The 115,343-nt window shown below is 48.8% G+C and carries 96 protein-coding genes and 2 tRNA genes (2 of these 98 cut by a window edge); 69 read left to right on the top strand and 29 right to left on the bottom strand.

Annotated elements, in window-relative coordinates; translation table 11 throughout:
- The 12 genes from chrA to BSZ32_RS16765 all read left to right on the top strand — a co-directional run.
- Window positions 1–473: the 3' portion of a chromate efflux transporter gene (gene chrA, locus BSZ32_RS16820; RefSeq protein WP_105044489.1), read on the top strand. The gene continues 703 nt to the left of window position 1, outside the view; the window shows 473 of its 1,176 coding nt (coding positions 704–1,176); the start codon falls outside the window, past its left edge; it ends in the stop codon at window positions 471–473.
- 8 nt (window positions 474–481) lie between these two features.
- On the top strand, window positions 482–1,180 hold the full coding sequence (locus BSZ32_RS16815) for an alpha/beta fold hydrolase (RefSeq protein ID WP_105044488.1): 699 nt from the start codon (window positions 482–484) through the stop codon (window positions 1,178–1,180).
- A 296-nt stretch (window positions 1,181–1,476) separates the two neighbouring features.
- Complete coding sequence (gene menA, locus BSZ32_RS16810; RefSeq protein WP_105044487.1) at window positions 1,477–2,358, top strand: 1,4-dihydroxy-2-naphthoate octaprenyltransferase; 882 nt, start codon at window positions 1,477–1,479, stop codon at window positions 2,356–2,358.
- A gap of 12 nt (window positions 2,359–2,370) precedes the next feature.
- On the top strand, window positions 2,371–3,333 hold the full coding sequence (locus BSZ32_RS16805; RefSeq protein WP_105044486.1) for an enolase C-terminal domain-like protein: 963 nt from the start codon (window positions 2,371–2,373) through the stop codon (window positions 3,331–3,333).
- Between the two features lie 56 nt (window positions 3,334–3,389).
- Window positions 3,390–4,418 (top strand): AMP-binding protein, encoded by a 1,029-nt coding sequence (locus tag BSZ32_RS16800; RefSeq protein WP_165788912.1) that lies wholly within the window; start codon window positions 3,390–3,392, stop codon window positions 4,416–4,418.
- A gap of 78 nt (window positions 4,419–4,496) precedes the next feature.
- On the top strand, window positions 4,497–5,609 hold the full coding sequence (gene rsgA / locus BSZ32_RS16795; protein WP_105044484.1) for a ribosome small subunit-dependent GTPase A: 1,113 nt from the start codon (window positions 4,497–4,499) through the stop codon (window positions 5,607–5,609).
- A 136-nt stretch (window positions 5,610–5,745) separates the two neighbouring features.
- Window positions 5,746–6,624: a hypothetical protein gene (locus BSZ32_RS16790; protein WP_105044483.1), complete on the top strand. Its 879-nt coding sequence runs from the start codon at window positions 5,746–5,748 to the stop codon at window positions 6,622–6,624.
- 45 nt (window positions 6,625–6,669) lie between these two features.
- Window positions 6,670–7,272 (top strand): hypothetical protein, encoded by a 603-nt coding sequence (locus BSZ32_RS16785; protein WP_105044482.1) that lies wholly within the window; start codon window positions 6,670–6,672, stop codon window positions 7,270–7,272.
- 145 nt (window positions 7,273–7,417) lie between these two features.
- A complete protein-coding gene (locus BSZ32_RS16780; protein ID WP_105044481.1) occupies window positions 7,418–7,840 on the top strand; it encodes a DUF6941 family protein in 423 nt (140 codons plus the stop codon).
- Between the two features lie 21 nt (window positions 7,841–7,861).
- Window positions 7,862–8,671: an SDR family NAD(P)-dependent oxidoreductase gene (locus BSZ32_RS16775; RefSeq protein WP_240610673.1), complete on the top strand. Its 810-nt coding sequence runs from the start codon at window positions 7,862–7,864 to the stop codon at window positions 8,669–8,671.
- A gap of 135 nt (window positions 8,672–8,806) precedes the next feature.
- On the top strand, window positions 8,807–10,546 hold the full coding sequence (locus tag BSZ32_RS16770; RefSeq protein WP_105044480.1) for a sulfite reductase subunit alpha: 1,740 nt from the start codon (window positions 8,807–8,809) through the stop codon (window positions 10,544–10,546).
- A gap of 100 nt (window positions 10,547–10,646) precedes the next feature.
- Entirely contained in the window at window positions 10,647–11,756 is a 1,110-nt protein-coding gene (locus tag BSZ32_RS16765; RefSeq protein WP_105044479.1) for an LOG family protein, read from the top strand.
- A 22-nt stretch (window positions 11,757–11,778) separates the two neighbouring features.
- Here the strand turns inward: BSZ32_RS16765 and BSZ32_RS16760 are convergent.
- A tRNA-Leu gene (locus tag BSZ32_RS16760) sits at window positions 11,779–11,859 on the bottom strand.
- Window positions 11,860–12,051: 192 nt separating this feature from the next.
- Entirely contained in the window at window positions 12,052–12,612 is a 561-nt protein-coding gene (locus BSZ32_RS16755; RefSeq protein ID WP_105044478.1) for a hypothetical protein, read from the bottom strand.
- Between the two features lie 46 nt (window positions 12,613–12,658).
- Between BSZ32_RS16755 and BSZ32_RS16750 the strand changes: the two genes are divergently transcribed.
- Window positions 12,659–13,921: an MFS transporter gene (locus BSZ32_RS16750; RefSeq protein ID WP_105044477.1), complete on the top strand. Its 1,263-nt coding sequence runs from the start codon at window positions 12,659–12,661 to the stop codon at window positions 13,919–13,921.
- Here the strand turns inward: BSZ32_RS16750 and nadB are convergent.
- Both nadB and panC read right to left on the bottom strand, forming a co-directional pair.
- The gene (nadB, locus tag BSZ32_RS16745; RefSeq protein WP_105044476.1) at window positions 13,918–15,540 is read right to left on the bottom strand and encodes an L-aspartate oxidase; all 1,623 of its coding nucleotides are present in this window, start codon (window positions 15,538–15,540) and stop codon (window positions 13,918–13,920) included. The two genes, BSZ32_RS16750 and nadB, sit on opposite strands and share 4 nt — an antisense overlap.
- A gap of 20 nt (window positions 15,541–15,560) precedes the next feature.
- Window positions 15,561–16,415 carry a pantoate--beta-alanine ligase gene (gene panC, locus BSZ32_RS16740; RefSeq protein ID WP_105044475.1) on the bottom strand — a complete coding sequence of 285 codons (855 nt, stop codon included), beginning with the start codon at window positions 16,413–16,415 and terminating at the stop codon, window positions 15,561–15,563.
- A 136-nt stretch (window positions 16,416–16,551) separates the two neighbouring features.
- Between panC and BSZ32_RS16735 the strand changes: the two genes are divergently transcribed.
- The 5 genes from BSZ32_RS16735 (at window position 16,552) to BSZ32_RS16715 (ending at window position 20,122) form a co-directional block, all read left to right on the top strand.
- Window positions 16,552–17,157, top strand: coding sequence for an OmpH/Skp family outer membrane protein (locus BSZ32_RS16735; RefSeq protein WP_105044474.1), 606 nt, complete (start codon window positions 16,552–16,554; stop codon window positions 17,155–17,157).
- A 159-nt stretch (window positions 17,158–17,316) separates the two neighbouring features.
- Window positions 17,317–18,159: a diadenylate cyclase CdaA gene (gene cdaA / locus BSZ32_RS16730; RefSeq protein ID WP_105044893.1), complete on the top strand. Its 843-nt coding sequence runs from the start codon at window positions 17,317–17,319 to the stop codon at window positions 18,157–18,159.
- Window positions 18,160–18,268: 109 nt separating this feature from the next.
- Window positions 18,269–18,919, top strand: coding sequence for a dethiobiotin synthase (bioD, locus tag BSZ32_RS16725; protein WP_105044473.1), 651 nt, complete (start codon window positions 18,269–18,271; stop codon window positions 18,917–18,919).
- A gap of 30 nt (window positions 18,920–18,949) precedes the next feature.
- The gene (locus BSZ32_RS16720) at window positions 18,950–19,423 is read left to right on the top strand and encodes a GNAT family N-acetyltransferase (RefSeq protein ID WP_105044472.1); all 474 of its coding nucleotides are present in this window, start codon (window positions 18,950–18,952) and stop codon (window positions 19,421–19,423) included.
- 27 nt (window positions 19,424–19,450) lie between these two features.
- Window positions 19,451–20,122, top strand: a complete 672-nt coding sequence (locus BSZ32_RS16715; protein WP_105044471.1) for a ubiquinone/menaquinone biosynthesis methyltransferase — start codon at window positions 19,451–19,453, stop codon at window positions 20,120–20,122.
- Window positions 20,123–20,289: 167 nt separating this feature from the next.
- Here BSZ32_RS16715 and BSZ32_RS16710 read toward each other — a convergent pair whose 3' ends face one another.
- Window positions 20,290–22,788: a DUF7133 domain-containing protein gene (locus BSZ32_RS16710; RefSeq protein WP_105044470.1), complete on the bottom strand. Its 2,499-nt coding sequence runs from the start codon at window positions 22,786–22,788 to the stop codon at window positions 20,290–20,292.
- 186 nt (window positions 22,789–22,974) lie between these two features.
- Between BSZ32_RS16710 and BSZ32_RS16705 the strand changes: the two genes are divergently transcribed.
- The 17 genes from BSZ32_RS16705 to BSZ32_RS16625 all read left to right on the top strand — a co-directional run bounded on the left by BSZ32_RS16705 (window position 22,975) and on the right by BSZ32_RS16625 (window position 37,672).
- A complete protein-coding gene (locus BSZ32_RS16705; RefSeq protein WP_105044469.1) occupies window positions 22,975–23,460 on the top strand; it encodes an Lrp/AsnC family transcriptional regulator in 486 nt (161 codons plus the stop codon).
- Window positions 23,461–23,467: 7 nt separating this feature from the next.
- Entirely contained in the window at window positions 23,468–24,646 is a 1,179-nt protein-coding gene (locus tag BSZ32_RS16700) for an aminotransferase class I/II-fold pyridoxal phosphate-dependent enzyme (RefSeq protein ID WP_105044468.1), read from the top strand.
- Window positions 24,643–24,828, top strand: coding sequence for a hypothetical protein (locus BSZ32_RS16695; protein WP_105044467.1), 186 nt, complete (start codon window positions 24,643–24,645; stop codon window positions 24,826–24,828). Before BSZ32_RS16700 ends, BSZ32_RS16695 begins: the two co-directional genes overlap by 4 nt.
- The gene (locus BSZ32_RS16690; protein WP_165788911.1) at window positions 24,810–25,409 is read left to right on the top strand and encodes a CAAX prenyl protease-related protein; all 600 of its coding nucleotides are present in this window, start codon (window positions 24,810–24,812) and stop codon (window positions 25,407–25,409) included. The genes BSZ32_RS16695 and BSZ32_RS16690 overlap by 19 nt, the downstream gene beginning before the upstream one ends.
- 34 nt (window positions 25,410–25,443) lie before the next feature.
- The gene (gene nadE / locus BSZ32_RS16685) at window positions 25,444–27,084 is read left to right on the top strand and encodes an NAD(+) synthase (RefSeq protein ID WP_105044465.1); all 1,641 of its coding nucleotides are present in this window, start codon (window positions 25,444–25,446) and stop codon (window positions 27,082–27,084) included.
- A gap of 427 nt (window positions 27,085–27,511) precedes the next feature.
- A complete protein-coding gene (locus BSZ32_RS16680) occupies window positions 27,512–28,036 on the top strand; it encodes a hypothetical protein (protein ID WP_105044464.1) in 525 nt (174 codons plus the stop codon).
- Window positions 28,037–28,198: 162 nt separating this feature from the next.
- Window positions 28,199–28,804 (top strand): right-handed parallel beta-helix repeat-containing protein, encoded by a 606-nt coding sequence (locus BSZ32_RS16675; RefSeq protein WP_105044463.1) that lies wholly within the window; start codon window positions 28,199–28,201, stop codon window positions 28,802–28,804.
- Window positions 28,805–28,853: 49 nt separating this feature from the next.
- Window positions 28,854–30,848 (top strand): ATP-dependent helicase, encoded by a 1,995-nt coding sequence (locus BSZ32_RS16670; RefSeq protein ID WP_105044462.1) that lies wholly within the window; start codon window positions 28,854–28,856, stop codon window positions 30,846–30,848.
- A 71-nt stretch (window positions 30,849–30,919) separates the two neighbouring features.
- Complete coding sequence (locus BSZ32_RS16665) at window positions 30,920–31,735, top strand: LpxI family protein (protein WP_105044461.1); 816 nt, start codon at window positions 30,920–30,922, stop codon at window positions 31,733–31,735.
- Window positions 31,736–31,815: 80 nt separating this feature from the next.
- The gene (locus BSZ32_RS16660; RefSeq protein ID WP_105044460.1) at window positions 31,816–32,733 is read left to right on the top strand and encodes a Gfo/Idh/MocA family protein; all 918 of its coding nucleotides are present in this window, start codon (window positions 31,816–31,818) and stop codon (window positions 32,731–32,733) included.
- A 53-nt stretch (window positions 32,734–32,786) separates the two neighbouring features.
- Entirely contained in the window at window positions 32,787–33,410 is a 624-nt protein-coding gene (locus BSZ32_RS16655) for a redox-sensing transcriptional repressor Rex (protein WP_105044459.1), read from the top strand.
- 75 nt (window positions 33,411–33,485) lie between these two features.
- Window positions 33,486–33,884, top strand: coding sequence for a hypothetical protein (locus BSZ32_RS16650; RefSeq protein WP_105044458.1), 399 nt, complete (start codon window positions 33,486–33,488; stop codon window positions 33,882–33,884).
- 69 nt (window positions 33,885–33,953) lie between these two features.
- Window positions 33,954–34,274 carry a bactofilin family protein gene (locus BSZ32_RS16645; protein WP_105044457.1) on the top strand — a complete coding sequence of 107 codons (321 nt, stop codon included), beginning with the start codon at window positions 33,954–33,956 and terminating at the stop codon, window positions 34,272–34,274.
- A gap of 106 nt (window positions 34,275–34,380) precedes the next feature.
- Window positions 34,381–34,857, top strand: coding sequence for a GtrA family protein (locus tag BSZ32_RS16640; RefSeq protein WP_165788909.1), 477 nt, complete (start codon window positions 34,381–34,383; stop codon window positions 34,855–34,857).
- A 50-nt stretch (window positions 34,858–34,907) separates the two neighbouring features.
- A complete protein-coding gene (locus BSZ32_RS16635; protein WP_105044455.1) occupies window positions 34,908–35,663 on the top strand; it encodes a glycosyltransferase family 2 protein in 756 nt (251 codons plus the stop codon).
- A gap of 27 nt (window positions 35,664–35,690) precedes the next feature.
- Window positions 35,691–37,280 (top strand): hypothetical protein, encoded by a 1,590-nt coding sequence (locus BSZ32_RS16630; protein WP_129589809.1) that lies wholly within the window; start codon window positions 35,691–35,693, stop codon window positions 37,278–37,280.
- Window positions 37,281–37,360: 80 nt separating this feature from the next.
- On the top strand, window positions 37,361–37,672 hold the full coding sequence (locus tag BSZ32_RS16625; protein ID WP_105044453.1) for a hypothetical protein: 312 nt from the start codon (window positions 37,361–37,363) through the stop codon (window positions 37,670–37,672).
- On the opposite strand, the gene dnaB is transcribed toward BSZ32_RS16625, so the two are convergent.
- The gene (dnaB, locus tag BSZ32_RS16620) at window positions 37,669–39,111 is read right to left on the bottom strand and encodes a replicative DNA helicase (RefSeq protein WP_105044452.1); all 1,443 of its coding nucleotides are present in this window, start codon (window positions 39,109–39,111) and stop codon (window positions 37,669–37,671) included. The genes BSZ32_RS16625 and dnaB overlap by 4 nt on opposite strands.
- Before the next feature lie 144 nt (window positions 39,112–39,255).
- Here dnaB and BSZ32_RS16615 point away from each other — a divergent pair, with 144 nt between their 5' ends.
- Window positions 39,256–40,314: a permease gene (locus BSZ32_RS16615; protein ID WP_105044451.1), complete on the top strand. Its 1,059-nt coding sequence runs from the start codon at window positions 39,256–39,258 to the stop codon at window positions 40,312–40,314.
- A gap of 3 nt (window positions 40,315–40,317) precedes the next feature.
- Window positions 40,318–41,118 carry a TIGR03943 family putative permease subunit gene (locus BSZ32_RS16610; RefSeq protein WP_105044450.1) on the top strand — a complete coding sequence of 267 codons (801 nt, stop codon included), beginning with the start codon at window positions 40,318–40,320 and terminating at the stop codon, window positions 41,116–41,118.
- Between the two features lie 54 nt (window positions 41,119–41,172).
- Here BSZ32_RS16610 and BSZ32_RS16605 read toward each other — a convergent pair whose 3' ends face one another.
- A complete protein-coding gene (locus tag BSZ32_RS16605; protein ID WP_129589808.1) occupies window positions 41,173–41,478 on the bottom strand; it encodes a hypothetical protein in 306 nt (101 codons plus the stop codon).
- A 53-nt stretch (window positions 41,479–41,531) separates the two neighbouring features.
- A complete protein-coding gene (locus BSZ32_RS16600) occupies window positions 41,532–41,891 on the bottom strand; it encodes a HesB/IscA family protein (RefSeq protein WP_105044448.1) in 360 nt (119 codons plus the stop codon).
- Between the two features lie 167 nt (window positions 41,892–42,058).
- On the opposite strand from BSZ32_RS16600, the gene lpxD reads away from it, so the two are divergent.
- On the top strand, window positions 42,059–43,105 hold the full coding sequence (gene lpxD, locus BSZ32_RS16595) for a UDP-3-O-(3-hydroxymyristoyl)glucosamine N-acyltransferase (protein WP_105044447.1): 1,047 nt from the start codon (window positions 42,059–42,061) through the stop codon (window positions 43,103–43,105).
- 16 nt (window positions 43,106–43,121) lie between these two features.
- Here lpxD and BSZ32_RS16590 read toward each other — a convergent pair whose 3' ends face one another.
- Entirely contained in the window at window positions 43,122–44,054 is a 933-nt protein-coding gene (locus BSZ32_RS16590) for an ABC transporter ATP-binding protein (RefSeq protein WP_105044446.1), read from the bottom strand.
- A 168-nt stretch (window positions 44,055–44,222) separates the two neighbouring features.
- On the opposite strand from BSZ32_RS16590, the gene BSZ32_RS16585 reads away from it, so the two are divergent.
- The 3 genes from BSZ32_RS16585 to BSZ32_RS16575 all read left to right on the top strand — a co-directional run bounded on the left by BSZ32_RS16585 (window position 44,223) and on the right by BSZ32_RS16575 (window position 49,463).
- Window positions 44,223–47,012 (top strand): 2-oxoglutarate dehydrogenase E1 component, encoded by a 2,790-nt coding sequence (locus BSZ32_RS16585; RefSeq protein ID WP_105044892.1) that lies wholly within the window; start codon window positions 44,223–44,225, stop codon window positions 47,010–47,012.
- A gap of 29 nt (window positions 47,013–47,041) precedes the next feature.
- Entirely contained in the window at window positions 47,042–48,466 is a 1,425-nt protein-coding gene (gene sucB, locus BSZ32_RS16580; RefSeq protein ID WP_105044445.1) for a dihydrolipoyllysine-residue succinyltransferase, read from the top strand.
- A gap of 76 nt (window positions 48,467–48,542) precedes the next feature.
- Window positions 48,543–49,463, top strand: coding sequence for a DUF368 domain-containing protein (locus BSZ32_RS16575; RefSeq protein ID WP_240610672.1), 921 nt, complete (start codon window positions 48,543–48,545; stop codon window positions 49,461–49,463).
- Window positions 49,464–49,714: 251 nt separating this feature from the next.
- Here the strand turns inward: BSZ32_RS16575 and BSZ32_RS16570 are convergent, their stop codons facing one another.
- From BSZ32_RS16570 to BSZ32_RS16545, 6 genes are all read right to left on the bottom strand, one after another.
- Window positions 49,715–50,134: a UPF0158 family protein gene (locus BSZ32_RS16570; protein WP_105044444.1), complete on the bottom strand. Its 420-nt coding sequence runs from the start codon at window positions 50,132–50,134 to the stop codon at window positions 49,715–49,717.
- A 280-nt stretch (window positions 50,135–50,414) separates the two neighbouring features.
- Window positions 50,415–52,718: a penicillin-binding protein 1C gene (pbpC, locus tag BSZ32_RS16565; RefSeq protein WP_165788908.1), complete on the bottom strand. Its 2,304-nt coding sequence runs from the start codon at window positions 52,716–52,718 to the stop codon at window positions 50,415–50,417.
- 13 nt (window positions 52,719–52,731) lie between these two features.
- Entirely contained in the window at window positions 52,732–58,434 is a 5,703-nt protein-coding gene (locus tag BSZ32_RS16560) for an alpha-2-macroglobulin family protein (protein WP_105044443.1), read from the bottom strand.
- Window positions 58,435–58,534: 100 nt separating this feature from the next.
- Window positions 58,535–60,199: a hypothetical protein gene (locus BSZ32_RS16555; protein ID WP_105044442.1), complete on the bottom strand. Its 1,665-nt coding sequence runs from the start codon at window positions 60,197–60,199 to the stop codon at window positions 58,535–58,537.
- Window positions 60,200–60,219: 20 nt separating this feature from the next.
- Complete coding sequence (locus BSZ32_RS16550; protein ID WP_105044441.1) at window positions 60,220–61,212, bottom strand: ABC transporter ATP-binding protein; 993 nt, start codon at window positions 61,210–61,212, stop codon at window positions 60,220–60,222.
- Window positions 61,213–61,273: 61 nt separating this feature from the next.
- Complete coding sequence (locus BSZ32_RS16545) at window positions 61,274–68,194, bottom strand: hypothetical protein (protein ID WP_105044440.1); 6,921 nt, start codon at window positions 68,192–68,194, stop codon at window positions 61,274–61,276.
- 451 nt (window positions 68,195–68,645) lie between these two features.
- Here BSZ32_RS16545 and pheA point away from each other — a divergent pair, with 451 nt between their 5' ends.
- Together pheA and lysA are read left to right on the top strand one after the other, a co-directional pair.
- A complete protein-coding gene (pheA, locus tag BSZ32_RS16540; RefSeq protein WP_105044439.1) occupies window positions 68,646–69,716 on the top strand; it encodes a prephenate dehydratase in 1,071 nt (356 codons plus the stop codon).
- 18 nt (window positions 69,717–69,734) lie between these two features.
- Window positions 69,735–71,033 (top strand): diaminopimelate decarboxylase, encoded by a 1,299-nt coding sequence (gene lysA, locus BSZ32_RS16535; RefSeq protein WP_105044438.1) that lies wholly within the window; start codon window positions 69,735–69,737, stop codon window positions 71,031–71,033.
- Here the strand turns inward: lysA and BSZ32_RS16530 are convergent.
- The 3 genes from BSZ32_RS16530 to BSZ32_RS16520 form a co-directional block, all read right to left on the bottom strand.
- The gene (locus BSZ32_RS16530; protein ID WP_105044437.1) at window positions 71,023–71,667 is read right to left on the bottom strand and encodes a hypothetical protein; all 645 of its coding nucleotides are present in this window, start codon (window positions 71,665–71,667) and stop codon (window positions 71,023–71,025) included. The two genes, lysA and BSZ32_RS16530, sit on opposite strands and share 11 nt — an antisense overlap.
- Window positions 71,668–71,691: 24 nt before the next feature.
- Complete coding sequence (locus BSZ32_RS16525; RefSeq protein WP_105044436.1) at window positions 71,692–74,388, bottom strand: tetratricopeptide repeat protein; 2,697 nt, start codon at window positions 74,386–74,388, stop codon at window positions 71,692–71,694.
- A gap of 122 nt (window positions 74,389–74,510) precedes the next feature.
- The gene (locus BSZ32_RS16520; protein ID WP_206018890.1) at window positions 74,511–74,765 is read right to left on the bottom strand and encodes a hypothetical protein; all 255 of its coding nucleotides are present in this window, start codon (window positions 74,763–74,765) and stop codon (window positions 74,511–74,513) included.
- A 181-nt stretch (window positions 74,766–74,946) separates the two neighbouring features.
- On the opposite strand from BSZ32_RS16520, the gene BSZ32_RS16515 reads away from it, so the two are divergent.
- The 9 genes from BSZ32_RS16515 (at window position 74,947) to BSZ32_RS16480 (ending at window position 84,752) form a co-directional block, all read left to right on the top strand.
- Window positions 74,947–76,110 carry a class I SAM-dependent rRNA methyltransferase gene (locus BSZ32_RS16515; protein WP_105044435.1) on the top strand — a complete coding sequence of 388 codons (1,164 nt, stop codon included), beginning with the start codon at window positions 74,947–74,949 and terminating at the stop codon, window positions 76,108–76,110.
- Between the two features lie 47 nt (window positions 76,111–76,157).
- On the top strand, window positions 76,158–76,964 hold the full coding sequence (locus BSZ32_RS16510) for a histidinol-phosphatase (protein ID WP_105044434.1): 807 nt from the start codon (window positions 76,158–76,160) through the stop codon (window positions 76,962–76,964).
- 437 nt (window positions 76,965–77,401) lie between these two features.
- Window positions 77,402–78,397, top strand: coding sequence for an NAD-dependent epimerase/dehydratase family protein (locus BSZ32_RS16505; protein ID WP_105044433.1), 996 nt, complete (start codon window positions 77,402–77,404; stop codon window positions 78,395–78,397).
- Window positions 78,398–78,408: 11 nt separating this feature from the next.
- Window positions 78,409–79,347, top strand: coding sequence for a YaiO family outer membrane beta-barrel protein (locus BSZ32_RS16500; protein WP_165788907.1), 939 nt, complete (start codon window positions 78,409–78,411; stop codon window positions 79,345–79,347).
- A 50-nt stretch (window positions 79,348–79,397) separates the two neighbouring features.
- Window positions 79,398–80,420, top strand: a complete 1,023-nt coding sequence (locus BSZ32_RS16495; protein WP_206018889.1) for a HEAT repeat domain-containing protein — start codon at window positions 79,398–79,400, stop codon at window positions 80,418–80,420.
- A 2-nt stretch (window positions 80,421–80,422) separates the two neighbouring features.
- Entirely contained in the window at window positions 80,423–81,838 is a 1,416-nt protein-coding gene (locus BSZ32_RS16490; RefSeq protein WP_105044430.1) for a glycosyltransferase family 2 protein, read from the top strand.
- Window positions 81,835–82,998: a nucleotide sugar dehydrogenase gene (locus BSZ32_RS16485; RefSeq protein WP_240610671.1), complete on the top strand. Its 1,164-nt coding sequence runs from the start codon at window positions 81,835–81,837 to the stop codon at window positions 82,996–82,998. The genes BSZ32_RS16490 and BSZ32_RS16485 overlap by 4 nt, the downstream gene beginning before the upstream one ends.
- Window positions 82,881–83,135 carry a UDP-glucose/GDP-mannose dehydrogenase family protein gene (locus tag BSZ32_RS19900; protein ID WP_240610731.1) on the top strand — a complete coding sequence of 85 codons (255 nt, stop codon included), beginning with the start codon at window positions 82,881–82,883 and terminating at the stop codon, window positions 83,133–83,135. Before BSZ32_RS16485 ends, BSZ32_RS19900 begins: the two co-directional genes overlap by 118 nt.
- 690 nt (window positions 83,136–83,825) lie before the next feature.
- Window positions 83,826–84,752 (top strand): helix-turn-helix domain-containing protein, encoded by a 927-nt coding sequence (locus BSZ32_RS16480; RefSeq protein WP_105044429.1) that lies wholly within the window; start codon window positions 83,826–83,828, stop codon window positions 84,750–84,752.
- A gap of 226 nt (window positions 84,753–84,978) precedes the next feature.
- On the opposite strand, the gene BSZ32_RS16475 is transcribed toward BSZ32_RS16480, so the two are convergent.
- The 5 genes from BSZ32_RS16475 to BSZ32_RS16455 form a co-directional block, all read right to left on the bottom strand.
- Window positions 84,979–87,003 carry an ATP-dependent helicase gene (locus BSZ32_RS16475; RefSeq protein WP_105044428.1) on the bottom strand — a complete coding sequence of 675 codons (2,025 nt, stop codon included), beginning with the start codon at window positions 87,001–87,003 and terminating at the stop codon, window positions 84,979–84,981.
- 7 nt (window positions 87,004–87,010) lie between these two features.
- Window positions 87,011–87,430, bottom strand: coding sequence for a hypothetical protein (locus BSZ32_RS16470; protein WP_105044427.1), 420 nt, complete (start codon window positions 87,428–87,430; stop codon window positions 87,011–87,013).
- Window positions 87,431–87,466: 36 nt separating this feature from the next.
- Complete coding sequence (gene fmt / locus BSZ32_RS16465; protein ID WP_105044426.1) at window positions 87,467–88,423, bottom strand: methionyl-tRNA formyltransferase; 957 nt, start codon at window positions 88,421–88,423, stop codon at window positions 87,467–87,469.
- A gap of 75 nt (window positions 88,424–88,498) precedes the next feature.
- Window positions 88,499–89,131 carry an adenylate kinase family protein gene (locus BSZ32_RS16460; RefSeq protein WP_105044889.1) on the bottom strand — a complete coding sequence of 211 codons (633 nt, stop codon included), beginning with the start codon at window positions 89,129–89,131 and terminating at the stop codon, window positions 88,499–88,501.
- Window positions 89,132–89,192: 61 nt separating this feature from the next.
- Window positions 89,193–90,086 (bottom strand): LysR family transcriptional regulator, encoded by an 894-nt coding sequence (locus tag BSZ32_RS16455; RefSeq protein ID WP_105044425.1) that lies wholly within the window; start codon window positions 90,084–90,086, stop codon window positions 89,193–89,195.
- 298 nt (window positions 90,087–90,384) lie between these two features.
- On the opposite strand from BSZ32_RS16455, the gene BSZ32_RS18505 reads away from it, so the two are divergent.
- The 5 genes from BSZ32_RS18505 (at window position 90,385) to BSZ32_RS16430 (ending at window position 94,062) form a co-directional block, all read left to right on the top strand.
- Window positions 90,385–90,795, top strand: coding sequence for a hypothetical protein (locus BSZ32_RS18505; RefSeq protein ID WP_129589806.1), 411 nt, complete (start codon window positions 90,385–90,387; stop codon window positions 90,793–90,795).
- Window positions 90,796–90,805: 10 nt separating this feature from the next.
- Window positions 90,806–91,216, top strand: coding sequence for a phnA protein (locus BSZ32_RS16445; RefSeq protein WP_105044423.1), 411 nt, complete (start codon window positions 90,806–90,808; stop codon window positions 91,214–91,216).
- A gap of 76 nt (window positions 91,217–91,292) precedes the next feature.
- Entirely contained in the window at window positions 91,293–93,074 is a 1,782-nt protein-coding gene (locus BSZ32_RS16440; protein WP_105044422.1) for an arylsulfatase, read from the top strand.
- 95 nt (window positions 93,075–93,169) lie between these two features.
- A tRNA-Leu gene (locus BSZ32_RS16435) sits at window positions 93,170–93,254 on the top strand.
- 547 nt (window positions 93,255–93,801) lie between these two features.
- Window positions 93,802–94,062: a hypothetical protein gene (locus tag BSZ32_RS16430; RefSeq protein ID WP_129589805.1), complete on the top strand. Its 261-nt coding sequence runs from the start codon at window positions 93,802–93,804 to the stop codon at window positions 94,060–94,062.
- A gap of 300 nt (window positions 94,063–94,362) precedes the next feature.
- On the opposite strand, the gene BSZ32_RS16425 is transcribed toward BSZ32_RS16430, so the two are convergent.
- Entirely contained in the window at window positions 94,363–94,836 is a 474-nt protein-coding gene (locus tag BSZ32_RS16425) for a YqjF family protein (RefSeq protein WP_105044420.1), read from the bottom strand.
- A complete protein-coding gene (locus tag BSZ32_RS16420; RefSeq protein WP_105044419.1) occupies window positions 94,836–95,807 on the bottom strand; it encodes a calcium/sodium antiporter in 972 nt (323 codons plus the stop codon). Before BSZ32_RS16420 ends, BSZ32_RS16425 begins: the two co-directional genes overlap by 1 nt.
- Window positions 95,808–95,912: 105 nt before the next feature.
- On the opposite strand from BSZ32_RS16420, the gene leuB reads away from it, so the two are divergent.
- A complete protein-coding gene (gene leuB, locus BSZ32_RS16415) occupies window positions 95,913–97,022 on the top strand; it encodes a 3-isopropylmalate dehydrogenase (protein WP_105044418.1) in 1,110 nt (369 codons plus the stop codon).
- A gap of 173 nt (window positions 97,023–97,195) precedes the next feature.
- Here leuB and nadE (BSZ32_RS16410) read toward each other — a convergent pair whose 3' ends face one another.
- Complete coding sequence (gene nadE, locus BSZ32_RS16410) at window positions 97,196–99,157, bottom strand: NAD(+) synthase (RefSeq protein WP_105044417.1); 1,962 nt, start codon at window positions 99,155–99,157, stop codon at window positions 97,196–97,198.
- A 108-nt stretch (window positions 99,158–99,265) separates the two neighbouring features.
- Here nadE (BSZ32_RS16410) and BSZ32_RS16405 point away from each other — a divergent pair, with 108 nt between their 5' ends.
- Window positions 99,266–99,775 carry a phage regulatory CII family protein gene (locus BSZ32_RS16405; protein ID WP_206018888.1) on the top strand — a complete coding sequence of 170 codons (510 nt, stop codon included), beginning with the start codon at window positions 99,266–99,268 and terminating at the stop codon, window positions 99,773–99,775.
- Window positions 99,776–99,784: 9 nt separating this feature from the next.
- Here the strand turns inward: BSZ32_RS16405 and cutA are convergent, their stop codons facing one another.
- Window positions 99,785–100,108, bottom strand: a complete 324-nt coding sequence (cutA, locus tag BSZ32_RS16400; RefSeq protein ID WP_105044416.1) for a divalent-cation tolerance protein CutA — start codon at window positions 100,106–100,108, stop codon at window positions 99,785–99,787.
- Window positions 100,109–100,121: 13 nt separating this feature from the next.
- Between cutA and BSZ32_RS16395 the strand changes: the two genes are divergently transcribed.
- The 7 genes from BSZ32_RS16395 to BSZ32_RS16365 all read left to right on the top strand — a co-directional run bounded on the left by BSZ32_RS16395 (window position 100,122) and on the right by BSZ32_RS16365 (window position 108,865).
- Window positions 100,122–101,306, top strand: coding sequence for a two-component system sensor histidine kinase NtrB (locus tag BSZ32_RS16395; RefSeq protein WP_105044415.1), 1,185 nt, complete (start codon window positions 100,122–100,124; stop codon window positions 101,304–101,306).
- An 11-nt stretch (window positions 101,307–101,317) separates the two neighbouring features.
- Window positions 101,318–102,736, top strand: coding sequence for a sigma-54-dependent transcriptional regulator (locus BSZ32_RS16390; protein ID WP_105044414.1), 1,419 nt, complete (start codon window positions 101,318–101,320; stop codon window positions 102,734–102,736).
- A 9-nt stretch (window positions 102,737–102,745) separates the two neighbouring features.
- On the top strand, window positions 102,746–104,515 hold the full coding sequence (locus BSZ32_RS16385; RefSeq protein WP_105044413.1) for an ArnT family glycosyltransferase: 1,770 nt from the start codon (window positions 102,746–102,748) through the stop codon (window positions 104,513–104,515).
- 22 nt (window positions 104,516–104,537) lie between these two features.
- Window positions 104,538–104,816 carry an exodeoxyribonuclease VII small subunit gene (gene xseB / locus BSZ32_RS16380; RefSeq protein ID WP_105044412.1) on the top strand — a complete coding sequence of 93 codons (279 nt, stop codon included), beginning with the start codon at window positions 104,538–104,540 and terminating at the stop codon, window positions 104,814–104,816.
- A complete protein-coding gene (gene dxs / locus BSZ32_RS16375) occupies window positions 104,791–106,692 on the top strand; it encodes a 1-deoxy-D-xylulose-5-phosphate synthase (RefSeq protein WP_105044411.1) in 1,902 nt (633 codons plus the stop codon). Before xseB ends, dxs begins: the two co-directional genes overlap by 26 nt.
- Before the next feature lie 134 nt (window positions 106,693–106,826).
- Complete coding sequence (gene dnaX, locus BSZ32_RS16370; protein WP_105044410.1) at window positions 106,827–108,470, top strand: DNA polymerase III subunit gamma/tau; 1,644 nt, start codon at window positions 106,827–106,829, stop codon at window positions 108,468–108,470.
- An 86-nt stretch (window positions 108,471–108,556) separates the two neighbouring features.
- A complete protein-coding gene (locus BSZ32_RS16365) occupies window positions 108,557–108,865 on the top strand; it encodes a YbaB/EbfC family nucleoid-associated protein (protein WP_105044409.1) in 309 nt (102 codons plus the stop codon).
- 200 nt (window positions 108,866–109,065) lie between these two features.
- On the opposite strand, the gene recN is transcribed toward BSZ32_RS16365, so the two are convergent.
- Window positions 109,066–110,718 (bottom strand): DNA repair protein RecN, encoded by a 1,653-nt coding sequence (recN, locus tag BSZ32_RS16360; protein ID WP_105044408.1) that lies wholly within the window; start codon window positions 110,716–110,718, stop codon window positions 109,066–109,068.
- Window positions 110,719–110,832: 114 nt separating this feature from the next.
- Here recN and BSZ32_RS16355 point away from each other — a divergent pair, with 114 nt between their 5' ends.
- The 3 genes from BSZ32_RS16355 to BSZ32_RS16345 are packed head-to-tail and all read left to right on the top strand — an operon-like array spanning window position 110,833 to window position 114,575.
- A complete protein-coding gene (locus tag BSZ32_RS16355; RefSeq protein ID WP_240610669.1) occupies window positions 110,833–111,609 on the top strand; it encodes an MBL fold metallo-hydrolase in 777 nt (258 codons plus the stop codon).
- 15 nt (window positions 111,610–111,624) lie between these two features.
- Entirely contained in the window at window positions 111,625–113,202 is a 1,578-nt protein-coding gene (locus BSZ32_RS16350; protein ID WP_105044407.1) for a TIGR03790 family protein, read from the top strand.
- Window positions 113,203–113,210: 8 nt separating this feature from the next.
- Window positions 113,211–114,575 carry a DUF2851 family protein gene (locus BSZ32_RS16345; protein WP_105044406.1) on the top strand — a complete coding sequence of 455 codons (1,365 nt, stop codon included), beginning with the start codon at window positions 113,211–113,213 and terminating at the stop codon, window positions 114,573–114,575.
- Window positions 114,576–114,617: 42 nt separating this feature from the next.
- Here BSZ32_RS16345 and BSZ32_RS16340 read toward each other — a convergent pair whose 3' ends face one another.
- Window positions 114,618–115,343 carry the 3' end of a cytochrome c biogenesis protein gene (locus BSZ32_RS16340; protein WP_105044405.1) on the bottom strand. The gene runs 1,281 nt beyond the window's last position, so only the last 726 of its 2,007 coding nucleotides appear in the window; its start codon lies beyond the right edge, outside the window; the stop codon is at window positions 114,618–114,620.

Raw genomic sequence — 115,343 nt, 5'->3', positions numbered from 1 at the left:
GCGGCCATGTTGTGTTGCCGTTGTTGGAGACGAGCTTTGTGGGAGGTGGAATGATGGAGCAGGACTCGTTCCTCGCTGGTTACGGTGCAGCTCAGGCAGTGCCTGGCCCGATGTTTACTCTGGCTTCTTACATTGGTTCCTCAGTGGGGATTGGCGGCAACCCTTGGTTGGGAGGAGTCATAGGTATTGTCGCAATATTCGCGCCGGGAATGCTTCTCTTGGTCGTTGGTGTTCCATTATGGAATTGGTTGAAAGCCATGCCACGGGCGAAAGGAGCTGTGATCGGGGCGAATGCCGCCGTAGTCGGTCTTTTGGCCGCTGCGCTAGTCCACATGTTTAAGGCTAAAATAGTTAGTGAACCTCTTGATTTGTTGATTGTGATCCCCATATTCTTAGCTCTCGGGACGCGCAAGATTCCGGCATGGCTTGCGGTGTTGATTTCGGGTGTGGCTGGTGGACTAATTTGGCAATAAAAGAATAGATGATATATGCATTACATGGCGCGGTTGGAATGGCTGCGGATTGGAAAGATTTAGCTGTAACATTGAAGCAAAACAATGTGCCGCTGGCGCGTGTTGATTTGTGGCAATTTTTGGCCTGTTGCCCTATGCCGATTAGTGAGTTCGGCGCGGCATTCAATAAAGAAGTGCACGCTAAGAATCCTGTGTTGTTAGGTTATTCAATGGGGGGGAGGCTAGCTCTCCATGCGTTGATTGAGAATCCATCCAAGTGGAGCAAAGCGGTGATAGTCTCGGCTCATACTGGCATTGCAGAGGAGGGAAAAATACCACGGCAGGCGCTGGATGCAGCATGGGCAGCTAAGGCGCTGAAAGGCGAATGGAGCGCATTTCTCAACGAATGGAATGCCCAGGGAGTTTTGGATGGAGCCACCATGCCCGACCGCCGGTCTCTCCAACCCAGACGAGAGGCGGTAGCTCGTTCCTTTATGGATTGGACTGTCGGAGTGCAGGAGGATCTATTGCAGCAGTTAGAAAAAGTAACTTGCCCGGTGCTCTGGATTGTAGGCGAACGCGACACGAAGTTTTTGAAGGTGGCCAAAGCAGCAGTAGAGGCGATCCCCAATGCAAAACTCGTCGTTGTGCCTGATTGTGGACATCGTGTCCCGTGGGAGAAACCAGAGGAGTTTGCCTTGGCTGTCCAGGAGTTTCTTAATGCTTAGGTTGATCTAGCTCTTTGACCGCGAAATTGGCGAAATGTTGCGGGAATTGTTTACTGCCAAGCCGGCGGTGGCGCACCTAGGAAATCATTTTTTGATTTGTTACACAGGCAAAAATTCGTGCCGTTAGTGTGGATTAGTGGTAGAGATGTTCCATTGTGCGGGCTCTCAAAGCTTTCGTGTTTTTAGCGTATTTCGCGGTTATATCGCTTCATCGCACCATCTGTCTCGAAGAATAGATAGATTGTCCACGAAAAAGAATCTGTATAATCTGCGTAATCTATGGTTAGACAACTGCAATGAACAGCACGCTCAAATCCTGCATTCTAGCGGCACGGCCAAAGACATTGCCTGCGGCGATTGTTCCCGTGTGGTTAGGTTGTATGCTGGCTTGGAAGCTCGAGGGGGAGTTTGATGGGTGGCTGGCGCTTTGTACTTTAATGGGAGCGGTGTGGATCCAGATAGGGACAAACTTTTTTAACGATGCTATCGACAACGACAAGGGCGCCGACACTGAGCGCAGGCTCGGCCCAGTGCGCGCTACGGCATCAGGCCTACTCAGCCGGGGCCAGGTGTATGGGGCCGCTCTGGGGTGCTTGTTAGTAGCTGCTGTTTTTGGATGGTTCTTATTTCAGGCACGTGGCTGGTCGATGGTGGCAATCGGCTTGCCCTCGCTCTACCTTTGTTATGGCTACACTGGTGGGCCAGTACCGCTGGCCTACCGTGGTTTAGGTGAAATCTTTGTGATCCTGTTTTTTGGTGTAATCGCTGTGATGGGCACTATTTTTGTTCAGTTAGGGAGGTGGCCAATAGAGGGATTACTTTTAGGTATTCAGCTTGGATTGCTCAGTGCTGTGCTGATTTCCATCAACAACCTGCGCGACCGTGAAGAGGACGCTGGAAATTCTAAGAACACGCTTGCTGTAAAGCTTGGTGAATGTTGGGGTAAGCGGGTGGTCGCGATCGAGATTTTCGGGGCGTTTTTTCTCTCGCTAGCTTGGCTCTGTATGAGCCAAATGAGCCTTTGGCTCGGGAGTTCTATGTTTATCATTCTCGGGGTGAGGATATGGGGGAATGTCCGCGAGGAACCACCGAGTGCGAAGTACAATAAATTTTTAGCTCTAGGTGGTATCCAGTTGATCCTTTTTGCTATCCTCTTCACCCTTGCCTGTGTTATCTAACGGATAACGATCATGAGCGAGCCCATCTACATTCATCGGTACACACTGCACAGCAGACGAGGCCTAAATAGCCGATCCGACAGGACTGCGCACGAGGGTCTTCTGATCCTTATCAATGGAGGAGTGGGCTGTATCCATCCATGGGAGGTTCTTGGAGATCCATCGCTGGATGAGGTGCTCGATGACTTAAAGAATCGGCGTCTTTTTAGGCCGCTGGTGCGAGCTGCTGTAAAATGTGCGATGGTCGATGGTGCTGCGCGGCGTGCTGGTGTTAGCCTGTTCGATGGTGTGAGGGTTCCTAGAAGCCACGCTACTATCGTGGGGGGCAGGGATAAGATCGATGAGGCTCTGACCGCTGGCTTTGATGTGGTGAAAATGAAGGCTGGCCGCGATGCGCCGGCTGAGTTGCAGTTGATGCATGAGGTCCACGCTGACCATCCAGAACTCCGCTGGAGACTTGATTTTAACAATGTTTTAGGTGGCGGGGAGTTGCGCGAATTTGTGAAGTCCATGGGGGAATCGCTCCGCTCTAAGATCGACTTTTTAGAAGACCCTTGTCGCACTGATGATCCAGCTTGGCAGGGGATTCGTGAGGTCTATGGCGTGCCGTTAGCGATCGACCGCGATGTACCAATAGCAGGCAATCAGTTTCGCTACGCCGTGATCAAACCTGCACTAGATGATGTGACTGCCGTCTGTGCCAAGGCTATGTTAGAAGGTTGGCGTCTGGTTCTCACGAGCTACATGGATCACCCGATTGGCCAATGTTATGCGGCATGGTGTGCAGGTAAGGTAGAAAAACGATTCTATGGGCTACTCGATCCCGTTGCTGGGCTGATGACTCATGGCCTATTTGAGCCAAATGCTTTCATCGACCGCATGGGACCAGTTCAGCCTGAATGGCGTTCGCCAGTTGGAACTGGTTTGGGGTTTGATGATCTGATTGATGAGCTTAACTGGGAAATGCTGAGATGATTTGCCATTGTCAGTTTCTAGAGCCCGCATTCTGGCATGATGAGTCATGTTTTGTAATGCACAATACTCAATTGGCTGACGCGAATTTTTTATCCCTTGAGCAGTGGGTGAGAGCGCAGAGTGTTTTAAAGAATCATGTGCTCTTTCAGTCGAGTGGCTCAAGCTGCGCGGCTAAATGGGTCGCGCTATCAAAGTCTGCACTGTTAGCCTCTGCTAGGGTAGTAAATCAGACATTAGGCATTGAGACTGGTGCTCGATGGGGATTAGCCTTACCTATCCACCATGTGGGTGGTTTTGGGGTTTTAGTACGTTCGTTCCTCAGTGGTGGTCACTGCCAGGTATTTCATCAGAAGTGGGCTCCAGTGGCGTTTACTCGCTTTGTGTATGAGAATAGCTGTGAGTGTATTTCATTAGTACCAACTCAGGTGGTTGACCTCATAGAGTCACGCTGTGTGGCACCTTGCTGTGTGAAGCATGTTGTTGTTGGTGGCGGGAGCTTGAGCGATGCACACTACGCAAAAGCGAAAGCTTTGGGTTGGCCAGTGCTGCGCAGCTACGGCATGACTGAGGCAGCATCGCAGGTTGCAACTGGTGATACAGGTGATGGCTTTTTAAGCATCCTTGATGGCTGGGAGACCCGAGTTCATACTAGTGGAGTGCTAGAGTGGCGAGGCGAGGCTGGTTTCAGTGGGTATGTGATTGAGGAAGAAGGAGAGTTTTCCTTCGTGGACCCAAAAGTGGATGGCTGGTTCACCACCCAAGATTTAGTCGAACTCGAGGGTGATGGAATCCGGGTTCTCGGGAGAGCTGATTCGTTGGTCAAAGTGCTCGGAGAGTTGGTGGATATCACTTCCATAGAGCAACGGATTGAGCAGCAAACGTTGTGTAGTGCTATTGTTCTGACAGTTGCTGATGAACGTAGAGGAGTACTTCTCATTCCTGTGATTGAGTCCGCTAAGCCCATTGATTTAAGTGGCTTTCGTGGAGTTGAGACACTACAGACAATACATTTACAGCCTAAGTTCCCACGCTCATCACTAGGGAAAATCCAGAGAGCATCGATACGTGCTCAATTGGAACTCTAGTGAGACCACTAAATGGCGCTGAAAAAGAACACGAAAAAGCTGTAGAATTCCGCCAAAGGCTGACTAAACTCAACGCACATGGAACTAGAGGACATCGGGTGGAACGAAGAATTTGCTGCAGAGTTTAAGCCTTTTGCTAAAAAGGGGTGGGTTCCAGCACGTTTGGTGCGTGATAATAAGATCGCGTATGGAGCGCTGCTCGCTGGCCCGAAAGAGCTAGAGGTTGTCATGAGTGGTAAGGTGTATCACGATGCTACGAGCGACGCTGAATTACCAGCAGTGGGGGACTGGGTCGCTCTAGAAGTCGGTGTGGGTGGCGATGATAATGACAATATGATCCGCGCGCGTCTTTCGCGTCAGACGTGTTTCTCCCGCAAACTTCCAGGCAAGAGCAGTGAGGAACAGGTGATGGCGGCAAACGTGAACGTTGTCGTGGTGATGACGGATGCTGGATCTGACTACAACCCTCGCCGCATGGAGCGCTACTTCATGTTGATCGAACGCAGTCGCGCGAAAGCCGTGGTGCTAGTAAACAAGAGTGACCTTTTCCCAGATGATCTCAACACCTCAGCTAAAGAAGAGATCGAAGAACTTAATGCTGAAGCTGATGTTTATATCACCAGCGCCGCGAAAAATGAGGGCTTGGGAGTCCTCAAGCAATATTTAAAAAAGGGCGTGAGCATCACCATCGTGGGCTCAAGTGGCGTTGGTAAATCCACACTTGTGAACCAGCTTCTCGGCGACGAGTGGCAGTGGGTCAGCGATGTCAATGAACTCACCGGGAAAGGCCGCCACACCACCACTGCTCGCGAGTTGCTAGTGCTGGATGAAGGTGGAATTCTAATCGATAACCCAGGGATTCGTGAGGTCCAGATGTGGACCGATGAGAACACCCTGCGAGAAAGCTTTCTAGATATCGATGCGATTGCGTCACGTTGTAAGTTTCACGACTGCAAGCACGCCTCCGACAAGGGCTGCGCCATTAATGCCGCTGTGGAGTCTGGAGAATTGTCGATCGAGCGCTACGAAAGCTACCTCAAGCTAGAAGATGAAATCGAAGAGCTCAACAAGCGCCGAAAAAAGCGCCAAATGATCACCGAGCGCCGAGCCAAGCGTGATAATAGAATCAAGGCGAGAAACCTAGCGGATCGTATCGACTACGATAACAATCAGAAGCCTGAAAATTACTAGGCTCGTGGGAGCTCACTGTTTCACGTGTTAGGTTGTTATGCTTTAGGGCTATAGGGTCTTGAGTAGTCGGATGCTAGATGATCTCCGCGTTGATTTATAATAGTCAAAATCGGTGATTTAACCTAACAAGTGACTGATGCGTATTATTTTGTTTTTCAAGAGGGGGCTGAAATGGGTTCTCAGATTTGTCTTCAGCAAAAAGTTTATGCTGCGTGCTACTATTCTTCTGGCAGTGCTAGTATCGACTTTTTGTCTTACGCGCTACTTTTACAATAAGTGCGCATGGGATCGCTGGGATGCATTGGAGATGACGGCTACCGAGGTCTATGACTTAGACCGAGAAAATCGTTTTTATGAGGTAGCGTCTGAACTGGATTTCTTTGATGATCCTTTCATCAAGAGTAATCTATTGATGCGGCGGGAGGCTGACGAGGTAGGAATGGATGACGTTAGAACTATTATTGTCAGTAAATATGAGGATTCATTTCCATATGATGAAAAAGACATTCGCATGTGGATTCCGGATGAACAGTTCGAAACTAAAAAGGAAGCAGCTTCATCTTTGTTAGCATTATTGGACCCTTTTGCTGAAGATGCTAGAAAAGTTGCGCAGGTCCTCCAGTCGCGACTAACCACAAGTTCATCTCTTACCCGAGAGTTAACCTTGGAGGGGGTGATCACTCAAGAAGACGGGAGATCACTAATGAATTTACTTGGGTTTATCAAATTCTACAGTTCACGGGCTGAGCTTCATGTTCACATGGGAGATTCCACCGCGGCATTTTCAGACCTTCAACGCTGCATGGAGTTATCGAACGTTGGGAGTCATGGCACCTCACTACTTGCATTCCTCGTGAATACAGCACTTGATGCTGGAGTTATAGACCTTGTGAGCTTTGGTATGAGTCATCATGTTTGGAGTGCGGAGCAACTTGGTGCTATTGAAGAATATTTTGTGCTGAAAAAGACCACAGAGGCATTCAGGGAGTTTCCTTCAGCTGATTTTGTTTATTAGCAAAAAGTAGTAAAACTTTACCGCAAGCATGGCTACACGACTGTTATGGTCAAAATTCAAGGCGCCGTGGAGGGGTTTTTTGATGAAATTTATGAAGCTATAAGTGCAAGCGAAGAGGGGGATCCATGGGTCGATGTTGAAAAGTTGATGATGGTCGCGGCTCTCCATGTTGTACCGGAGGGAGTTATGGTTAATAACATGGCAATTCCTCATAGGCATATGCTGGATGTGTTTGTCTCGGCCATCGAGAACGATGTGAACATCAGAGTTTTGCGTGATCTACGTGAGAATGTTCCTGATCTTTCTTGGCATGAAAGCTCAGGTGAGTCCATGTTGGAAGCCTATGTGAACCAGTACGAGACTTTGCTAAAGGCTATTACTAAACAGCGCATGGCGATTATTGCGTGCCGACTAGAGAAGAGTTATCTCGAGAATGGGAGTTACCCCAAGTCACTTGATTATCTAGAGCTCGAAGTAGCTGTGAATGATCCTTACAGCGATGGATCTCTCATCTACCAAACCCAGGAGGATGGTGCTTATAGTCTTCATTCGATAGGTTTACAGCAAGACGACCTTTCTGAATCGTCTCGTTATAGATACGATCCAGAAAAGGAGAGGCTTAAGTTCTTTAGCGACAATTCGTTGTAGCTTCTTCTCTAGAGACTCACTTCAAAGGTGCTGTAAATGGTCCGAAATTCCTGAAAGTCGGTGCTTTACCTCGCGTATAAATCTGGCATAGGTATTCCGCCTCGTTTTTGGGGCAGATTAACCAATTTTTAAAAGAAAGAATATTATGGATATCCAAATTGCAACACTCTGCGACTTCGCAGCCGACTACAACGGTAAGATGGTGATAAACGGCACCTTCGACACACTCGCAGCTCCACAGATGCCAGTGGTTCACCCACAGTGCTGTCTAGCACTCCGTCTCTGCATCACACCTGAAGACACAGGTCAGCGTAAGTTTAGCGTAAACATCATTGATGCTGACGGCAACTCACTCGACGACAAAATGCCGATCGAAGCAGACATGCCTATCGAGCTTCCAGATTCCGTGCCATTCATGACACGTAACTTGATCCTCAATCTTCAGGGCCTTTCGTTCCCAGAAGATGGCATCTACTCCATCGACATCAGCATCGACGAAGAGTTGATGACACGCATCCCACTTCGCATTGTAGAAGTGGATCAGAATGCTGAGCAGCCAACTGCTTAATCATTTCACCGAAACACGCTAATGACGAGCTCCCTCCACTATCGTTCGGCGATGATCACTGGCGCCTCATCGGGCCTCGGTGAAGAGTTTGCTCGTCAATTAGCGCCATGCTGTGATCAGATGATCCTGATCGCACGCAGAGAAGAACGTTTGCTAGGTTTAGCAAGCGATCTGAAAGAGTTGAATCCTCATTTAGACGTGTTGCACTTTGCTGTTGATTTGATTGACCGTGATGCGCGCGCAAACTTTATCCAACTGATCGAAGACCACGGTGCCAGTCCGGATTTGTTGATTAACAATGCGGGGATGGGGGACTTTGGTGAGTTTTCTAAGGCTGACTGGCCAAAGCTTGAGCAGATGCTAGAACTCAATGTCAATGCTCTGACTCACCTGACGCACGCATTGTTGCCTGCAATGTGTGAGGGCGGCGAGGGCGACATTATCAATGTGAGTTCGTTGGCTAGCATCATACCTATACCCGATTTCGCCGTCTATGCGGCAAGTAAAGCGTATGTGACAAGTTTCTCTGAAGCACTTCGGATGGAACTAAAAGACCACAATATCAATGTCCTAGCTCTTTGCCCGGGGCCCGTGCACACCGAGTTTGGTAAGACGGCGATGCGTGATGAAAGTAAAAATAAGATTCCTGGTAGTGAATTCTTCTACGTACCAAAATCTCAAGTGGTGAGCGAGGCTTTAGCTGGGCTCAGCACGAACAAGGCCCGTGTCTACCCAGGGTGGAAGATTGGTCTCGTAGCATTGGCTCTTTCGGCGATTCCAATCGTCGGTTTACGCATCATTCTGGGCACTCGACCTAGGCGTGAGCGCTAGATTGTGCTATGGTGCATAAAAATCGGGGAAAATAATGCAATACTGCCACCATCAATGCTTGCATGGCGTGGTGGTTTGAAGCAATTTACCCACTCCCGCCACTAGGGGAATTAGTCCCTGGGCGAAAATTTTATTATGTCACAGCAGAATTACATTCCTGATGATGCTCCATTCACTGCCGAACAACGTCAGTGGCTCAATGGCCTCGTGTCAAATTTCATCAACGACCTCACAAGTGGACGAGGCCTAAATGGCCAAGACTCAGCACCTGTGGTTCCAGTTACGATCCTTATTGGCTCGCAGACTGGCAACTCAGAGGCACTAGGAAAGAAGCTATCGAAAGCGATGGCTAAGATGAACTTTAAGCCAGTACTTGTCGATTTAGGATCATACGAGAAAGAGAAACTCCCTACTGAGCAAAATGTTCTCATCATCACCTCTACTTACGGTGATGGCGAGCCACCAGATAATGCAGCTGACTTCCACGAGTGGATCCTTAGCGATGCAGCACCAAGCCTTGAAGGAGTCAATTTTTCAATCCTTTCTCTGGGAGACACAGAGTACCCAGACTTCTGCAAGTGCGGTATCGAATTTGATGAACGCTTCGAGCAACTCGGAGCAACACGGATATTCCCACGTGTTGATTGTGATGTAGAGTTTGATGACGAGTTTGAAGCCTGGAAGAAAGGTGTGCTAGATGCCCTAGGAGCATCAGCTGCGCTGGTTGTTGTGGAAGATGAATCTTCAGAAGATGGTTTCAATAAAAAGAATCCTTTCCCTGCGCCTATCCTCAAGAACGTTAACCTGAACACCAATGGACCGCGCGAGACCCACCACATCGAGTTTTCGCTGGAAGGTTCAGGTCTCAAGTACGAGGTTGGTGATGCTCTCGGAGTCTATCCATGCAACGACGAGGCAATAGTCGATGAAATCCTTGGTAACGTGAATTTCAAGGCCAAGGAGGAAGTTCCTTTGCCTGGTGGCGGTGAATCCACTCTTCGTGATGCTCTGATTCATAGTTACGATATCCGTAACATAAATAAGACATTCATTCAGAAATGGCAAAAACGTAGTGGTTCGCCCTACCTTCGTGCGCTGGTAGAAAGCGACGACAAAGCTGCGTATGACGACTACTGTTATGGCCGCGAAGTGGTTGACTTGATCACTGACCACCCTGCTGATTTTTCAGATGCTGAGGAATTTGTAGGATCACTCAAGAAATTACAGCCGAGACTGTACTCTATCTCATCTAGCCCCAATGCACACCCGAATGAGGTTCACCTTACTGTCGGAATTGTTCGCTATGAAAGCAAGCATCGCAGCCGCGGTGGAGTTTGCTCCACATTCCTTTCAGATCGCGCTAACGAAGCAAACCCTGGTGTGTTCCTTCACTCGAACAATGCATTCCGCCTTCCAACCGATGGTGACACACCTGTGATCATGGTTGGTCCAGGTACTGGAATTGCTCCATTCCGCGCATTCCTTGAAGAGCGTAAGGTGGCTGAAGCTAAAGGTGGCAATTGGCTCTTCTTTGGCAATCCTCACGAAGCGGATGATTTCCTTTATCAGGACGAACTCACGCAGATGCAGTCTGACGGGGTTCTCACAAAGTTGAGCACCGCATTTTCACGCGATCAGAAAGAGAAGATCTACGTTCAGGATCGTATGCTAGAAGCCGGTGCTGAGCTCTGGAAATGGCTCAATGAGGCTAATGCTAGCTTCTACGTTTGTGGTGATGCTTCACGCATGGCCAAGGATGTAGACGCCGCACTTCACGCTATCGCTCAAGAGCACGGAGGTCTCAGTGAAGAGGCGTCGGCGGCCTTCGTTAAGCAGCTCAAGAAAGAAAAGCGCTACTGTCGCGACGTTTACTAACCACTTAGTTCAATCGATTTATAAAAAGGCTCACTCTCCTGATATTGGAGTGTGAGCCTTTTTCTGTAGCGATAATCTATATGCTCGGTTAAATTAGGGTATGAGTAAAAGGAAGCATAGAGATGTACCGCAGGAGAAAGATTTCACTGGGGGGATGATTAATTCAGCGTCGTGCTCTTATGTGGGCACGACTGGAGAGAAGGCATTAGACGAGAAGATCTCAGCCTTGGCGAAGGAGATCGATAATAGCGAGGGTTTCTGCTTGCTTGCCGAGTTGATGACTACGGCCGTGAGGATCTCACGTGGTGCGGTAAGTCAGGGAGATTTTAAAATGATGAATCGAGCACTCAAAGAGATGCGTATTTCGAGTGAAGTTTTCAACCCGTATTCACACATCAAGAAGGTGGGGATTTTTGGTTCAGCTAGAACCAAACCTGAGGAAGTTGAGTACATCACTACAGTGAAGTTTGCTGAGAGAATGCGAGAGGAGGGCTTCATGACCATCACAGGTGCGGGCCCTGGCATCATGGCCGCTGGAAATGAGGGGGCGGGGAGAGAAAATAGTTTCGGCTTAAATATATCACTTCCTTTTGAATCTTCAGCGAATCCATTCATCGCTGGAGATGAGAAGCTTATAGATTATAATTACTTCTTTACTAGGAAGTTGTCTTTCGTGAAGGAGGCCGATGCGGCAGTGGCGATGCCAGGAGGATTCGGCACAATGGATGAGATTTTTGAGGCGATGACTTTGATTCAAACAGGAAAGGCTGTGATCTACCCATTGGTCTTGCTCGATGCGAAGGGGGGGACGTATTGGAAGTTCTGGAATCAGTTTATTGAAGAGCACCTCATGCGACTCAATCTCATTTCAGAGTCAGATTTCGCCTTGTTTAAAGTGACTGATGACATTGAGGAGGCTGTGAGTGAAATTGTAAATTTCTACCGCAACTTCCATTCTTATCGTTTCGTTGGGGATAAGTTAGTGGTTCGTTTGCAGGATGCTATTGATCCAGATGCTTTCGATAATCTAGCGACAGAGTTTGCCGATATAGTAAAGTCGGGAACGATGCAGCAGCGTGGCGCATTGCCGGAGGAGGAAAATGAGGTTGAAATGGCTGAAATGCCGAGGATCGTGCTCAGGCATGGTCGCGGTGATATGGGTCGACTCAGGCAATTCATTGATGCGATAAACGTGGCGACAATCGTTTAGCTGTGCACTGGGGTAGAAAAAATACCGGCGGCCGGAATCGAACCGGCACTCACAAGGAACTCGATTTTGAGTCGAGCGCGTCTACCAATTCCGCCACGCCGGCTACTCCTCAGTGCAGCGCGATAATGATGAATACTTAGGAAATGTCAACTTGGTAGATGGCTTTTTTAGAGGGGTTTTTCTAAGTTGTGACCTATGAGCGATTTGCATCATGAGGAAATAAATTGCATCGAGCTGACCATTACGAACTTTGTGTTAATGAAGGAGTCTTTTTTGCGTTGAGTTTACCGTTTGGTCAGACAGCTAAACTCATGGCTAGCTCGAACCATGTCTTTTCTAATTGATGCGGACTGCGTTCTATCAGCGCAGCCTTTACGGCATATCTATTTGGGATTTCAAGGTTCTCTTTATTCAACTGCCTTTGGTCACGCGGGTAATCCTCGTGACTTAAAACAGATTCTGCGAGGTGAAGGCATGCCCATGCTCGAGCGGTGCGAAGTTCTGGCTGAGGTTGCTTCAAGTTCATCCGGCTCGCTAAATGTTGGAAATGTCTTACTGGATTACCTACGAAGCTGCCAGTCGGAGTGTTTATCATAAACCAAAGCATCGCTCTGTAGGGAATGGGATGCGTGTCTAGCGTTGTCGAGTTAGCGGGGATATTGGCCATCATCGCCTTGTCGAGCTGAAGTATGGCCTGTGCGGGTCTTTTATTTTGCCATAACGATTGGGCGAGCTCGAGGCAGGCGATGTAATAAGCTTCGCGGCATGCTGTGCGGTGCTCACGGGCGTGAGTGATGCGTAGCTGCCGGGTAACTTGTGGTAGATGTGGGCAGGCTGGAATTGTCTGTTGAGGCATAATTGGGCTTGATGAATGAGACGATGAGAGACAGAAGCTTCTTGTCTTGGAGTCTAAGCCCACATCATCATTACGCAACATCTGGATTGGTGTGGTGTTTTTTCTTATTGCAGTGCCTCCAGGGTTATGGTCACCCGCCTTGCCGAACATTCTGGAGACTTACGATGCGTTGTGGGTGATTCCCTATGCTACAGCTGTTGGGCCGATTGTTGCTATTTTCTCCAGCCTCATGTTCACTTCGTTGGCTGATCGGCGGGTGGATGCTCAGAAATTGCTCGGTATACTGACTTTGTCAGGATCGGTTTTCCTGTGGTTGTCGTTCTCGGTGCTTTCGTGGGGGTGGAGTCCTTGGTGGTATGTTTTTATGCAGGGCTGCAATGCTCTTATTTCGGCGCCAATGTGGGCGTTGCTGACGAAGATTGCTTTGGTGAATACGGATGACCCTCAGAAAAACTTCCCTCTCTATAGGATTTGGGGGACGCTGGGTTGGTTATTTGCTGGTGTTTTGGTGAGTTGGCTTGCGCTTGATGAATCGGCACTAGCTGGAAAGTTAGGGGCGGGTGTGCGATTGGGTTTAGGGGGGCTGTGTTTTATGCTGCCTCGCACTCCACCTAAGGGTAATCGAGCTCGCAGCTTAAAGGAGGCTCTAGGTTTGAGTGCGTTCAGTCTTTTTGAAAATCGTTCACTCAGAGTGTATTTCGTAACTTCAATGCTTTTTGCCGCGCCTTTGGCAGCACATTATATGTATGCTCCCATGTTGCTTAAGCAATTGGAGGAACTCGGTCGTCATGAAGGGGTGGTAGCCGGTGTGCTGACATGGTTGCTGCCAGGGCCTACGGCCCAAATGTCTCTTGGCCAGATCACTGAGTTGGTTGCGATGCTCATCATGAGTTGGCTGGGCGCTAGAGCAAGAGTGAAACCGCTCGTTGTGTTGGCTATGGTTTTTGGACTCACTCGCTTCGCCTTGTACGCGGCGGCCGGTCATTATGGGCTGATCACTTTGATGTGGTTGGGGGTGTCCTTGCATGGACCAACCTACACGTTCTTCTCGATCACTGGCCAAATGTTTGTTGACCGTAGAGTTTCAGAGGGGATGCGTGGCCAAGCTCAAGCTTTACTGGGGCTGTTGAGTGGTAGTATTGGCCACACCACCGGAGCACTGAGCTGCGGATTGCTCTTTTCTGCTACTCAAGCAGGGCAAACATGGCTGGGTTGGACGATTTTCTGGTCCATTCTGGCGCTGGTAATTGTCTTCTGTCTCGGGTACTTCGTAGTTGGTTACAATCAGAAGCAGTCTAGCACCGATTAGAATCGTCGCAATTCAGTATCGCGTTGGTATTTTGGATTTTTAGTTGGGTAGTCTAATGTGTAGTGAATCCCTCTAGATTCCTTACGCTGAATGGCGCAATCTACGATGAGAGCCGCGACTGTTACCAGATTGCGCAACTCGAGGATGTCTGAGTTTACTTTAAAGCCCCAATAATACTCACGCACTTCTTTGCGAAGGTTTCTTAGCCGATGAGCGGCACGCTTGAGTCGGTTGTCAGTCCTCACGATAGAGACGTAGTTCCACATCAATCGGCGCAGCTCATCCCAGTTCTGTGAGATGAGGACTTGTTCATCGATCGAGGTCGCATCTCCATCTTCCCATGCTGGAATTGGTGGGGAGCTCGGCGAGACGAGTTGCAGTGGGTAACTCTTGAGCATTGAGTTCAAGGCTCGGCGGGCAACCACATTCCCTTCAAGGAGTGAGTTTGATGCTAAACGGTTCGCTCCATGAAGCCCAGTGCATGCCACTTCACCTACTGCAAAGAGACCTCGAATTGTCGTTTTCCCATTGGCGTCAGTCACAGCTCCGCCGCATTGGTAGTGGGCTGCTGGAACCACTGGGATTGGTTGTTTTTCGCAATCGAGTCCAAATTTCAGCAGTGTGTTATAGATATTAGGGAAGCGCTCGCGCATGAAGCCAACGGGCTTATGGGTAACGTCTAGGTATACGCAACTTGCTCCAGTTTTCTTAATTTCGTGATCAATAGCGCGAGCTACGATGTCGCGGGGAGCGAGCGAGCCTCTGGAGTCGTGCTCTAGAGTGAATTCTTCACCGTCAGCATTCACTAGGCGTCCACCTTCTCCGCGCACAGCTTCCGAGACGAGGAATGAGCGAGCTTTTGCGCCTACTGCTGCCGGGTTGTAAAAACAGGTTGGATGAAACTGTACAAATTCCATATTTGAGATGGTCGCTCCTGCGCGCCAAGCCATCGCCAATCCATCGCCTGTCGAGCTGTCTGGATTAGTGGTGTAAAGGTAGACTTTGCCGCACCCCCCAGTAGCGAGCACGATGCGGTCAGACCTGAAAATGTTAACCTCCCCAGAATCCTCATCTAGCACATAGGCTCCAAGGACACGATCTTCAGTTACGACACCCAGTTTACCGGTGGTGATGAGGTCGATAGCAAAGTGATTTTCAAGAAAGGTGATACTCGGGTGCGCTTTTACCTTCTTTATCAAAGCTGAGACGATGGCGTAACCTGTGGTGTCTTTCGAGTGGAGCACCCGACGTTTAGTGTGGCCGCCTTCATTCCCAAGGGCAAAGAGCTCTGGGTCTTGATTGCTCTTGTCGAAAGTTACACCATATGAAAGCAGCTCATCGATCGTGGCAGTTCCTTCGCTGACTATATCTCTAACGACGGATTCCTTGCAAAGACCGGCGCCAGCGTCCAGAGTGTCGGCAACGTGTTGCTCAAAGGAATCCCCCTCAGATCTTAAGTTGGGATCGAGAACGGCGGAGATGCCTCCTTGGGCCCATGCCGTGTTAGAGTCTAGCGCCTCACCTTTAGTGAGAATTGTAACGGAGCCATGCTCTGCTGCGCGTAATGCAAACGAGAGGCCTGCAATGCCTGAACCGAGGACTAGGAAGTCAGAAACCATATGCGGGGAGTGTGGGTTGCTTAGTTAGCTGGGACAAGCTCGATATTGTCAATAAGTCTGACATCGCCAAAGCAGGCGGCAATTGTTATCAGGGACTTCTGGATGATTCTCACTTGTGGTTGCAAGGAGTTAGCGCAAACACATTCTAAATAGTTGATTTCAGCGAGCGGAGCGTGAGTGCTAAGGTGGCTCTTCATTGCTTCTAGGAGTTTAGCGCTATCATCCACACCTGAAGCGAGAGATTTTTGAGCTAACAGCATCGCTTGGCGTATCGCTGGTGCCTGAGTTCTAGCGTCACTACTTAAGTGAACGTTTCGCGAGGAGAGGGCGAGTCCATCGTTCTCCCTGACAGTGTCGACACCATGAATGATGACTTGAAAATTGAGATCGCGCACCATGCGGTTGATGATGGCCAGTTGTTGGTAATCTTTCTTTCCGAAAACGGCATCGATAGGGGTGAATATATTGAAGAGCTTCGCGACAACTGTGCAAACACCATCAAAGTGTCCGGACCGCGTGGCTCCACACAGTTTCGAGGCTAGGCAGTCCTCAGTGATCACGGTGGAGTGATTTGCTGAGTAGAGGCTTCCAGTATCTGGTGTAAAAAGTAGATCAACCCCGCGCTCCCCACAGATAGCTATATCACGCTGGAGAGTTGATGGGTAATTCTTGAGGTCGTCAGGGTTGTCGAACTGGATTGGATTGACAAAAATGGATACGGCGACGCAACCATTTGGTCCAGCAATAGCTCTAGCTTTCTCTATTAGAGCGAGGTGTCCATCATGAAGCGCCCCCATAGTGGGCACGAGAACCGGCGCGGTGAGGTATTTCTTCTTCGCGAAGAGAAGGTCAGTTACAGTAGTGATAATGTCCATAATGTGTGGGTGGCGGGAAAGTGGCGGCAGAATCGCTAAGAATAAAGCAAAAAGATTAAGGAATCGACGTTGACGTAGTCGTCATCGGCATGCACATTTACTCCGATTTATATTTATCTCAAAGTTTCAAGTATCTATGAAAAACATCCTAAAATCCTTCCTAGTCGTCGCCGCTACCGCTGTGAGTCTCACTTCAGTAAGTGCCGAAGATCTCAAAATTGCTTCAGTAAGCATGGAGAAGCTCTTTAACGAGTTCCACATGACAAAGAAAGTTCAAATTCAAGTGAATGTTGATAAGGAGCGCATCCAGAAGGACAACGCTAGTCGTCTTGAGCACATTCGTGGTCTTCAGTCTGAAATTGAAAAACTCAGTAAACAACGCGGTGATGCAACAATCAGCGATAAGAAGCGTCTCGAAATTGAGCGTCAGATTAAGCTTAAGGTGAGCGAAGGTAATGCTGCGGACAATGAGCGTCGGCAGTGGCTTCAACGTCAAAATAAAGCTCTCGGAGAGCAAACTGGTGAAGAAAAGCGTGTTATCCTTGAGAAGATTCAAGATGAGATTTCCGTCTACGCACGTGAGCACGATTTCGATATGATAGTAGACCAGTCATCACGCAGTGCAACACGCACACCAGTTTTCGCCTTCATGAAGGATAAGTATGACGTTACAGCTATTCTCCTTAAGGATCTCAATAAAGATGCACCTGCTGCCGATAAGCCAGCTTCAACAGATAAGTAATCTTTACTGATTATACTCATATTTTCAAAGCGCCCACCGTCAACTACGGTGGGCGCTTTTTTATGGGATGCGCTCTATGGTTATGTTGATGTGCTAGAGAGTTACATTAAATAAAGATAGTTCTTCACAAGAATGGGGGTCTGGATAATGATGTCTGAGATGCAATTTCTGCAAGATCATTGGCGCGACGGAGTGGAGATACTCATCCTATGGATTGGTGTCTACCAACTGTATCGTGCTTTTAGAGCAACTAGAGGGGCTAATATTCTAGTTGGAATCGTGATGATTCTAGCCATAGCTACCTCACTCGCTTTCATTTTTCAACTTAAAGTAATTGCGTGGATTCTAACTAGAGCAGTTATCTATGGAGCGTTAGCGTTGGTTGTTATTTTTCAGCCTGAGCTGCGAAGTGCCTTAGCAAAGTTGGGGAGTAGTAGGTTTTTCACGTTCTCAAAAACACAGCGTCTCGAGTTTACTTCTATCCTAGCTGACTCAGCTATTCAACTTTCAAAGAAACGTATAGGCGCACTTTATGCGATCGAGAAGGAAATTAGTCTCACTGATCACCAAGAAACAGGAGTCCAACTCGATGCGGAGTTCTCTGCCGAGTTAGCCCAAAGTATTTTTCACACTAAGGCTGCGCTGCACGATGGAGGCATGATTCTCTCACAAGGGCGCGTAGCCTCAGCTGGCTGTGTGTTTCCTGTGAGTCAGAGAGAGTTAGCAGATCGAACGCTAGGCCTACGTCATAGGGCTGCCATTGGTCTAACCGAAGAGACCGACGCGGTAGCTATCGTTGTTAGCGAGGAGACTGGTGCCATCTCAATGGCTATCAATGGTGATTTGAAGCGTAATTTAAGTGAGCTTGAATTTAGAGAAATGCTCGAAGAAATATTTTTACCAGAACAAAAAATTAACGAAGATGATGCTGAAGAAACATTGGATAGCGAAGATAGCAGCCTTGATCCTAGCGATCGTGATATGGTTTCTGATCAGCGGTGAGATGCTTACCTAGGGGCGACCACTCTTATTAATTCAAACTTACGAGCTGGGCTTGCATGTTTCTGCACTTTACTGCAGTAGGGGGAGACTTCAACGTGAGATTGAATCTATGAGTAAGGGACTTTTTATAACTGGCACGGACACCGACTGCGGCAAAACATACGTTACATCTTTGATCATCCGCGCCTTGCGGGCTGAGCGTGTGGATGCTGTGGGTTATAAGCCAATCTGCTGCGGCGATAGAAATGATGCGATTGAGTTAGTCGATGCATCCGACAACATGGTTACCGCAGATCAAGTCAATCCACTCTGGTTGAAGACGCCAGCCGCTCCCCATGTGGCTGCGATGTTTGAAAATGCACCCATCGATTCAAAAGTCCTCCTTCAAGGGCGAGCCGACCTAGGGGTTTCCCATCAGGTTGTCATAACCGAGGGTGTTGGTGGTCTATTAGTTCCGATAGCCGGCAAAGATTTCAGCGTTGCTGAATTAGCAAAAGAGGTTGGAGACCCAGTACTACTTGTAGTCGGCAATAAACTAGGCGCTCTCAACCATACTTTGCTTACTGTTGAAGCTATGCGATCGCGAGGTATTGAACCAGCGGGACTCATCTTTAACAACCTTGTCGAAGAGCTCGATACTGCCACGATAACCAACAAAGGGATTGTCGAAGATATGTGTGGAGTGGAGGTCATCACTGACGTTATCCGCGGGCAAAGTGAGATCGAAGCTTGGCCATTTCTTGAACTTTTAGGTTTGTAAGCGCTCGGACTAACACTAGATTCTAAAATTATGATCGATATGTTAGTGAATCTTTATGAGCTGCCAGACTCTGGCGAACTCTATGAGAGCGTTAAAGATAAGGGCATCACCCTACGCAGAGCCAATGCGTATGAAAGACACATTGTGGCTGGCTGGGTTGGGGAGCACTTTTCGCCAAAGTGGGTAAGTGAAGTGAAGGTGGCTTTTAGTCGTCAGCCTGTCACGTGCTTTATCGCTACGAGAGATAAAGAAATCCTCGGTTTTGCCTGTATCGAAACCACAGCAAAGGGATTCTATGGTCCTACTGGCGTTTCTGAAGAAGCACGTGGAACAGGTATAGGCAAAGCGCTCTTATTTCGTTGTATGGAGGCTCTGAAGGAATCTGGTTATGTCTACGGAGTGATCGGCGGAGTGGGGCCTCGTGAATTCTACGAAAAAGCTATAGGAGCTACGAAAATTCCGAATAGCGACCCTAGTATTTACCGGGATATTCTCCCAGGTTAGAATATTTCACAAAAATTTAAATTACTCATGCAAGATCCAACATTTGTTAAGAATGCCTTCAGTAAGATCGCTGATCGCTATGTTGTCACGAATCACGTCCTCAGCCTAGGGACTGACATCCTTTGGAGGAAAAAAGTGGGGCGCATTGTAAAGTCCTGGAGTCCCAAAGATATTCTAGATGTGGCAACTGGCACTGGAGATCTGGCGCTAGAACTGCAAAGGGTGTGCCCAGAGTCAAGCCTCGTAGCTTCTGATTTTTGCCCAGAAATGTTAGCGCATGCTACCCAGCGTGGAGTTAAGAATACGCAGGTGGTCGACGCTATGGATATGCCATTTGAGGACAACTCGAGTGATGTGCTCACTGTTGCATTCGGCCTCAGAAATATGGCTGACTACCCAGCAGCATTGACTGAGATGCGTAGAGTGATTCGGCCCGGTGGGCATTTATTAGTGTTAGATTTTTCAACTCCAGAAGGGTTCCTCGGTAAGCCCTATGACTTTTATCTCAATAACATCCTCCCGAAAATTGCTGGCTTATTGACCGGTGAAGAGGGCGCTTATAGCTATCTAGCAGGATCTATCGGAGATTTCCCAAGTGGCGGCCCCATGGTTAAATTGATCGAAGCTCAGGGGTATACAGATGTAACATGCATTCCCTTGAGCGGCGGTATCGCCTCAATCTACACCGCTACATCTTAAGCGTAGAAGAGTGCTTCCAGCCTCTTTTTTCTCATCTGCAAAGAAGCAAAAAAGCTCTCACCTAGTAATAGGTGAGAGCTTTTTGGTAGTTATAATTCTAGATTATTACTTCTTTGAAGCGAGGTAGCCAACAATGTCAACGAATTGTTGGATGGTGAGGTTGTCAACTAGTTGAGGGCCCATGAGGTAGATGAGGCTTTTTTGACCGACACCACATCCGAGGCGCTGAGTTTAGTTTCAACTCCTGCAATATTTCTAACGATCACGGAGGTAGTATCTTTTTTGACCAATGTTCCGTTGTGAACAGTGCCATCTTTAGTCGTCGCATCTACCCAGTTGTCAGCGATAGTAGCATCAGGCTTGAGGATGGACTCGGCAATTGCCAGCTTGTTCATAGAAGCTCCAATTTTGTTGAGATCCGGACCTTTCTTTGAGTGTGATTTCTCGATGCTATGGCAGCTGATACAGGCTTGAGTTTTGAGTATCTTCTTACCGTTTGCTCTATTCGGCTTATATTTTTCAAATGCCAGCATAACGTCTTCGATTGAGAGTTCACCCACTTTGGGGATTTTAGGCCCCTTAGCAACGACGGCAATATCATTTAGTTTAGGAATGAAGGCCTTGTTGTTTTTTGCAATCTCCGTGTACAGAGCTTTGTGTTCAGCATCAGATTTTGTCACTTCAGCAATGTAAGCTGCGGCGATCTTCTCAGAAGCCGACCAAGTGATTGGCTTGTAATATGGTCCCTTTGGATCAGGTCTTGTCCCCCACCACCATGACCCGTCATAGGGTGCTTCCTTGCTGTAGAGTCTGGCAAGCGCGTCCATGAGTTTCACCTTCAGTGACTGGTCATCGGTCGAATTCAATTTGGCAATGAGTCCGTCAACCCCCTTGGTGTCATGCATACGACGAAGCGCCCAAATTGCACCGTCTTGTGCAGGGGAGTCTATAGCAGCTAGCGATGCATCGACACCATTCAATGCACGAAGCGTCTGCACTGCTATGTGTGGAACAATGATTTTAGAGTTAGGTGTGGCATGTGGGCCTTTTGTGCTTTTATCCTTTTTAAGAGAATCAATAGAGAAATTGCGAGGCTTCGTGACCGCTAACTTAACGACTTCATTTGCTGCTTCAGCCTTACCTATACGGCCTAGACCGACGAGTGAGGCAACTTGCACACGTTGATTGTCAGACTTCAAACCATTGAGGAAAGGGGCAAGAGGGGATTTCTGAGCTACAGATTTACGGTCAGCGATTGCTCGCAGTGCGAACTCGCCCATAAGTTTATCGTCGCTGAGTTCTATGAGGGCATCCACACCCTTCACACCCGTCATTTGAGTATAGGTGAAGATAGCTGCTACCCGTACCTCCAGGATTGCCTTGCTATCTTTAGCGATAGCTAAAACTTTAGTTGGATCCACTAGAGCACCACGCTTCAAGATTTCTTGTTGTGTCGCTAATCTGGCGGTGGCACTGGCAGACCGGATGCCTTTGACTAAGTTAGTTGGTGTGAGTTTTGAAAGCTCTGGGAATGGCTTATACTTCCAGTCTGCAGGAACCACGCGATCAACGTAACCCTTATTTGGGTTACCTTTGTATCCGGCACCTTGCCAAGCGGCGATGTACATACGCCCTGAGCCGTCGACATCTAGATCAGTTGGCTGAGAAGACTTGATGAAATTCTCAGCTTCCTGAGTGACTGTTGGACCGTCTTTTTCGAGGCGATGAATGTAGATGTGGTTGAGTCCCCAGTCTACCATCATCGGCTGTTTGTTATACTTTGTTGGCCACGAGGGCTCGTCCATGAATAATGCACCGGTGCCTGATCCTTTGCCAAGATCACAAAGCGCTGGGATAGTCTCGTTAGTAAAGTACATGTAGTGACTCGGATAACCGTAATCACCAGTTTGTATATGATCGATAAAACGTATCCACCACCCAACACCATCGTTTGTATTACCACGAGTGTAGATGTTCATGAATGGATCAATAGCAACGTCATAAATGTTTCGAAGTCCGTAGGTGTAGGGTTCCATCTCACCTCCATCAGGGCGGACGCGGAGGATGCCACCGCCTAGCTGAGTTATCTTTGTGCCATCAGTGCCTTCTGCATCGACAAAGCCAAAATCACCAACAGCGATGTAGATCCAGCCATCAATACCCATGCGGATACCATTGGTTGTGTGGTCGGCTCCGCGACTGCGGTTAAATTTGATTGTCGAAACATCTTTGATGAGGTGCTTCGGTGGACCGTCTGCTACTCCGTCACCGTCTTTATCTTCCAGCACGGATAGATACATGCCTTTCATCGGCATTTCGCCACCATAGTCTGCGTGGAGAGCGTAAACCTTGTCACCCATAGCGATAATGCCGCGCGGATGGTCTAGTTTTGCGAAGACTGTATGCTCGTCAGCTTTACCATCGTTGTTGGTATCTCTGAGTTTAACGATACTGCCCTTATCCGGTCCTTTTCCCAGCGACCCGAGGAGGTCGACACCCACAAAGACGTCGCCATTAGCGTGAACGGCTAGGCAAGCAGGTGAGGGGGTGAGGGTGTTGTCGGTGAATCTTGAGAATTCAAGGTCACTTGGATTGGCTTGGAGTAACCCCAAGCTGGCTACGTAGGCGAGGACGCTGGTGAGTTTCTTATGAGACAGTTTATTCATAGGCTTTGGTTGGATGGATGCTGGAAATCTTGAGTTTATTGAGTTTATTGAGGTTCTCAAATGGATGACGTGCTGTACGTTTTCTATAAGATAAACGCCTCATCACAAGCTAACCTTACATTCAGTATGTATTTTTTTCGTTCCATTGTTGGCAAACCGCTCTTGATTCGCTAATTCCTAGTCACCATGCCAGTCGACCCACTACTCCAACTGCTTAGCCAAAAGGCCAGATACTCCCATAAAGAGATCGCAGACATCCTGCAGTTAGACGAAAAGTCAGTATCTGACAAGGTGGCGGATTGGGAGACAGATGGCACGATTTTAGGGTATCACGCTGTGATCAATAGTGAGCACAGCGGCGACACGAGTGTGTCTGCATTTATTGAAGTGAAACTCACTCCCGAGCGCGGTGGTGGATTTGACCGTCTTGCCATGCGCATTGCTAGATTTGAACAGGTCGAGGCATGTTATTTAGCTAGTGGAGGTTACGACCTCATGGTTACTGTCGAGGGACCTAACTTGAGAGAGGTTGCTAGCTTCGTCAGTGAAAAACTCAGCACGATTGATGGAGTTTTATCCACGGCAACACACTTTAGATTGAAAGCATATAAAGTACATGGTTTCCTCTTCGAGCAAGAAGAGCCAGAAGGCCGCCTCGTAGTTTCACCGTAATTTAGAGATGGATTATTCAAGTAAAATTGCGCGTCAAGTAGCTGCCGTTCCTCGATCCGGGATTCGAGATTTCTTCGAGCTTGTGCAGGGGCGAGATGACGTCATCTCACTCGGTGTTGGTGAGCCAGATTTCCAAACTCCATGGAATATTAGGGAAGCAGCTATCTATTCTTTGGAAAAAGGGCACACTAGCTACACCTCAAATCTAGGCTTACTCCAGCTGCGAAAACTTATTTCCGGATATGTGAGTGATTTTTTTGCTGTCGATTACAAAGCCGAGAGTGAAGTGTTAGTGACTGTAGGTGTCAGTGAGGCGATTGATATAGCACTGCGCGCGTTATTGAACCCTGGAGATGAAGTGATCTACCATGAGCCTTGTTATGTTTCCTATTGCCCGAGCATCACGATGGCTTACGGTGAGGCTGTGGCCGTCCCCACTTTCAAAAAAGACGGCTTTTCTCTCAAGGCTGATGCCTTAGAAAAAGTGATTACACCTAAGAGCAGGGTGCTGATGTTGAATTTCCCAACCAATCCAACCGGAGCGACGATCTCAAATGACGACCTAAAAGAGATTGCTGAACTCTGTGTGAAGCACGATCTCATGGTGATCACCGATGAGATTTATAGTGAGTTGCGCTATGATGATCCAGAGCATACCTCTATAGCGAGTCTCCCAGGGATGAAGGAGAGAACTATATTGCTCCATGGGTTTTCAAAGGCGTTTGCGATGACTGGTTTTCGACTGGGGTACGCATGTGCGCCTCAACCGATTATCGAAGCCATGATGAAGATTCATCAATACTCGATGTTGTGCGCACCCATTACCAGCCAAGCTGCAGCTATAGAAGCCTTACAAAACGGCGCGGAGTCGGTGGAGAAAATGAAGGCTAGTTATCACCAGCGCCGTGACTTCATGGTGAAGCGACTCAATGCAATGGGGCTCGATTGTCATAGCCCAGGTGGCGCATTTTATGTTTTCCCAGAAATTAGTAAATTTGGACTCAAGAGCAAGGAATTTGCTATGCGCTTGTTGGAGGCTACAAACGTGGCTGCAGTTCCCGGTGATGCCTTTGGTGCATGCGGTGAGGGGTTCCTACGTTGCTGTTATGCCACTTCCATGGAGGATATTGTGATTGCAATGGATCGCATCGAGCAGTTTGTTAGAATCCTAGAAACTCCAGCATGAATTTAGCTAATATCCGAAATAACAAGAGCTACGCCTATGTGGCTCCGCTAGCAATTTTCATGGTGCTCAATTTGCTGATGCAGATTGCCTGTGAGAGCGGTGTCGAGTGGGCGCACCCTAATGCGCGTGGTGGCGTGAGTGGCCAGAGCAATGGATGTATCCTTTGCAGACACTTATCGTAGGTGCTATTCTTTGTTTTTTCTGGAAAAATTATAGTTTCCGACCTTCAAAAGGGATTTTTCTCGGAGTGATTCTTGGCGTGATCGGGATAGCTCTCTGGATTCTGCCATCTTATTTGTACGATGCTCTTGGTTACACTGAAGAAACGGTTGGGGGGCTGAAATATTTTGGCTTTGCTCCGCGTGATGATGGGTTCGATCCCAGTGTGTTGATCCCGGAGTTCGGGGTTGCTGGTTATTGGGGGGCTACGATCTTTCGTTTTTTACGCGCAGTGGTGGTTGTAGCCTTAGTAGAGGAGCTCTTTTGGCGCGGATTCCTCATGCGCTTCTTGATCAACCCTAACGGAAATTATTGGAAGGTGCCTTTTGGGAAGCCGCGGCTGCTAAGTTACCTTGTGATCACAGCATCATTCGTGCTAATTCATCAACCTGTCGACTACCTAGGGGCACTGTTGTTTGGCTCACTGATGTATTGGCTTGCGTATAGAACTAAAAGCCTTGCTGCATGCGTAGTGATGCATGGAGTGGCGAATTTGCTGATGGGGATTTACGCGCTGCAATTTGGTGAATTCGGGCTTTGGTAAGACCTAATATCGAGTTACTTTCATTCCCTCACACATGAAAATTGGTATAGCACAGATAAATTCTAACATCGGCGACTTCCCCCGAAACGCAAAGCTCATCATGCAAGCCTATAGAGCCTGTGTAGATACAGGGGCTGAAATAGTGGTGACTCCAGAGTTATCTCTAGTGGGCTATCCACCACGAGATTTGGTCACTAAGGATCGCTTTGTCGAAAAGTGTCTACAAGCACTAGACTATCTGGCGGATGAAACCGGTGATATTCCATTGATTGTTGGCTACATTGATTTTCACGATTTTGTTCAGCCCGGCAAGCCACTGCGTAACGCTGCCGCATTCCTTCACCAGGGAAGAATACGTAAAAAGATTTGGAAGACATTATTGCCCTCATACGACATATTCGATGAGCATAAGTATTTCGAGCCCTCATCTGAATGTAAGGCGTTCAACTTCGGTGGGAGGCGCATTGGCCTTACTATTGGTGAGGACATTTGGCTGGAAGACTACATACGCCGACCGATTTACCAAAGAGATCCGATCGCTGAACTGAAAGAAGATGGTGCGGATCTCATCATCAACATTAGTGCGTCACCTTTCTATAAAGGGATACCTAAGCACCGCGCGAGCTTGCTGGAGGTTGTTGCGTGTGGTGCAAATGCTCCATTAGTCTGTTGTAATGCTGTGGGAATGAACGAACAACTTGTTTTTGATGGTAACTCGCTGGTGCTTGATGCTGATGGAAATGAGATTTCTAACCTGCCAGGCTTCACCTCATGCTTTAAGGTTGTCGACATTTCAAAATGCGGCACAGACGCACCCAAAATGCGCTGTATTGATGTGGAGGATGTCCACAAAGGCCTAGTGCTAGGTATTCAGGATTACGCTCGCAAGGCTGGATTCGGAGCTATTGCTATGATTCTCAATGGAAATATCGAATCTTCGCTGGTCGCATGTCTTGCAGTTCGTGCTCTTGGAGCGGATCAGGTCAAGGTTTTGATTATGCCGGACGAGTGCCAATCGATCGAATCCGTTTGTCGAGCTGTAGAATTAGCCGAAAAATTGGGGATTGAGCACAAGAATATCTCTGTCGATGTTGTGAAACAGTCAGCTGATTTAGTCTTAGGTGGAATTTTAACTGATCTTGACCACCCTCTAGTTGATCAGGGCGTTAGCTCTAGGATTAGAGCGATGTTGTTGATGGCATATGCGCGTAGTAATAATTATTTAGTACTCTCCTCAGCAAATAAGTCAGATCTATCGGTTGGCCACCAATTACTGGGTGGTGATAGTTCTCACGGTCTAGCTGTGCTCAGTGATGTGCCTAAAATTATTGTACATAAGCTCGCCCATTTCTCTAACAATGAGAGGGAGCTAATCTCAAAGGCTCTTATTGAACTTGAAGAAGAATCGTCCAAGAAGCCTCATAAATATGGAAATGAAACAGCTCCGCCCTATGTTCTGCTGGATTTGATATTAGAGCTTTACGTGAATTACCAACTCTCATGCGAGGATATCATCAATAGCCATGGCTACGCTGAGAATACTGTGAGATGGGTGCAGCGGAAGGTTGATTTGAATGAATGGAAGCGTCAGCAGGCGCCGCCGGGAATTCGTGTGACTTCGAGGGCATTTGGGATGTGTCGGCGAATGCCAACAGTTCAAGGATTTGTCGACTAGTCGTACTCATTTGTGTTATGAGTTAAAGCTCTATGAAAAAAACTCTTCACGGCAGAACTGGTATAACGTGCAAGGATTCAGCAAGGCGCGTTTACTGCTGGTGTTTTTGCTGGTCATTGTGGCTGGAGTTGGCGTCTTCTTTAAGTTGCGTAGATGCGCATTAGATCGGACGCGTCAGGTGCAGGTAGAACGCGCAGTACAGATTCAGTTGGCTCTTCGCAAGGATGTTCAATTGTGACTTATTCAAGTCCAAACGCACCTAGAGTTAGAGGAGGTCGATGAAGCCACTCGAGAGTTAAGACGCGCTAGTATACTGGATTCTGATAGCGCGTTCTTAACAAAAGTACACGAACTGAAAATCCGTATATTTCAGAACAAACAAGCAATTGCTCATCGGATAGAATTAGAAAAATTAAGGTCATCGATATTGGCACTACTCGAAGTTGAGCAACTAAACGACGCTTCAGAGCTTTTACTGAAATACTCAAAGTTAGCGGAGCAAGATGTCGCGCACCTCGCCCTCAAAGAGAAACATGACACGGCTGTTCAGCGTCGTCAGCAAATAGAAGAGAACTCAGAAGGATTCTCGACGGCAATTACAAGTTGGGCTGAAACGCAGGCCGCTCAACATTTGAGTGCTTTGCGATGGCTCGAAACAAAGCCAGAGGAGTTAGCTGAAATGGCTAGGCAGTTAGATCAACTTCGGAAGGTCGACAGAATCGTGACGTCCGTGGTTCAGGGTATCCAGTTAAAAGATTCGGGTGAATATTCTGCTCATTTATTAGAGGATGTCGAATCTGAGATAAAGCGGCTAGGGGAGCATCCAAAGTTGATTCTAATGCATCAAAAACTCCTTTCTCATCCTCAAGTAGTACGCGTTCCTGCTGGTGTCCCCACATTAGACGAAGCTTACTCACTCCTACAAAAGGGGGGGGACTATTGTGCTCGGTGAGGGTGTGTTTTATGTTGATTTAGAAATTAATAAATCTGTGGTTATCAAGGGGGCTGGAGTGGGTGTCACTATTATAGAGTCTAGAACAGTAAATGGGTCTGGGTTGCATTTTTTTCATCCTAAAAAAACCTCTAAAGTTTCCCATCTCTCCTTGCGTGGTTCATCAGTGACGCTGGGAAATATCCGCTTATTCTACACAGAGGGGGGCGGCTAGATCTTTCGCATGTGGAAATTTCAGGGTCAGCCAACCATGGAATGGCTGTCAGTGGCGGATTGGCTAAGATTGAGCATTGTAGATTCTCTGGCAACCACTGGGATGGTCTTGCAGTCTTCGGCCCCACCAGTAGCGTTCATGTGAATGATTCAATTTTTCAGGGGAATGCCGACCATGGAGTTGACGTTTGGGGGGGAGCGACTGCTCTGCTTGAGTCTTCAGTGATAGAAAGAAACTCTAAATCTGGAGTTGTGGTCTCTGGCATGAAGTCTCTAGTCACCCTAGTGGATGTGCATTCCAGAGCCAATCGTGAGTGCGGTATTTACCTTAGCCTAGGAGCTAGCCTCACGGCTGAGCGAGTCGAGGTAAGCAAGAATCGTTTTTCTGGCCTTATCGCTCAGCGTATTAATCTCTTGAAGTGGAGTAAGAGTGATGCCTCATCAAATGGAGAATTCGGCTACCTTATGGACCGTAACAGCATGCAGGTCTTAGAGGGAGAATTTGTAGGGAAAGAGAATAAACTAGGACTCAGGTCACAAAAGAGACTGAAGTGACTAATAGCTATTTGACACGCTAGCCATTGGGGTCTTCCATCTCGAGCAGATGTCTACAGGTTTCTCTCTTTCCAGTCTCAACGAAGCGCAGCGCGAGGCAGTAAACTCGCTCGATGGGCCAGTACTCATTCTTGCTGGTGCGGGCACAGGGAAAACGCGTACAGTGACTTGCCGTATCGCTAATATGCTACAGCAAGGTGTTCTACCGGAAAATATCCTCGCGGTGACATTCACCAATAAGTCCGCGGTCGAGATGAAGGAGCGAGTTTGCGGGATGGTATCTAAAGCCGCTGGCGAGGTGATTACAGTTTGTACATTCCACTCGCTTTGCGTACGAATCTTGCGTGAGGGCATCGAGAAGCTTGGATACAAAAAGAATTTCACGATCTATTCAGGTCAGGATCAGATCGGAATGATCAAGCAGTTGATTATCCGCAAAGGGGGCAAGGATATCAACCTCGATGCAAACCAGGTGATTAGCCTTATTTCAAATAATAAGAACGCAGGCATTCCCGCTCACGATCAAGCGGATGAACTCGTGGGTGCAATTGCGCTCGCTTATAATAACGAGCTTAGGGCTCAGAATGCAGTCGATTTTGACGACTTGTTGTTATTGGCTGAAAAGCTCCTCCGCGAGCACTCTGACGTCCGTGAGGTGATCCGCAAAAAGTACACTCATGTGACGGTGGATGAATTTCAGGACACCAATGGGCTGCAGGTTAAATTGTTAAAGCAACTCGTTGGAGTTCCCTACAATGTTTGTGTTGTGGGGGATGACGACCAAAGTATCTACGGCTGGCGTGGTGCGGACGTGACGAACATTTTGCAGTTCGAGCGTATCTTCCCAGACCCTAAGGTTATCCTGCTTGAGGTAAACTACCGAAGCTCCGCGGCAGTTCTCAAAACTGCTAACTCACTTATCAAACACAACCTCGGTCGCCGCGAAAAAGAGCTCAAACCATTCAAACCCGGAGGTAAACCTTTGCGTCTCATCACCATGCCAGGCGATGAGGAAGAGGCCGAGTTTATTGCTGAGGAAATGCACGAACGCAATGCTACTCAGAAAACTCCTTGGGAGGATTTTGCTATCCTTTTCCGCACCAATGCTCAGAGCCGAAATCTTGAGGTAGCAATGAGAGACATGAAAATCCCTTACCGAGTGGTTGGTTCTCAGAGTTTCTTTGACCGTAAAGAAGTGCGCGACTGTATCGCGTACCTACAAGTTCTTAATAGTCCGATTTCAGACGTCCCTTTATTACGGATATTGAATGCCCCGCCGAGAGGGATTGGTCAGGCTTCTGCATTGTTGATCACTGAAGCCAGTCGTGAGCGGGAATGCAGCATTTGGGAAGCGATGGGGGTAGAAGAGGTGTTGAGCCAACTCAGCACAAAAGTGCGCAATAGCGTGAATGCTTTTGTTGAACTCATTCTTAAATACCACGAACGCTTTGCCAGTGGAGAGGAATGCATGGGGACTCTGTTCCATGAATTCATCGAAGAGGTAGGCTACGAGGACTGGATGAGGCGCCATTGTAAAACTGAAAATGAAAAGAAGCAGCGAGGAGAAGGACTCAATGACCTGCGCTCGGATCTCGCTCACGCAACTTCAAAGAAACGGACACTTCAGAAGTTTCTCGACCACATGGCGCTTCAATCCGACAAGGATGATGACATTGAGAAGCAAAAAGGAGTCTGCATGATTACCCTCCACGCATCTAAAGGGCTCGAATTCCCTTTAGTCTACCTCGTCGGCTTAGAAAATGGCATTTTACCGCATAAGCGCTCGCTAGAAGAGGGGACAATCGATGAGGAGAGACGGCTACTCTATGTCGGGATTACCCGCGCTCAAGACGAGTTCACTATGACCTATTGTGCTTGGCGCACGAAATATGGAGACCGTACCAGCTGTGAGCCCAGCGTCTTTCTCAAGGAATTATCCTTCGATGATATTATAGAGGAAGATTATGACGACATCATGGGTGCTGAAGCGACCGAAGAGGAAACCGAAAGCTTCTTCGACGGGCTGAAGAGCCTACTCGAATAATCAGCCACCGCATTTTTTCTTTTAAGATCGAGAGTTGAATCTCTGCTGGGAATTGTTTCAATGTCTAGCAGATGCAAACGACAATTGGAATCATAGCAGGAAATGGAATCTATCCAGAAACTTTTATTGCTGCAGCGCGGAAGAAGGTGCCGGGTGTGAAGCTGGTCGTTGCTGGGTTTCACGGTGAAACGAAAGAGGAGGTTGCTGACCTCGTTGAGGCGATGGAGTGGTTTCGTGTGGGGCAACTCGGAGGAGTGATCAAATTTTTTAGTAAACAGGGGGTGAGCCAGGCCATCATGGTTGGTCAGATTGCGCCACGCAATCTCTTCGATCTGCGCCCGGATATGCGTACCCTGATGATGCTAGCAAGGGTGAAGGAGCGGAATGCTGAAACTTTATTTGGCGCTGTCGCCGATGAACTACAAAAAGACGGTATCGAGTTGATGGATGCCACCACCCACCTCAAAGAATTATTACCCAGTGCTGGCCATGTGTGCGGCCCAAAGCTCAAGAAACGCTCGATAGAGGATGCCGAATTCGGCTTCCGCACAGCCAAAGAAACCAGCCGAATGGATATTGGCCAGAGTGTTGTAGTTCGCCACGGCACAGTGCTGGCAGTCGAGGCATTTGAGGGGACCAACGCCTGTATTAAGCGTGGTGGTGAACTGGGAAGAGGGAAAAGTTGCACGCTGGCGAAGGTGTCTAAACCTAGTCAGGATTTCAGATTTGATGTGCCATGTCTCGGCGCTCTTACTATCGATGCTTGTTGCGAAGCGGGGGTGAGCGTCATCGTTTGTGAAGCTCATAAAACTCTCATCCTCGGTCGAGATGAAGTTGAGCGACTCTGTGACGAACATCAAATTACCGTTTATGCTCTCAAGCCATAGAGCAGAGTGCTATCCGTTAATTGTTAGTAATGCCTAGCTAACGGCTTGCCAGATGTGTGTTGATGGCATAAAAGCCACGCATGATAATCAAGGCAGGTGTAGCGGGTACTGGATCAATGGGGCGTAATCACGCCCGTATTTATTCGCTTTTAGAGAATGTGGAGCTAACAGCAATTTACGATCAGGATATTGATCGCGCTAAAGCCGTTGCCGAAGAATTTGGCGGAGTTGCAGTTTCTTCATTAGAAGAGTTAGCAGCACTTACTCAAGCCGTGAGCGTGGCCGTACCTACAGTGGTGCACCGCGAGGTAGGCTGTAAACTCATGGAACTCGGTTGTGACGTCCTCATGGAAAAGCCTATTGCAAACAGCCTTGATGATGCGCGCGCTTTGATTGAGACATCGCACGCAAAGGATAAAATCCTCCAGATTGGACACATTGAGCGCTTCAACCCAGTGATGCGCTCGCTTGAAGAACGCCTCACCGAACCCAAATTCATTGAAGCGCACCGCCTCTCACCATTCCCAAACCGCAGCATGGATATTGGAGTGGTGTTAGATGTGATGATCCACGATCTAGAAATCATCCTCCACCTCGTCAAAAGCCCGATAGCTAGTATTGATGCGGTAGGCGTCAATGTGTTGACTCACCGTGAAGACATCGCAAACGCGCGTATTCGATTTGAAAATGGCTGTGTGGCGAACGTGACGGCTAGCCGGATTTCACCTGAGAAAATGCGTAAGCTTCGGGTTTTCCAGGGCGATTGTTATCTCTCTCTCGACTACCAAGAGCAAAGTGGTGAGATGTATTGGAAAGAGGGTATGGAAATCAAGAAGAGTGATGTGGAAATTGAGAAAGATGAACCACTGAAGCTCGAGCTGGCATCCTTCATTGACTGTGTAGCCAAAGGGGAAACTCCGGCTGTTACTGGCACTCAAGGAGCTGCAGCTCTAGATGTAGCACTAGAGATAACCAATAAAATAGCACAATCGCTCTAGTTCAAACTGTGGATTCTGTTGCCAGCATCCAGAACTACATCTATATTTAATCTGTGGATAAAGTAGAAATACCGCGCAAGGCGATTTATCGTCTCTCGATCTATAGTCGATGCTTGAGACGATTGAGCGAAAAGGGGATTGAGACCGTTAGTTCTTCGGCCTTAGCGTCCGCTGCTGGGGTGAAGCCTGCTCAGCTACGTAAGGATTTAGGCTATTTTGGCCAATTTGGCACACGCGGTCTAGGCTATCCAGTTGAGGTGCTCCTTACAGCCTTTCGTGAAGTGTTAGGCCGTGCCGCCCTACAGCCGGTCATTCTTGTTGGTGCAGGAAACCTAGGACGGGCATTGCTTCGTTACGAAGGGTTTCTGAAGGAGGGGTTTGAGGTGTTAGCTGCCTTCGACAAAAGCCCAGAAAGTATAGATACCACTCGAGTCCCAGTGCCCTTGCATTCAGATGACGAGTTGGCTAATTTCATCAAAAAACACCGTGTACGCATGGCTATCCTATGTGTCCCAGCTGAATTTGGCCAAGAAGTGACTAATACATTGGTGGAGGCCGGTGTGCAGGGTATCCTCAACTTTTCTCCAACGATTCTTCAAACGCCAGATCACGTGGTTGTCACTCGTGTAGATCTTGCGATGGAGTTGGAGAACCTGAGCTTCTTTATAGACCAATAGAGTTTTGTAGGGACGAGCTAATTTTGTAAAATCAGACTTGCAGCTGATTGCCGATGAGGCATGGTCTGATGCCTTATGACAATCATCGAAAAAGCAAGTGAGGAATACACAGTTATTGAAGAGCTCCTCGGCGAACACCCAGATAGTACACAGCTTGAAATCGTGGGAGGAATTGACTGCGATGAGGAGGATATCGATTCGCAGCGCGAAGGTGGTGAGGATGACCCAATGGCTACAATCGAACTGATTGCTCATTGGAATCCTAATACCAAAGAAGGCATTCTTGATTGGTACTTTGCGCGTGAGAGTACCATTGACGAAGAAGAACCAAAGATTGAGCATGGTGGACCATTGCTTGCGTTCCGTTACGCTACCGATGAACCTGATCTAGATTCGCTTCTAGATGACGCTGTTCCAGCCTTAAATGATGCGGTTGAGTGGGCTGAATTTCAGCTCAATGACGAAGAGGAATAACCTAGTCATTTTTTATTTACAAATATTAAATTGCTCTAGTTGGTAATATGTGGTGAATTTATCGAAGTTATGGCAAATGCAACGAATGTTCTCGCGAGTGGGATCGAAATCATAGGTTCGATCAAGTTTTCTAACGATATGATCATCGACGGTAAGATCGACGGTGAAATCACTTCAGATAAAGGTAAAGTCACCATTGGTGAAAACGCAAGAATCAAGGGTGATATCAAAGCTGGTGAGGTAAAACTTTACGGTAAAGTAGAGGGTACTATCACATCCGAGCGTTGTGAGCTCAAGTCCAGTTCTGAACTCAAGGGTGACATCACCACTAAGATGCTTAGCACCGAAGAAGGTGCTGTGCTTTGTGGCCGCACAGCCATAGGTGGTTAATTCCTCCGAATGACAATTTCCAAAAACGTCGCTAACCATTACGCTAGCGGCGTTTTTTATCTAGATGACTACACCAAGGAAATACGCAGCATCGTTCATCGTTCCTGTGTTTGGGGAAATCCCTTTGCATCCTAAAGTTATTTTCGATGAACTTAGGCTCAAGGAAGGGCCGCTTTGGGCTCAGTTTTTTAAATACGGCGTTTGTGGGGTTCTTTCAACTGCAGTCCTAGTGCTCGTGCTGGCAATGTTTCAGTGGTACGCGCCGGAATACATGTCAGACGATTTACCGTTGGATGCACGAAAGAGTCATCTGCGGGTGGCTCTTTTTACAGCCTTTGTTCCAGCAAATCTTTTCGCCTATTTCACCAATCGTTGGTTAGTCTTCACCCCTGGTAAATTTGGGTTTTGGAGTGAATTGGCGGTTTTCACATTCATCTCGATAGTCAGCTTTACAGGAGGCGAGTTAGGTAAAAACTGGATGATTGATCTAGATTACCCCAACTGGATTGCCGCGAGCGCATTTGCTGTCAGTTCGGCCTTAGTGAATTTTGTTGCCAGAAAATTCTTGGTATTTTCACGATAATTTAGTGAAAGAAGGATTCCAACTATCCCGATTTCCAAACCTACACTTTTATGAGTCAATCAGCTACTAATCAACCACTCTCTGTGGTCATTCCAGCCTATAACGAAGCAGCAACTGTAGCTCAGGTTATAGACGCCGTTCTTGCAGTCCCCTTGGTGGGGGAGATTATCGTTGTGGATGACTGCTCCAGCGATCGAACTCCGAATATTGTTCAAGCGATTTCAGACTCAAATGAAAAAGTGCGTTTACTGCGTCACGAAGTAAATCAGGGGAAGGGGGCCGCGCTACGGACTGGATTCCAAGGTGCTACTTTGCCATTTGTGATCGTGCAGGATGCAGATCTGGAGTACGATCCGAACGAATTCCCATTGGTTGTGCAGCCTTTGATTGATAATGACTGCGACGTTTGCTACGGCTCGCGTTACTTGCGCAATAATCCACGACGGGTGCTTAGATTCTGGCATACTATGGGGAATCGCTTCCTAACAACCTTGTCGAATATGGTGACGGACCTCTATGTGACGGATATGGAAACTTGCTACAAAGCATTTCGCCGTGAGGTGATTCAAAATATAACAATCGAAGAAAATCGATTTGGCTTTGAACCGGAAGTGACCGCAAAAATTGCGCGTCGTAAATTACGTGTTATGGAGGTTGCTGTTTCCTACTACCCGCGATCAGTCGTCGAAGGGAAGCATATCGGCTGGAAAGATGGAGTTCGCGCAATCTATTGTATTTACAAGTACGGCCTATTTCGGCGAAATGAAAACCCTATGGTTATCTCCGACGACTCCAGCGACACCTAGGATCATTTACCCATTCCAGATTCAGCCATGAACCCACTCACAAGACAAGAACGTTGGCTCATGTGGTCGAGCATCCTAGTGGGTCTCGCCTGGATACTCTATCGCTTGCTTGCGAGTACTGGCTGGATTCTCGATGACGAAATTAGCCACTACCTCTTTTCAAAGAGCGTGTGGGAGAACTCTGATCAGATTTTCAACCACTGGACGCGACCTGGACGTAATCTACTGCACTGTCTAGCTGCGCCGTTTGGATTCACCGCTACTAGAATATTTACATTGGTTCTCGCCATGTTGTCGGTGTGGGTGACATTCAAAGTGGGTCGCATACTGAAGGTTAATCTGCTGTGGACGGTGCCCTTGATGCTGATATTCCAATCATGGTTCCCTGAGTTGAGCTACCCAGTGCTCACTCAGACACCTTTCATGCTCTTTTGGATACTGGGAGTTTGGTTAGCGCTGACAAAGCGTTGGCATCTTGCGGGGTTTTGCTTTGGTTATTTATCATTGATCCGCCATGAGGGCATCTTGCTTACCGCAGCTTGGGGGATTTGGTTGACCTTTAGCGAGGGGGGATTTGGTCAGCAGTGCATCTTAGTTCTTAGAAGGAAAGTTAAGGCCTTGAGTACGCTACCTAAGCTTGGTTGCGATGCGCTTTATGGGCTCAGCACTGTCTCTGCTATTATATTGTACAATCTAGCAGCATTGTGCTTCAACGGAACTTTCCCATTCTCGGTGTACTTTGAATCGGAGCCGACCACCATGTATGGAAGCGGGACGATCTATCATTACGTCCCTTTGCTGGCTAGCGGTGTTGGCGCTTTTTGTTTCATTCTCTCGATTGGAGGCATGTTTAACATTCGCACTAGACTTGGCGACTGGAGCCTCCTTCTGGCAACTTACCCGCTCTACTTTATCCTCCACTCTCTGATATACTGGCAGGGGGCATTTGCCTCTGGTGGTTACTACCTCTTTCTGATGCCTATGGCACCCTTCATTGCGCTCTTGGCTGCTGAGGGTTTGTCTCTCATTGTGGGGAAGGGCGACGTGCGTTGGCGGAATTGTCTCAGTTTGATCTTACCCGCACTTGTTGTTTTTGAAGGCTTCAACATGACCCATCATCAAGCTCGTCACCAAAACTGGGCTGTCATCTACAACGGGGATGGAAAGCCCGTTTTTGGCATCACAGCAAGACCTATGCGGAAAGGGGAGATGAACAATAAGCTCACTGAGGCTTCACTCTGGGCATCAAACAACTATCCTGAGGGTACGCTCATTCTAGCCAAACACGTGACTCACAATTTCACCCAAGGCACACTCGCCACTAAGCAGCGTGAGAGGATAGAGAACGCGCCGTTGCATACGATGCCAGTCGGCACAGTCTTCCTATGGGATCGGCTCTATTGCGATCACGAAAACCGCCTCAAATATAGCTCTTTCCATGAAAGCCAAGACTGGAAGGAAGTGGAAAGATGGAAGCTCGACTATCCAAAAGAGGGGGGGCAAACGAAAGATCAATTTGCTGTAATTATCTTTGAGAAGGTGAGTCAGATCGATCAATCGGACAAAGAGTACACTGAGTTAGGTGAGTCCGATAAATACAATAATGTCTACGACTAGGTCTAGGTCTAGGTAGATTACTCTCGATTGAGAGCTGGAGGTGTGTTATATTACTTGTTGAACATAAACAACATATACATATGAACACACTTCAGGAAATCAACGATGCGTGGTCGCATGCGGATAGGAATAAGATCGCAGCAATTCTTAGCGTCATCCCAGGCGTTGGCCACCTTTACAAACATCACTATGTGTCCGGCTTGGGAATTCTCATCGGCGGAAACGTGCTGACGCTATTCATCACGGCATGGCTTTCTTTAGCTACCTTTGGTTTGGCTTTGATCGTTCTGCCTGCCATGTACATCGCCGCTGTAGCAGCTAGCGCCTATTACCTAGAGGACTTTCACGGCAAGCATCAAATCCTCCACCCGTGGAGACAGGAGGATCACTAACCTGGCTCCATTTCCTTCGAGCTATTTTCGAAGCGCATGAGTTCCTTAATGAAGGTGAGGGGGATGGAGCCTGTGGGCCCGTTACGATTTTTTGCTAGGTTGAGTTCGGCTTCACCGTCCTTTTCGTCACGCTCTTCTTGGCTGTCCGCATAGTAAGCGGTACGGAAGAGCAGTCCCACCATATCAGCGTCCTGCTCGATAGACCCAGACTCACGAAGGTCAGACATACGTGGGGCTCCGCCGGTACGGCTTTCAGGGCCACGGTTGAGCTGCGCTAGCACGATGACTGGAATACTGAGCTCTTTGGCTAACGCTTTGAGTCCGGATGATATCTCAGCAATTTCACGTTCACGTGAGTTTTGAGCCTGCTTTGAGGTCGATCTCATGAGCTGAAGGTAATCAACAGCGATTATCTGAATGTCTTCTTCCTTTTTCTTGCGCCTAGCTTTGGCTCGCAGTTCGGAAATTGAAATGCCCGCCGTGTCGTCGATGAAGAGCTTTGACTCGGCTATCTCCTGAGCTGCATTCTTGATCTTTACTAATTCGGCTTTAGTGGGGATGAAGCCATTACGCAGGTTGGTGATAGCGTAACGGGCACGCGCAAAGAGAAGACGTTGTACAATTTGCTCAGAGGTCATCTCACAGGAGAAGAACATGGAGGGAAGCTTGGCATCGAGACAGACGTGCTCAAGGATGTTCATCACGAACGACGTCTTACCCATGGAAGGACGGGCTGCGATGACAAACATCTCACCCGCTTTCAAGCCATTACACATTGTGTCGAGTTGCTTGTAGCCGGATTTGAGTCCCATTGGGGCACCACCGCCCGCAAGGAACTTCTCAAAACTCTCGATTACTTTTCGGACGTCTTCTTTGACCGTTGGAGCTTGCTCTATATCAGCACCTTCGCGAATCGAAAAAATCTTTTGTTCCACCTCGTCGAGTAGGCCGGCGACCTCCTCTTGATCCTCGAACGAGCGCGTGATGGCCTCGGTGCAGGATGAAATGATGTTTCGTAGGATGTATTTATCCTTAACTATGGTGAGGTGGTGATCGAAATGTGCCGCAGTTGGGGCGTAAGTGTAAATTTCGGTCAACGCAGAGGGGCCGCCAATACTTTCTAGAACTCCGCGATCCATTAGGAGCTGCGTGAGTGAGACGAGCTCGACTGCAGTGCTGCCTTCGGAAAGGTCTTTGATAACTCGATAGAGTGTCTGGTGTGACGGGTGGTAGAAGTGCTCGGGAGTAAGGCCTAGTTCCTCGGAGCGCATCACATATTCAGATGGGTCCTGAAGCATCGAGGAGAGCAAAGATTTCTCAGGCCCTAGAGCATTGGGGAGCGATCGCTGGGCGAAATCTTCCTCGTCACTTTTCTGTGGTCCTTTCTGCAGTTCAGGGCCATTTTTTGGAGTCCATTTACTAGGTGCTTGCGTCGACATGTGAGCTGCAATGTGGGTTGAATATTTAGCAGAAGCAATCAGTAATTGGCTCTAAAAGTTGGGAGGTGTTAATTTTACTAGGAATTTCCTTTCGGTGAGTTGACGGATGGGGATTATCTCCCTAGTTCTTGTGAGCACTTTTTTATGGAATCCTTTTCTCAAAGCACGTTTGCCTATTTCTTTCTAAGCCTTCTGATCGAAGGTGCACCTTTCATTTTATTGGGGACGATGGTGAGTGGGTTCATCGATATTTACATGCCGTCTGGGGTGTTTGAGCGCTTCTTGCCGAAGCGTAAGGTGCCCGCTGTTTTACTCTGTGGTCTACTCGGCTTGGTGTTGCCCGTGTGTGAATGCGCCGTCGTTCCGGTGATTCGGAGGTTGGTGGCTAAAGGTCTCCCCGTTTCGTGTGCCTTCACCTACATGCTTGCCGCCCCCATCGTGAATCCAATCACAATCTTAAGCACCTGGAGCGCATTCAATGAGCAGCAAGCTCTGTACATCACTTTATCTCGGATCGGGATAGGGTATTTGATCGCAGTTGTTGTTGGTTTCGTGCTGATGCTCGTCCCAGTAGAGAAGGTAATACGTAAGTCTCTGCTAGAAAAAGTGAAAGCCTTGAAGCCTTCAGAAAGCTCCTGCTCACACGCGCACCACGAACACACCTCTGAATGCTGTTCGTCACATCACGGAGAAGAACATTCCCATGTGCACGCGCCGAAGCCTGAAGAATCGTCGCATAGAGTCGTGGCTGCTATGCGCTCTGGGATGAAAGACTTCGTAGATGTCGCGGTGTATTTTACGATTGGAGTTTGCCTGACAGCGATGTTCAATATTCTACAGGTTGATTATCACGATAGCATTTCAGCGTATGCTTCAGATCCCTTTAAGGGAACTGCACTACTGATGGTGTTGGCCTTTGTGTTGAGTGTGTGTAGTACCTCAGACGCCTTCCTGGCTGCATCTCTTGGGTCATTTAACTACGCATCAAAAATGGCATTTATGGTATTCGGCCCAATGCTTGATGTGAAGTTGCTCTTTCTCTATCAGACAGTAATGCGTGGGAAGTTCTTGTTCGTCTTCTGCATCTTCCTTTTTGTGGCAGTTGGAGGGGTCTGTATCGCGTGGGCTGAGTGGGATGCACTATTTTTATGGAGTCAGAGTTTGAGCAATCAACTCTCTGGTAACGGAAAGGGAGGGTTGTAAGTTATGTGGAAATACGTGCAACGCGTGCTATTCTCGTGCTGTATACTCACTTGGGGTGGGGTGATGCTCTACTTCTACCAGAGTGTGCATTTGGATGCTTATCTGGCGCCTAATTTTCAAATCACTGTACTGATTGGCGGGTTGGCTTGCTCGATAGTTGGTCTTTTCAATCTGATCAATTTCAGGGTCCACACCGATTGTCATCACGGCGGTGACTGTGGTCATGATCATGAAGGGTCAGACCTCAATCCTATCGTCGCGCTGACAATTATCTTGTTCCCGCTTATTTTCTCCCTCGTTAAGACTGAGCATAAGTTGGATGATACGCATCTTGCTAAAAAGTCAGCTCAAGATCTAGATCCAGCTTCCATGCGGTTTCTCGCCGACCTCCCACCATTCACTAAGGAGACCTTGGAGGCGACTAGACAGAAGGCTGCGGACGGGTTTTACGAAATGAATTTACTCGAGCTATTCTACTCAGCTGGCGATTCTGAGTTAGAGCGCGTATTTACGGGCTTACAATTTGAGACCGAAGCGATGCTGCGGTCTGAGCCGAATCGAAACCCTAAAGGGAATCGCATGCGGCTTTACCGGATGTTTATCACTTGCTGTGCTGCCGACATGAAGGCTATTCCTATGTCGGTGGAGTTTGAAGGTGACCTTCCAATTTTTGAGCCAAATACTTGGGTTAAAGTAGGCGGTGAGATGCGCTACGAACATATCGGAGGAGTCACATATCCAGTGATGCTTGTGAAGCGTATCGAGCCAATTCCTTCACCGAACGCTGGAAATCTTTACAAATAAAAAGCCACCTGAGTAAGGTGGCTTCAGATAAATTGGTTTTAGCTAGTAGTGCTACTAGCTCTTAAGCTCAGGGATCCGGAAGATCTTTGCTGTTGAGATGATTGGTTTTCCGGCCTTATCTCGCTTAGCTGTCGAAGTGTCTCTGGCGAGGTGTCCAGGTCTCATGCCTTTCACATCAATTACATTGTGTGGCCTGTAGGGGCTAATGACCTGAGTGGTGCTGGTTTTGTACTGATACGCAGCAGGGTAATTTTTATCACCAATCACCGGATTGAGGTTGTTCGCTACTGTGGTGGAACTAGAGCAAGAAGCTAAGGTGAGGAGAGAGATGCTGCTGAGAATGACGTAAATTGGTTTCATGAGATTGATAATGTATTTATAAAATAGAACGAGGCTGTGCGAGTCAAAACTCACTAAGCAGCAAAACTTTCACCACATGAGCAAGTAACTTGTGCGTTGGGATTCGTCACTTTGAATCCACCTTGTTGGAGGTCTTCTGAGTAATCTAGTTCACTACCAGCTACAAAAAGCGCACTTTTGGGGTCAATGACTACATTGACAGAATTACTGGTCACCAGGATGTCGCGATCGCGTGGGCCGTCGACCAAATCCATTTTATATTGTAATCCTGAGCAACCACCACCAACGACAGCAATGCGGAGCGCTCCATCTGATCTTCCCTGTTTTTCAAGGAGTTGGCGTAGGTGGCCGGATGCTCCTTCAAGTATCTTAATGAGCTTTTCGTTACCGACCTTGTAGTTGACTGCGGACATACGAGGAATATGCAGCTACTGGGATATTTTTGAAGCCGAAAAATGCTGAGTGTCAATATATAGCTAGGGAAGCATCGATAATTGAATATACCCTCAGCCTGATTGATGGTGCTTTACACCCTAAATTAGCAAGGGTTGTAAACTGTGGCTGACAATTTTGATAGACCATGCATTCTATTTACGTGCAACTAACATTGGAAGAAATTATTGAACTAACGAGTGGAAAGCTCGTCAGTGAGGGGAGCGCAAGTAGCTTCAACGGTCTCGCATCACTCAAGGAGGCCTGCGCGGCTGACGTGTCATTTCTTGGTAATGAGAAATATTATGCTGATTACTTAGCGACTAATGCTGGAGTGGTTTTAGTCCCCTCAATAGTAGATGAGTTTCCTGGTGGCTCAGTGGCGATTGAGGTTGATAACCCGAGTTTCGCTTTTGGACTCATTGTTAAAAAATTAGCTTCAAAACAAAGGGTGTTTAAGGCTGGAGTGCATCCTGCGGCATGGGTCGCGGATGATGTTGTTTTTAACGCAGATAAAGTTTCGATCAAAGCTGGTGCTGTTGTCGAGAGTGGTTCTCGTATTGGTGATGGAACCGAGATCAACAGCAACGTGTCAATTGGTGAGGGAGTTGTTATCGGAGAGGAATGCGTCCTTCACTCAAATGTTGTCGTCCGTGAGTTTTGTGAGCTAGAGGACCGAGTTATCCTACAGCCTAGTTGCGTGATTGGTTCTGATGGATATGGATACGAGCTTGTTGACGGACGCCACACAAAGGTGGATCAGGTTGGCATTGTTGTGCTTCAAAATGATGTCGAAATCGGCGCTAACACTGCGATTGATCGCGCGCGCTTCGGTAGAACAATTATAGGCGAGGGGACTAAGGTGGATAACCTAGTGCAAGTCGCCCATAATGTTGTTACAGGTAAACATTGCTTGATCGTAGCCCAGACTGGATTAGCTGGAAGTTGTGAGCTAGGAAACTATGTGACCGTCGCCGCTCAGGCGGGTGTCGCGGGCCACATAAAAGTGGGTGATCAAGCGGTTTTATTAGGTCGCACTGGTGCGGCCAAAAATCTTGCAGGTGCCCAGATGTATATGGGAATGCCTGCTCGACCGGTAAAAGAGGAGCAGAAGAAGCTCGCATCCCTTGCTCGACTACCGAAATTGCTTAAAGAATTTAAGGAGCTTAAAAAGAGTCTAAATGACGCAGGCTAATCCCTAATTAGAGGTGTTAGTCTTGTCGTGTGAGCTCCACGAAGACTTCTTCCAATGTGGATTTATGTCGGTGCAATGAGCGCACCGGCCAACCGTATTGGTTGGCGAGTCGTGCCACTTTTTCGCGAGAGTCAGTTCCTGAGTCGCAGAGGATTGTGAAGTTGAGCCAATCGGTAGTTGTCGGGTTTGCTATAACTTTCTTCACGTTGTCGACTCGCTCGATTGCCGCTTGAATAATCGCGGCGTCACCGCGCACCTCAAGTTCGATGTGTCCAGCTGCACGCATATTGCGAATTAAATTCTCAGGTGTGTCAGAAGCCTTGATTTGACCTGAGTCAATAATCACAACGTGATCCGCAACCATTTCCACCTCACTGAGGATGTGAGTGGATATTAAGATCGTATGTTTTTCTCCCAGGCGCTTGATGAGCTTACGAATTGAGCGGATTTGATTGGGGTCAAGGCCGTTGGTTGGCTCATCTAAAATAAGTAAGGGGGGCTGATTTATAAGTGCATCAGCGAGCCCGACGCGTTGGCGATAGCCTTTTGATAGAGTCTTGATCATTCTACGGCGCATGTGCTGCAGGCCGCACATCTCGAGTGCTTCACCTACGTGATTTCGAGCATCACGGCCGCGCAAGCCCTTAAGGTGCGCGCGGAAGCTCAAATATTCTTTAACTCTAACATCGTCATAGAGTGGCACATTCTCAGGCATGTAACCGATTGAGCGCCGTGCTTGAATGGATTCTTTAAAGACATCGAAGCCGTTGATTTTGGCTCTCCCTGAGCTGGGAGGAAGGAAGCCCGTGAGCATTCTTAACGTGGTAGTTTTACCCGCTCCGTTAGGTCCGAGGAATCCGACAACCTGGCCATTCCCCACTTCGAAGCTTAAATTATTAACTGCTGTAAAGCGGCCGTAGCGTTTCGTGAGGTTTTGAACTTCGATCATAATGAGGCGAATTAATATAAATAATGAGTATATAGTCAAATTTGCGACGAAAATATCAGATGCGCGATTGACTCTTGCGTGCTGGACTTCTAAGTAAAGTCATCTTCCGTGATGACCAAGCATTAAATGCTGCGCACGGACAAGTTTACAGCCCACACATCCACCAAAATGAAATCATCTGTCTCTGCTCGACTCAATGCAGACCTACTTGACCAAAAATATGAACAGTGGTGCGACGACCCGCGCACTGTTGAGGAAAACTGGTCCTCATTTTTCGAAGGTTTCGAGCTCGGCTCGGCCCAGGTAAAAGAAAAGGATGGAGTAAGCACCGCTAAGTCCGGTGCTGCATCAGTTCCTGCTGAAAGCCCATTATCCGATGAGCATAACTTAAATTTCCGAGGTAAGTGTGTTAGCTTGGTGTACAACTATCGTACACTTGGTCACACACAGGCTCAAATCAACCCGCTCCATGATAAGGCACCGCATAATCCGCGCCTTGAGTTGAGTCAGTTTGGACTAACTGATGCTGATCTTCAACGTGAAGCATCCACACAGTTTTTCCGTGCAGGCCAGAAGATGAAGCTTGGCGAGATGATTCAGGGACTAGAAGAATGTTATTCTAGTAAGATCGGTTTTGAGTTCATGCACATTCATAATACGGTTGTGCGTAATTGGATTCGCCGAAAAATTGAACATCGTTTTGAAGAGCGTTACGCACAAGATCATTCACATGAAAAAATTCTCGGTTGGATTCTTGAGTCTGAGTTATTCGAGTCATTCATCGGCAAGAAATTCCTCGGTGAGAAGCGCTTCTCACTTGAAGGAGGTGAAGGCCTAATGGTTCTGCTTAATACGATCCTTGAGAAATGCCCGATTAGCTCAGTGAAAGAGATTGAACTTGGTATGGCTCACCGTGGCCGACTCAATGTTCTGCGTAATTTCCTACATAAGTCGCTTACTACTCTTCTTTACGAATTCACTCCAGACTATGTACCCGCGATCGTTGCAGGTGATGGCGATGTTAAGTACCACCTTGGATATGAAAAGGTGCGTCAACTTGATGACGGTGAAGTTCGCCTCAGCCTAGCGGCAAACCCATCCCACCTCGAAGCTGTCAATGCTGTTACTGAAGGTAAGGCTCGTGCTCGCCAACGAATCATCGGTGACGATGGTGTAAAGACTGATCGCAAGCAAGTTCTCCCAATACTCATCCATGGTGATGCAGCCTTTGCTGGACAAGGTTCAGTTGCTGAGGTTCTCAACCTCTCACAGCTTCCAGGTTACCGTACAGGCGGCACTATCCACCTCATCGTGAATAACCAAATTGGTTTCACCACGATGCCGGAAGACGCTCGTTCATCCGCTTACGCGACTGATGTTGCAAAAATGATCGAAGCTCCTATTCTTCACGTCAATGGCGAGGATCCAAAAGAGCTCGTCTGGGCCGCACTATTTGCCCTCGAATTCCGCCAGAAGTTTGGTCGCGACATCGTGCTCGATATGTACTGCTACCGTCGCCAAGGTCACAACGAAACTGACCAAGCCGCATTCACCGCGCCGCACATCTACGGGAAGATAGCCAAGCGCAAAACTCTCGGTCAGTCCTACAAAGCTGAACTCGTTGCGACTGGCGAGCTAACACAAATCCAAGCAGACTCGGTCCAAGACAATATTTGGAATAGACTTGAAGAAGGTTACCAGAAAATGCGCGCTATCGAGAAGGAAGGGGATCGCTCTAAATTCACAGGCTCCACCGCGGAACCTCAAGCGTCCTATTCACATGCACCAGTAAACACGGGTCTCACACTCGACACAATCAAGCACATCGGCAACACGCTTACTAACGTGCCCGCTGAGTTCAATCTTCACCCGACGCTCGCTAAGCGCTTTGTCCCACGCCGTGCAGAAGCGCTTCGAAATGGCGAAGGAATTGACTGGGCATTTGCTGAGTCTCTAGCCTGGGGTGGACTCCTCATGGAAGGGCACCCAGTACGACTCTCTGGTCAGGATTGCCGTCGCGGTACATTTTCTCAGCGTCATGCAGTCTTTTACGATAGCCAGACACGCGATCGCTACTTCCCACTACAAAATCTTTCAAATGATCAGGCGAAGTTCTGTGTCTACAACAGCTTTCTGTCTGAGTTTGCAGTGTTAGGTTTCGATTACGGTTATTCGTTAGGTTGCCCTAACATGCTTACTATGTGGGAAGCTCAGTTCGGTGACTTCTCTAATGGAGCGCAGGTTATTATCGACCAATTCATTGCTTCCGCTGAATCCAAGTGGCAGACACCAAGTTCGCTTGTGATGTTACTTCCACACGGCTATGAAGGAATGGGGCCTGAGCACTCGAGCGCTCGCCTCGAACGATTCCTCCAACTCTGTGCTGACAATAACATGCAGGTTGGCAATTTCACAACGCCAGCACAGTACTTCCACGCGCTTCGCCGTCAGAAAAAGCGCGCATTCCGCAAGCCGCTTATCATCATGACCCCAAAGAGCCTGCTCTCACGTGCAGAAGCTGTTTCAAGCATTGATGACATTACCGATGGTACTTGCTTCCAGGAGATCCTCCCTGACGACAAGGTGTTCACCAATCCTGAGAAGGTAGACCGCATCGTTTTCTGCTCAGGCAAGGTGTACTACGATCTCATTCAGCACCGTAAAGATACTGGTGATGAAACGACTGCGATTCTCCGAGTTGAACAACTTTACCCATACCATGAAGAAATGGTGAAAGCGCTCTCGAGTCAGTTCCCCAACGCCGCTAAGTACGTATGGTGTCAGGAAGAGCCTAAGAACATGGGTGCGTGGAGCTTTATTAGCCCACTCCTCATGGATACCTTTGATGCTCGTATCCGCTACGCAGGGCGCAAGGGCGCTGCTAGCCCCGCTACAGGCTCCAAGGCTGTACACAAACGTGAACAGAAGACTCTCCTTGAGTTGGCGTTCAACATCTAAATCTCACAAATCTTTATCCAACTAGACATATGTCATTCGAAGTAATTATCCCAAATGCAGGTGAGTCAGTCACGTCAGCAAACGTCGCCCAGTGGCACGTTGCCGACGGTGCGAGCGTCTCAAAAGGCGACATTCTCCTGACCATCGAGACCGATAAGGTTTCATCTGAGCTCGAGTCTGAGCAATCCGGTACTATTCAAATTCTCATCCCTGAAGGTGAAGAAGTAGCCATCGGAACAGTGGTAGCTAAGATCGATACCGCTGGCGCATCTACTCCTGCTGCCGCTCCAGTAACACCAGCTCCTGTGGCTGAAGTTGCTGCTCCTGCCGCTGCCGCACCAGTATCCACTGGCGGTGAAGTAGTAGAAGTGCTCGTGCCTGCGGCAGGTGAGTCAGTCACATCCGCGAATGTTGCCAACTGGCAAGTATCCACTGGTGATGTCGTCACTAAAGGTGATGTGCTAGTAACTCTCGAGACTGATAAAGTTTCCACTGAGCTCGAAGCTGAGGTTTCTGGCGCTATCGAAATCATCACCCCAGAAGGTGAAGAAGTCGGTATCGGCACATTGATCGCTAAGATCACAGTTGGAGCCGCAGCACCCGCTGCCGTAGTCGCAACACCTGCACCTGTCGCTAAGGCAGCAGCCCCTGTATCAGTCGCCGCACCAGCTAAAGCAGTCGCAACTCCTGCGATAAAGCCATCACTCTCTGCACCTGCTGGTTCAGGTGAGAAGGCTGGCGCTGCAGTGACAGAAGGTCGCACAACGCGCAAGAAGATGTCCATGTTGCGTCGCAAGATTGCAACACATCTCGTTAACGCTCAGCAAAGTGCTGCTATTCTTACTACTTTCAATGAAGTGGATATGTCTGCCATTATGAAGCTCCGCAAAGAGGTTCAGGAAGACTTCGTCAAGAAGCACGGCTGCAAACTCGGCTTCATGTCCATCTTTGTGAAAGCAGTTTCTCAAGCACTCAAGGATGTGCCTAGCATCAATGGTCGCATCGAAGGCACGGACGTCATCCAGAACAACTTCATCGATATCGGCTGCGCAATTGGAACGGATAAAGGTCTCGTTGTTCCAGTTCTCCGCGATTGCGACAAGAAAGGCTTCGCCACTATTGAGAAGGACATTCTCAATTACGCTACGAAGGCACGTGAAGGGAAAATTGAAATGTCCGACCTTCAGGGTGGCAGCTTCACTATCTCCAATGGCGGCGTCTACGGTTCACTTCTTTCCACACCGATCCTCAACTCACCACAATCTGGCATCCTTGGGATGCACACTATTCAGCAACGCCCAGTTGCTGTGAATGGTCAGGTTGAGATTCGTCCGATGATGTATCTAGCACTCAGCTACGATCACCGCCTTGTAGACGGCAAAGAAGCAGTAACATTCCTCATCCGCATCAAAGAATGCCTTGAGAATCCGACTCGCATGATGCTCGAAATGTAATCCAACATTTTACCTTGAAATTTACCACAGCGCAGACTCGAAATGAGCTGCGCTGTTTTTATGCAATCCCCACGTTATGAACTTATTCGGAGTATTTTTAAAAGGCTTTGCCATGGGCGCAGCCAATGTTGTCCCTGGAGTCTCAGGCGGCACAGTTGCCTTCATCACTGGCATCTACGAGAGACTTATCAACGCATTGAAATCGTTTGATTTTAAAGCGATCAAGTTACTCGGTTCATTCAAAGTTAAGGAATTCATTGCGCACGTGGACTTCTGGTTTCTTGCAGCTCTTGGAGTCGGAGTACTAACCAGTGTGCTCACTTTGGCGAAGGTGTTAGAAGTTGGCTTCGAGAAATACCCGATCTATGTCGCAGCTTTGTTTTTTGGCCTCATCGTAGCATCCATCCCATCCGTAGGAAAAATGGTGAAGAAGTGGTCGCTCTCTCGGTTTGTTGCATTAGCTGCCGGTCTAGCGATAGCGCTCTGCTTGGCATTCACTCCTTCAGCCAGTGAGAACACCAACCTCTTGTATCTCATGCTTTGCGGTGTTGTTGCGATGTGCAGCATGATTATTCCAGGAGTCTCAGGATCCTTTGTTCTTCTTTTGATGGGGAATTACCAACTCATCATGATTGCCTCCGTCAACAAGGTAAGTGAGGGGAATTTAGCAGAATCACTCCCAATATTACTTCCGGTCGGAGTGGGGGCTGTCGTCGGTCTTATAGCACTCTCTCACTTCCTTAGCTGGCTCTTCAAGAGGTTTCACGACATAGCTGTGTCAGTCATCACTGGCTTCGTCGCTGGCTCACTGGTCATCATTTGGCCATGGAAGATCCCTGGAGAAACAATAATCAAAAATAGCGAAGTAAAGATTCTCAGCTACACAAACCATATACCCCAAATCGACGCTCAACTAGCCATCGCTGTCTTAATCATTTTTATAGGGGCCGCAGTCATGTTAGGTGTGGAGAGATTAGGATCAACTAAGACGGAATAAAATCGGGAGATTGGGTTTTTATTACGTATGTTTGCTAAAAACAAAAGCGCACTAACGAACGCTTCTCAGCACTCTTCATTTCGTGATTTGTGAAATTCGAGGTAAAGATGTTTCATTGTCCCAGCCTTTGCTACATTTCGCGGTAGAAATAGCTTCATCCTTTTTGGCATCGACGATGAAGCCCCGCCGCAGTCGTCAAGCCGACCCTACCTCAGATCGGTGTCGATCCACGCGCAGCCCATAGGTGTTTATCAGTCAGCTACTAGCTTGATTCCATTGCTTTCGCACCAAGCTATTAGCGCCGATTTCGTCTGTTCATCTTCAAAGTCGTACCATTTTTGAAGTAAATTATTACGTTCGAGAAAATCCCTAAATCGAGCGTATGCGCCACGCTTACTAAAGTAATTACTCACTTGGCCTTCCTGGTCTGGAGCCACTTTTCTCATAAAGCGAAAGACAAGCGTCTGACCTAGATCGAGATCTCTCTTGCTGGGGATGACGGCATACTCATCATTTTCATCGATGTTTTCAGGAAGTTCTTCTTCATTGTCCCCAAACTCACTGTGCCAGTAGGTCTTTCCTGTTAGCTTGGAGATATAAGCTGTATTCGAGTATTCATCACCGAAATGTACGTACGCGTAGGATTCTTCTATATCACATAATTTTAGCATGATTTTAAATTCTTAGCATACTTGCCAAGGGTGAGTCGAGAGTCTCTTGCAAAAAAATGCTCTCTCCGTCGACTAGCCAAGTCGAAGGCTGAAGCCAAAATAAAGTCAACATCCTCTGACATTTCGCAGAAAATCCAAGCCACTTCATTCGTGCGATTGGTGAAATTCGTGGTAAAGATACTTCATCGTGCTTGGCATGGACGATGAAGCCTCGCCGCGGTCGTCAAGCTGCCCCAGTCTCGGAGCGGTGTCGAGCCACGCGCAGTTCAGAGATCCTTTATTAGAGTTCTCTAACTGAGAATCGGATGGTGCTGGATTTTCCAGTGGCTCGGTGGTGGGCGGTGACTTGGTGGTCTCCTTCGGTGAGGATGAGGGTGGGGGACTTGTGGTGGTCTATGATTTCTAGACTAGTACTGGACCATTCGGTAGATTCCGGGTCGTTAGAAATGAGTGATAGATAGGCACCTCTGTCTGGTAGGTCGGGGTCTAAGAGGTAGGTGGCATCGCGGGCTGGTGAGAGGACTCTTAGTGGTACGTCATGCTGGCGCGTTTGATCTGCAATGAAGGGAGGCTGTGGAGTTTCACTTAACCAATGGGTGAAGCGATCATTGAGGTAGACTTGGCCATTCTGAGAATAGTCTAGGTGGTTTGCCCATTTAGGAATGCGGTCTTTGTTGGTGAAGGTGTGGATGCTTAGAGGGAAGCGTGGATGGGATGGAGCAAGCCGCTTGCCTGTGTGTGGGTCTATTTGGATAGCTAGCACATTGGCGGGTTTCTTCAGCCAATGGGCTGGTCGGTTTTTATGCAGATCCAGCATGACTTGGTGGAAAACTGGGCCAGCTCCAGTGACTCCTGAGGTGCCTTTCATAGGTTGGTTAGATAGATTCCCCACCCAGACGCCAACTGTGAAATCAGTGGTGAATCCGACGCAGAAATTGTCCCGAAAGTCAGATGAAGTACCAGTCTTCACAGCGCAGGGAAAGGGGAGTCTGAGCTGGGAATTATTTCCAAAAGTGGCTGATCGAGCGAGGTTGTCGGTGAGGATGCTGGCTATGAGGTAAGCTGATTCAGCTGAGCAGACGCGTTTGGGCATGGTGGTTTGGTCATCAGGGAAAAGGATGTAGTCGGTGTGGCTTCCTTGGCAGGCTATGCTCGCAAAGCCGTTGGTCACATCGATCAAGGTGACTGGACCGCTGCCGAGTGTCAGTCCGAGCCCGTAGTGGCTAGGTTTTTCTGTGAGGGTGCTGAAGCCTAACTGTTGGAGGAAGCTGTGGAGTGCACGTGGGCCGCCTAGGGCATTTAGAGTTCGCACTGCGGGCACATTGAGTGAGTTTCCAAGTGCTGAATGGAGGCTAACGGGACCACGGTGTTTGCGGTCGTAGTTGACAAAAGCCTCTGGGCCTCGGATTCCAGCATACTGAGTGGGAACATCGGCTAGAATGGTGGCCGGGGAGTAGTGTAGTTTTTCAATTGCTAACAGGTAGGTGAAGGGCTTGAGCACCGATCCCGGAGAACGTGGAGTGAGCGCTGCATTGATCTGGCCACTCTCAGCAGAAAAATCAGCGGTACCGACGAGAGCTGAGACCTGCCGCGTGTGGTTGTCGATGACCACGACCGCGCCATTGTTGACATGCTGGTGATGGAGCTTGGCCACTTCTTCAGCTAGGGTGCGTTCTACAGTGGCTTGAAGCTTGCTGTCGATGCTGGTGCGAATGGTGCGTGAACCCGGTGTGCGGTGGGCGACTGCAAGTTGGGCTAGTTGAGTTTGCAGTTGGTGTGATCTCCTGGGTATGAGTTGGATTGGCTCGTTGATCGCGCGCTGGATTTGGGTGCTCGGGTAGTCGCAAGTGATCTGCATTCGTTCTAACACCCAGTCGCGCCGCTTCTTCGCATTATTCGGATTCCTTCTGGGGTTGTGGCGTGAGGGAGCCTGTGGTAGGCCTGCGAGCAGAGCTGTTTGAGCGAGTGAGAGCTCGCTGAGTTCTTTGCCGAAATAGTGCAGTGATGCCTGTCGTGGCCCTTGAGTGAGATTGCCGTAGTCGAGGTGGTTAAGGTAGCAGGCAAGAATTTCTTGCTTGGTGTAGCTGATTTCTAAATGACGAGCGCTGAGAGCTTCTATGATTTTTGTTTTAAAGGTTCTGGCGGGGGAACCGGTGGTGAGTTTGATGGTTTGCTGGGTCACGGTTGATGCTCCACTTACTAACCTCTCAGCTTCTATTGAGTCTTTTATAGCGCGTAAGTTAGCGAGAATATCCACACCTCCGTGGTCGTGAAAACGTTTATCTTCGGCTGCTAATGTGGCATCTATCAGCGATTGAGGGATGCCATCGAGTGGAGTCGACTCGCTGAGGTAGTAGTCCTTGCGAGCTTGATGGTGGAGCGGGTTCCCTTGGTTATCGAGGATGAGTACTGAGGGTGGAGGGCCTGCGAGAGCATCTTCATTGAGAGGGAACGCTAAAGGAACTAGATACCAAAGCATGAGGCAGAGTGCTGAGAGCACAGCCATGATTCTGATAGAAATTCTCGCCACACGATAACGTGCTAGAGAGTTTCTATCCAAGAATGCTTGGGTAAGGAGAATCATGGATATTAGAGTGCTACTCGCCAGCCATGGCAGCTTTGTTAACCGTTGTGAAGGTGTGGGCTTCGGAGAGTCCATACTGTGATGGATTGTACATCGATTCCGCCTTTGCCGGCGGCGCGTGTACGGTTCCAGCTGCGGTCACTCTTGCGAGGTACTGGATTTCTTGCTTCTTCGTTCCCCATGAACGATTAAGGAAGAATAGACTACGTTCATTTCTAAACTCACTGCGTGAAATCCGGTAGTTGCGTTTGAGCTTTTTGCTGTGGACGCTGGATTGCGAAGCGAAGTCGTCGTTGACCGATTCTAGGATGCTGGGCAATGGGTCATCGATAGATACGTACATGGCATTGGCCGGGATACCTACTGTCAGTGTCACTTGAATTAGATCTCCGACTTGCGGTTGGTCCAGCGGGCTAGCTTCGCCTTTGTCGTTGATCCGCTCGTAGCGACGAGTGATGGTGATGCCATCGTTAGATGTTGGGCCAGATGGAGCGACTTCAGGTTTTGATGCAGCTAAGATGCGGGCGTAGGCTTTGCCTTCACACGACGCGATGAGAGTTTGCGCCTCATCGAGCGGTAAGCGGAGGTGCTGGAGTGGTTTGTCTTTGGTGAGTTTGATGGTTTTTTTGCCGCTGCTGGTCTGCAGGGTAATGTTGCTATCAGGGCGGCCGGACTCGACGAAGCGGGCGTAGGCAGCCATTGAGTGCATCGCCCAACCATTGACCCAAGTGGTGCGCCAGTGGCCCTGAGGGTTTCTCTGGGTGAGTAAGTTTTGCATCATTTTCTCAGTCTGGATATCTCGTGGTGCGATGGTGGACCATGCGAGCAGCTGGACTGGGATATCACTACGGTAGCGCATCCAGTGGCCTTTATCTGGGGAGGTTCCAGCATTGCTGATCAGTTCGTTGGCTAATTTGGCATTGCCGCCACTGTGATGGATGGCTAGTGCGAGGAAGCTGCGGGCTGAGGTGCTGAGGGTGTGGCGCTCGTCGTAGAGCTTATTCTGTGTCGCCTTATCGGCAGCTCCAGCAAGGGCGAGGACATAGAGTGCACGAGCGCGTGTGTCATTTCTCCAAGAACGATAGTTGCCATTCTTGACTGGATTTCTAGCAATAGATTGGAGGTAGCTAGAGAGAGCTTCTATAGAGTCTTCTGGAGCATGGGCTCCTTGCTCTAGAGCTAGGAGTAGGCCCATGCCGCCGTAGACGCTGGCCCAGTCCTCGGAGCGCTCACCGCCTGGCCAGTAGGCGAGGCCGCCATCAGATGTCTGCATGCTTAGGAGCCGATCGACGCCTTTCTGAATGGCCTCAGCCACTTGACCAGCGGACTTCTCAGAGAAGCCTGGAACGATTCCTTTGAGATCACGCACAGCAAACCATGGAATCAGGCTGGAGGTTGTTTGCTCTACGCATCCATAGGGATATTTGAGCAAGTAGTCAGAGGCGCCACCGGCTTCGAGAAGCAGTGAGTTAGAGAACTCTAAATCCATGTGGCCTCGGCCATTCATGATCATAGGAGTCATGTTAGCCACGAGGTTTGTTGGGGTATTGTCCTCGAGTCGGGCAAAGTCCGCCTGGTGGAGCAGTGGCCTTGGGTAGGCTACGTTGAAGGTGTTCTCTATGCCGTCGCTGAGTTGTTTTTTAAGCGCGATGGTGAGTGGCTGGTTTTCTATGGTGCGCGGGCTTGCCGACCATGTCCAAGTCGTTTCACCAGTGTTGATGAAGCTGACGGGGAAACTCAATGTGGCGGAGCTGTTTGGTTTCAGCTGAACTGTTTTTGTTAGTGTGTTGTTTATTCCCTCGGGGATGGAGCAAAGGCTATCAGTCTTGAGTGTGACATCCCACAATCCGGCGTAGTTGCTAGTGTTTTCTATGAGGACTTTGGTTTCTAACGAATCTCCTTCATGGGCAAAGCGTGGTGGCTTTGGTTCTAACATGATGTCCTTGTTGACCATGAACGAGGATTCACTGGAGCCAAATTGGTCCCCAGCGCGGTGGGCGACCGCGATGATGCGGTAGCGTGTGAGTGTGTCGGGGGTTTTAAATGTCGCTGAGAATGCACCTTCAGAGTTGCTGCTCACCGTCGGGAACCAGGCGGCACAGGGATCGAAGTTTGCCCGATTCTTGATGGCATCCATATCCATCATCGCAGCTAGGACCTCTCCGCCGCCGCCAATGGTGAATCCTTTATTTCCCATGTAGCGGTGGTCTGGATTGTCATCGATAATGTAGCCGAGTGATACACCAGTTCTGAGCGAGAGTCGGAGTGGCGAGTGGAAGAACTTGAGTGGGTCAGGAGTGGTAAATCCCATCACGGCGAGGGTTCCTTCATCTTCAGCGAAAAGAACGATTTCGGCATCCTTACAGGGTTTGCCGTTATGGTCTTTGACCATGCCAGTGAGGGTGATTTCCCGACCGGGAAGCACACTGGAGCTCAATTTGTCGATGCTTACTGCGAGCTCTTTGCCGCGGTCTGTGACTTTGATTTCACAGAAGCCTAACTTGAGCGCGGGTTGTTTAAATTTCCGTGGACTAACATCTGAGCCGCGAATGATCAGGACTGAGACGAATGCGTTTGGTGCAAAGTCCTTGCTGATAGGGAACTCTAGCACTGGCTTGTCAGCTTTGAGCTCTCTACGGAAGCTTTCGATGACTCCTTGGCGCTCCACCGTTACCAGTGCCGTGCCCTCGATCGGTGTCATGACTAGGATGCGGGCAGTATCGCCTGGCTTGTAGTTCTTTTGTTCGCTCACGAGTTTGATCCGAAGTCCATCCTCGGTGGCCCATGGGTACTCGCGACTACCGTAGACGTAGTATCTGGACGCGGTGCGGGTAGTATGGCCTTGGCCGTCAGTGCCATTGAGTGTGAAAATGTAGCGGCCCGATTTCTCTGGGCTAAACGCATACGGGCTAGGTTTTCCCGCAATCAACTGAAAGGACTCGGTGCTGATTTTTTCGCTGCGTTTTTCGTTGTGTGTCCGGGTGGTTCCATCCTTAGCTAAAATCTTAACTGATTCGTAGTATTCACGTTCGATTTCTATCTCGATAGTCTGAGTTTCATCGAGGTATTCACCCTTGGTGTTGACTGCGACGATGTTGAGTTTTTTCTGGTTGCCGACGCGAATTAGGGCGTCACTTCTCTGTATGCCGATGAAATAGTCAGAGGGGAAATAGGTGGTGCTGCGGACGCAAGAAAGCGTTTGGTCGCGTGAGTCGGTGACTTCACCAGTGATGCTGATGTGCTGAGGTGCAGGGAATTCGATCTGGGGAATAGCAGCTGTGATCGATGCTGTTCCTTCACTAGTGAGGGTAGTTGTGCCATTGGATTGTTGGGTGTCGCGAAACCTATTTGCGTCACCGTAGCCAAAGTAGTGGCTCCAATAGTAGGGGTCGTAGTCGCGGTGGTCACCAAATTGGAAGTCGCGAAACTTTTCTGGGTAGAACCCTATTTTCGATGAGGACGCATACCAATGGAGTGTGCCCTCGGCCACCGGTGTGCCTTGGTAGTATTTGGCTTCGATATCAAACTGGACATCCTTATCCGCGTTGGCTGGAGCTGGGAGGTTGGGTTTGAGTTCAAAGGCATTGCGGCGGAAATCTTGGACTTGGAATCGATGGCTGAAGGCGTTGTCGCCTTCGATTCCTTCACCGGTGAGTGCGCAGCGCAGAGTGAACTGGCCGACGAGTCCAACGGGCAGAGTGAAGCTATGGTCAAATCCACCAGCTTTGCTGATGCTGAGGTCGGATGTGGCGATCTCTTTGTTCCTGGGATCTCTGATTGAAAGACGCATAGAGGTCTGGCCACTCTTACGGATCGCATTGTCATTGTACTCTCGCACAATTCCTTTGAGCCGCACAGTCGCGCCAGGGCGATAAAGATTTCGGTCGGTGAAGAGCATGACTTTGTGTTGCCAGTCGTCACTAGAGTTCCAGGTGAAATCGACAGGGAACCGCCACATCGATACAGTCGAGAGTGAATTGTCAAATGTCACAGAAAACTGATCATCACTAGTCCGAGCCATGAGATGACGATCACCTTTCGAACAATCAGCGACAGCGAGGCCTTGTGCATCGGTCGTAGCTGAATGGAGCTTGCTGGCGTCTTCTCCATACATGCTGAGTTCAACTCCACTCAATGGTTTTCCAGTTTCTAACGAGTAAGCATAAACCCAGGCTTTCGCGCCATTGAGTTTCCACGCTAGCCCGATGTCGGTGAGTTGAACGAGCGACTGGACACGGCGCTTGAGTGAAGCTTTCCTGTCGAGCCTAGCCTTGGGCTGTCCCGTGACTGAAATGAACAACGTGGCATTACGTAATTTATTAGGAAGAATCTTATTCCACGAGAGGTGGATGTCTCTAGATGTGTCTACCGCGTTATCGAGTGTGATGACTTCGTCGTAGACTGTAGTTCCACTGATGAGTTCGAAGGGCAGCGGAGCAGTATCCTTGATGTCGTTGTAGTTGGGACCATTGCCTGAGTAGTGGCGGTACCCTTGAGTTGCTCGGATGGCTTGCTCGTTGTGAAGTGATTTTATCTGCACCCGCACTTCACGCATGTTGACTGTATTGATTTTGAATGATCTGTCGCCTTTTGCCAGTTGGGCGGAATCGTAACTAGCCATGGCGACTCCAGAGGGGACATAGTGGAATTTTATATCTTTGGTCAGTGGGGTGCCGAGCATCAATCCATTGCGGGCTTCAAATTCTTTGTCGACAGTCACTTTCCAGTCATTTCGCTGCTGGAAATCACCAGTTATTTGGAGGGTGTCATTGTAGCGGCGCTTAAATGATAGGTTCTTTGGAATCGGGTGAACATGCACAACTTCTTTAAGAAGTTCGAGGTCTAACTCTTCAGGCAAGTCGGTACTAAATTCGACATATATCGAGCGCGCTTTATCTGCGATCACAGCTGGAATGATTTTGTCAATATCGAATGGATCAATGTCCCAGATGTGGTAGTTCCCATCAGCTTTTGTTTTGTCTGAGGCTGATGCGTTGGGTGTGTTTTTCTTCATCACCAAGGCCCAATCTTCGCCGATTGAAAGTGGGTATTTTGGAGTGATTATGAGTCCGTTAGAAATGGATTTATTTTTAGCCCACTCAGTAGTGCTTTCAACATCGATGCCGCCACGTTTATTGAGAATATTTTTAAACCTTTGCTGCCAACTAGGTTTTATGTAGTAGGTGCTTTCTAGGTCAGCCCACTCAGCTTGTCTTACTGCAGCAGGTGTCGCTGTGCCTTCTTTGTTGATGTAGTAAAATTTGGTTTGGACCTTGCTTTGCTTGATGTCGTCATTGAAACGCAAATAGCTATAGGGCATCCGGTTGTTCTTCTTACTGTAACGCCTGTGGTAGGTGGTTTTAAAGTCAGGTGAGGAAGTGGTCTTAAGCTTCACCGTAGGAATGGCCTTGCCATTTTCGTAGTTGATTCCACGCGTGGTACTAAAGGTGTAGTTTGTGCCTAATTTTGGAGCCTCGCTGGGGAGAAACTGGGCGATGTTCCGCTGGGTCCAGACGATTTCACCTTTTAGCTGAGGACTTATTTTTAGGTAAGCATTCGCTTGTGGTTGGTTGAGTTGATCCTTACTTACCACCGATTGCTCAAAGATGAGTTCGTAGCGGGTTTCTGGTAGGAGCTCAGTGGAACTGAGATTTAGGATCGGCTGCGCCCAGACGATCGGTGCTGATAACAGGGTGGCTAGGAGGAGGGTTTTCATGGCACTTTGATGGTTTGTTCTAAACTTTAGATACGTGGCTGGAGTTCAAATAAATTACACTAAATGTTAAAAAAGCTGCAATTAGTTTTTTTGGGGTGGGTTAGACACTATCACGAAGTAGCATGTAGTGCTTGTGACGAAGGATGATCCTACTGAGGCAATAGAGGCATATAACCAAGTAGAACAGGATGCCGAGCTTACACCCATAGATGAAGAGGGTGGGGTCTTCGGCGTTATGAACACTCGCCATGATGTAGCCTGGAGAAAAATTCATTGATAAAGGTGAGAAGCCATAAATAAAGCCCGATGCTTTTTCTCCAAAACTCCATGTAGAAAGCAAAAGCGCGACAGCTAAGGGGATGACCCACGTGAAGCAGGCAATCGTGGCGGTGAGTTTTTTGCCGAGATACTCGAGTGAAAACCCGTGAGCGAGCAGAGTCGTGACAGAGACGGCGATGAGCATGTAATCTACAGGTGCCCATGATTCTCCAGCTATGAATTCAGCGACTTCAGGTGACCTCGAAAGGTGCTCGCTGTATACCAGCCAGGCTACCGTGGTAATAACTGTGATGAGTACGCTAGTGGGGATGCCGCTGGCTGAGTCCGATAGGACAGCGTAGGGAGTTCGAGCTTGGTTTTTGCGCTCACGCAGCCCCGCGAGGTAGCGGAATTTATCTGGGGTGTAGATGTATTGAAGTAGTATAGCGAAGGAGAAACCGATCAGCCCGTAGAGCGAGAGAACGGTTGCTGCAATGAGCTCTACATTTTCAGATATCGTTTGTTGGAGGACTGCCATCTCTGGTGTCCTCGCCTGGATTTTTACATCAAGCATGGATCCGTTAGAGGTGTTCGCCCAAACTCCTCCGAGGATGATGACGTGAAGGATGATGACGGTTGCCACACATTGAACCTTACTGAGGAGGTGAGAGCTTTCTAGCCGCCAGCGGCGCAGCATGAGGCTGTAGAATACCCAGCCAATCAGACATTGCAGCACGATACTATAGATGGTGTGAGAGATCTCCCAATTATAGAATAACGCGTATTGGTCATGCTCAAACATCTTTATCTTAGGCAGCATTTTATTAGCAGCTGCGAAAAGTGCGGGGCGAATCGTAAAGTATTCGAAGATGATGAATCCGAAATTTGAGAGCTGGGGGAGAGCGAAATAAAGCAGAGCAACCAAGCCCTGGGAGATAAGCGCGGAAAAGCGTTTTCCCATAATGAATCCCACCGACATGGCTAACAGGTAGAACATAAAGGTAGAGGTGAAGAGCACAGCATAAATGGGAATCCATATCTCGGCTGGGATTTGACCCGTGACTATGATGATGACAGTGACGGGGAGGGTGAGGATGAAGTGATAGAATTGTCTCACCGGAAGCCCAAAGAGGTAACCTATGATTTTGGTGGCGGGACCGAGAGGAGTAAGTCGCTGGTAAGTAAGGACTTCATCTACAGATTCTCTAGCCATGCCTGCTGCGACTTCCCCAGTTCCTACGAAGTTGAGGATGAAGATCTGAAGTAAAACCAAGAATCCGAACGGATAGACAGCAGTTTGCTCAAAGGGTAAGTCCGTCTGAGTGACGGTGAAGCCTAGTGCCATGAGGTAGAATAACAGGGAGGTGCCTCCATAGAGTAAAACTCCCGTGATCAACGAACTAAGACGTAAGCGCGAGCGTCGATAGCGGTGGAAAATAGGATTCCTCCATAGTTCCCAACATTGAGGCAGGGCCTTGAGTCTTTCAGCTTGTACTTTGTCGGACATGATTAGTGGGTCGAAGGTGGTTAGTGACCGTCGTATTCTAAATCGAGGAGGATTTCTTCTAGGCTTCGTTTGCGTTCAGAAACGCGGCAAACGAGGTAGCCGGCTGCCACCATTTTCTGTAGAAGTTCGGCTAGGTCGTCATCTTCACCTTCATAGTGGAAGCTGTATTTTTTGACATCTTGGCCCATGATGTTGGAGACGAAATCTTGCTCAGCGAGCCACTCTTTCCAGTGCATACCTGGCGGGACTGCTAGACGGATTTGAATTTCGGGGAGCAATCCAGTCATTCTGTGAAGCACTCCATGGACGCTGCCAGAGTCGAGTAATTTCCCTCGGTGTAGAATCCCCAGCATGTCACACATTTCAGTGAGTTCGGGCAGAATGTGCGAGCTGATAAGTACGGTGGAGCCTTCTTTACAAAGGTTTCTGAGTATCTGACGCAGACCGACCCTTGATTTGATGTCCATCCCACTCGCTGGTTCATCGAGGATGAGTAGACGTGGACGATGGAGCATGGTCTTGGCTAACACGAGCCTTTGCATCATGCCGCGAGAAAGTGAGTTACACATGGCATGGTACTCTGAGTGGAGGTTTACCATCGCGATGCATTCATCGATTCTCGTCGATTTTTCACTCCCGCTCAGCCCATGTGCGCCAGCAAACATATCGAGGAATTCCCAGACTTTCAGATCGGATGCCACGGGAGCCATGTCAGGCATGTAGCCAATGTTGGACTGCGCGAGTCTCTGATGGGTGACGATGTCGTGGCCATCGATGAATATTTTACCAATCGTGGGCTTGAGAAGGGAGGCGAGAGCTTTGAAGGTGGAGGTCTTTCCCGCACCATTTGGACCGACTAATCCATAGATGATCCCCTTGGGTATATCGAGGTTCATGTTGTCCACCGCGAGGTGTGAACCGTAGTCGATCCTAAGATCCTGTATGGAGATGGCGGGGGGCTCCATCAGCGGGGGCCCCGTTTGCTCCATTGATCTTTCCGATGTGGCAGGCATAGAAAGTAAGTTCTACCATGATTTGATGGGGAGTGTTAGGACAAAATAAGGCAATGGCTCACTAATCTAGAGGAGGATGTAAATTCTCGTTCGGTCTAGCGTCCCCGATGATCTTAGTAATACTGCCGAGCTCTGGGTGGCTGATGAACAGCGCAAAGCTCTGAACGTCTGCTGGTGCGTGGACGTTGTGGCTACGGTAGTCAAACATCCCACGCAGGTCGGTGTGGCCGTCTTTAAAGAAGTTTACAGAACCGTCTTTGGTTAGAGCGTAGACCTTGACGTAGCAGCGCGGCATCGGTTTTCCTTGGGAGAGGGACTGGAGCATCCCGCTGGCACTATTGATCGTGGTGCTCAGCTTAGTGCTCTGCAGTGGGTGGAGCCATTCCTTCTCACCATCATCGATCACTAACAAGCGGTTACCAGATTGGTAGGACTCAGGGAGCTTGAATTCAGTGGTAGATTTTTCTTCATCCAGCTTTACTACAAATTCCTGTAAGGGGCGGAGAGCTTTGTAGCTGGCATCGTTAGAGCCGAGGAAGGGTGCGTTAGAAAAGAGAAATTCGAGGTCGACTGGGTAGATCTGTACCACAACGTCTTCCATTTGTTTATGCTCGATTCTTAGCGTGTTACCTTTACTCAATGAGGCTGACCAGAAGCGATCTGCATGTTGGTTTACCTCATGCGGTTTGAGCAAGGCAGCATTGGAAATCTGGTCCGCCTGCGTCGCAATATCTGAGAAACGCTGGAGCCACGGAGCCTTGGCTGACTTGAGCCAGATTTGTGCGATTTCTTTCGCTTTGGCTGGCTCACCTTTGAGGAAATGGATGTAGCTTGTTAGGTAATCGAACTGCATCTTGGCCCCAGTCTCATCGCGCTTGCAATCCGCTATGAGCGCGATGGCTTCGTCGTTACGATCGTGTAGGAAGAGGTGGTAGGCGAGCGTGAGTTTCTCCTCACTAGCTAGTTCAGTTTTCCATGCCAGTTGGGTGAGTAGCCTGAGGTAGTCACTCCAGACTTTCTCATTGCTGACTCTATTTTCTGTAACCAGTGGGAAACTTCTCTCATTGATCAACGGTCGCCATTCGATGTCTTCGAACTGACGCATGGAGTAGGGAGTGGTGTCTATCGACTCGCTCTTAAAGTAATAGCCAAATTGGTTGGTGCAATGCACCGAGTCGCCGAGGAAATGCGTGAGGGTCGGTATATCTCGGTGCTCGATTGCCTGGGTAGCAAAGACGGAGGTGTCGACCATGCGCTCTTGCAGCGTTTGGATAGCAGGCGTGTAGAAGGCCTTTTCCGCCATGTGCTCGTCGAGCCAATCGATCTCTATCAACTGCAATGGACGTGATTTTAAAGCGTTGAGAATTTCCTCATTGGAACCCTCCACCACCAACTGCGCCCAGCTGTTTGCAAACTCCTCCGGCAAGGTGTCAGCCACCTCCAGTGTTTTATCCTCCATCTGACTCAGTAAAGTAGCACCCTCATGAATCCGTGGAGAATAGTGCTGCCAGCTTCCAGCACTAGGGAAGTAGAACTGGACGACATGCTGCCAACTGCCATGCGGCGCGATAGTGGTGCGTAGGGCGCTGATGGTATCGGATGTGTCTAGGCGGATGGCTCCGGCTGGGATTTGGCGAAGAATATCCACCTCACGCGCCACGCCTGTTGGATTGGTCAGTGTCAGGTGCGCCTCGTAGGGAGTGTGGATTTGGAATTTTCCAGTGATGGCGTTTTCCGAGACTTTGCCGTCGGCGTCCTCTCTGAGAATGTCGCCACTACGGAAATAACGTAGGGAACTAAGCAGCCCTTTGTTCAGATCCACTTTTTTTGTAGATTTGAGATCGCGGTAGTAGAGTAACATCGCCTGCTTTGCCGTGATGCGCATGTTGGATTTATCCAGTGTTATCTCTGGTTTCACCGCCTCAAATGGCAAGTCTAGCAAGGCTAGAGCAATCAAGGATTCATGGGCGTTGTCGCGGCATTCAGCAAAACGGGGTGAAAGAAACTCGGATTTCCCATCCCACTTCGCCACATCCACCCAGAAGGCATTCGGCGCGATAGTTAGTGCTCCGTCGCTCGCTTGGCGTTTGTAGTAATTACTCTCAGCGTAGGCTTTGGTTTCGTGGGGTAGGGCGGACGGGTCGACCAATGCAGCTAGTCCACTATCTCCGCCAGAATCATCAGAGGCAGCTCCGGAAAATGCTAGCGAAGAGTTATCTGAAAAATTTGAAGCTGATGTACGTTTCGCAAGCGCGCTTTCAGGTAATTCAAGGCTCTCGTTAGGCTGTTGAGGAAGTGCCTTTGAGCCAAGAGCGCTGAGTAGTCCGTCATTAGATGAAGCTCCGTCCAAAGATGAAGTGAGTTGCTCCATGATATCCAGGTTATTAGCTGTATTTCTGACTGTTAGTACTCCTGTGCGTCGGTTAAATGAAGCTGTGGAACCCTCAGGGAACACAACACCGGACTCCTCCAGTAAATATTTTACTGGAGGAGTCGCGCGTATTCCAGATGAACCATGATCGTCATCCGCGAATGGATCATCAGAAGCCCCGCCACCACCTCCTCCAGTGCTGATCAAATCCATGAAGTCTGCTGGCACATTGAAGCTTCGAGTGTAGAGTTCTGAGTCATCAAAGTCTGTCGCTGGGAGGAGAATGACGGCGTGTTCCTCTACCTTGTAACGTAGTTGCGTTACATCACAGATCTGTTTGACCACAACTTCGAGTGGCACATTACGCAGCTGCAGTGAACTGATGGTTTTTGAGCCAGGTTGAGCCGCACCACCAAACTCTCCAGCTTCATCATCAATACCGGAGCCCATTACAGTAGGAGTACGGACGACAAAGTTGACTCCTTTTTTCGCAGGGTCGAGCTGTATGGAATCGAGTTCTCTAGTGCGTTGGCGTAGAATGTCTATGGCTTGATCCACTGTGACGTCTTGAAAGTCGATCACAGGAATAATGATGTTCTGTAATTTTCTTCTTATCTTTAAAGCGTTTGAATCGATCGCCACGCTTCGCTTGACCTCATCCAGTTCGCTATCGAATCCTTGTTTTAGCAAGGAGGTGAAGAGCTCGGTCTCCGCCTCTGTGTCGGGACGCACACGAAGGTAGTCGGACTCCAGTTTTTTTGCTATTGGGGCGCTCTTTAGACTCTGGGCTAACAAGGCTTGTTCCATAGTGTTGAGCGTGTGGAATTTGCCAGCAGTGGCGTAGGATGAGAGATCGTGGTCGAGCAGGTAGTGATCGAAGAATTGCTTGCGACGCTTATTCTCTAACATCGGAGCCACGTGCGCCTGGAACCACTCTGGGTCACGGTTCTTGATGAAGAGGTGGAGTTCATGGCTGCCCGCATTTTCTAGCAACTCGAGTCGATCTTCTTGATCTAACTTTGGCCAGTGGAGGATAGGAGCAATAGCGCGTAATGCTTTGGAGTGATGCTCGTCTTTGATGTGGGTGAAGAAATAGCTATAGGCGTCTTCGAGCGTGCTGTAGGCTTTCCAGTCTGCATCCACCACATTTTCAATACTTGCCGAGGCGCCAGCCTTGAGCACGGCATTGGTCTCACCAGCACGGAATTGCTTGGAGCTGTCAAACGATTTAGCCAGGCGGAGATCGATAGTTTTGAGCTCAGTCTCGGGCAGGGCAATACGCATGCTGTCGACATTTCCCCCCTGAGTGACGATGACATCCACTCGCATATGACCAGCCAGTTTGTCGAGATTGAGTTCGTAGTTACCTTCCTTATCAGCAGTGAGGTTCGCTAGCACGATGGCCTGATTCTCAAGAAATTCGATTGGGCTAGAGCCAAATTCCTCGTTCTTCGCAGCTGAGCCTCGCTTGCTAGATTTTTTCTGTGACAAGGATCCAAAGCGACCACGACCACCAGCCCCACCTTCCCCCAACTCTGAAAGGTAGGACTCAGATGCTTCAGTTTTCCACGGTTGTAGATGCCAAGCTGGGCGTTCCAGCATGACTCCTAGTTTGTTTCCCGCGAGTCGACGGCTGAGGATATATTGATGCTCACCAGAGAGCGTGCCACCATTCGAATAAATGCTAGGGATAAACCCGAATCCGAAATGCGCCTGGCCAAGTGTCTTCGGCAGTGCTGGTTGATAGGGATTCGTCGTTTCAGTGAATTGTGAAGCGATAAGGTGGATCCGTGTGTATGGGCCCGAATGGCTGAGTTTTATTTTCAGCTTACCCTCGGAGTGTGTGACCTTACTAATTTGAGCAGCCTTTTTTGGTGGCAGTTCCACTGCTTGACCTTGAAGCGTGAGCCATTGCCCATGTGTGTTAGCGTCTAGAATTTCAAACTGCTGTGCCGGACTATGTGGAGTTTTTAGAATGTATTTTCCCGCAGCAAGCTGCCCGCAACTGAGCTTGTTACCCTTGAGGGAAAGTGCTGAGAAATAATCTTTCTTGTCAGATCCTGCGCCACGGAGGCTGTAATCATACGGATTGAGAGGGGAGACGTGGTTGAGAAAGCACTCGATTTCTTCACCTGCTGGGTAGTAGTCAGCCAATGCTAAATTGTCTTCTTGAACAGTGAGATCCAGCTTTGCTGCTGGAGATTTTATATACGTCAAAACACTGACATGGGTGATGTCTCTCAGTTCGCCCAAGTCGATGACTCCATTATCGTCAGTTTTGAGCTCGTGGCGGATTTCTTGATTGAAATCTAGATGGTTGAACTGCGCGGAGACTGTGAAATTGGGCCACGGTTCACCATTGCGACCAAGGCATTGAATAAACCATTTTTCACCTTCCTGATAAAAGTAAGGGTAGACTAGGGTATTCGCGTCTGGCGCAGGTGTCACCACAAGTTGCTTAGTCGCGCTCACCTTGGGGGTCTCGCGTCCAGCAATCGGCTTGAGCGTGCTGGTGACCTCTATCTTTAGTTGAAAGAGACTCTGCGGAACTGTGAAGCTGAGTGGGAGGAAATCGTTAGAAGATAGTTTGATAGATTTTCTAACCAGCTCAATCTCCTGGCCGTCTCTTAGAGTAGCGCTCAAGATTACCTGACTGCTCTCTATTCTATCGAGCGAGCCCGACTTTCCGTTCACCAGAAAACTCGGCTTGTAGTAGAAGGTCGCTTTTTGGTCTGCCAGCCATTGCTCAGGATGAGAAATGCTAGCGATCTCGAGACTTGTGGCTGCACCTCTTCGGTTGAGCTTGACCACGCGGGTGATGCCATTCTCGCGATCTTCACTGGCAAGGTGCAAGCGCATGTTTGTCCGAGATACGTTAGGGGAGTATGGCATTTGCACCAGTCCATCGTCGTCGCTGACCCATTGCTTTCCTCCCACATAGACCTGCACGCCCTTCAATGGGTGTCCCTCGAAATCGCTCACAAAGACCTCTTGACCGTCACCAGTGTCGCGCACGCAATGGTGGATTTCACCCTTGTGAATCAAGGCCGTGACTCTCTGACCATTGCCATGAAGCTCTACCATCCAACTTCCCACATTACTCAACTCTGGCAGCTCGATGACTTTACGGTGGCGAAGGAAAGGGGATTCCTTTGTCTCTATCGTGCGTGATGTGTTAGGAATCATACTGCTGAGGTCTAACTCATGGCCGATTTCCTTGCCTGTCTCTTTAGTGTATCGAAGGCTATCGAGAGCGTAGATAGACACCGTGAGATTATCCACATTCTTCAGGTCTACATTCAACTTCACCAGCGAGTCATGACTCCACTGACGGCTGGTCGAATCCGCTATACTGAGTTCCTTTAGATCCCTCAAAACTTCATAGTCTGTGGCACTGAGGGGATGATCTAATTTGTCGCTATCCACACCCGCTAAAAGTTGAGACCGCGAGGTTCTTTCCTTGAAGTATTGTGCGTCAAAATACTTTGCTAACAACTCCTGCTGAGCAGCTTCCACGAGATTATTATCTAGGAATTTTTCAATTAATTTTAACTCGTTACCGATGGGAGCGCATTCAGTGTACTTGTAGAACGATTGGTTGAATGAGACACCTGGGTGCTTCGTGTCAACAGCATGCTTACTCCAGATAGGGGTCTTTCGGCGCGGTAGATTGAGGTAGCGGACGAAGGTCTTGCTAGGAAATTGATCCACCTCCGAGGCAATACGTAATCTGTGGTAGAGGACATGCGCCTTGAGCGAATTATGTGATGGAGAAAGAGTGCGGGTAAACCCATCTAGCTTCACCAACCACGCCAGATGTTTTTCGGGGTTACGCTTGAAGATGCTCCTGTCTTCCGGTTGCATGGACTGGATGATTAGCCCGACAAAGGATCGATCATTGAGTAGGTCTGGTTCGATATCGGCTAAGCTCTGGAGTTGTGATCGCGAGAGATTCTTTGCGCAGGAAATCTGAGAGATCGGTAATGGTCGCGACTCTTTGAAGTTGGCAAGTATCAACTTCTCTATGTTAGGTAGTCCAGCGTGGTCTATCCTGCGCAGGAAAATGTCGCGGCTTAGCTTGGGCCGCTTTTTATCCTCGGCAGCGAGGCGTAACAACTGCCGTTTCGATGCTGACTTGATGCGCCTGATCTCCGTGATTAGGCCTAATTCTTTTACGAAGGCATCGTTAGAAATGGCTTCGGCATCCAGAATGCTCGGCAGCTCTTTGCGCTCCGCTAGATCCGTTCTTGCCTTAGGCTGCGACAACCCAAAAACTTTCCTGAGCGCTTCATTAGCACCCGTCACACCAGCTTCATAATCGAGCAATGTCTGGCGATTGAGTAACTGGGCGGCCCTCGGCCCTGGGATAGCGCCACTTTTGTGAAGACCTCGCCAATCCGCCATCGTCTTGCGGAACAATTCCGTCTGCCCTGATTGCTGCTGGTGCAGCGCGTGGTAGAAGAAATGATTATCAGTCCCAGGTGTTAGGGTTTTTAGGAAAATTGCCTTATCTTTAGACAGCACCCATTGCTCATCCAGTGGGCTCTGAAAATCGGCAAGAGCGCTGCTACTCAGTAACGCGGTGAAGGCAGCTAGGACACGTATATTCATGTTAGAAATTCTACGTCTAAGCTATGGCACCCGTCGAGGAAAATGCTCAAGTAACCAACCTATACGACAAATGATTTTAAATAGAATGCGCTCTACCAGCATTCCACCGAAACAAATCCTAGTGATGATGGATTTCATCTCACTGATAATGGTGTGAGTTCAAAACGTAGGCTGGCGGGGGAGTAAAATGAGAGGGTTACTACGAGGTAGCATAATTAGACCATTCAATTCCGCATTACATACATTGTGTAAAGTTATTGAATTGTCCATCTACTAAGGTTGCTGGTTGAATGTAGCAGAAATCCACTAATTGGGCCATTATGTGGTTAAATCTGAATCGTTGTGCCACTGAAGGCTTGATTGGAGTCCGATCCATATCTAATGAGTGTGAGCAAGTCGCATCGCAGCTCGAGTGCTGTTTGCGCGATAAACCACAACGAATTAGATTCCCGTGCCACTCAACGACATTCGAACACGCATTGATGAGATTGATGCTCAACTTCTTCAACTTTTGAACCAGCGCGCTGACTGTGTTCATGTGGTTGGTGAAATTAAGAAAAAAGAAGGTTTGCAGATCTACGCTCCTGAGCGTGAAGAAAGTTTACTCCGCAAACTTTCCGCTATGAGTGATGGCCGCTTGCCTGAGAAATCGATTCGTGCGATCTACCGTGAAATTATGTCGGCTGCACTGGCGCTTGAGGACGATCTAAAAATTGCGTATTTAGGACCTGAAGGCACTTGGACACACCAAGCCGCTATTTCTAAATTCGGCCACAGCGTGGAATATTTATCACAGCCAAACTTTGCTGACGTGTTCGACTGTGTGGCACGTCGCCAAGCGAGCTATGGAGTTGTACCGATCGAGAACTCCACTGAAGGAGCTGTGTCACACACGCTTGATCTTTTTGTTGATTCCCCGCTTAAAATCTGCGCGCAGATTTTGATGCGTATCGAAAATGGCCTGATGGCTGATATACCACGCGAGCAGATCAAGACTCTTTATTCACACCCACAGGTATTTGGTCAATGTCGCGGCTGGATTTTACAGAATTTCCCGCACGCTGATCTCGTTGAGGTTTCTTCAACTACAAAGGCTGCTCGAATAGCAAAGGAAAAAGCCTCTGAAGGTGCTGCCGCTATGGGTGGACCGCTCGCTGCTGAAATGTACGGGCTTACAATGCTCAATCCTTGTATTCAAGATCGCGCTACGAACACCACGCGGTTCCTCGTGATTGGCGAGAAAACCTGCCCAGCGACTGGTAACGACAGGACTTCCCTGCTCTTTTCTATCAAGGATAACCCGGGCTCACTGGTGAAGGCTCTGCAGGCATTTGACGACTGCGCCATCAACATGTCCAAGATTGAGTCCCGCCCATCTAAGCAACAAGATTGGGAGTACTTCTTCTATGTTGATCTCGCTGGACACGTTGAAGATACAGATGTTTCAGCCGCTCTCGATGAACTCAGGAAGCATTGTTCCTTGGTGAAAATCCTCGGCAGCTATCCAGATATCCAAATTTAAACTAACAAAATTACTATTATGCATTCATTTCATTACCTAAATGGTTCGCTTCATTGTGAAGATGTGAACCTTCAGCAGATTGCTGAAGAACACGGCACTCCAAGTTATGTGTACAGCACAGCAACATTGCGCGATAACTACACGCGCCTAGATCAAGCGCTCGAAGGCTTAGATCACGGAGTAGAGTACGCAGTGAAAGCCAACTCTAACTTGTCTGTACTCAAGCTTCTGGCTGAACTCGGTAGCGGCTTTGATATCGTTTCTGGCGGTGAGCTTCAGCGCGTGATCGCAGCTGGTGGCGACCCAGCTAAGTGTACTTTTGCAGGCGTTGGTAAAACTCGTCCTGAGATTGAATACGCAATCCGCCAAGGCATCTATTGCTTCAATGCTGAGAGTGAAGCTGAAGTAACATTCATCGACCAGGTTGCTGGCGATCTTGGGCTCATTGCCCCTGTAGCTCTTCGGGTGAACCCGAATGTTGACGCTAAGACCCACAAGTACATTTCTACTGGTAAGTCTGAGAATAAGTTTGGTGTCGATTTTGAATCCATCGAAGCGGCCTACGAGCGCGCGTCGAAGCTTGAGAATATCACGTTGCGTGGTCTGCAGATGCACATTGGCTCACAGCTTACCGATGTAAAACCATTCATCGAGGCTGCTGAAAAGGTGGCTCCTCTGGCTGCCAAGCTTAAGGAACTCTATGATATCGAATTCTTCTCAGTTGGCGGCGGCGTTGGCATAGTTTACTCCCCTGCTCTGGCCTCGGGCACAGCTGAGTGGTGGGAAAGTCACACCGAGGAAGCCCGTCCGCTTACTCCTGAGAAGTACGCTGCCGGTGTCATTCCATTCCTCAAGGATCTGGGCCTCAAGATTCTTGTTGAGCCTGGTCGTTACATCGCTGGAAATGCTGGCGTTCTTTTGACGGAGTGCCTGTATGAGAAGAAAGGGGCAGCTAAGACATTTAAAATAGTGGATGCTGGGATGAATGATCTGATCCGCCCAGCTCTCTACGAAGGTCACCACGAGATTGTACCGATCAAGGAACCGACGAAGGTGACTGCACACATCCCGATGGATGTGGTGGGACCTATCTGTGAGACTGGAGACTTTTTCTGCCAGAATCGCGATCTTCCTGACTTCGCCGAAGGTGAATACATCGCTCTTCTGAGTGCTGGTGCTTACGGTTTCGTGATGGCTTCTAACTACAATACGCGCGGCCTCCCTGCTGAAATTTTGATCGACGGAGCCAGCTCCAAAGTGATTCGCCCACGTCAGACGGTTGAGGATATCCTCGCAGCTGAAATTGCTAATCTCTAACGATAAGCTTAAGTAACACCCCTGGGATCAATGATACCCAGGGTGCTGCTAGAGTGGATGAGACGAGCGATTCCTCATCGCGTAATCGACGCATCAATCGTAACTTTTCAATGCGGCTCACCATTAGGAGGGCTGCTTCTTTTTCCACCGCTAGGCTAAGCCATAGTAAAATAGAGCTGAGACCTAGAGATCCAGCCAGCGCGGCCACAACAATAAGCGCAGGGAGCTTTGCCACAACGAAAGAGAAGGTTACTATCAGTAGGACGAAGACGGGTAGTATGTAGCCAGTCTTTATCACCTTGAGCCGCCAATCAACAGTGGATGGATGCTTCTCATGGAGTAAATACATACCAATCTGGATCATCGCGCGGGCTGCGTGTGAGGACTTCCTGCTCTCCAAGTAGGATTCAGGAAGTCGAATAGAGCCTTCGCTGTGGATCATCCACGGACTCACCTTGCCATAACTGAGCTTGATGTCACCTCGGTCGAGCCGAGCTAACAGGCGGCTGAGAATGCTACCCACGCTTTCGCTGAGTTCAGGATTAGTTGCCCACACTCTAACACCGAAGAGGTGCGCCAGCGCTCCCCCTGCCAAAAAAGGAACCAGGGTGGAGATAATGAAAAGTCGCCACATAAGAATTACAAGTTGATCACCGATCTAACGACTTGGGAACACTTCATTCTTAAAGCGTGTGTTTTGTTGAGTAAGTTCACTGAACATATTGGCCGAGCTGGCGGCAGTTCTAATATAGGCATACGCCCCTGATTTTATGTATTCTAGAGATTTATTGCTGTGTTTAACGGCGCTGACTCGATCTCGCTTAGCAAAGTAGATCTCAGCCAGAGTGTCCAAGTAAGCTGGTTGCTTGGGTTGAGACCGCAATGCTAACTTCGCGTGTTTAAGGGAATCATCTAACCTCATACCAGTTCTAGCGCCAAGCCATGCTGCTGTATTGCGAGTGTTGTGGTCATTTGGGTAGAGTTCAATCCCCCTTTCTATATGGTTCCAGGACGCTTCGAACCACTTCTCTGCATCTTTTTTAAGCGGGGAGTTCATCAAACTCGGGAAGAAGTTATCGGCTAAGGTTCCGTCTCCCGTGAGAGTGTTGTGTGCGTATTCGAGCATCTCTAAAGCCCCCGCTTTATTCCCCTGCTCAAGTAATCGCATCCCCGCAACATAGTTGGACGTGTAGCCGCTACGGAGGGTGATGTAGTAGCGGCTTAGCCTAAAACTAGGTTGAACAAGAAATATCATCTCAGCGAGGGAGAACGAAGAAGCGAGCTCCCAGTTGCCTTCCTCTATAGCGAAGCCCGATTGGTGGTTGATGAAGTTAAGGGCGTAGTAAAACTCCACGCTACTGACATCTAAACAGGCAATATGCTCAAGCCAGATAGCTTTCGCTTCCTTTCGGGCACCGCATTCATGAAGCACTGTTGCCAACGCATTAAGCTCCTGGGTGCCACCCAAAGTTCGGAGCAGCGCGCGTTTGAGTAACGTATCAGCTAACTCTCCCTCACCTAGCCTACGCTTTGCTATCGCGTAGCGAGCTAACCGTATCGGGTTGTTGATGTAGGTTTCTGGCTTAAGATCGTAGGACGCTACGATTTCTTGCCAATCAAAAATAACTTCCGCAGCACGTTGGTACTTGAGGTAGAATTGGCGTTTATCAGCAAGCTCTCGATCTTTACAAAGCTCTTTATAATGCCGCAGCATCGACTCGAAATCATTACGGCTTTCAGCAACGTATGCTAGAGCTACCAGTAGATCGATTCGCGCGTCCCCCTTTGTTGATTCTAGGAGAGCTTCTATCTGGCTTAGACTTGATTTCCTATTTGATTTGGTGTCGGGGCGTACCCCCATCACCTCTAAAACACTCAGGAAGTGCTCCAGGTCTGCGGCGTTGGCATGCAGTTCCTCGACTTGCTTCCAAATGAAGTCCATCTCTGGCACGTTCCCAAAAATCTCATAGCTGAGACGGTGGTAGGTATTATCTTTGTTGCCTCGATCACTGGCTAGCTGGGCGACAAATTCACCCATCCCATACATTGGTAGCGCCCCTACAATTTCAAACCAACGGTCATCGCCGTCATCTAGCAGAGATTTGAGTAGAGGTTTGAGGATGCTGAGGCTTTGCTCGCGCTCTCCACGATTGAAATAAAAATGAGCCAGTTCCTCGATTTCACTAGATTGCTCAGCGAGAAGTCCAAGATCGATATCTAGTTCGCGTTCAATTTCTTCTTTCATCCAAGCTTCAAATTCTTCGGCTTGCGTGACTGGATTCGGAGTACCCAATAATTCAAATTCTTCTTCTGAATATCCCTGAGCGCTGAAGTAGGCAAGAGCGTGCGCATCATTGTAACGCTTGAGTAATTTTTCGCCCACCGCACGATCTCCCATAAGCAGCGCGACACGGGTGATGTACTCGAGTTTTTCCTTTTCATCAGCCTCGCCGTCTACCTGCTTTGCTAATTCCGTTATCACTTCGTGGATGTCGGTCGGATCGTTCTGCAAGTGGAGACGTTTTAGTAAATTCAGGACAATAGTGTGATTGGTGTTTGAGCTACGGCTTTTGTAGTATTCCAGGAATGGTATTGGATTGCCGTCTAGTACAGCAAATGTCGCAAGGGCCTGTTCGCTCTTAGTTTTTTTTGCCAAGATTTTCGCCTGCTTAAGGTCACCTCTTTTTCTAAGCTGAGTGAGTAGCCATTTTTGAGCATCCTTGGCCGGTAGTCGTTTTTTTGTAGCCTCGATTTCAGCGTCTAATTGATCTGAACACTTGAGCACGTGCGCTAATGCTCGGTAATTAGCTTCATTTTTTGGAGCTATGCGAAGGAGTTGGGTGGCCTCCTCAATATGACCATCAGTGAGAGCTTGTTTGGCTGCGAGTGATGCTACACCATGTATCCCACTGCGTTTACTCAACCACTCACGGGTTTTAGCATCCTCCTCCCTGTGAAGGAGGAATAACACTTGTTTGAAGGCTCTCAGTTTAACTAACCCCTCAAGAGCTCGGAGCTTTTCTGTCGACGACACAGTGGAGCGATAACGATCAATCGCTTCGATCACTTTCTTGTCAGTTGAAGGGAGAACTCCAGCCTCGATATTACGAATCAAGGCTTCAGCTCGGCTCACTTGTTCTGGGTCGTCTGAGTCTACTACCGTTTTAAGCTGGGCTAAGCTATCCTCACCTAGTTGCCATAATTGGTGACTAGCGAGTTCTCGGACCTTGTACGCATCAGACTTGAGCTGAACAATAAGCTCATCGATAGATTTAGGCTTCTCAACAGCAATAATAGCGTCTGCTAGCGTAGAGCACGCGAGACCAAGTGTGATGATAATAGTGAAAAGCTTCATAAAAGGGATACTTTACTATTTAGCGCATGCTGCACGCTGACACAAACTGCAAAGTGAGTTTGGGGGTATAAAAAAAACCACCCTGGTTCACAGGGTGGTTTTTTATCTTATAAAGACTAGTCTTACTCCTCAGTTTTCTTGGCAGCCTTTTTAGCTGCTTTCTTAGCAGGTGCTTTCTTAGCTGGTGCTTTCTTGGCAGCCTTCTTAGCAGGAGCCTTCTTTGCCGCTTTCTTGGCTGGTGCTTTTTTAGCAGCGGGCTTCTCAGCAGTAGCTTTTTTCGCTACAGAAGCTGTAGGAGTGGAGGCTGCTGCTTTTTTACGGCGGAGGTATTCCTTACGACGGCGGCGCTTTAGATTCTTATTACTTTGTTGTCCCATAATATTGTGACGCATAAATAGTTTTATTGATCGACTCTATCAAGCTGAAAATGCACCTAATGTCCTTGCTCGGGTGTTGACCATAGGCTAGCTAGGAATTAGCTCTTGCATCGCTAATCCTTCCATTAGGATTCGAACGCACTCACAAACAGCACTTAACTCACTAAATATTAACAACATCATGGCTGGAATTATTGTAAAACCACGCGCACGCATCTTTCATGGCCACGACTGGGTCTACGCATCTGAAATCCAAAAAACTTTTGGTAATCCTGAGCCCGGCGATGTCATTTCCCTCAAGGATTTCCGCGATAGACCACTCGGAACCGCTATTTACAACCCGGATTCACAGATTGTTGCCCGCCGCATTTCCCGCCGTAAGCAAAAGCTTGAGATCGAATTCTTCGAACGCCGCATTCAGCAAGCCATTGATGTGCGTGAGCGCGCTGAAAGCGTCGACATCAACCTCTGCCGCATGGTTTGGAGCGAGTCCGACGCCCTCCCCGGTGTAATACTGGACCGATACGGTGACCACTTTGTGCTGCAGACGCTGACATTGGCTATGCACCAGCGCAAAGACATCATCATCGAAGCTATCATTAAATTGCTAGAGCCGAAGACCATCATCCTCCGCAACGACTCGCCAATGCTCAAAGCTGAAGGAATCGAGCCTGAGATTACACTCGTACACGGTGAGAACCCAGGTCCATTCACGGTAGAAGCAAACGGAGTAATTTTCGAAGTTGACCTATTGGACGGTCAGAAGACTGGCCTCTACCTCGACCAACTCGAAGCTCACGCAGCGATCGCGAATATGGCCAAAGGCAAGAGAGTGCTCGATGTATTCTGTAATCAAGGTGGGTTCGCCCTCGCTTGCGCCAAGGCTGGTGCGGAAAGTGTCACAGCTGTGGATTCATCAGAAAGTGCCATCGCGGCCACTCTGCGCAATGCTGAACTCAATGGTGTCGAGATCAATGCGATCAAGCACAACGCCTTTGATTTCCTCAAACATTGCGAAGACGAGTACGACCTCATCATCCTCGACCCCCCTTCATTCACCCGTAACAAGAAGACCCTGAAGGACGCTATGCGTGGATACAAAGAAATCCACCTCCGTGGACTTAAGATTCTAGCGCGCAACGGTATCCTTTCCACCTTCTGTTGCTCTCACCACGCCACACGTGAGCTTTTCTTGGAAAACGTAGTGTCAGCATCTGTGGATGCTAAGTGCACACTACGTCTCATCCAGAATCACAGCCAGCGCCTCGACCACCCTATCCTCCCCGGAATCCCAGAAACCGAATACCTCAAAGGCTTCACCTTCGAACTAGCACCGAGTCGCTAGCGCTCCAATTAAGAGATCTCCCATTTTTCCCTCATCACTCAATCCCCATGCCTGCCGACTACCACACTCACACGCCGCTCTGCATGCATGCTGAGGGGGAACCTGAAGCATTCATCGATGCGGCAATTGCCGCGGGAGTGACTGAGTATGGAATTTCGGACCACGCACCTGTCGGTAAAGAATTTTTCGACGACTGGCGAATGCTCGACTCTCAACTCCCGGAGTACTTCGACTGGGTTGAGCGCGCCAAGGCGCATGCTGGCGATAAAATACCGGTACGTGTCGGCCTAGAGTGTGATTGGCTACCTGACTGTGAGGGCTGGATTACCAATCTGCGAGACCGTCACAGATGGGACTACCTCATCGGTTCCGTTCACTACATCAATGACGGGTCGAACTGGAATTTTGATAACCCAAAGTGGGTCGGCTCAAAGTGGGCTGAAGCGGACATCGAGCAAGTTTGGACGAGATACTGGCAAAGTTACATCGACATGGCCGATAGCGGCTTGTTCGATATTTTAGCCCACCCAGACCTGATCAAGAAATTTGGCTACAGGCCAGATGGCGAACTCAATCGCTTCTACGAACCTGTGATTGACGCAATCGCCACCTCAGGCGCCATCATAGAGCTCAACACTGCAGGTTGGCACAAGCCCTGTGCTGAACAATACCCACACAGCGACTTTCTCGGGCTCGCCCGCGATGGAGGGGTCGACCTCGTCATCTCTTCAGACGCACACCACCCAGATGAAGTCGCCAGAGATTTCACCAAAGCTATAGCAATCGCTAAAGCCGCAGGTTACGTCGAGACCACCTTGATCAATCAAGGTCAGAGAAGCTACGAGGCTTTATAGCCTGGTTAGATTTCCCGTGCTGAGCTGACTAAACAATACTGCTAGGTATTTGCTTTTTGAGTGAGGTGGCTGAGGGCATCGTGGTGGGGCCAAAAAGGGAGGTGCGACGTCGCTACATATAGAGTGAAAGTCTAAATCCCCCTGCAATAAGATACTCTTAAAAGTGGGTTTAGATTGTCGTAAATTACGGCTAAAATAGGCCTTACGCTAAGTAAGACAAGATAAGAGCACTATAGGACAATCGATGGGCAGTGAATCTTTGATAACTATCCAATAATAGTAGCAGTTAGACAACCTTGATGATTAAATAATAGGATCTGTTAGAAGCTGGTAATGTCATGAAAAAGATCCGAATTCATATAATTACTGAGTCTGCCTAAAAAACTAAAACGAGTTCACCCATATCTCCCAAAGGGATGTAGAAAATTGACGTTATAATGAATATCTTAATTACAGGAGGAGCTGGATTCATCGGCTCAAATCTGAGCGAATTTCACATCAACCGGGGTGACACAGTTGTTGCGGTCGATGACCTGAGCACGGGGAGAAAGGAGAATCTTGCCGCGCTGATAGGACAGGAGTGCTTTTCCTTTGTCAAAGCAGATCTTCTGAGCTGGACCGATCTCGCTGCCGAGGTGACCAAGGCAGACCGCATCTATCATCTTGCCGCAGTAGTCGGCATGTTCCGCGTACTTAAGGAATCCGTGGCAGTGACTCGCATCAATGTTGGAGCGACCGAACGTGTGCTGGAAGCCGCCGCCAATGGACCAAACAACCCTCAGATCATCATCGCTTCAAGCTCTTCGGTTTACGGACATTCGAGCGATCAGCTCGCACTGAGCGAGGGCATTGACCTCGCATTTTCAATAGAGCGAGGAGGTTTGACTGGCTATGCATTGAGTAAATTGACCAATGAGATCCAGGCCCAAGCTTACCATGAGCAATGTGGAATTAAGGTAGTCATTCCCCGTCTGTTCAATGTCGTGGGGCCGCATCAGTCTGGGAATTATGGCTTCGTCATTCCGAGATTCATCCAGCAAGCGTTAGACGGGGTGCCGCTTACCGTCTTCGGAGACGGTAGCCAGATACGATCATTTTGTGATGTTCGAGACACCATGGCCGCGTTGGATAAGCTTGCTGCCATTGGGGACGACCCTGGAGAAGTCCAAAATGGCGAAGTCGTCAACGTGGGCAACACCCGTGAAATCAGTATTCTTGAACTGGCTAAACTAGTTATCGCTCGCGCCGGCAGCTCCTCAACCATCCAGTTTGTACCTTTCGATCAAGCATACGGCGAACATTTTGATCACATTACTCAGCGCAAACCGATAGTAGAAAAGCTTGAGCGACTCACCGGCTTTAGCCCGCAATGGACGCTGGAAGAAACCATCGACGATTTACTCAAACACATCCGTCAGGAAGCTACCCTCTAATGAAAATTATAATGAATACGCGCACATCACTAGTTGTTCTGGCTCTATTCTGCCTTCGAGTGGATAGTTTCTGCCAATCGGCCGCCAACACTTATGTCGATAGAAAGTCGCAGCAACGACTCACAAGCAGTGCCCACTTAGAGATGGAGAATCGAGCCAACGGCGAGGGCGCCTCCTTTGATGGTAAAGAGGTCATTCAAGACAAGCCCTTCTACCCCTGGATTGTCGTTCCTTCATACAGCCATACCTTTTTCAACAAAGGACGCGAGGATTGGCAAAGGGAAACACTCGACATTTTCTATCAACCAGACAAATACCTACTGTTAGGTGGCAGCGTTGATTTTGTACAGAGACCACCAAACGATGATGACATCATGTATAGCTTTAACGCCTCGTGGTATCCACTCAAGGAACTCGAAGTGCACGGCGAAATATCTCACACGCCAGATGCTAACTTTTTGCCTAACAATGTCTATTCCGCTGGATTTCAATACATACTGAATCCGAAAGTGACCTTACTACTCGATGTTGAACAACTCTATTTTGACACTAACTATAGCAGCGCCGAATATGACATCACACAGATCAAACCAGGTGTATCGTACTGGTTTACGGAAAAGTCATTTGTCACACTCCGCTACGCCCACGGCTGGGTCCACGACGAGGTTGACTATGACTACTATAGTGCTGCGGTTAACTTCGGTGATATGCCTAGAGACGGGCAATTAACCTTCGGTTTTGCCTACGGAACAGATCCTGAACTCGATTTCGGTGCGCCTTTTGCCGCACTTTCTGATGCCTACATAGCCTCGGTCTTCTACAAAGAACCTATTAAGCCCAATCTCAGCGTCTTTGCGGGCTTAGAATATGTCTATCGCCTGCGTCCAGATAACGACAAGGAACTCTATCAAAGTATCACCCCAACCATCGGATTAGTATGGAAATTCTAGGTCCTAATTTTATACCCATAGTGCTCAATATTGCGCTAGCTTTGTCAGTCTTGAGCCTAGTTCTGCTGCTGTATATCACTGTTGAGCACTGGATGATCGATCGTCGTCAACAACACAACTCGACATTCGGCAAAGCCATCATACCTCTCATATGGAGGTTCCTTCGAGGCGAGGCTACGGAGGAGACCGCGATCAAGGCCATGCAGGAGGATCCGACGGAGGCTCTTAGTTTGCTGATTCATCTCGCCCATGAGCTAGAATCTAGCTCCCGTCCTCGCCTCCAACCCTTGTTTACCGGGCTGATATTTATTGATGAAGAAATTGACGCTCTGAAAAGTAATCAATTGAAACGACGCCTGCTAGCCACGGAACGCCTCGGCTTCCTCAATAATGAAGCATCAACAGCTGCGCTTCTCGACGCTCTAGAAGACAAGATCCCAGCGATCCGCCTCTGTGCAGCACGCTCTTTGGCCATACAGGGCAAGACAGAAGCGATCAAACCTATCCTTCAGGCCCTAGATTTGCCAAACGAATTAGACAATCGCCGAGAGGCCGAGGCCATTTCCGATTACGGTCCCTCTGCGGTGCCAACCCTTCTCACCATGTTAGAAAGCCCCATTGGAAAGTATTCTGCCAATGCTATAATCGTGGCGGCCCGAGTTCTGGGTATGCTCCGCACCTCGGAAGCAGTGCAACCACTGATTAGGCTACTCAAAAACCCCCAGGAGAGTGTGCGCCTATGCGCGGCACGTGCCCTCGGAGAGATTGGTGATCCTGCAGCCATATCGCCTGTCGCGGCACTGGCCAATGACCCAGCATGGAGGGTCCGCAAGAAAGCGATGAAGGCTATAGGTAAATTGCATGCAGACAGGCAGATACCTATGCTCTCTAACGCCCTAAGCGATTCCTCGTGGTGGGTGCGATTTTCAGCCGCACAAGCGCTTCACTCTCTCGGTCAAGTCGGCATCACAGAGCTCCAAAAGGTAATGAAAAATACCAGCGACGAGCACGCCCGTGAAATATGCTGCGAAGTTCTTGAGGAACATATGATCCTCGATACAAAGAAAAACTAACTATGATTACCATCCTCTACATCTGTGGATTTTCCATTTTCGTTTATTTCATAGCTTTAAGCATGACCAGCCTGCTGCTGGTGATTCTTGGAGCTTTACAAATACATAAATACAACAAGGAGATCACGATCGCGGAATTCGACCATATAGCTCAATCGGAACTTTCCACACCAGTCTCTGTTATTGTTCCAGCCTTTAACGAAGCCGCTATCATCATTGGTACGGTGGAAAATCTGCTCAAGCTCAATTATCCTTGCCATGAGGTCATCGTCGTCGATGACGGGTCCACTGATGAAACCATCTGCGTACTTCATCAGCGCTTCAAGCTCCAGCCCTTGGAGAGGCACGGCGCCACTCAGATCGAGACGCGGCCAATTCATGCAGTTTACGAATCTCCAGATTACCCGAACCTCGTGGTGATATCGAAGGAGAACGGTCAGCGAGCTGACGCGATCAATGCCGCTGTGAACCTGAGCCGCTATTCCCTACTCTGTGTAATTGATGCAGACTGCGTGATAGAAACCGATGGCTTGCAGCACATGGCTCGCCCCTTCTTATTGAACCCAAGCCTAGCTGTTTCTTCTGGTGTGGTCCGACCATCTAACGGATTAGTCGTAAAGAACGGCACCATAGTAGCGAGGGGCTTACCCAAGAGCTGGCTAGGCCTGAATCAGGAGGTCGAATACGCCCGTAGCTTCCAATGGGCGCGCAACGGCCTGAACAGTTTACATAGCATGCTCTGCATCTCTGGCGCCCTGCTATTGATTAAAAAAGAGGCTTTAGAAGAGGTCGGTGGACCTTGGCCTAAGGCTATCACTGATGACATCGAGTTCACCATTCGTCTCCATGGATATCTATTTGACCGCCGGAACAAGAGGAACCTAAAGATAGCTTTTATTCCCGATGCTGTTTGCTACACCGAGGTTCCTGAAAAAATTAGCCAATATCTGCCACAGCGCAACCGCTGGCAACGAGGTACACTGCAAGCGGTCTTTCGCAATTGGCGGATGATTTTCAACCCTCGATATGGAACTACTGGACTCTTCGGTATGCCTTATTTTTTACTCTTTGAAGCCTTAGCACCGCTAGTGGAGGTTGCCGCTTACACCCTAGCTGTTACCTTTTTGGTATTGGGACTAACAACGTTCAAAGAAATCCTGATACTCATGTTCCTAGCATACAGCGTGAATGTATTCCTCACATTAATGACTATCTACATTACAGAAAAATCCAATCAGCGCTCCACATCATGGAAAGATTACTGGAAGGAGGTTATTGCCATTTTCACCGATGCTCTGGGGTGGCACCAAATCCGGGTTTTTGTTAGCCTGCTGGCGACCTTCGAATACTTTATACTTCGCCGTCGCGATTTAGGGGCCCCGATGGAGCGCAAACCCACCCCATCAGCTTCGATATGATCATTAAACCATCCCATGCACGCTTTGATGTAGCAGTTGTAGGCCTCGGTTATGTCGGCATTCCTCTCGCTCTAGGATTCGCAGAGGCTGGGTGTCGAACACTCGGATTCGATGCCAAAAGCAACAGAGTCTTAGAGTTACAACAAGGGCATTCCCCATTTCCCCATATTCCGTCTGAACAGTTGGCTAGTGCGCTCAGCGACGGGACCTTGGAATTCACCACCAACCGAGGCCTCTTGTCCGAGAGCGAGGCCATTATTATTTGCGTGCCAACCCCGCTGCGGCAGCATCATGAACCAGACCTCTCCTACATTCTCGGGGTAGCAGAGGAAGTCGCTCCGCACCTCAGACGCGGCATGCTCGTATCCCTAGAATCGAGCACTTACCCTGGGACCACCCGTGTCGAATTCCGCGAGATGTTGGAGCGACATTCAGGATTACAAGCCGGCGCAGATTTTCATCTAACCTTCTCTCCGGAGCGTGAAGACCCGGGCAATTCACTGAGTAAACTCCGAAAAATACCCAAGGTCATCGGGGGGCTCACGGCTGGATGCCTTGAACGGGCAACCGAACTTTATGAAAAAGCAATCGATCAAATTGTACCAGTGCGCGATTGCGATACAGCCGAAGCCGTAAAATTGACTGAGAATATATTTCGTTTCACCAATATTGCATTAGTCAACGAACTTAAGACCATCTACGCGCCCTTAGGCATTGATGTTTGGGAAGTAGTTGAGGCGGCCAAAACAAAACCCTTCGGCTTCATGCCCTTCTACCCTGGGGTTGGCGTCGGCGGGCATTGTATTCCCATCGACCCTTATTATCTAACGTGGAAGGCTCTAGAATTTAACATCGACTGCCGCTTCATTGAATTGGCTGGACAAGTCAACCGCTCAATGCCCGACTATGTGGCCAGCCACCTGCTAGAGGCTATGAACGATGCCGGCAAAGCCCTCCATGGGAATGCCGTGCTAGTTATTGGCGTGGCATATAAGCCAATATCTCCGATGATCGTGAGTCGCCTTCCTACCAGGTCATGGACATCCTCAAGGCCAAAGGTGCGGAGGTGGATTATTATGACCCACACATCCTCTCCATTGCTGCTAATCGCGGCCAATGGTCAGGACGCCAATCAATCCGATGGGATCAAAACGAATTGAAACGTTACGCAGCCGCCGTGATCTGCACCGCTCACCATGAAGTGGAATACGGTCAGTTGGCAGATGAAATCCCTCTGATTGTCGATGCTTGCAATGTCGCCCCGAAAGACCGAAAAGCACGAGTCGTGTCAGCGTAGATACTACTGTGAATTTCTTCACTCGTTTGGCCACCTTCTCCCACAACCTAGTCGCGCAGTACAATAAAGGTCAGATATCAATACGCTACTGAGTTGTTGAGATTATCATAGGACTCTTCTTATAAACACTAGCTTGACTTAGCGTGCGTGCCAAAACTCAACAGTGTCAATCAGCTGACACGACGTCATGGGGTCATTCATTGCGGGCATCGGCGAGACAACTCCTTCTTCTAGCTACTGCAGGCGACCACATACAACCACAGCGCATACGCGCATACTTCTACAATGATCGAGATGTTTTTCATAGCATTCAAGGAGTAAGTCTATCAAATCTGTTAGGTTGTCGAAATATCAATAAGAATTTGAAAGGCTCAGCCCTCGCATGATTCATGCTCTGCTACTAAATTGAAACCTACAAACCCATCATTCCGACAATATAACTGGGAGAATGGTATAACAGACTCTTAAGGGTTCACCATCAAAGGTCTAGCCCCATCCGATGAGCGACAACACCCATTTTCATTTTAGCCCAAGGAGATCCTAGATCTGATTAATCTCCTTTCTCCTTGTCTACCTCAAGATTATGGCTCAAGGTGTTAGATACGAGAACCCGTTGCATTCGGTCTATCTTTTCAGAAAACGAAAACCCTGGGGAAAATCCAGTCCCCCCACCCACAATAGTGCTTCATCATGAATAATACGAAAAACGACTCCGAAAAACACCTCATCGAGCGACTCAAGGCCTCGCCCTTCTATCAGGCCTGCCAAAATGCGTTCCGTGATGGAACGGGTCTACCCCTCATTGTTCAGTACGCGCACGAGCCAGATTTTAACCCCTGCCACGCCAGTAAGAACCAGAACTCGTTTTGTCAACTGATCAACTCCTCCCACGGGCCGTGCGCTCAGTGTGTGATGGATCAAGATGATCTGTTTTCTCATTCTATGGAGAAGGCATTCACTCACACCTGCTTCGCTGGCCTGAAGGAGTCAGCCGTCCCTTTGAGGCTCGGCCACAGAACCATAGGATTCCTCAGAACAGGACAAGTCTTTACTGAGCATCCCACCCCGGAACAAGTCAAAGCCGCAACCGATTGCTTAGACGCTGCTGGATATTCAAAAACTGAGCTGAAGAAAACCCTAGAAAAGCACAAGAAAACCCCCGTATACGACCAGGGGAAATACAGCAGCACGATCACCCTTCTCAGTATCATCTCACTCCAGCTCACCGAATTCCTCAATCGACTTCTATTAGAGGTCATGAGTGACGAGCCTGAAATAATTCGAAAGGCCAAGTCCATCATCGCCGATCATATTGACGAAAAAATAACGCTGGGTGACATCTCCAGTGAAGTCCACGTCAGTGTATTCTATTTCTGTAAAGTTTTCAAGCAATCCACTGGTATGACATTCACTGAGTATGTCAACCGGCAGCGCATCGAGCTAGCCAAGGGAGAGCTTAAAAAAACTGGCAAGCCGGTCACCGAAATAGCCTACGCAGTGGGCTTCCAGTCCCTCTCTCACTTCAACCGCTGCTTCCTTAAGTTTGCCGGTGAGTCCCCTAGGCAATACCGCCAGTACGTCAGCGAAATCCCGACTGATCTTCTTGTTTCGCATTAATAGAACCCGCCACGACTACCTCGATTGTTTTCAGAAGATGATCGAAGAAGTGCAAGGTTCGGGACTCCCAGAGAAGCATACCAGCAACCTCTTCGAAGCTAAGTGTGGAACTCTCTACCAATACGTCCTACGGAAGCACCTATGCGCGGTGAGAAAGTCCACGATGGGAACGTGCGTAGGAGTTGGTCATCAGCTGATGGTAGCGAGTCGACTGAGCAGAACTCCCCTACCAACCTGAATGCACTTGCCATTCTTCGACTAGGTCTTGAGAGAAGTCATCAAAAAAGCGGGAAGGAGTTTGCAGGATTTCGCCGGTGTAACTCCTGGGGTTGAGTGTCGGGTAGGTGAGGTAGAGTTCGTCCTTGGCTCGTGTTAGGGCGACGTAGAATAAGCGACGTTCTTCTTCGAGTTGGTCGTTGTTTTCCGTTTCTATGATTTTCTTAATCGGAAACATGCCATCGGCGAGCCAGATAAGGAAGACGACCTTCCACTCCAACCCTTTGGCTTGGTGGATGGAGCTGAGAGTTACCGCGTCTTCGTTCTTTTCCTCTTTCCTGTTAGCTTTTGGGTCGCCATCGGCGGTGCTCATCAGCGAGAGCTGGGAGAGGAATTCGTTGATGTCAGTGTAGCCCCGAGCGTATTGCATGAGTTGCTGGATGTCTTGCTTGCGCTGTTCGAAATTATCGAAGCTTTCGCGCATGTAGTCATCGTAGACACCTCCGGTGATACTTAGGATCATTTCCGATGGCATTTGAAATCCATCGCGGGTGACGAGCTCGTCGAGCGTGTAGCAAAGTTGCTCCCAGTGCGCTGAGGCTTTCTTTGGCACCTTGAATTCAAGCAGGTATTCTGAGAATGCTAAAGGTGGCTCTTCTTGCTTGCTGATAGGCAGTGCGACCCATGCTCGCCACAAGTTATCAGCGCTCTTGGGGCCAATACCAGGCAACATACCAGCCATGCGCTTGAAGCTGATTTCATCGCGTCGGTTTACCACGAAGCGAATAAAGGCTGAGACGTCCTTAATGTGGGCTTGCTCGAAGAAGCGCAGTCCGGAGGTGATCTGAAATGGAATATCGCGTGAGGTGAGTTCCATCTGGACTTCCATGCTCTGGTAGTGAGCGCGGTAGAGAACGGCTATTTCGTTGGGTTCGATACCCTCGTCGATCAGATCTTGAATGCGCTGGGTGACGAAGTCTGCCTGAGCGCGCGGATCGCTGAGTGGAATAACCGCCGGTATCATGCTCCCCTTCTCGCGTGAGGCACGGAGCTCTTTGGGGATTTGGCTTACATTCGCTTTGATCGCAGCATTAGAGAGTTCTAGAATTTCTGGGCGACTGCGGTAGTTGGTTTCAATTTTATAGATGCAGGCGTCTGGGTAGCGACCGTGAAATGTGAGGATATTCCCCATGTCGGCACCGCGCCATGAATAGATAGACTGCGCATCGTCACCCACCACCATCAGGCTATTTTTCTTTCCAACAAAGAGGTCTATCAACTCGCACTGGGTCGCGTTGGTGTCCTGGTATTCGTCCACTAACACGTAGCGGAATTTTCGCTGGTAGAGCTGGCGAAGGTCTTCATCTTGCTTGAGTAACTTTAAAGCTAACAATAAAAGGTCATCAAAGTCCATGCAGTTGGTTTCGAGCTTCTTAGACGTATAATTACGCTTTAGAAGTATTATCTCATCGAGCCATTCTTCGAAGTAAGGATAGTTGGCATCTATGATGTCCTCGATGCTCGTCTTAGTGTTTTCGCTGAGGCTGAAGATGCTCAGCAGAACATCGGGCTTGGGGAAGCGACGGTTCTTGGTTTCGATCTTTGCCGATGCAATGAGTTGCTTCATCAGCGACTTTTGGTCATCGGTGTCGAGGATAGAAAAGTTGCGGGTGAAGCCAAGTTCGTCCGCGTGACGGCGCAGAATACGGTTACATATAGAGTGGAATGTCCCCCCCCAGAGGTCAGATGTGTCTTGCGGGATGAGTTCTTTGACGCGCTCCAGCATCTCGCGAGATGCTTTATTGGTGAAAGTGAGCAATAGAATACTTTTAGCCGGCACTTCCTGATCGAGTAGGTAGGCAACTCTGTAGGTCAATGCGCGCGTCTTACCACTCCCAGCACCAGCGATAACGAGGGCGTGCCCAGGGCGCGATGTTACGGCAGCGTACTGCTGGTCATTGAGCTCAGCTCGATAATCAATTCCTGATTGAGTTCCGGCATTTTGCTTCGGTTTGAGTTTGTATTCGCGCGCCATGGTCTTGTTACGCCTGTTTAGCGAGCTTGAGGTATTTTGAATGCTCGTCTTCGAAAAGTTCTTTCCCTTCTAGCTCGAAAGCTCGGCTGAGAAGTTGTTCTGCGAGTTCGGCGTGCTCCAATTCCAGCGCGCATTGACCGCGACGAAGGCAAAGGTAGGCATTCTTATTCGATTCAGCATCGAGTGTGAAAACTTCCTCAAACTTCTCAAAGGCAGCGAGATACTCATCTTGTTCAAAATGATTATCCGCCATGCTTGAGATAAGCCATGTGTAAGCTTTCCATTCAGCTTTAGGTTCTTGGAGAAGTTCGTAAACCTTCTGGAGGTCGCGATTGGATGCGTGGAAACGCTCTTCTTCCTGGGCTTCTACAGCCTTATTGCAAAGCTCAACGACTTGCGCCTTGAGTTCTGGTTCTAAATCTTTCATGGGTCTATTTCTAATGGAGATAATTATTTCTGCAAGCTATTCACCAAGGATGCAAGCGATGGTGATCTGGCCATTTCTCAGGAAGTCCCCAGCAGCCATACGACGCTTGCCATCTGGCTGAAGCTCAGAAATGCGGAGTGCGCCAACCGAGCAAGCGACTGTGAGTCCATCGTCGATTGACAACACCTCTCCTGGCACTCCATTTAAGTCTGAGATTATTTGAGTTTGTGGGAAAATCTTGAGCCGCTTTGCCCGCCCTTTGGTGTCTTTGAAACTAGTGGATGCCCCCGGCCATGGGTCATAGGCGCGAATCCTGCGTTCTATAATTTCCGCTGGCTGATTCCAGTCGATCTCACCATCGCTACGCATCAGTTTAGACACATAATTAGAGAGTGAGTCGTCTTGTGGCTGGCGCGGAGCTTCGCCAGAAAAGAGCAACTCAAGCGCCTCAAGCAATGCGGATGGTCCGTCATCTGCTAGAATCTCGTGAAGCTCACCGCCGGTTATCTCCGGGGGCAGTTTAAATGGCTTCTTGAGAATGACGTCACCCTCATCGAGTCCTTCTGTAACGTGCATTACAGTCATACCGGACTCTAAATCACCTTGATCGATGGCAGCCTGAATGCAAGATGCGCCTCGATGTTTAGGTAAAAGACTAGCGTGAAGATTGATGATGGCCACTTTAGGGATTTCAAGCAGTGCTTTAGGCAAGATCTGACCATACGCCATGACGACAATAATGTCTGGTTCCAGATCACGCAGCAACTGAAGCACTTCTTCATTTTTGACGCGAGCAGGCTGTAGGGTTGGGATGGTAGCCTCTTCTGCAATCGTTTTGATCTTTGGGGGTGTGAGAACCTGCTTCCGCCCAATAGGCTTATCTGGCTGGGTGATGAGAGCCACAGTGTTGTAGACTTTCTCGCTAATAAGAGCTTGGAAGGCCGGGATCGCGATATCCCCGGTGGCCATGTAGACGATGCGTTTGCTTGGCATAGGAATGCTTGGTGATTTGTTATACAAAAAAGAGCTGCCGATGCAGCCCTTTTAGAAAGATAAACTGAGATCTAGTTAGACTGAAATTTTGTCCATCTCCTTGAAAGCTGGAAGCGTTGTGATCTTAGCAATGATGTCGTGCATTACTTTGATCGGCTGCTGCGAGGCATCGATGTCAGTACGTATATCATCCGGATAGAAATCGAGGATCGGCTTGGTCTCAGCTTCGTAAGTGCGAATGCGGTCTTCAATCACTGAATCTGATGCGTCATCCATACGGTTCTCACGGAGAGCACGCTTACGCATGCGACGAGCAAGTTCATTACGGTCTGGGCATGAAAGATGGAAGATGTGATGCACGTTGATGTGCTCCTCGAGGATTTCAGCTTGCTTCACATTGCGTGGAATGCCGTCGAGAATAAGGAAGTCAGTGTCTGGGAAATAGACGTGGCTATCTTTCCAGTTTTGAATTTGTGCTTCCCAGAGTTGGATCGTGAGTTCATCCGGGACGAGTTGTCCCTTGCTGGAATATTCTACAAATTTTTGTCCTAGTTCAGTGCGGGTGTCGAGTGAACGGAATACGTCGCCGCAGGCGCAATGGAAAAAGCGCGGGAGCATTCCCAGCGCTTTACCTTGAGTCCCCTTACCTGAGCCTGGAGCTCCAAGGATAAGGATTGCCGGGCGTTTACTTTTGCTCTCAGTTGCCATAGGCGCGGAAGTGTAGTGCTCGAAGCTCCCAGCGCAAGCTGAAACCGGGGATTCGCTCAATCTATCTGCTTTGGAAGTTTTCGACGTACTTCTGGGTAATTCTCAAAAATTCTTGAACAATAGGCTTCATCTTCCCCTGGTAGATCCCTCCAATGACAAGTGGAGGGAAGGTATCGAGCGATATAACATCTACACCATCAATAGGATCCACACCAGGAATGCCGACGCCGATGCCAGCCCCGAAGCCGCGGCTGACGTATTTTTGAATGACATCTAGAGCGTTTACCTCCATCGATGGCTTCCAGTCAACATTCAACTTATCAAGGCCGTCCTGAAAAATTTGGCTCAGCGCCTCATGCGAAGGAAGCCCAACAAGTGGTAGTTTTGACTCGAGCCTGCCGTTTTCACCTTCTCGTAAAAGATCGTCTAGAGTGCTCACTTTGCAGGTTGAAGGGACAAGTAATACAAGCGGTATCGTCATGAGCTCGATCGATCTGAGTCCTTCATCCAACCTCCCATGGAGCACAGTTAGCGCAATATCGGCCTGCTGAGTAGTGAGTTGGTTATACACATCGGAAGGTGCCACCTCTTTTAAGGTGAGTTTAAGCTCAGGTGTGTTGAGTTTCAGATTTTCTAACACCTGTGGAAGATGATTTCCCAGCACCGATGCCGATGCCGATATGCGTAAATGTTGACTGTCTTCCCCCTTCAAGCGCTCCTCCACATCTGGAAGTCCGGCAAAAAAGGGATAGGCAAAATCATAAAGCATCTCACCTGCTGGAGTAAGAGCAAAGGGTCGACGATTGAAGAGCTTCACACCTAGCTCATCTTCTAACTGGAGAATCTGACCACTTACAGCCGGTTGTTGGATGCCGTATGGCATTTTCCTAACAGCGGCAGTGATGCCTTCGTACTTAGCAACGTAGTAGAAGAGTTCAAGATGATGTACATTCATCGCTGACGCATACCAATAATCTAGCAGACCCAACAGCTTTATCTTTGCAACAGAGTGTGGGTTTGGTAGTCATGCACTACGCCACGCATCTATGTTCATTCAGACCAAAAGCCCCAAAATCACAGGAGTAGCCTCATTTACAATTTTGTACACCTTGGGGTTTCTTGCTTTATCATTGAGTCAGGAGAACTTCAGCGCGCTCCCCAGCCTTGGGGCGCAGTTAGCTTTGATGCTGTTTGTGTACGTTGCTCACAAACGAATCCATTACGCACTTCCCCTTATATGGTGCTTAAGTTTCTTGGGCCTTTTAAATCTAGCAGGCGGAATCACCACCCTCCCCTCAACAGATGGCAGCGAGGGGGTTCCCTATTATTTAAATGAGCTCTGGGTCTCAAGAGAATGGCTTAGTTACAGCACCTGCGTGCATGTCTATGGGCTAGGGGTAATCACTTGGGCAAACTGGCAGACAATGTGTAATATCATCCATAGTCGTTACCAAAGGCGACTTATGCCCAGCGCTGGCTTACTGCTTTTAGTGATCACCTCTGCCATTGGTTACGGGGCAATCGGCGAGATCGCAGTACTCTTAGTCGATTATTGCTTTAGCTCTGAGCGTGTAGCGGATTTCGGCAACATATGCAAAAACATGACCGCTAACCTCTGTGGAGCACTACTCACCTCCGTGCTCATCAAGCTTCGCAACCTATAAAAGAAAATTTATGGCAAAAGGATACGACGACAACCAAGCTCGAATCGAGGCTCTATCACTGCTAGGTAAAGATCTAGCTCGTAGAGCAAAATCAAAATGTGAGCTCAGCGGAGAATCTGGAGTACCGCTAAAAACCTACGAGGTAGAGCCGGTGCCCAGTAAACCAGATATCAACAAGTGTCTCTTAGTATCTGAAAGCGTTTTGGAGCAAATCCAGAGACCTCGATCGATCGTTGGAAGCGCATGGCGCGGAATTCTAGCGGAACTTATCTGGAGTGAATTTCCAGCTCAACAAGCCATGGCTCACCGACTGCTCAGCCACATTGCTCAAAAGGAAGCTTGGGCGCAAGAAGTGCTCGCTGAAGCATTTCTTGATGAAGAAATCGTCACCTGGGCTGAATCTGCCCCACTCGGGAAGTAATCTCACCAACTTGTAATCTGTGGCTTTCCTAAAAAGAGTTGGCGCAGGCCCCCTTAGTCTCTACCGTTATCGAATCATGTCTTTCTTTAAATTGCTTTTTCTCACCACCTTCACCTGCGCAGCACTCCATGCCCAAGATGCCTCCAGCGACAGTGAACCTCCAGCTGAAAACATCGGAGATCTAACCCAGCAAAGTCCTAATGTCATACTGGTCGTGACTGATGACATGGGCTACGGCGACTTCAGTTTTCACGGTAACCAATGGATTCAAACTCCAAGCCTTGACCAACTCGCTAGTAACAGTGCGCGCTGGAAAAACTTCTACGTCAATCCGGTCTGCTCCCCTACCCGCTCGTCCGTCTTCACAGGCCGGTACTATATACGAACAAAATGTATGGATACCTACCTTGGACGCTCCATGATGGCAGCTGACGAGGTTACGATTGCCGAAGCCCTCAGCGGTGCCGGTTACAAAACGGGTCTCTTCGGAAAATGGCATTTAGGCGACAACTACCCGATGCGCCCCAGCGACCAAGGATTTGACACATCTCTCGTTCACCGTGGTGGCGGACTAGGGCAACCCAGCGACCCGATCGAAAACGAAGGACGCTACACCAACCCCATCCTCTTTCATAATGATAAAGAAGTGCAAACTAACGGCTACTGCACCGACGTCTTTTTTGATGCGGCCAAAAACTTCATAAAACGATCTAAAAATAACCAACAATCCTTTTTTGCAGCGATCACAGTCAACGTACCGCATGGGCCATTCTATGACGTCCCCGAAGATCTCTTAAAAAAATACCAAGACAAAGATTTTAGCGGCTGGGGGGAGGATAAAGAAATACTCCCAAAGATCGCAGCCATGCTCGATAATCTCGACACCAACATCGGCAAACTCACCGAATTCCTCAAACAAGAAGAGCTACTCAATAACACCGTTATTATCTTCATCAATGACAATGGCGCTAACACCCTACGCTACAACGATGGTCTCCGCGGCAAAAAAGGCCAAGTCTATGAAGGCGGTGTGCGCTCCCCTCTCTGGATCCATTGGCCAGAAAAAATCAAAAAAGGCAGAAATATAAACGAAAATGTAGCGGCACACATTGACCTAATGCCCACCATTCTCGACATTTGCGACCTTGGCGTCCCCGAAGCATTCGAATTTGACGGCCGCAGCCTTGCCCCGCAAATACTCAAACCTGGAACCAAATTCCCAGAGCGCCCCATCATCATACAATGGCACCGTGGTGCCACACCTACCAGCAGGCACAACTTCATGATTCGCAAGGGAGACTGGAAACTCCTCAATCCATCCAACAGCAGCTCGCCACGTAGAGATAGCGAGAACTACGAACTCTATAATCTCTCGAACGACCCAGCCGAAACCAGCAATCTCGCTGATTCAAATAAGGGTCGCGTTGACTCCCTACTCAAGGAATACGACCTCTGGTTCGAAGACGTGAATGAGACGCGCCTCAGAGACCTAGGAACCCCTTACATCCTAGTCGACCGATCCAAAGAGAATCCGCTAGTCCTCACCTGGCAGGACCGTATTGCTAAAGATTGGTCCTACAACGAAAACGGCTTCTGGAAGCTCCACTTCCAACACGATGGCCGCTGCGATATTCGCCTCGAGTTCCCCAACACATTCAATCGTGACCTCTCAGGCTGGACCGCACACCTCATTATAGGAAAACAAAAGTATACCCAAAAGATTGCAAACAAAGATAAACACTATGTTTTTCCAGCCCTTAACTTCACAAAAGGTAAGCACCTACTCAAGGCATCCTTCATCTCCCCCGATGGCAAAGAATTTGTAGCGAGTTATCAAGTCCGCATGCAACATCGTTAGGCCGTCCCCTTCGTAGCAAATTTCTACAATTAGTGGTAAATCACACTTGCCAACCAACCTGATCCCATTCTAGCTTCAAGTTCTATTAGCTATGTGCGCACGTGGCGGAATTGGTAGACGCGCATGATTCAGATTCATGTGCCTTAGGGCGTGGAGGTTCGATTCCTCTCGTGCGCACCATTTGAGTTGTTTATCTGTAGGGAAACCTCCGGTGTCTGCCTAGTGTTTAAGTTAGGGGCGGATCTCGGTCTTGCAGCAGCTCACTGGTGCCACACGCGAACTCCTTCCTTGCAAAAGCCTTACGACGTTTCCCGGTGTCCATTATCTCACGTGCTCACAGCGTAGATCGCTGACATTGTGGGTTTCTGGGTGAACAATATTCACTTTATTTCCCACTATTTTTCAATTTCCTAACTTTGTCACCTAGATGTGCTTAACAAATGTTCATGATCTAGAGTCTAGCAACATCCGATTTCATTAAGAAATTTAGCAAACATTTTGGAATTTTTATTCTGCTCACGATTGTGACGATTTAACCACAATCGTGAAACAAAAGATCCATTGATATGTAATGGATTCAGCGTCTAATAGTTTAACTGAAACACCCAACTTTAAACGGTCATTCATTGATTTGAAGCCACTTGTGAATCGAAGAGTAGTTGACATTTGGTTAGAAATGGGTTTTAATGTTAGGACTCATCAGAAAATCCTAACCAATGAAATCATCATGAAATCAAAAAAGAATTTAACACGATTCACATACGAGACTACAGCCTTCCAAGGTTGGAGATTGTGTCTTAGCCGTGCGGGAACCACTTTCACTAAATATTTCTCTGACAAGAAATACGGTGGTCCACGTAAAGCCATGAAAGCCGCTGAGGAATGCCTAAAAGAACTTAAAGATCTGGTCGACAATTCTCGTCGTGTGAATGGCAAACTAAGCCAAACCACACTCAAAAAAGCCAAGAAAATTACTGACGCAGCTTAAACCCTGCACCAATTCCAACTATGCATTCAGGCTCCGCACTTAATTGCTGCGGAGCCTTTTTTTATTCAGTCGCAGCGTTCCAGAGGCCACACAGCCTCCTCTAGCTCGCGCGCAAACTGAGCACAAACGGGTGGAGAACTAAAACCGATACCCTCTTCAACACCCAAGTCAATCTGTGAGATCTCAAATCGAATTTCTTGGAGCGGCCACGGTAGAGATGAACCCCATCGCATGAGTACAAGCAATATCGCTCAGTAAGCTAACATTCTAAAGTCCCTGACCTTGCGTAATAAACCTCACTCACAGGTTGATATTAGCCACAAAACGAGTGTCATCCAACTCTCTTCTAGAGGAATAAACTACCCCTTCATCTTCCAATTCACAGCGCATATTAGCCTTGAAGTAGGGTAGATGGAAAAATCTCCTAGCTGCCCAAACAGCAAGGTACTGATCAGCATCAAGACTGAAAAACCAGATGCCCGGTTTCCCATCTTTGGTGACATAAGTTCTGAGATTAAGCTCGGGAAAGTTAGAAACTCTTGGAACGGCTGGCAGGCCACGCAGCATCACATCTTCCATACGGAATGGAACCACGCTTACCCAAGCCGTTCCATCATAGAGATCGAGTTGAAGCCCGTCAGATAGTAAGCGCTCAAATAGAGTTGCCTCGACAGGCCAATGAAAGAAAGCAAGGTCCAACCATTTTTGCCGCCAGCGCGGCTTACCCTCCGGGATCGGGTAAGGCCGATGCGCAATCTGACTCAGGCAATCCATTAACCAATATTGTAACGAACAACACAGTACACAGCATAGCCGACTAATAGAATAACTCCTTCGATCCTATTGAGGCGCATTCTACTCCACATGAAAAAGAAGATACCAACTGTCACCCCCAGCATAACCATCTTGTCAAGGAGCTCAATCTCACCTTGAGCAATCGGTTTTACCATCGCCGTGATACCAATCACCGCTAAAATATTGAAAATGCATGAGCCTATCGCATTGCCCGTAATAATATCTCCCTCGCCCTTACGTACTGCGACGATAGAAGTAGCGAGCTCTGGCAATGATGTTCCAAACGCGAAGAGGAAGAGCGCGATAATCGCCTCCTCAATACCCATCGCAGTGGCTACATTTTCTCCACCTTCCACTAACCATTCTGACCCAAACTTCAACACGCCTAGCCCGACTAAAATAAACACCACGCTGATTGCCGATTTCTTAGCACCTGACTGCTGAACTGCCGCAACCTCTCCCGCACTAAACTCACCATAATCATCCCGGCCCTGCTCCTTTCGCGATTGGACAATACTCACTACCACATAAGTCACTACACAAAGAAATAAGACTCCGCCTTCAATTTGTGAGACACTACCATTCCAAAGCATACCTATGAAACCCATTGTCACCGCGATCAAGATTGGCATTTCGCGACGAATAATTTGCCGATGAATTTCAATAGGCTTCATCACTGCCGCTATCCCTAAGATGAGAGCAATATTACATATATTCGATCCGATGATATTCCCTAGAGCTACATCTGGATGGCCGTCAGCATTTGCCTCAAGACAGACGAGTAACTCAGGAGTGCTGGTACCAAAAGCCACCACAGTAAGGCCAACAACCAAAGGTGAAATGCCCATTTTGATCGCTATCTCGGATGCTCCTTTCACTAACCATTCAGCACCGAAATACAGTGCAATAAATCCAACAATAATAAGGCAAATATCTTGAAAAAGTTCCACGCCACAGAAGGTGAATACTCCTCACTCAATGTACAATTACAATATGATAGAAGATTTTTAAAAATGAGGGTTCTCAAGAGCCTAGTGCTTTGCTAAACCCCGCGCATGAACCGCAACCACAGCATCACCGTCCTCTCTGGCGACGGAATCGGCCCTGAAGTTATGAAGCAAGCGCTCAAAGTGCTGCAAGCCACATCTGACCGCTTCGACTTCACAGTAAGCACCGAGGAGTGCCTCGTTGGTGGCGCCGCTATTGATGCAAAAGGTTGCCCACTCCCTGAAGAAACAGTCAAAGCTTGCGAACAAGCTGACGCCATCCTGTTTGGCTCCGTCGGTGGGCCTAAATGGGTAAACCTCGCTCCCGATGACCAACCCGAGCGCGGTGCCCTCCTCCCTCTCCGTAAACATTTTAACCTCTACGCTAACCTTCGCCCAGGCGTTTGCCTACCCGCACTCCAGCACGCATCGCCTATAAAGAATGAGCTCATTCCGAATGGTTTTGATGTTCTTTGCGTCCGGGAACTCACAGGTGGGATCTACTTTGGCACCCCGAAAGGCCGTGATGACAACCAGGATAATCCGACTGCGTACGACACCATGGTATACAGTAAGCACGAGATCGAGCGTATCTGCCGCGTGGCATTCGTCGCAGCAATGGGTCGCGATAAACGACTTTGCTCCGTGGACAAAGCAAACGTCCTCCAATGCTCTATCCTCTGGCGCGAAGTTGCCACTGAAATGTCTAAAGAATTCCCAGAAGTAGAACTCTCACATCTCTACGTGGACAACGCAGCAATGCAGCTCATTAAGCAGCCCAACTCATTCGACGTCATCGTTACAGGCAATCTCTTCGGCGATATCCTATCAGACGAAATGGCGATGCTTTCAGGTTCACTTGGCATGCTCCCATCTGCATCCTTGGGGAACCAGAAGGACAACGGACTCTATTATGGAATGTACGAGCCATCTGGTGGCTCAGCTCCAGACATCGCAGGCCAAGGCATCGCCAACCCAATTGCTCAAATCCTTTCAGTCTCCATGCTTCTACGTTACTCACTGGGTGAAGATGATGCGGCAGATGCGATCGATAAAGCAGTCAAAAGCGTCATTGATCAGGGGCTCCGCACCGGCGACTTGTATACAGGTGCCGGCAATGAAACCAAAGTAGGCACTGCCGAAATGGGCACTGCAGTCGTCGCAGCAATCCAAGCGTAAGCTGACCCTCTATTGCTATAAACAAAAGCGCACGGAGTTCCACTCATCGCGTCTTTTTGTTTATGACTTACACTAGACGGCAATAAGTCCAGTGAAGCTGCCTATTGGAGAACACCCAAGCAGGAGGGCTTGGAGTTGTGAAATTGTCGCTTCGTGTGATTTAAGCGAGAAAACTACTCAGAAAACCCTTCTAACTCCTTCAACTCAACAGCGAAGCCACTTGAGAGGATGGGGAAACGGCACCATGTCTTGGGGTCGAGGTTTTCATCATCAACATGGAATGATGGAGCGCAGCGCTCACGCTTCCATTGATTGCGACACCAGAGTCGGAAAAACTTCAAAACCCACTCCTTCAATTGCTCGGCTGGATAATCTGGGAATAGCTCCCGAATCAGAATGTAAATAGCCAGCGGAGCTCGCTTATCTCTAATGGCTGCTCGCTCAATAGCATCGAGAACGGGATACGGCATGAGATCGCTTTCATCCGTCTGACCTTGATCAGATGGGCGCAGCTCGGCAGTCGGCTGTAATCTGTTGACGGATTTCAAGGCTGGGATCGGCTGAATCAGCTCGGAGCCCTCATTCTCTAGCCAGACTAACCAGTTGCGGAGGAAAGCTTTGTCTATTCCTCCGATGGGGCTCAATCCGCCAGAGGTGTCGCCATCCATCGTAGCGTACCCAACTGCCACTTCAGAGCGATTGCTGGTAGCGAGTAATAGTGAATTTCTAATATTAGCTAACATCCAGATCCCAGGAGAGCGAACTCGCGCCTGGATATTTTGTAGGGCCAGATCGTCTTTAGTCCAAGTAAGTTCACGGCCGATGCCATCACTAACCATTGAGGTGTAGCCCTCTACTAATGGCGCGATGAGCCAGCTTTGATAATCTGCCCCTAGGTATTCAGCTAGTTCTTTAGCGCTCAACTCGGTGGCCCCGCCGCTGTTCTCGGATGCTTGATAAACGCAGGCCAATAACTGAGACATCCATTCATCAACATTCTGCGGCAGCTCAATGTGAGGCAAACGCTCACGCACCCCTGCCTCGCCTAACTCAGCTAGAGCTAGACGCAGCCCAATATAGACGAGGCAACTCACAGCCGAGGAATCCGCTCCACCACTCAGAGACACCACGAAACCCTGCGAATAACTTTTACGTAAATAGTCGAATAAAGCTAAACCCACCGCATGCGTAAACTCTTCTTCTTTGCTCCAAGCTGACCGTTCGATATGCAGGCTGGGTGCTGCGAGCAAAAATTCTGGCTGCCAATCTGACCGCACTAGGCCAATGGGGTCACTCACATCAACTAAGCGACTAGCCGTCGAGGCGACCTTGCTGCGATTGACTTCAATATCAATCAATGCAGACACAAGTGTATGATCCATAAAACTAAATCTCTCACCATGTGCTACCAGCTCGCCTTGATTTGAAATCAGTGGACCACCATCAAAAATGACCCGTCCAGATTCATTTCCTAGTAAATTTGCGTACAAGTAGGCGCAGCCACAACTCCTCGTACCTTCATTGATAAAGCGCTCACGTAGTCGTTGCTTACCGAAAGCGAAATGACTCGCACTAGGGTTGAGTAATAAGTCTAATCCATAGGCGGAAAGAGTAGCTCCTGGACGATTTGCCGACCATGCGTCCTCGCAAATCTCAAAGCCTATACGGACACCGCTCACATCAAATAAAAGATCACCCAGTAGCACGTCTTGCCTCAAACACTGAGTCACAGCCACCTCACCACGTGGCCAAGGGTTAAACCATCTAGGCTCGTAGTGAAGTCCATCACCAGCAAGGTGTTGCTTACCCACAAGGCCTAGTAACTCACCATCTACTAGCACTGCTACTACGTTAAATAGCGCGTGATTGTGACGCCATGGGAGACCTACGCTCACCACCATACCACAGCTGTGCGGTAGTAGTTCAGCTAACACACTCTCCACGCGTTCCACTGTATTAGGCATCAAAAAAGCATCTTCGCAGCCGTAGCCTGTAACCGCCAATTCAGGGAGGCACAAAACTTGCACCCCGCTCTGCTTAGCTTCGTTGATCACGGCGATGAGGCGAGATAGATTCCCTTCCCAATCTAATGGAGTTTGATTCACACTGCCTGCTGCTACATGGATGGTCTTCATAGTTACTTAAGTTCTAAACCCACCATTTCACAAGCATTGCTAACCGTCTAGACTCGACTCTTAAAATATGATCCTTGAAAATATAAAGCTTCTTCCTAAAACAACCGTATGGAATCCCATGAAGTGTTAAAAATTGCTTTCAAAGAAACGTCCCCAAAAGTCGTCGCCTCAGAATTAGGAGTCTCGCTTTCACTCGTTTATAAGTGGGCTCAGGATCAATCGGGTCTAGGATCTGGCAGCAGAAACCCGATTGACCGCATTGTAAATATTTTCGAACTCACTGGCCATCATGCCATCATCGAACATTTAGCTGAACAATGCGGAGGTTACTTCGTCCGTAATCCCGAAAGCCACTGCAAGAAGGGATTTCAATACCTACCAGCAACCAATGAAATCGTTGGCCAGTTCTCTCATCTTCTATCGCAAATCTCAGCCGCAGCTCTCGATAACTCAATCACCAGCAATGAAGCTGATGAAATTCGTAGAGTTTGGGATCAGCTCAAAGGTTATGCAGAAGGATTTGTTCGCTGCTGCGAAGAGGGTGATTTTGAGATCATGGTCGAACAACCGGCACCGCCACAGCCGACCGTTGAGGAGCCACGAAAAACCCTCTACTAGAGCTCACCTCTAATGATAGCCCTCCATTTTATCCTGCACCCAGTTGAGGTATGACTCCGAACCCTGCGATAAAGGGAGGCTAATTACCTCAGGCACATCATAAGGGTGTTTTTCAAGCACGAACGCCTCGAGTTGCTTGTAGCGGCTCGCAGTGGTCTTAACAATGACCATCACCTCATTCTCGACTTTGACCTCACCTTTCCATTGGTAGATTGACTCAACTTCAGGGATGATGTTGACACAAGCCGCCAGTTGCTTTTCTATCAGCCCTGTGCCAATCTGACGCGCACTCTCCCTATTCGGGAAATTGATATACACTAAAATAACTTCCATTCTCACACTATAGATGAAAGACGGCTTCCTAGACAAGCTCATCACGCGCTTAGATAGATTTTCTCCCAGTGAGGTACAAAATCTGGTGAGTCGTCTGGTCCGCGATAAAGGATTTTTAGAGAACGTTTTTGAAGCGCTCAAAGAAGGTTTACTCATTCTTTCGCCCGAGGGAATCATCACATTCGCTAACCAATCGGTGCTCAATTTCTTTGGAATTGAGCACCAAAAATGTATTGGGCAGCACATCAATACAGCCATCCGCGGTTTCGATTGGAACTCTGTCGCTAGACCAGACAGTGTCACAAATAGAGATCTAGAAGTATTTTACCCAGAACAACTCACGCTCAATTTTTACATATCACCCATAAAAAGTCACATCGTAGAAAATGACGAGCATTTAGGGTATGTCATGCTCGTTAGGGATGTCACGAAATCCAAGCAAGAGGCAGCAGAATTCCTCGAGAGCGAAAAGCTCAACGCGCTCACTTTACTCGCCGCTGGTGTCGCTCATGAAATCGGAAACCCACTCAACTCTCTGGACATTCACCTGCAGCTCATGCAGCGCAAATTACGCAAACTCCCGAAAGGTGATAAAAATGAGTTAGGAGCACTTCTCTCTACCGCCCAAGGAGAAATCAAGAGACTCGACTCTATCCTCAAGCAATTCCTCCACGCTGTACGGCCCACCTCCCCCGTTAGAGAAAAACGTCAACTCCATGACATTTTAAAAACCACGCTAAGCACACTAGAGGCAGAACTACAAAGTAGGCATGCTCAAATAACTCTAGACTTAGCGGGAAGTTTACCTCTCCTCGATCTAGATGCTGACCAAATCCAACAAGCCCTCTACAATCTCATTCGCAATGCAGCCCAAGCTTTACCCGCGTCGGGAGGAAACCTCTGGATCAACACCGATACATCAGACTACGAAGTCACCCTAAGCATCCGCGACAACGGCTCAGGAATCTCACCAGAGCATATGGGATCTCTCTACGAACCCTACAAAACCACCAAGAGCTCTGGGACCGGACTCGGACTCATTGTGGTCAGGCGCATCATTCGTGAACACGGAGGTGAAATAGAAGTACAAAGTGAGCTTGATGAAGGCACTACAATCAAGCTTCACTTCCCACGAGAGGAGCGCCATCTACGCCTCCTACCAGACAATCAATCGGAAATTATCGATCTAGAACATTGATCACCTACCCTATGGACGCCACTATCCTCATCGTCGACGACGAAAAATCTACCCGAGACGGCCTCCGCATGGCTCTCGAAGATGAATTCGACTGCTACGTAGCCTCAGATATCAGAGAGGCTACAAATATTCTCAACTCAGAGAAAATAGACCTCGTCCTCACAGATCTACGCATGGGTGGAGACAGTGGGATGGATCTTCTAGATAACATACTGAAGCTTCCACATGCTCCCATAGCCATCATGATGACCGCCTATGGGTCAGTCGATACAGCGGTCGAAGCGATGCGCCGGGGAGCTTGGCATTTTGTCACCAAACCCCTCAATATTGATGAGGTGGAATTCATGATCAAACGCGCATTGCGTAGCAGATCACTTGAGTCGAATAACCAAAAACTAGAGACTGAAAACCAAGAGCTTCGTAAAAAGGTTGGTAAACAACCGCACGGGCTAGAGCCGCTCATAGGCAACTCACCAGCAATGGCGCAAATCCATGCGATGATCACACAGATCTCACCCACGAAAGCCACCGTCCTCATCGAAGGCGAATCTGGAACGGGAAAAGAGGTGGTAGCCAATGCCATCCATTCACTCAGCGGCCGCGCCAAAGACAAAATAATTACGGTCAACTGCGCAGCCCTCTCTCCTCAACTACTAGAAAGCGAACTTTTTGGCCACGAGAAAGGCGCATTCACCGGTGCCAGCCAAAGACGCATTGGTCGCTTCGAGCAAGCTGATGGTGGAACACTTTTTCTGGATGAAATCGGGGAAGTTGATCAAGCAACACAGGTCAAACTACTACGAGTCCTCTCCGAGCGCACTATCGAGCGCGTCGGATCTAACTCGACCATCAACATAGATGTAAGAGTCATTACTGCCACTAACAAAAATCTTGCGAGAATGGTCGCAAAAGGAGACTTCCGCGAAGATCTTTTTTTTAGGCTCAATGTAGTCAAGATGGTGCTCCCCCCCTTAAGGAACCGCAAAGAAGACATCATCCTTCTAGCAAATGTATTCCTCAAAGAGTTTAATCAAGAGAACAACAAACAAGTGAGCTCCATCTCGATTGAGGCCTCTAGACAAATTCAACACTATAACTGGCCAGGCAACGTCCGCGAACTGCGCACCGCCATTGAGCATGGAGTCGTCATGAGTAATGGCACGAGCATCGAATCTATCCATCTCCCTTTCAACATTCAATCCGGCGCCCATCTTATTCCGCCGTCCTCAGATGACTCAAATACCGACAGCCAGCAAAACGCACTCCCCGAGCTTCAGACATCCCCGCTCAGCTTCAATCTGCACACCCTTGAGTCAGAAATGATTCAGCAAGCATTGAAACACACAAATAATAATCGCACTGCTGCAGCTGAACTGCTAGGTATCAGCCGTCGCACACTTCAGCGCAAACTCAAAGAACTCGACATCTAACCCCAATCGATGAACGCAAAATCAGCATTCGACTCCGGCAACTTCTTCCGCCGCGCCATTTTCGCAGCCCTCCTCATCGGCCTTTTTATACTTCACACAGTATTCAGCTTTGACGGACTCACCAGCAGGACAGGCATCGATCAGGCTCAGGTTGGACGTGAAGTAGCCAGAGGGAATGGACTTACCACGAAGTTCATTCGTCCCATCACTCTTCAGCAAATGATCGAAAATGAAAAGGAAATCAACCTCCTGCATATTCCTGAAACCTATCACTCTCCACTTAATATTCTTGTTTACGCCGGCGTTCTAAAAATGGTCGGTGCCGATGATTTTGAAAACTACAAGATGGAGGTAAATGATAAGCTCTATAAATTAGACCGAATCATCGCTATCACCTGTGCCACTTTTTTCTTAATTGCTATAGGTCTCAACTACCTCCTTATTTCGCGCATATTTGATGCGAAGATAGCCTCCATTGTAGCGCTCATCATGGTATTCTCCGACTATATGTGGAAAATCACCCAGACTGGTCTACCGCAGATGCTGATGCTCACGCTGTTCTCCGCAGCGTGCTACCTAGCGTGGCGCGCCGTGGAAGCCCAGGAGGCTGAACGCAAACCGCTCGTTCCAGCTCTACTCTCAGGATTCTTTTTCGGCCTACTTGCTCTCTCTCACTGGATGACCTTGTGGATTTTCATCGGCTACTTCATCTTCGCTTGCTTCTACTTCCGCCCACGCGGAGTGATCGCTATTGGGTTAGCTCTCATCATGCTCTTCTTCATTGCTGGCCCCATCATTTTCTATTGGACTCAAACGGGTGACGCTAAGGGAACAGCCTTCCATGCCATTCACGCCGGAGGGGCAGATAATGCCATGCGCCAGTTTGACGGAACTTTCAACGTCAAGGGCATCCTTGCTAGAACTGCACAATCAACACTCTTGCAGATCTCCAATGTTCACAACTACCTGGGTGGACTCATACTCGCTCCAGCATTCTTCCTTTGCTTAGCTCACCCGTTCAAGCGCTCCAGCATCGCTATTTTCCGATGGAACATACTCATTATGTGGATTTTCGCCTCGATAGGCATGGGTATCTATGGACTTACTAAGAGCCAGCTCGACCCAAACCAACTCCACCTCTTATTTGCCCCACTCATGTGTGGCTACGGAATTGCTCTCATTAGTATTATTTGGTCGCACTGCCCATTAAGCCAACAAGCGGGCTTCCTCGGCAACCTACATATTGCCGTTATTCTCTTGATAACAGCCGCACCACTCATACTGCACATCAAGCAATTGAGTGACAATAAGCGTCCCAGCACCAGCATAAACGGAGTGGACATGTACAGTCTCAACGGGCCATTACACAAGGTCACAGATAACGAGGACATCATCATTTCCGACCAACCATGGGCTGTGGCTTGGTATGCTGATAGACACGCAATCTGGCTACCTCAGTCCTACGATGACTTCTCTAAGATTGAAGCCATTGCAGAGGGAGGCAATCCTATCGCAGGACTACACATTTCCAGCATGAGCTACCGCGGCGAGGATATCCAGACATCGCTCTACAAGAACCGTGACCTCGCAGCATTGGCCTATATCCCATGGATTACTTACTTCACACGCAACGAAAGCGCGTCCATTATGAGTAAAAATGCAAGTATAGCTCCATTGATTGACCCACAAATCGGAAGATACCCGCACAAAGCTTCACTCTCCGGACTTTTCGAACCATCCACCTACTACTCTCGCACTAAAATACGTGTGAGAAACTAAGCAAACTTCACCTCTTTTCATCATGCCAAAGAAATCAACGCCATCATTCGAGGAAGCCATGGAAGAACTCGACAGCCTCGTCAACCAAATGGAATCAGACCAACTCCCTCTCGAAGAACTGATTAGCCACTACGAGCGTGGTGCCAAGCTACTCTCTGAATGTGAAACAACTCTCACATCAGCAAAAAAGCGACTTGAAACTATCAAAAATGGTGGCACCAAAGGGTCCACTAAAACGGCCTCAAAACCATCCAACAACACCCCATCATCATCAGATGACGATGAAATCAGACTCTTCTAAATCACCAGAACCGCTTCCGCGCCTACTCTCTACGATCCAATCTCCAGTAGACCTCAAGAAACTCCATAGATCAGATCTTCCCGAGCTAGCTCAGGAAATCCGTGATGTTCTGATTTCTAGGCTTTCAGTTACTGGCGGTCACCTCGGACCGAACTTAGGTGTAGTAGAGCTCTCAATCGCGCTTCACTACGTCTTCGACTCTCCGACGGACAAATTCACCTTTGATGTTTCCCACCAGGGATACGTCCACAAGATGCTCACGGGGCGCGCTAGCGAGATTCACACCATCCGCACTCACGATGGACTCAATGGTTACCTGCTACGTACCGAATCCGAGCACGATTGCTATGGAGCGGGACATGCAGGCACAGCCGTATCCGCAGCGCTTGGAATGGCATCTGCACGCGATCTAGCGGGTAAAGATTTCGACGTGGTCGCCGTCGCAGGCGATGCAGCCTTCACCTGTGGAATCACGCTTGAAGCCCTTAACAATATTACAGACACGACCAAGAAGTTTATCGTTGTACTCAATGACAATGAATGGTCGATCGACAAGAATGTTGGAGCCCTAGCTAGACACTTCAATGGTCTCCAAACAAGTGCCACCTACTCATCTGTTCGCAGTAAAACCGCTGACATCGTAGAGAAATTTGGAGGCATGGGTGCGCGCAAGCTCGCCCACAAGCTTGAGCAAGGAGCTAAGAACTTACTCGCACCCAGTGTCCTGTTCGAAAAATTTGGCATTCGCTACTTCGGCCCAATCGATGGTCACAATATCGGGATATTGGTCGACACTTTCGAATATTTGCGCGATCAAGATGAGCCCGTCGTACTTCATATCATCACAGAAAAAGGACGTGGCTACACTCCAGCACTCGACAACCCTGGGAAATTTCATGGGCTTGGTGCCTATAAGATTGAAGATGGTTCGACTGCTGCGGCTAGCCTCCCAACATTCTCAGAAATTTTCGGACGCAAGCTCACAAACTTCGCAAAAAAGGATCCTAAAATCACCGCTATCACCGCAGCAATGCCTGGTGGCACAAAGTTAGACATCTTCAAGGATGAGCTCAACGAGCGCTATTTCGATGTAGGTATCGCGGAAGAACACGCAGCCCTCTTTGCCTGCGGCCAGGCTTGTGAGTCATTTCGCCCATTCCTTACGATATACTCTACATTCATGCAGCGCGCCTACGATATGATCATTCATGACATGGCGCTGCAGTCACTTCCAGTAAGGCTCTGCATGGATCGCGCTGGCCTTTCTGGTGACGACGGCCCTACTCACCACGGACTTTTTGACATCGGCTACCTTCGTGTCGTCCCCGGCATCATCCACATGCAGCCAAAAGATGAAGACGAATTCGTCGACATGCTTTGGACAATGGCAAATTATGACGATGGCCCGACAGCTATCCGCTACCCACGTGGTGCGGGTGTTGGAGCTAAAGTAAAGGACGAGCCAGCGCTCCTCACTATCGGTGAAGCGGAGCTTATACAAGAAGGCACTGACGTCTGTCTTATCGGGCTTGGTCATCTCTTCGAGTTGGCTGTAGAGGCCAAAGATAAACTTGAAGCCCAAGGGTATTCTGTCTGCCTCATCAATCCACGTTGGATCAAACCTCTTGATGCAAAGCTAATCACTGAAAAGGCAGCACAATGTAAAGTTGTATGCACCTTTGAGGATCACGTTCTGCCTAACGGGTTCGGAGCGAGTATCATTGAACTTCTTAGCGATGCCGACATCCCAACAAAGGTCGAGCGCATCGGCTGGCCCGACGCATTTGTCGAACACGGCAAAGTAGATATCCTCAGGGAAATTCACGGTATCACAGCCGAAAATGCCATCCAACTCGTGAGCAAACATCTCGGGTAAATCGTACGAAAATTGTAACCCATCAAAAGGCGCAGACTTCTGCGTCTTTTTTTGTTTTTCACGGCCACGTAAAATATCCGACCTCCCGACTACTTTTCCATTGGCATTTCAGAGTTCACCAGTAATCTCACTTTGTGAGTTATCAGGTATTCGCGCGAAAATATCGCCCAAAGACATTCAATGACGTATTAGGTCAAGACCATGTCATCCAAACCCTCCGCAACGCTATTGAACAAGATCGCCTTGCGCACGCCTATTTGTTTGTTGGTCCTAGGGGGACAGGCAAGACAACCACTGCACGCATTTTAGCGAAAGCGCTCAATTGCCCAGACGGCCCCGATGCTAACTTCGACCCTGATTGCGAGATCTGTAAAGAGATTGCCGATGGCACATCACTAGACGTCATCGAAATCGATGGAGCTTCCAACAACGGCGTGGATCACATCCGTGACTTGCGTGAAAACGTGCAATACGCACCCACTCAAGGTAAGTTTAAAATTTACTACATTGATGAGGTTCACATGCTTTCCACCTCAGCATTCAATGCACTACTCAAGACACTCGAGGAACCACCTGCACATGTAAAGTTCATCTTCGCCACCACTGAGCCAAACAAGATTCTCCCTACTATCATTTCACGTTGTCAGCGCTTTGACCTGCGGCCTATCAACACCCAGACCATAGCCGATCAACTCACCTTCATTGCGAACAACGAGAAAGTCACATTGGACCCCGCTGCAGCTTGGGCGGTAGCCAAAGGAGCAGATGGAGGCATGCGTGACGCCCAGTCGATGCTGGACCAGCTTGTCGCATTCTGTGGCAGTAAAATCACAGAAAAAGATGTACTCAGCGTCTTCGGATACACATCCAGAGAAACTGTCGCGTCACTCACCCAGAGCATTTTAGCTAAAAATGCCTCATCAGCGCTCACTCTTCTCAATGAACAAGCCAGCGATGGCAAAGAGCTCAGCCGACTGCTTGAAGACACTATCGGTTGCTTGCGCGCCCTCCTCGTCGCGAAAATTGACCCCAATGCCAACAACGACGGCATCCCGCAGGATTTGTGGGATGCACTCATGGATGCCAGCAAGCCCGTATCGACGGACCGCTTGCTCAATCTCGTTGAGATCTTCGCCGACACAGAAGCTCGGATGAAATGGGCTAGTAACAAGAAACTCCATTTTGAAATTGGCATCATCAAAGCGATCCAATCACTCAATGACGCGCGTATCAGCGATGTCATTTCAGCTCTAGCGGGCGCCGGAACACTCGACAGCGCACAGCTCGAAGCCATTGAACCCGCAAAGCCCCCAGCCCCAGCCACTCCAGCAGTTAAGGTTCAGCCAGCTCCAGAGACAGAAGCCCCCACCCCTCAGCCAGCAGCTAGCCCAACTCAGCAAAAAGTAGTTGAGACACCAGCACCTGAGCCAGTCATCGAGGCTTCAGCAGTAGTTGTAACTCCATCAGAGCCGACTCCGGAGCCAGCCCAGCAAGCCCCCCCTGCCCCGCAAGAGGAATTCACACCAGAGCCGCTGAAGAAGCGCTCAGCTAATGAGACTATCAGTGGACTAGATGCATTCATAGAGTCCGCCCCAGAAGTCTCAGAAGCACCACCAATGCTTCAGCCAGACTCTGCCGACTCACCTAAGCCAAAACCCGCAGCTAAAGCAGAAGCCGAAGAACCAAAGGTAGCGAAAATCGACGATAACGAATTCTACAAAGACCCACTTATCAAAAAGGCCTTGGTAATCTTCGAGGCCACCCTCAAGACCGCCTAATTATTCATCAACTGGCTCCCCAGAGCCACACTCAACCATTCACAAATAACGATTAACCAATAACGATTAACCAATAACTAAAAAAAATGGACATCAACAAACTCATGAAGCAAGCCCAGCAAATGCAAGCTGGCATGCAGAAAGCTCAAGAAGAGCTCGCAACACAAACCGTCGAAGCATCCGTCGGCGGCGGCAAAGTCGTCGTCGTAGCCACCGGCGCAGGCGATGTCCAAGACATCAAGATCGATCCCTCAATCATCGACCCAGACGACGCCGAATTCCTCCAAGAACTCGTCCTCAAAGGTGTCCAAGAAGCCATCACCAAAGGCAAAGATATGGCCAGCGGCGAGATGTCCAAACTCACCGGCGGAATGAACATCCCCGGCTTGAGCTAAGCGCCTAACAAATTCACAACTTAATTTTCCCAAAGGCACTCGACTACTAGTTGAGTGCCTTTTTGTGTCAACCCTCTTAACAACTCCCATCTCCTCACTTCGTGAATAAGAAAGACCTCAGCGAGACCGACATCCGCACCAAATTTATCACCCCAGCGGTCAAAGCTGCCGGTTGGGTTCCACCACTCGGCTAGTGCCGACTAGACGCCTTGAGGCATTAGACTCAGAGCCATTGCTCTTGCTTGCTCACCGTCACCACCACCAAGCATCCGCACCAATTCATCGATGCGTTGCTCACCTTCAACTTGACGCAGTGTGGAACGTGTCCTGCCGTCTTCGACTAATTTATCGACCACAAAATGCTCCGCGGCAACTGCTGCAACTTGTGGGAAGTGGGTGATGGAAATTACTTGGTGCTTCTCGCCTAACACAGCCATCTTCTCACCCACTGCGCGGGCAATCTCACCGCCAACATTGGCATCGATTTCATCGAATACCATAAGCGGTGTGGCGTCTTGATCTGCTAGCGCACTCTTCACGGCTAGCATCACGCGTGAAATTTCACCACTTGATGCGACTTGGCGCAGTGGCTTGAGCGGTTCACCAGGATTAGGACCAAACTGAAAATCAACCGACTCTAGCCCACTTGTGCTCGGTGTTTCATTTTGCAGCACAGCCACCTCGAATGATGCCTGTTTGAACCCCAACTCCTTGATGTGTTTAGAAATTTCTTTCGCCAGGCGTGGTGCTGACTTTTTGCGCTTGGTGCTGAGTTTAAGCCCAGCTGATTCTAACTTCGCTTTGAGTTTCTCAGCCTCGGCTCGGAGTTGCTCGATCAATCCCCCACGGTTTTCAATGGCGCTAAGGCGCTCGCTCGCTCGTGCATGGTGAGAGCAAACATCCTCTAGGCTTGGTCCGTACTTACGCTTCAAGGTTTCAAATGTATTAATTCGTCCTTCTAGGGCAGAAGCCTCGGCTGGATCAATCTCTAAGCTCTCAGTGTAGTCCGCCATGCTTCGCTCTAGTTCTTGGAGCTCTACCAAGGCTGAATCTAGACCACCCAACAACTCTAGAGTTGCAGGGTCTAGGCGTTCTAACTCGCGCGCAAGTCGCTGGACCTCGCAGAGGCGCTCATTGACTTCGCGCCCCAAAATACCAGCAATTTGGCCACTTCCCTCGACTAGCCTAGAGCTGTTCGATGCCCGCTTATAGCGCTCTTCTATCTCAGACTCTTCCTCGGGACGAATGTCAGCCACATCAATTTCTTCGACCTGAAATCTTAGTAAATCTATTTCTTGCTCGTTTGCCTGTTCGCTCTTTTGCAGGCTCTCTAATTCGGTAAGCTTGTTTCTCCATTGAGAATAGATCGAACGATAAGCCTCACGATCCTTTTGCGCGACAGCGTAGGCGTCGAGCATGGAAAGCTGACGCTCTACTGAAAGTAATGATTGGTGGTCATGTGGGCCATGAAGATCAACCAAATGGTCACCCAAATTTTTAAGAACCGACAATGTTGCGGGTGAGTTATTGACGAATTGCTTGTTAGAGCTTTGACCTATCACTCTTCGGATCAGCAATTGCTCGCCATCGCAGGGCTCCACGCCGGCATCTTCTAACAGACGATTCACTTCCTCTAGCTCATCTAGCTCGAACACAGCTTCCACGGTGCATGAGACTTCACCCGTACGGATCATTCCTTTCACAGCGCGCTCGCCTAAAACCAATTTCAAAGCCCCCACTATCACCGACTTTCCAGCCCCAGTTTCACCAGTCACACCGATGAGTCCTTTACCGAGTTGCCAAGTGAGCTGATCAACCAAAGCCAAATTTTTGATGAAAATATGAGTAAGCATGCGTTCTATGTAAGATCTACGTGAGTATGCAAGCCCCGCTGCACATAGCAACTGCACATCTCTGAGAAATCACTCTTTTCAATTGGTACTACACACCTCTATGCTCAGAGCATATTGAAAACGACTCTCACTTTCCTCGGCACATCTACCTCGGTCGGCATTCCCGTCATCGGCTGTGATTGCGCCAGCTGCAGCTCAGACGACCCCAAAAATGATCGCATGCGTTCATCGGTACACATTCAGACTGCCACGCATTCTATCCTGGTAGACTCGGGGCCAGATCTCCGCCAGCAAGCGCTACGTCACAACTTGCGCAAAGTGGATGCAGTGCTCTACACCCATTGCCATCTCGATCACACCGCAGGGTTTGATGAACTGCGCGCGTTTTGCTGGAGACGCGACTCGCCACTGCCATTGTATTCTAGTCTAAGCTGCCTAGACGAACTTTCCAGAGTCTACGCATGGGCCTTTTCTCCTGAAAACATCTACAAAGGTTACATCAAACCTGCCGTCCATCCAGTAGCTGCGCCATTCATGTTAGGTGAAACTAAGGTCACGCCCCTACCCGTCCAGCACGGCTCGGTCGAGACCATCGGGTTTCGTTTCGATCAAGCAGGGCAGCCCAGTATCGGCTACATTCCTGATGCTAAATCGATTCCTGAGACCACCCTAGATCTGCTCGACGGGCTCGACCACTTCATCATAGATGCCCTCCGACCAAGCCCTCACCCCACTCACCTTTCACTTCCAGAAGCGATCGAAATCGCTCAGGCGGTCGGAGCGAAACAAACCTGGCTCACACATATTTCGCATGAAACCGATTATTTGTTAGAAGAATCAAAATTACCTCCTAATATAAGATTTGCTCACGACACTCTGACCCTTTCCTAAGCCTTTATACCCATTATGCCACCGCGAATATTCCTATTGCTCGTTGCCTTTAGTTCCATACTACAGGCAAAGCCCAGCATCGATCCGACTTCCGTCGTAATCCTCTATAACACCAACAACCCTGAATCTTCAAAGCTGGCATTTTACTATGCTAAACAACGCTTTATCCCGCATGAAAACATCGTTGGACTAGACACGCCAAACAAGGGGCACATTTCACGCGCCGAGTACATCTCTACTATTCAAGATCCTCTACGCAGACACTTCCAGACAAACAGATGGTGGCAGTTAGGCAAAACCAAAGACGGCTTCACGCTTCCTGTAGGAAACAAGAAACGACTACTCGTCTGCATGTACGGCATGCCATATGGAATTCGTAACCAAGCAATTCCAAAGGAGCAATCGGAGAAGATGCACATCACCCAGCGAGCAAACTCCGCAGCGGTCGACTCAGAGCTCGCGGTATTTGGTGTCCAAGGTCTGCCTATTCAAGGTCCACTACCTAATAAGTACTTCAAGAAAAATTCTGAGTTCAGCACACTCAGAGAACTCGTCCCTTACTTCATGGTTGGCCGTATCGACGGGCCTGACTTTGCAACCTCTAAGCGCTTGATCGATGATGCCGTTGCCACTGAAAAACAAGGGCTTTGGGGAATGAGTTATCTCGATCTAGCCTTAAAGGGTGGAGCCTACAAGGTCGGTGACGACTGGATCAAAAAAATCGACGAACTTAACTGGCAAAAAGGCATCCCCACGACCATCGACAAGAACAAACAAACATACCTCACCAATTACCCAATGCGGGATGTCAGCCTTTATTACGGTTGGTACACTGGTGCTGTCAATGGGCCGTTCCTCAATCCTGATTTCAAATTCAAACGCGGCGCCGTAGCCATTCACCTACATTCATTTAGCGCGAATGATCTGCGTAATAAAAAAGCAAAATGGGTGGGTCCGATTCTCAGCAAAGGCGCCGCTGCCACGGTAGGAAATGTCTACGAGCCCTACCTACAGATGACCCATCACTTCGATATTCTCCACGATCGATTGGTCGAAGGATTCACTTTCATCGAAGCAGCTACCATGTCTATTCCTGTACTTTCTTGGCAAAATTTGGCGATTGGTGATCCACTCTATCAGCCATTCAAGCGACTCGATGGCTCAGGCGTGATAGAAGACCAAGACAAGCTCTATCGCTCAGTCAACCTCGCCTTTAGAGCATGGAAGTTCGATTCAGATCGCATCACTCAGAAACTCACCACAGCTGCCATCCAAAAAAGTGATGCGAGCTATTATGAAATCCTAGGCCTTTGGCAACTCCATCGTGATGACATCAAAGAAGCAACGAGCCAGTTTTATTCAGCGATGAATAAATACAAAAATAGCAGCGATAAGGTGCGGATCGCCCTTCACCTCGCTAACCTCTACCGGGCTGAGAAGAAAAAGAACCTCGCTATTGGAATCCTCCAAGAAGCTCTGATAGGCCGAGAGAATCACCCATCAGGCAAGCCGATTATAGCAATGCTCAACATTCTCAATCCACCACCACCACCACCAGCAGAGCCTAGAAAAAAGCAAACCTCTAAGAAGTAAAGACTCACATGCTTAGTTACTCCCAACTATTACAAGACGTATATGGAAACCGTCTAGCCGAAGACCCACCACTCGACCTTCCGGACGAAATGGCTCTGCAGGCGATCTGGTTCAATGGACTCTTTGGTCGCACATTTACCACCACAGATGGCAGATCTGTTGTAGTCCGGCAATTTGGTTTTTGGAACCGCACCGCCGGCCCAGACTTCCTACACTCAGCCGTCGAAATCGATGGAGAAACCCACTCCGGCCCGCTTGAGCTAGACACCAATGCTAGCGACTGGGAAACTCACGGACACGATATAAATCCTGCATTCAATGACGTCATTCTTCATGTCATTTTCCGTGACGCAGACGCGCGCCATTTTACTCGATCTGAAAATCACACAGACATTCCTAAAGTCGTCATCCCGGATGCACTGGTAAAGGAAGCGCTACAGCAGGCTAGGCACACCTCCGCCACCGCCAGTATTGGTAGGTGCTACAAACCCTTAGAACACATGTCGGCTGGCGCTGTTGAGCAAGTCATGCTCGCCGCAGCAAAGCATCGTTGCGCACTCAAGGCGAAACGCCACCAACTGGTGCGTGAAGCCCACGGAAAAGATCAGGCACTCTGGATAGCCCTCGCCGAGACTCTAGGCTACCGACCAAACAAGCAAGCGATGAGCCAGCTCGCGCAACGCATGCCTATCCACTACTTGCGTCAGCACACAGAGCTCGCCTACCCACTACTTTTTGGCATTGCTGGCTTTCTCCATCCAGACATCCATGAGCAAGCACCACTTGACTCACAGCAATGGCTAGAGGACCTCTGGAAAACCTGGTGGAAACACCGCGGCGAACACGAACTCAGCGACGAGAGGTCGATCCAATGGACTCGCACGGGAATTCGTCCGATCAATCACCCGCAGCGCCGCCTCGCCGCACTGGGATACATCGCCCAGCACTGGCCAAGTTTCCGTAAACTATCTAGCCAAACGGATAGCCTCATCAACTGGTTAGAGAGGCTCCATGATCCATTTTGGAGCCACCACTACACGCTGACATCAAAACGCAGCGAAAAGCAGCTTGCGCTGATGGGTAAGGACAGAATCCGTGATTTACTAATCAACCACCTGCTCCCGCTACGGATTATTCAAAATGACGCGACAGCATGGAACCACTACCTTCAGCTTCCAGCACCCGCGATCAGCGAGTCGATCAACCGCGTCAGCACCCGACTATTCGGGCAGCGACACGATAAAAAAGACTTCTTCAAAAAGGCCTGGCAACACCAAGCCCTACTCCAGATCTACCAAGACTTCTGCCTAGAAGACACCAGTGACTGCGACGTATGCCCGTTCCCTGAGCAACTGAAACAACTTTCCGTCTAGCAGCCACTTTAAGCTACACTGAATAGTTAGCCATCCAGCCCATTACTCAGCCTCTAACTTGGCGGCATTTTTCTGCTGCTTCTTCCTTAGGATTTCATTGATAGCGTAACCAAGGGCGATGAAAATGACCACAGCCTCGAGGCAGTAGAACGCCCAGATAGCCTTTAGCCCGTCACCAGCAGTGAATCCGTAATTGTGCAGTCCAATGCTGAGGAAGTTCACGTGCCACCACGAGAAGGTTACTAGAATAGATCCGGCAACTGCGCAGATATGGATTCCCCATTCACGTAGATAACCAGCCATGCGAGCGTGGAGAATAATCAAGGTCCAGAGCACAATGATAAGCGCTCCATTTTCCTTCGGGTCCCAGCCCCAGAAGCGGCCCCAGGAATCGTTAGCCCAGACACCACCAAGGATGGTTCCTACCAAACTAAAGAAGAGCGTGAAACAAACTCCACCATAAACGATACGGGTCATGAAGCGGCGGAACGATTTATCACCTTCATCAATATTGAATACTCGCGCAAAAATATAGATATGCGCCAATCCGGCGGTGAGTAGGCCACCAGCGTAGCCAATAGTTATCGTAATAACATGCGTCGCTAACCAGAAGTTAGAGCGTAACACAGCAATCAAAGGGTTCATCGGATCCACCCCTTTGGACTGCTCGTACCACATTGCTAGAAACATCCCAATCGATGCTAGGAAAAATGCCAGACCTAGACAGACACCACGCTTGGTGACATACTCAATGAAACCTAACACCAA

This window comes from Rubritalea profundi, from assembly GCF_002954445.1.
Lineage (GTDB): Bacteria > Verrucomicrobiota > Verrucomicrobiia > Verrucomicrobiales > Akkermansiaceae > Rubritalea > Rubritalea profundi.
The sequence above is the reverse complement of the archived record's forward strand: the minus strand, read 5'-3'. Positions and strand labels throughout refer to the sequence as shown.

What these genes read in the sequence shown, in the direction of transcription:
- BSZ32_RS16815 (WP_105044488.1), top strand. Translation starts at nt 482, where the DNA reads ATGATATATGCATTACATGGCGCGGTTGGAATGGCTGCGGATTGGAAA.
- menA (WP_105044487.1), top strand. Translation starts at nt 1,477, where the DNA reads ATGAACAGCACGCTCAAATCCTGCATTCTAGCGGCACGGCCAAAGACA.
- BSZ32_RS16805 (WP_105044486.1), top strand. Translation starts at nt 2,371, where the DNA reads ATGAGCGAGCCCATCTACATTCATCGGTACACACTGCACAGCAGACGA.
- BSZ32_RS16800 (WP_165788912.1), top strand. Translation starts at nt 3,390, where the DNA reads ATGCACAATACTCAATTGGCTGACGCGAATTTTTTATCCCTTGAGCAG.
- rsgA (WP_105044484.1), top strand. Translation starts at nt 4,497, where the DNA reads ATGGAACTAGAGGACATCGGGTGGAACGAAGAATTTGCTGCAGAGTTT.
- BSZ32_RS16790 (WP_105044483.1), top strand. Translation starts at nt 5,746, where the DNA reads ATGCGTATTATTTTGTTTTTCAAGAGGGGGCTGAAATGGGTTCTCAGA.
- BSZ32_RS16785 (WP_105044482.1), top strand. Translation starts at nt 6,670, where the DNA reads ATGGTCAAAATTCAAGGCGCCGTGGAGGGGTTTTTTGATGAAATTTAT.
- BSZ32_RS16780 (WP_105044481.1), top strand. Translation starts at nt 7,418, where the DNA reads ATGGATATCCAAATTGCAACACTCTGCGACTTCGCAGCCGACTACAAC.
- BSZ32_RS16775 (WP_240610673.1), top strand. Translation starts at nt 7,862, where the DNA reads ATGACGAGCTCCCTCCACTATCGTTCGGCGATGATCACTGGCGCCTCA.
- BSZ32_RS16770 (WP_105044480.1), top strand. Translation starts at nt 8,807, where the DNA reads ATGTCACAGCAGAATTACATTCCTGATGATGCTCCATTCACTGCCGAA.
- BSZ32_RS16765 (WP_105044479.1), top strand. Translation starts at nt 10,647, where the DNA reads ATGAGTAAAAGGAAGCATAGAGATGTACCGCAGGAGAAAGATTTCACT.
- BSZ32_RS16755 (WP_105044478.1), bottom strand. Translation starts at nt 12,612, where the DNA reads ATGCCTCAACAGACAATTCCAGCCTGCCCACATCTACCACAAGTTACC.
- nadB (WP_105044476.1), bottom strand. Translation starts at nt 15,540, where the DNA reads ATGGTTTCTGACTTCCTAGTCCTCGGTTCAGGCATTGCAGGCCTCTCG.
- panC (WP_105044475.1), bottom strand. Translation starts at nt 16,415, where the DNA reads ATGGACATTATCACTACTGTAACTGACCTTCTCTTCGCGAAGAAGAAA.
- BSZ32_RS16735 (WP_105044474.1), top strand. Translation starts at nt 16,552, where the DNA reads ATGAAAAACATCCTAAAATCCTTCCTAGTCGTCGCCGCTACCGCTGTG.
- cdaA (WP_105044893.1), top strand. Translation starts at nt 17,317, where the DNA reads ATGCAATTTCTGCAAGATCATTGGCGCGACGGAGTGGAGATACTCATC.
- bioD (WP_105044473.1), top strand. Translation starts at nt 18,269, where the DNA reads ATGAGTAAGGGACTTTTTATAACTGGCACGGACACCGACTGCGGCAAA.
- BSZ32_RS16720 (WP_105044472.1), top strand. Translation starts at nt 18,950, where the DNA reads ATGATCGATATGTTAGTGAATCTTTATGAGCTGCCAGACTCTGGCGAA.
- BSZ32_RS16715 (WP_105044471.1), top strand. Translation starts at nt 19,451, where the DNA reads ATGCAAGATCCAACATTTGTTAAGAATGCCTTCAGTAAGATCGCTGAT.
- BSZ32_RS16710 (WP_105044470.1), bottom strand. Translation starts at nt 22,788, where the DNA reads ATGAATAAACTGTCTCATAAGAAACTCACCAGCGTCCTCGCCTACGTA.
- BSZ32_RS16705 (WP_105044469.1), top strand. Translation starts at nt 22,975, where the DNA reads ATGCCAGTCGACCCACTACTCCAACTGCTTAGCCAAAAGGCCAGATAC.
- BSZ32_RS16700 (WP_105044468.1), top strand. Translation starts at nt 23,468, where the DNA reads ATGGATTATTCAAGTAAAATTGCGCGTCAAGTAGCTGCCGTTCCTCGA.
- BSZ32_RS16695 (WP_105044467.1), top strand. Translation starts at nt 24,643, where the DNA reads ATGAATTTAGCTAATATCCGAAATAACAAGAGCTACGCCTATGTGGCT.
- nadE (WP_105044465.1), top strand. Translation starts at nt 25,444, where the DNA reads ATGAAAATTGGTATAGCACAGATAAATTCTAACATCGGCGACTTCCCC.
- BSZ32_RS16670 (WP_105044462.1), top strand. Translation starts at nt 28,854, where the DNA reads ATGTCTACAGGTTTCTCTCTTTCCAGTCTCAACGAAGCGCAGCGCGAG.
- BSZ32_RS16665 (WP_105044461.1), top strand. Translation starts at nt 30,920, where the DNA reads ATGCAAACGACAATTGGAATCATAGCAGGAAATGGAATCTATCCAGAA.
- BSZ32_RS16660 (WP_105044460.1), top strand. Translation starts at nt 31,816, where the DNA reads ATGATAATCAAGGCAGGTGTAGCGGGTACTGGATCAATGGGGCGTAAT.
- BSZ32_RS16650 (WP_105044458.1), top strand. Translation starts at nt 33,486, where the DNA reads ATGACAATCATCGAAAAAGCAAGTGAGGAATACACAGTTATTGAAGAG.
- BSZ32_RS16645 (WP_105044457.1), top strand. Translation starts at nt 33,954, where the DNA reads ATGGCAAATGCAACGAATGTTCTCGCGAGTGGGATCGAAATCATAGGT.
- BSZ32_RS16635 (WP_105044455.1), top strand. Translation starts at nt 34,908, where the DNA reads ATGAGTCAATCAGCTACTAATCAACCACTCTCTGTGGTCATTCCAGCC.
- BSZ32_RS16630 (WP_129589809.1), top strand. Translation starts at nt 35,691, where the DNA reads ATGAACCCACTCACAAGACAAGAACGTTGGCTCATGTGGTCGAGCATC.
- BSZ32_RS16625 (WP_105044453.1), top strand. Translation starts at nt 37,361, where the DNA reads ATGAACACACTTCAGGAAATCAACGATGCGTGGTCGCATGCGGATAGG.
- dnaB (WP_105044452.1), bottom strand. Translation starts at nt 39,111, where the DNA reads ATGTCGACGCAAGCACCTAGTAAATGGACTCCAAAAAATGGCCCTGAA.
- BSZ32_RS16615 (WP_105044451.1), top strand. Translation starts at nt 39,256, where the DNA reads ATGGAATCCTTTTCTCAAAGCACGTTTGCCTATTTCTTTCTAAGCCTT.
- BSZ32_RS16610 (WP_105044450.1), top strand. Translation starts at nt 40,318, where the DNA reads ATGTGGAAATACGTGCAACGCGTGCTATTCTCGTGCTGTATACTCACT.
- BSZ32_RS16605 (WP_129589808.1), bottom strand. Translation starts at nt 41,478, where the DNA reads ATGAAACCAATTTACGTCATTCTCAGCAGCATCTCTCTCCTCACCTTA.
- BSZ32_RS16600 (WP_105044448.1), bottom strand. Translation starts at nt 41,891, where the DNA reads ATGTCCGCAGTCAACTACAAGGTCGGTAACGAAAAGCTCATTAAGATA.
- lpxD (WP_105044447.1), top strand. Translation starts at nt 42,059, where the DNA reads ATGCATTCTATTTACGTGCAACTAACATTGGAAGAAATTATTGAACTA.
- BSZ32_RS16590 (WP_105044446.1), bottom strand. Translation starts at nt 44,054, where the DNA reads ATGATCGAAGTTCAAAACCTCACGAAACGCTACGGCCGCTTTACAGCA.
- BSZ32_RS16585 (WP_105044892.1), top strand. Translation starts at nt 44,223, where the DNA reads ATGAAATCATCTGTCTCTGCTCGACTCAATGCAGACCTACTTGACCAA.
- sucB (WP_105044445.1), top strand. Translation starts at nt 47,042, where the DNA reads ATGTCATTCGAAGTAATTATCCCAAATGCAGGTGAGTCAGTCACGTCA.
- BSZ32_RS16575 (WP_240610672.1), top strand. Translation starts at nt 48,543, where the DNA reads ATGAACTTATTCGGAGTATTTTTAAAAGGCTTTGCCATGGGCGCAGCC.
- BSZ32_RS16570 (WP_105044444.1), bottom strand. Translation starts at nt 50,134, where the DNA reads ATGCTAAAATTATGTGATATAGAAGAATCCTACGCGTACGTACATTTC.
- pbpC (WP_165788908.1), bottom strand. Translation starts at nt 52,718, where the DNA reads ATGATTCTCCTTACCCAAGCATTCTTGGATAGAAACTCTCTAGCACGT.
- BSZ32_RS16560 (WP_105044443.1), bottom strand. Translation starts at nt 58,434, where the DNA reads ATGAAAACCCTCCTCCTAGCCACCCTGTTATCAGCACCGATCGTCTGG.
- BSZ32_RS16555 (WP_105044442.1), bottom strand. Translation starts at nt 60,199, where the DNA reads ATGTCCGACAAAGTACAAGCTGAAAGACTCAAGGCCCTGCCTCAATGT.
- BSZ32_RS16550 (WP_105044441.1), bottom strand. Translation starts at nt 61,212, where the DNA reads ATGCCTGCCACATCGGAAAGATCAATGGAGCAAACGGGGCCCCCGCTG.
- BSZ32_RS16545 (WP_105044440.1), bottom strand. Translation starts at nt 68,194, where the DNA reads ATGAATATACGTGTCCTAGCTGCCTTCACCGCGTTACTGAGTAGCAGC.
- lysA (WP_105044438.1), top strand. Translation starts at nt 69,735, where the DNA reads ATGCATTCATTTCATTACCTAAATGGTTCGCTTCATTGTGAAGATGTG.
- BSZ32_RS16530 (WP_105044437.1), bottom strand. Translation starts at nt 71,667, where the DNA reads ATGTGGCGACTTTTCATTATCTCCACCCTGGTTCCTTTTTTGGCAGGG.
- BSZ32_RS16525 (WP_105044436.1), bottom strand. Translation starts at nt 74,388, where the DNA reads ATGAAGCTTTTCACTATTATCATCACACTTGGTCTCGCGTGCTCTACG.
- BSZ32_RS16520 (WP_206018890.1), bottom strand. Translation starts at nt 74,765, where the DNA reads ATGGGACAACAAAGTAATAAGAATCTAAAGCGCCGCCGTCGTAAGGAA.
- BSZ32_RS16515 (WP_105044435.1), top strand. Translation starts at nt 74,947, where the DNA reads ATGGCTGGAATTATTGTAAAACCACGCGCACGCATCTTTCATGGCCAC.
- BSZ32_RS16510 (WP_105044434.1), top strand. Translation starts at nt 76,158, where the DNA reads ATGCCTGCCGACTACCACACTCACACGCCGCTCTGCATGCATGCTGAG.
- BSZ32_RS16505 (WP_105044433.1), top strand. Translation starts at nt 77,402, where the DNA reads ATGAATATCTTAATTACAGGAGGAGCTGGATTCATCGGCTCAAATCTG.
- BSZ32_RS16500 (WP_165788907.1), top strand. Translation starts at nt 78,409, where the DNA reads ATGAATACGCGCACATCACTAGTTGTTCTGGCTCTATTCTGCCTTCGA.
- BSZ32_RS16490 (WP_105044430.1), top strand. Translation starts at nt 80,423, where the DNA reads ATGATTACCATCCTCTACATCTGTGGATTTTCCATTTTCGTTTATTTC.
- BSZ32_RS16485 (WP_240610671.1), top strand. Translation starts at nt 81,835, where the DNA reads ATGATCATTAAACCATCCCATGCACGCTTTGATGTAGCAGTTGTAGGC.
- BSZ32_RS16480 (WP_105044429.1), top strand. Translation starts at nt 83,826, where the DNA reads ATGAATAATACGAAAAACGACTCCGAAAAACACCTCATCGAGCGACTC.
- BSZ32_RS16475 (WP_105044428.1), bottom strand. Translation starts at nt 87,003, where the DNA reads ATGGCGCGCGAATACAAACTCAAACCGAAGCAAAATGCCGGAACTCAA.
- BSZ32_RS16470 (WP_105044427.1), bottom strand. Translation starts at nt 87,430, where the DNA reads ATGAAAGATTTAGAACCAGAACTCAAGGCGCAAGTCGTTGAGCTTTGC.
- fmt (WP_105044426.1), bottom strand. Translation starts at nt 88,423, where the DNA reads ATGCCAAGCAAACGCATCGTCTACATGGCCACCGGGGATATCGCGATC.
- BSZ32_RS16460 (WP_105044889.1), bottom strand. Translation starts at nt 89,131, where the DNA reads ATGGCAACTGAGAGCAAAAGTAAACGCCCGGCAATCCTTATCCTTGGA.
- BSZ32_RS16455 (WP_105044425.1), bottom strand. Translation starts at nt 90,086, where the DNA reads ATGAATGTACATCATCTTGAACTCTTCTACTACGTTGCTAAGTACGAA.
- BSZ32_RS16445 (WP_105044423.1), top strand. Translation starts at nt 90,806, where the DNA reads ATGGCAAAAGGATACGACGACAACCAAGCTCGAATCGAGGCTCTATCA.
- BSZ32_RS16440 (WP_105044422.1), top strand. Translation starts at nt 91,293, where the DNA reads ATGTCTTTCTTTAAATTGCTTTTTCTCACCACCTTCACCTGCGCAGCA.
- BSZ32_RS16430 (WP_129589805.1), top strand. Translation starts at nt 93,802, where the DNA reads ATGAAATCAAAAAAGAATTTAACACGATTCACATACGAGACTACAGCC.
- BSZ32_RS16425 (WP_105044420.1), bottom strand. Translation starts at nt 94,836, where the DNA reads ATGGATTGCCTGAGTCAGATTGCGCATCGGCCTTACCCGATCCCGGAG.
- leuB (WP_105044418.1), top strand. Translation starts at nt 95,913, where the DNA reads ATGAACCGCAACCACAGCATCACCGTCCTCTCTGGCGACGGAATCGGC.
- nadE (WP_105044417.1), bottom strand. Translation starts at nt 99,157, where the DNA reads ATGAAGACCATCCATGTAGCAGCAGGCAGTGTGAATCAAACTCCATTA.
- BSZ32_RS16405 (WP_206018888.1), top strand. Translation starts at nt 99,266, where the DNA reads ATGGAATCCCATGAAGTGTTAAAAATTGCTTTCAAAGAAACGTCCCCA.
- cutA (WP_105044416.1), bottom strand. Translation starts at nt 100,108, where the DNA reads ATGGAAGTTATTTTAGTGTATATCAATTTCCCGAATAGGGAGAGTGCG.
- BSZ32_RS16395 (WP_105044415.1), top strand. Translation starts at nt 100,122, where the DNA reads ATGAAAGACGGCTTCCTAGACAAGCTCATCACGCGCTTAGATAGATTT.
- BSZ32_RS16390 (WP_105044414.1), top strand. Translation starts at nt 101,318, where the DNA reads ATGGACGCCACTATCCTCATCGTCGACGACGAAAAATCTACCCGAGAC.
- BSZ32_RS16385 (WP_105044413.1), top strand. Translation starts at nt 102,746, where the DNA reads ATGAACGCAAAATCAGCATTCGACTCCGGCAACTTCTTCCGCCGCGCC.
- xseB (WP_105044412.1), top strand. Translation starts at nt 104,538, where the DNA reads ATGCCAAAGAAATCAACGCCATCATTCGAGGAAGCCATGGAAGAACTC.
- dxs (WP_105044411.1), top strand. Translation starts at nt 104,791, where the DNA reads ATGACGATGAAATCAGACTCTTCTAAATCACCAGAACCGCTTCCGCGC.
- BSZ32_RS16365 (WP_105044409.1), top strand. Translation starts at nt 108,557, where the DNA reads ATGGACATCAACAAACTCATGAAGCAAGCCCAGCAAATGCAAGCTGGC.
- recN (WP_105044408.1), bottom strand. Translation starts at nt 110,718, where the DNA reads ATGCTTACTCATATTTTCATCAAAAATTTGGCTTTGGTTGATCAGCTC.
- BSZ32_RS16350 (WP_105044407.1), top strand. Translation starts at nt 111,625, where the DNA reads ATGCCACCGCGAATATTCCTATTGCTCGTTGCCTTTAGTTCCATACTA.
- BSZ32_RS16345 (WP_105044406.1), top strand. Translation starts at nt 113,211, where the DNA reads ATGCTTAGTTACTCCCAACTATTACAAGACGTATATGGAAACCGTCTA.